Annotated in this window: 79 protein-coding genes and 3 tRNA genes; 50 read left to right on the forward strand and 32 right to left on the reverse strand. The window is 44.6% G+C overall.

Annotated elements, in window-relative coordinates; genetic code table 11:
- Nucleotides 1–15 precede the first annotated feature (15 nt).
- Both H150_RS0110375 and H150_RS0110380 read left to right on the forward strand, forming a co-directional pair.
- A tRNA-Val gene (locus H150_RS0110375) sits at nucleotides 16–91 on the forward strand.
- Between the two features lie 8 nt (nucleotides 92–99).
- Nucleotides 100–176: transfer RNA gene (locus H150_RS0110380), tRNA-Asp, on the forward strand.
- 120 nt (nucleotides 177–296) lie between these two features.
- Here the strand turns inward: H150_RS0110380 and H150_RS0110385 are convergent.
- From H150_RS0110385 to H150_RS0110395, 3 genes are all read right to left on the reverse strand, one after another.
- Nucleotides 297–1,283 (reverse strand): LLM class flavin-dependent oxidoreductase, encoded by a 987-nt coding sequence (locus H150_RS0110385; RefSeq protein ID WP_019958998.1) that lies wholly within the window; start codon nucleotides 1,281–1,283, stop codon nucleotides 297–299.
- Nucleotides 1,284–1,364: 81 nt separating this feature from the next.
- Complete coding sequence (locus H150_RS0110390; RefSeq protein ID WP_026353646.1) at nucleotides 1,365–2,492, reverse strand: M14 family metallopeptidase; 1,128 nt, start codon at nucleotides 2,490–2,492, stop codon at nucleotides 1,365–1,367.
- Between the two features lie 118 nt (nucleotides 2,493–2,610).
- The gene (locus H150_RS0110395) at nucleotides 2,611–3,162 is read right to left on the reverse strand and encodes a phasin family protein (RefSeq protein WP_019959000.1); all 552 of its coding nucleotides are present in this window, start codon (nucleotides 3,160–3,162) and stop codon (nucleotides 2,611–2,613) included.
- A 378-nt stretch (nucleotides 3,163–3,540) separates the two neighbouring features.
- Here H150_RS0110395 and phaR point away from each other — a divergent pair, with 378 nt between their 5' ends.
- The 5 genes from phaR to era all read left to right on the forward strand — a co-directional run bounded on the left by phaR (nucleotide 3,541) and on the right by era (nucleotide 8,790).
- A complete protein-coding gene (phaR, locus tag H150_RS0110400; RefSeq protein WP_019959001.1) occupies nucleotides 3,541–4,026 on the forward strand; it encodes a polyhydroxyalkanoate synthesis repressor PhaR in 486 nt (161 codons plus the stop codon).
- Between the two features lie 212 nt (nucleotides 4,027–4,238).
- Nucleotides 4,239–6,032, forward strand: a complete 1,794-nt coding sequence (lepA, locus tag H150_RS0110405) for a translation elongation factor 4 (protein WP_019959002.1) — start codon at nucleotides 4,239–4,241, stop codon at nucleotides 6,030–6,032.
- A gap of 3 nt (nucleotides 6,033–6,035) precedes the next feature.
- A complete protein-coding gene (gene lepB / locus H150_RS0110410) occupies nucleotides 6,036–7,085 on the forward strand; it encodes a signal peptidase I (RefSeq protein WP_026353647.1) in 1,050 nt (349 codons plus the stop codon).
- Nucleotides 7,086–7,170: 85 nt separating this feature from the next.
- On the forward strand, nucleotides 7,171–7,884 hold the full coding sequence (gene rnc / locus H150_RS0110415; protein ID WP_019959004.1) for a ribonuclease III: 714 nt from the start codon (nucleotides 7,171–7,173) through the stop codon (nucleotides 7,882–7,884).
- Nucleotides 7,885–8,790, forward strand: coding sequence for a GTPase Era (gene era, locus H150_RS0110420; protein WP_019959005.1), 906 nt, complete (start codon nucleotides 7,885–7,887; stop codon nucleotides 8,788–8,790).
- Nucleotides 8,791–8,865: 75 nt separating this feature from the next.
- Here the strand turns inward: era and H150_RS0110425 are convergent, their stop codons facing one another.
- From H150_RS0110425 to H150_RS0110450, 6 genes are all read right to left on the reverse strand, one after another.
- Nucleotides 8,866–9,477, reverse strand: coding sequence for an MlaC/ttg2D family ABC transporter substrate-binding protein (locus H150_RS0110425; protein ID WP_019959006.1), 612 nt, complete (start codon nucleotides 9,475–9,477; stop codon nucleotides 8,866–8,868).
- A 104-nt stretch (nucleotides 9,478–9,581) separates the two neighbouring features.
- A complete protein-coding gene (locus H150_RS0110430) occupies nucleotides 9,582–10,901 on the reverse strand; it encodes an aminopeptidase P N-terminal domain-containing protein (protein WP_019959007.1) in 1,320 nt (439 codons plus the stop codon).
- Complete coding sequence (locus H150_RS14275) at nucleotides 10,898–11,275, reverse strand: VanZ family protein (protein WP_019959008.1); 378 nt, start codon at nucleotides 11,273–11,275, stop codon at nucleotides 10,898–10,900. The genes H150_RS0110430 and H150_RS14275 overlap by 4 nt, the downstream gene beginning before the upstream one ends.
- On the reverse strand, nucleotides 11,272–11,484 hold the full coding sequence (locus tag H150_RS0110440; RefSeq protein WP_026353648.1) for a hypothetical protein: 213 nt from the start codon (nucleotides 11,482–11,484) through the stop codon (nucleotides 11,272–11,274). The genes H150_RS14275 and H150_RS0110440 overlap by 4 nt, the downstream gene beginning before the upstream one ends.
- Nucleotides 11,485–11,549: 65 nt before the next feature.
- Nucleotides 11,550–12,338, reverse strand: coding sequence for a DUF4377 domain-containing protein (locus tag H150_RS14280; RefSeq protein WP_019959010.1), 789 nt, complete (start codon nucleotides 12,336–12,338; stop codon nucleotides 11,550–11,552).
- Between the two features lie 95 nt (nucleotides 12,339–12,433).
- Complete coding sequence (locus H150_RS0110450) at nucleotides 12,434–13,159, reverse strand: YebC/PmpR family DNA-binding transcriptional regulator (protein ID WP_019959011.1); 726 nt, start codon at nucleotides 13,157–13,159, stop codon at nucleotides 12,434–12,436.
- 298 nt (nucleotides 13,160–13,457) lie between these two features.
- Between H150_RS0110450 and H150_RS0110455 the strand changes: the two genes are divergently transcribed.
- The 5 genes from H150_RS0110455 (at nucleotide 13,458) to H150_RS0110480 (ending at nucleotide 17,201) form a co-directional block, all read left to right on the forward strand.
- Nucleotides 13,458–13,700, forward strand: coding sequence for an HP1242/YdcH family protein (locus H150_RS0110455; protein WP_019959012.1), 243 nt, complete (start codon nucleotides 13,458–13,460; stop codon nucleotides 13,698–13,700).
- 397 nt (nucleotides 13,701–14,097) lie between these two features.
- On the forward strand, nucleotides 14,098–14,442 hold the full coding sequence (locus H150_RS0110460) for a hypothetical protein (RefSeq protein ID WP_019959013.1): 345 nt from the start codon (nucleotides 14,098–14,100) through the stop codon (nucleotides 14,440–14,442).
- A gap of 183 nt (nucleotides 14,443–14,625) precedes the next feature.
- Nucleotides 14,626–15,378, forward strand: a complete 753-nt coding sequence (locus tag H150_RS0110470; RefSeq protein WP_019959015.1) for a metal ABC transporter ATP-binding protein — start codon at nucleotides 14,626–14,628, stop codon at nucleotides 15,376–15,378.
- Complete coding sequence (locus tag H150_RS0110475; RefSeq protein ID WP_019959016.1) at nucleotides 15,379–16,245, forward strand: metal ABC transporter permease; 867 nt, start codon at nucleotides 15,379–15,381, stop codon at nucleotides 16,243–16,245.
- The gene (locus tag H150_RS0110480; RefSeq protein ID WP_019959017.1) at nucleotides 16,242–17,201 is read left to right on the forward strand and encodes a metal ABC transporter solute-binding protein, Zn/Mn family; all 960 of its coding nucleotides are present in this window, start codon (nucleotides 16,242–16,244) and stop codon (nucleotides 17,199–17,201) included. The genes H150_RS0110475 and H150_RS0110480 overlap by 4 nt, the downstream gene beginning before the upstream one ends.
- Nucleotides 17,202–17,262: 61 nt before the next feature.
- On the opposite strand, the gene hemF is transcribed toward H150_RS0110480, so the two are convergent.
- Nucleotides 17,263–18,177: an oxygen-dependent coproporphyrinogen oxidase gene (gene hemF, locus H150_RS0110485; RefSeq protein ID WP_019959018.1), complete on the reverse strand. Its 915-nt coding sequence runs from the start codon at nucleotides 18,175–18,177 to the stop codon at nucleotides 17,263–17,265.
- Between the two features lie 250 nt (nucleotides 18,178–18,427).
- Between hemF and H150_RS0110490 the strand changes: the two genes are divergently transcribed.
- Nucleotides 18,428–19,702, forward strand: coding sequence for a glycerate kinase type-2 family protein (locus H150_RS0110490; RefSeq protein ID WP_019959019.1), 1,275 nt, complete (start codon nucleotides 18,428–18,430; stop codon nucleotides 19,700–19,702).
- A gap of 17 nt (nucleotides 19,703–19,719) precedes the next feature.
- On the forward strand, nucleotides 19,720–20,472 hold the full coding sequence (gene gloB / locus H150_RS0110495) for a hydroxyacylglutathione hydrolase (protein ID WP_026353650.1): 753 nt from the start codon (nucleotides 19,720–19,722) through the stop codon (nucleotides 20,470–20,472).
- A gap of 228 nt (nucleotides 20,473–20,700) precedes the next feature.
- On the opposite strand, the gene H150_RS0110500 is transcribed toward gloB, so the two are convergent.
- Entirely contained in the window at nucleotides 20,701–21,246 is a 546-nt protein-coding gene (locus tag H150_RS0110500; protein ID WP_019959021.1) for an NADPH-dependent FMN reductase, read from the reverse strand.
- A gap of 212 nt (nucleotides 21,247–21,458) precedes the next feature.
- On the opposite strand from H150_RS0110500, the gene H150_RS0110505 reads away from it, so the two are divergent.
- Complete coding sequence (locus H150_RS0110505; protein WP_155970549.1) at nucleotides 21,459–21,962, forward strand: hypothetical protein; 504 nt, start codon at nucleotides 21,459–21,461, stop codon at nucleotides 21,960–21,962.
- 40 nt (nucleotides 21,963–22,002) lie between these two features.
- Here H150_RS0110505 and H150_RS0110510 read toward each other — a convergent pair.
- Nucleotides 22,003–22,086, reverse strand: a tRNA-Tyr gene (locus H150_RS0110510).
- A 323-nt stretch (nucleotides 22,087–22,409) separates the two neighbouring features.
- Between H150_RS0110510 and gshB the strand changes: the two genes are divergently transcribed.
- Genes gshB through H150_RS0110525 form a run of 3 tightly spaced genes read left to right on the forward strand, consistent with a single transcriptional unit; the run spans nucleotide 22,410 to nucleotide 24,272 of the window.
- A complete protein-coding gene (gshB, locus tag H150_RS0110515; protein WP_019959023.1) occupies nucleotides 22,410–23,363 on the forward strand; it encodes a glutathione synthase in 954 nt (317 codons plus the stop codon).
- Nucleotides 23,360–23,773: a diacylglycerol kinase gene (locus H150_RS0110520; protein ID WP_019959024.1), complete on the forward strand. Its 414-nt coding sequence runs from the start codon at nucleotides 23,360–23,362 to the stop codon at nucleotides 23,771–23,773. The genes gshB and H150_RS0110520 overlap by 4 nt, the downstream gene beginning before the upstream one ends.
- Before the next feature lie 13 nt (nucleotides 23,774–23,786).
- The gene (locus tag H150_RS0110525) at nucleotides 23,787–24,272 is read left to right on the forward strand and encodes a copper chaperone PCu(A)C (protein ID WP_019959025.1); all 486 of its coding nucleotides are present in this window, start codon (nucleotides 23,787–23,789) and stop codon (nucleotides 24,270–24,272) included.
- Nucleotides 24,273–24,287: 15 nt separating this feature from the next.
- Here the strand turns inward: H150_RS0110525 and H150_RS0110530 are convergent, their stop codons facing one another.
- Both H150_RS0110530 and plsY read right to left on the reverse strand, forming a co-directional pair.
- Entirely contained in the window at nucleotides 24,288–25,514 is a 1,227-nt protein-coding gene (locus tag H150_RS0110530; protein ID WP_019959026.1) for a uracil-xanthine permease family protein, read from the reverse strand.
- A gap of 137 nt (nucleotides 25,515–25,651) precedes the next feature.
- Nucleotides 25,652–26,257 carry a glycerol-3-phosphate 1-O-acyltransferase PlsY gene (gene plsY / locus H150_RS0110535; RefSeq protein WP_026353651.1) on the reverse strand — a complete coding sequence of 202 codons (606 nt, stop codon included), beginning with the start codon at nucleotides 26,255–26,257 and terminating at the stop codon, nucleotides 25,652–25,654.
- Nucleotides 26,258–26,320: 63 nt separating this feature from the next.
- Between plsY and H150_RS0110540 the strand changes: the two genes are divergently transcribed.
- The 13 genes from H150_RS0110540 to phnP all read left to right on the forward strand — a co-directional run bounded on the left by H150_RS0110540 (nucleotide 26,321) and on the right by phnP (nucleotide 36,655).
- Complete coding sequence (locus H150_RS0110540) at nucleotides 26,321–26,668, forward strand: dihydroneopterin aldolase (RefSeq protein ID WP_019959028.1); 348 nt, start codon at nucleotides 26,321–26,323, stop codon at nucleotides 26,666–26,668.
- A 317-nt stretch (nucleotides 26,669–26,985) separates the two neighbouring features.
- A complete protein-coding gene (gene phnC / locus H150_RS0110545; protein ID WP_040755900.1) occupies nucleotides 26,986–27,792 on the forward strand; it encodes a phosphonate ABC transporter ATP-binding protein in 807 nt (268 codons plus the stop codon).
- Nucleotides 27,793–27,822: 30 nt separating this feature from the next.
- Nucleotides 27,823–28,773 (forward strand): phosphonate ABC transporter substrate-binding protein, encoded by a 951-nt coding sequence (gene phnD / locus H150_RS14285; RefSeq protein ID WP_019959030.1) that lies wholly within the window; start codon nucleotides 27,823–27,825, stop codon nucleotides 28,771–28,773.
- Between the two features lie 21 nt (nucleotides 28,774–28,794).
- Nucleotides 28,795–29,583: a phosphonate ABC transporter, permease protein PhnE gene (gene phnE / locus H150_RS14290; RefSeq protein ID WP_019959031.1), complete on the forward strand. Its 789-nt coding sequence runs from the start codon at nucleotides 28,795–28,797 to the stop codon at nucleotides 29,581–29,583.
- 42 nt (nucleotides 29,584–29,625) lie between these two features.
- Nucleotides 29,626–30,093: a phosphonate C-P lyase system protein PhnG gene (phnG, locus tag H150_RS0110560; protein ID WP_019959032.1), complete on the forward strand. Its 468-nt coding sequence runs from the start codon at nucleotides 29,626–29,628 to the stop codon at nucleotides 30,091–30,093.
- Entirely contained in the window at nucleotides 30,093–30,704 is a 612-nt protein-coding gene (phnH, locus tag H150_RS0110565; RefSeq protein ID WP_019959033.1) for a phosphonate C-P lyase system protein PhnH, read from the forward strand. The genes phnG and phnH overlap by 1 nt, the downstream gene beginning before the upstream one ends.
- Complete coding sequence (locus H150_RS0110570; RefSeq protein WP_019959034.1) at nucleotides 30,695–31,798, forward strand: carbon-phosphorus lyase complex subunit; 1,104 nt, start codon at nucleotides 30,695–30,697, stop codon at nucleotides 31,796–31,798. The genes phnH and H150_RS0110570 overlap by 10 nt, the downstream gene beginning before the upstream one ends.
- The gene (locus tag H150_RS0110575; protein WP_019959035.1) at nucleotides 31,795–32,643 is read left to right on the forward strand and encodes an alpha-D-ribose 1-methylphosphonate 5-phosphate C-P-lyase PhnJ; all 849 of its coding nucleotides are present in this window, start codon (nucleotides 31,795–31,797) and stop codon (nucleotides 32,641–32,643) included. The genes H150_RS0110570 and H150_RS0110575 overlap by 4 nt, the downstream gene beginning before the upstream one ends.
- Nucleotides 32,644–32,645: 2 nt before the next feature.
- A complete protein-coding gene (phnK, locus tag H150_RS0110580; protein WP_019959036.1) occupies nucleotides 32,646–33,476 on the forward strand; it encodes a phosphonate C-P lyase system protein PhnK in 831 nt (276 codons plus the stop codon).
- 6 nt (nucleotides 33,477–33,482) lie between these two features.
- Complete coding sequence (phnL, locus tag H150_RS0110585; protein ID WP_019959037.1) at nucleotides 33,483–34,193, forward strand: phosphonate C-P lyase system protein PhnL; 711 nt, start codon at nucleotides 33,483–33,485, stop codon at nucleotides 34,191–34,193.
- The gene (gene phnM / locus H150_RS0110590; protein WP_019959038.1) at nucleotides 34,183–35,325 is read left to right on the forward strand and encodes an alpha-D-ribose 1-methylphosphonate 5-triphosphate diphosphatase; all 1,143 of its coding nucleotides are present in this window, start codon (nucleotides 34,183–34,185) and stop codon (nucleotides 35,323–35,325) included. Before phnL ends, phnM begins: the two co-directional genes overlap by 11 nt.
- A complete protein-coding gene (locus H150_RS0110595; RefSeq protein ID WP_019959039.1) occupies nucleotides 35,325–35,897 on the forward strand; it encodes a hypothetical protein in 573 nt (190 codons plus the stop codon). The genes phnM and H150_RS0110595 overlap by 1 nt, the downstream gene beginning before the upstream one ends.
- Nucleotides 35,894–36,655, forward strand: a complete 762-nt coding sequence (phnP, locus tag H150_RS0110600; RefSeq protein ID WP_019959040.1) for a phosphonate metabolism protein PhnP — start codon at nucleotides 35,894–35,896, stop codon at nucleotides 36,653–36,655. The genes H150_RS0110595 and phnP overlap by 4 nt, the downstream gene beginning before the upstream one ends.
- Before the next feature lie 45 nt (nucleotides 36,656–36,700).
- Here the strand turns inward: phnP and H150_RS0110605 are convergent, their stop codons facing one another.
- The 3 genes from H150_RS0110605 to pncB form a co-directional block, all read right to left on the reverse strand.
- A complete protein-coding gene (locus H150_RS0110605) occupies nucleotides 36,701–37,327 on the reverse strand; it encodes a TetR/AcrR family transcriptional regulator (protein WP_019959041.1) in 627 nt (208 codons plus the stop codon).
- A gap of 176 nt (nucleotides 37,328–37,503) precedes the next feature.
- The gene (locus tag H150_RS0110610) at nucleotides 37,504–37,953 is read right to left on the reverse strand and encodes an META domain-containing protein (RefSeq protein ID WP_019959043.1); all 450 of its coding nucleotides are present in this window, start codon (nucleotides 37,951–37,953) and stop codon (nucleotides 37,504–37,506) included.
- A 55-nt stretch (nucleotides 37,954–38,008) separates the two neighbouring features.
- Nucleotides 38,009–39,223: a nicotinate phosphoribosyltransferase gene (gene pncB / locus H150_RS0110615; RefSeq protein WP_026353654.1), complete on the reverse strand. Its 1,215-nt coding sequence runs from the start codon at nucleotides 39,221–39,223 to the stop codon at nucleotides 38,009–38,011.
- Nucleotides 39,224–39,528: 305 nt separating this feature from the next.
- Between pncB and trhP the strand changes: the two genes are divergently transcribed.
- From trhP to argS, 4 genes are all read left to right on the forward strand, one after another.
- A complete protein-coding gene (gene trhP / locus H150_RS0110620) occupies nucleotides 39,529–40,884 on the forward strand; it encodes a prephenate-dependent tRNA uridine(34) hydroxylase TrhP (RefSeq protein WP_019959045.1) in 1,356 nt (451 codons plus the stop codon).
- Between the two features lie 114 nt (nucleotides 40,885–40,998).
- Nucleotides 40,999–42,405, forward strand: a complete 1,407-nt coding sequence (locus tag H150_RS0110625) for an amino acid permease (protein ID WP_019959046.1) — start codon at nucleotides 40,999–41,001, stop codon at nucleotides 42,403–42,405.
- 22 nt (nucleotides 42,406–42,427) lie between these two features.
- The gene (locus H150_RS0110630) at nucleotides 42,428–43,627 is read left to right on the forward strand and encodes an MFS transporter (protein ID WP_211206685.1); all 1,200 of its coding nucleotides are present in this window, start codon (nucleotides 42,428–42,430) and stop codon (nucleotides 43,625–43,627) included.
- 57 nt (nucleotides 43,628–43,684) lie between these two features.
- A complete protein-coding gene (argS, locus tag H150_RS0110635; RefSeq protein ID WP_019959048.1) occupies nucleotides 43,685–45,412 on the forward strand; it encodes an arginine--tRNA ligase in 1,728 nt (575 codons plus the stop codon).
- Nucleotides 45,413–45,488: 76 nt separating this feature from the next.
- On the opposite strand, the gene H150_RS0110640 is transcribed toward argS, so the two are convergent.
- Entirely contained in the window at nucleotides 45,489–45,875 is a 387-nt protein-coding gene (locus H150_RS0110640) for a lysozyme inhibitor LprI family protein (protein WP_019959049.1), read from the reverse strand.
- Between the two features lie 278 nt (nucleotides 45,876–46,153).
- Between H150_RS0110640 and H150_RS14835 the strand changes: the two genes are divergently transcribed.
- The 4 genes from H150_RS14835 (at nucleotide 46,154) to H150_RS0110660 (ending at nucleotide 49,218) form a co-directional block, all read left to right on the forward strand.
- The gene (locus H150_RS14835) at nucleotides 46,154–46,603 is read left to right on the forward strand and encodes a tetratricopeptide repeat protein (protein WP_019959050.1); all 450 of its coding nucleotides are present in this window, start codon (nucleotides 46,154–46,156) and stop codon (nucleotides 46,601–46,603) included.
- A gap of 183 nt (nucleotides 46,604–46,786) precedes the next feature.
- A complete protein-coding gene (gene ygiD / locus H150_RS0110650; RefSeq protein WP_155970555.1) occupies nucleotides 46,787–47,629 on the forward strand; it encodes a 4,5-DOPA-extradiol-dioxygenase in 843 nt (280 codons plus the stop codon).
- Between the two features lie 167 nt (nucleotides 47,630–47,796).
- Nucleotides 47,797–48,231, forward strand: coding sequence for an OsmC family protein (locus H150_RS0110655; RefSeq protein ID WP_019959052.1), 435 nt, complete (start codon nucleotides 47,797–47,799; stop codon nucleotides 48,229–48,231).
- A 42-nt stretch (nucleotides 48,232–48,273) separates the two neighbouring features.
- A complete protein-coding gene (locus H150_RS0110660) occupies nucleotides 48,274–49,218 on the forward strand; it encodes a hypothetical protein (protein ID WP_019959053.1) in 945 nt (314 codons plus the stop codon).
- A gap of 74 nt (nucleotides 49,219–49,292) precedes the next feature.
- Here H150_RS0110660 and H150_RS0110665 read toward each other — a convergent pair whose 3' ends face one another.
- The 5 genes from H150_RS0110665 to H150_RS0110685 form a co-directional block, all read right to left on the reverse strand.
- Complete coding sequence (locus H150_RS0110665; protein ID WP_019959054.1) at nucleotides 49,293–50,273, reverse strand: siderophore ABC transporter substrate-binding protein; 981 nt, start codon at nucleotides 50,271–50,273, stop codon at nucleotides 49,293–49,295.
- Nucleotides 50,274–50,288: 15 nt separating this feature from the next.
- The gene (locus H150_RS0110670; RefSeq protein WP_019959055.1) at nucleotides 50,289–51,053 is read right to left on the reverse strand and encodes an iron ABC transporter ATP-binding protein; all 765 of its coding nucleotides are present in this window, start codon (nucleotides 51,051–51,053) and stop codon (nucleotides 50,289–50,291) included.
- On the reverse strand, nucleotides 51,044–51,997 hold the full coding sequence (locus H150_RS0110675) for an iron chelate uptake ABC transporter family permease subunit (protein ID WP_019959056.1): 954 nt from the start codon (nucleotides 51,995–51,997) through the stop codon (nucleotides 51,044–51,046). The genes H150_RS0110670 and H150_RS0110675 overlap by 10 nt, the downstream gene beginning before the upstream one ends.
- On the reverse strand, nucleotides 51,984–52,943 hold the full coding sequence (locus H150_RS0110680) for an ABC transporter permease (RefSeq protein ID WP_019959057.1): 960 nt from the start codon (nucleotides 52,941–52,943) through the stop codon (nucleotides 51,984–51,986). The genes H150_RS0110675 and H150_RS0110680 overlap by 14 nt, the downstream gene beginning before the upstream one ends.
- A gap of 319 nt (nucleotides 52,944–53,262) precedes the next feature.
- On the reverse strand, nucleotides 53,263–55,269 hold the full coding sequence (locus tag H150_RS0110685) for a TonB-dependent receptor domain-containing protein (RefSeq protein ID WP_026353656.1): 2,007 nt from the start codon (nucleotides 55,267–55,269) through the stop codon (nucleotides 53,263–53,265).
- Between the two features lie 210 nt (nucleotides 55,270–55,479).
- Here H150_RS0110685 and H150_RS0110690 point away from each other — a divergent pair, with 210 nt between their 5' ends.
- Nucleotides 55,480–56,265 carry a hypothetical protein gene (locus H150_RS0110690; protein ID WP_019959059.1) on the forward strand — a complete coding sequence of 262 codons (786 nt, stop codon included), beginning with the start codon at nucleotides 55,480–55,482 and terminating at the stop codon, nucleotides 56,263–56,265.
- 234 nt (nucleotides 56,266–56,499) lie between these two features.
- Nucleotides 56,500–56,940 (forward strand): hemoglobin Vhb, encoded by a 441-nt coding sequence (gene vhb, locus H150_RS0110700; protein WP_019959060.1) that lies wholly within the window; start codon nucleotides 56,500–56,502, stop codon nucleotides 56,938–56,940.
- Between the two features lie 64 nt (nucleotides 56,941–57,004).
- Here vhb and uvrA read toward each other — a convergent pair whose 3' ends face one another.
- A complete protein-coding gene (uvrA, locus tag H150_RS0110705) occupies nucleotides 57,005–59,851 on the reverse strand; it encodes an excinuclease ABC subunit UvrA (protein WP_019959061.1) in 2,847 nt (948 codons plus the stop codon).
- Between the two features lie 317 nt (nucleotides 59,852–60,168).
- Between uvrA and H150_RS0110710 the strand changes: the two genes are divergently transcribed.
- Nucleotides 60,169–60,456, forward strand: coding sequence for a hypothetical protein (locus H150_RS0110710; protein WP_019959062.1), 288 nt, complete (start codon nucleotides 60,169–60,171; stop codon nucleotides 60,454–60,456).
- Nucleotides 60,457–60,653: 197 nt separating this feature from the next.
- Nucleotides 60,654–62,066, forward strand: coding sequence for an FRG domain-containing protein (locus H150_RS14840; protein WP_019959063.1), 1,413 nt, complete (start codon nucleotides 60,654–60,656; stop codon nucleotides 62,064–62,066).
- Nucleotides 62,067–62,183: 117 nt separating this feature from the next.
- Here the strand turns inward: H150_RS14840 and hrpA are convergent, their stop codons facing one another.
- The gene (gene hrpA, locus H150_RS0110720; RefSeq protein ID WP_019959064.1) at nucleotides 62,184–66,197 is read right to left on the reverse strand and encodes an ATP-dependent RNA helicase HrpA; all 4,014 of its coding nucleotides are present in this window, start codon (nucleotides 66,195–66,197) and stop codon (nucleotides 62,184–62,186) included.
- A 239-nt stretch (nucleotides 66,198–66,436) separates the two neighbouring features.
- Here hrpA and H150_RS0110725 point away from each other — a divergent pair, with 239 nt between their 5' ends.
- Nucleotides 66,437–68,035, forward strand: a complete 1,599-nt coding sequence (locus tag H150_RS0110725) for a vWA domain-containing protein (protein WP_019959065.1) — start codon at nucleotides 66,437–66,439, stop codon at nucleotides 68,033–68,035.
- Between the two features lie 103 nt (nucleotides 68,036–68,138).
- Here H150_RS0110725 and H150_RS0110730 read toward each other — a convergent pair whose 3' ends face one another.
- The 4 genes from H150_RS0110730 to hutI all read right to left on the reverse strand — a co-directional run bounded on the left by H150_RS0110730 (nucleotide 68,139) and on the right by hutI (nucleotide 72,318).
- On the reverse strand, nucleotides 68,139–69,353 hold the full coding sequence (locus H150_RS0110730; protein ID WP_019959066.1) for a BaiN/RdsA family NAD(P)/FAD-dependent oxidoreductase: 1,215 nt from the start codon (nucleotides 69,351–69,353) through the stop codon (nucleotides 68,139–68,141).
- Nucleotides 69,354–69,580: 227 nt separating this feature from the next.
- Nucleotides 69,581–69,928, reverse strand: a complete 348-nt coding sequence (locus H150_RS0110735; protein ID WP_169708877.1) for a methyltransferase family protein — start codon at nucleotides 69,926–69,928, stop codon at nucleotides 69,581–69,583.
- A gap of 217 nt (nucleotides 69,929–70,145) precedes the next feature.
- The gene (hutG, locus tag H150_RS0110740) at nucleotides 70,146–71,096 is read right to left on the reverse strand and encodes a formimidoylglutamase (protein ID WP_019959068.1); all 951 of its coding nucleotides are present in this window, start codon (nucleotides 71,094–71,096) and stop codon (nucleotides 70,146–70,148) included.
- Nucleotide 71,097: 1 nt separating this feature from the next.
- On the reverse strand, nucleotides 71,098–72,318 hold the full coding sequence (gene hutI, locus H150_RS0110745) for an imidazolonepropionase (protein WP_019959069.1): 1,221 nt from the start codon (nucleotides 72,316–72,318) through the stop codon (nucleotides 71,098–71,100).
- Between the two features lie 179 nt (nucleotides 72,319–72,497).
- Between hutI and hutU the strand changes: the two genes are divergently transcribed.
- From hutU to H150_RS0110765, 4 genes are all read left to right on the forward strand, one after another.
- Nucleotides 72,498–74,189, forward strand: a complete 1,692-nt coding sequence (gene hutU, locus H150_RS0110750; RefSeq protein WP_019959070.1) for a urocanate hydratase — start codon at nucleotides 72,498–72,500, stop codon at nucleotides 74,187–74,189.
- 91 nt (nucleotides 74,190–74,280) lie between these two features.
- Entirely contained in the window at nucleotides 74,281–75,816 is a 1,536-nt protein-coding gene (hutH, locus tag H150_RS0110755; protein ID WP_026353658.1) for a histidine ammonia-lyase, read from the forward strand.
- Between the two features lie 111 nt (nucleotides 75,817–75,927).
- Nucleotides 75,928–76,647: a histidine utilization transcriptional repressor HutC gene (gene hutC / locus H150_RS0110760; RefSeq protein ID WP_040755905.1), complete on the forward strand. Its 720-nt coding sequence runs from the start codon at nucleotides 75,928–75,930 to the stop codon at nucleotides 76,645–76,647.
- Between the two features lie 273 nt (nucleotides 76,648–76,920).
- Nucleotides 76,921–77,481, forward strand: a complete 561-nt coding sequence (locus H150_RS0110765) for an acetate uptake transporter (protein ID WP_019959073.1) — start codon at nucleotides 76,921–76,923, stop codon at nucleotides 77,479–77,481.
- 79 nt (nucleotides 77,482–77,560) lie between these two features.
- On the opposite strand, the gene H150_RS14305 is transcribed toward H150_RS0110765, so the two are convergent.
- Together H150_RS14305 and H150_RS0110775 are read right to left on the reverse strand one after the other, a co-directional pair.
- Nucleotides 77,561–78,616: a hypothetical protein gene (locus tag H150_RS14305; protein ID WP_019959074.1), complete on the reverse strand. Its 1,056-nt coding sequence runs from the start codon at nucleotides 78,614–78,616 to the stop codon at nucleotides 77,561–77,563.
- A gap of 144 nt (nucleotides 78,617–78,760) precedes the next feature.
- Nucleotides 78,761–79,615 (reverse strand): AraC family transcriptional regulator, encoded by an 855-nt coding sequence (locus H150_RS0110775; RefSeq protein WP_019959075.1) that lies wholly within the window; start codon nucleotides 79,613–79,615, stop codon nucleotides 78,761–78,763.
- A 169-nt stretch (nucleotides 79,616–79,784) separates the two neighbouring features.
- Between H150_RS0110775 and H150_RS0110780 the strand changes: the two genes are divergently transcribed.
- Both H150_RS0110780 and trpB read left to right on the forward strand, forming a co-directional pair.
- The gene (locus H150_RS0110780; RefSeq protein ID WP_019959076.1) at nucleotides 79,785–80,654 is read left to right on the forward strand and encodes a DMT family transporter; all 870 of its coding nucleotides are present in this window, start codon (nucleotides 79,785–79,787) and stop codon (nucleotides 80,652–80,654) included.
- Nucleotides 80,655–80,892: 238 nt separating this feature from the next.
- On the forward strand, nucleotides 80,893–82,101 hold the full coding sequence (trpB, locus tag H150_RS0110790) for a tryptophan synthase subunit beta (protein WP_019959078.1): 1,209 nt from the start codon (nucleotides 80,893–80,895) through the stop codon (nucleotides 82,099–82,101).
- A 97-nt stretch (nucleotides 82,102–82,198) separates the two neighbouring features.
- Here trpB and H150_RS0110795 read toward each other — a convergent pair.
- Nucleotides 82,199–82,464 (reverse strand): IS30 family transposase (locus H150_RS0110795; RefSeq protein ID WP_019957698.1); only part of this gene is annotated, 266 nt, incomplete at its 5' end.

Genomic DNA, 82,464 nt, shown 5'->3' on the forward strand with positions numbered 1-82,464 from the left:
AGTGATGTAGTACATGGGTGATTAGCTCAGTTGGTAGAGCGTCTGCCTTACAAGCAGAATGTCGGCGGTTCGACTCCGTCATCACCCACCAAGAAATTAGCGGTGGTAGCTCAGTTGGTTAGAGTATCGGCCTGTCACGCCGAGGGTCGCGGGTTCGAGTCCCGTCCGCCGCGCCAGAAAATAAAAAAGCACTTACTATGATAGTAGGTGCTTTTTTATTGATATATTTTAATACCATGATAAAAGCGTCCTGTAAATTATAGGACGCTTTTATCATGGTATTGAATGCAAAGAGATTAATCCAAATTCAATGTTTTGAATTGATGTAAGGTATGCAGACGAATATTTTGATCATGAATCAATTGGGTAATAATCAGTTCATCAGGTTGATATTCTTTTCTAAAAAGATCTAATTGCATTTGTACGGTTTCAGTGGTGCCGATAAAAGAACAGGACAAACTGTGCATCACAGACAGTTTTTCCGATTCAGACCAAATGGCTTGAATGTTTTCAATAGGTTTGGGAATTTGGGTGTGTATGCCGCGACGGGTGTTTAAAAATGCTTGTTGTAAAGACGAAAAATGATATTGTGCTTCCTCATGGCTATCGGCAATGATGACATTGACTGCAAGCATCACGTAGGGTTTGGCCAAATGTTTGGATGGTTTGAAGTTTTGGCGGTATAAATATAATGCTTGCGGCAATAATTGTGGTGCAAAATGAGAGGCAAACGCATACGGTAAGCCCAAATGTGCTGCCAAATTTGCCCCATAAGTGCTAGAGCCTAAAATCCAAATAGGTATATGTGTGCCGACACCAGGAATGGCTTGTACATGAGAGTGTCCCGGATTGTCGAAGTAATTGAGCATGTCGACGACTTCATCTGCAAAATGTTCTTCTTCATGTAAATGGTGGTGACGGCGCATGGCTCGGATGGTGGTGGGGTCGCTACCGGGGGCTCGCCCTAATCCCAAATCAATACGATCGCCAAACAAGGTGTTTAAAGTGCCAAATTGTTCTGCAATGGCCAAAGGGGCGTGGTTGGGTAACATAATGCCGCCAGCGCCAATGCGAATATGTTGGGTATGGTGGCCGATGTGGCACAACAAAACAGAGGTGGCAGCAGAGGCAATGCCGGGCATATTGTGGTGTTCTGCAAACCAAATGCGTTTGTAGCCTAAGGCCTCAGCATTTTGGGCCAAAACCACGCTATTGTGAAAGCTCTCGGCAATGGATGAGCCGATACCAACTGGGCTTAAGTCTAAAACTGAAACTGGCAACATCCGCATTCCTTTATCATGATGTAATCATTGATTCAGTATAAGCGCAATGGTTGCCAGTCGTCAGTTTGCAGACAGAAAGTTTTAACGGAGTGTTGGTAATACCGCTAAAATAGGGCTTAACATGGCTTCGCCTAAACGCAAAGAGCGTTGACCATTCCAGCCAAAATCAACATCAGGTAAGTTGTGATTGTCTTTGAATGGCATTTCCAAAGTATAAGCCAAGCATTCGAAAGTATGACCGACATAAGACGTCGCCAATGTCATGTTGGCATCGCCAAATTGGTCTACTTCATAACCATATTCAGTTTGAAAGTCTGGACTTGCTGCCAACAAAGCTTTTTTGAATTCATTTTCCAAGCCTTGAATGCGGGCATTGTAAGAGGGTACGCCTTCTGTTCCCGCTACAAAGACATAAGGAATGGCTTCATCACCATGAATGTCTAAGAACAAGTCTACACCGATTTCGTGCATTTTTTCACGTACATAATACACTTCAGGGCTGGATTCGATGCTTGGATTGCCCCATTCGCGATTCAAATTGGCACCCGCGGCATTGGTGCGCAAATTGCCCAAAGCCGAACCATCTGGATTCATGTTCGGTACGATATAGAAGGTGGCACTGTCTAATAAGGTACGCGAAGTGGGGTCTTGGCTATCGAGTAAACGTGACAATAAGCCTTCAATAAACCATTCTGCCATGGTTTCACCAGGATGTTGGCGTGCGGTAATCCACACTTTCAGGTCGCTGGCTGCTTGGTTACCGATGGTCAATAAGTTGATGTCACGACCTTGCACTGTTGAGCCTAAGTCATCGATTTGACACAAACCGCTGCCTTGCGCTTGACCCAATAGATTCAAGTGTTGCTCGCTGGAATAAGGCTCAAAATACGCAAAATAAATGCTGTTAGACAAAGGTGTGTATTCAATGATTAATTGACCATTTTCATAGCGTGTTGGGACACGAAACCAATTGACACGGTCGTAAGAAGCCACAGCTTCGTATTCTTCCCAACCCTCTGGATAAGCCGCTTCTGACGCGTCTTCAATGGTTAAAATACAATGTTCATAGCCTGCGCCTTGCAAACGGAAATAAAACCATTGTTTGAATTCGGAGGCATTGTCAGGGCGCAAGCGCAAGCGAATATTTTCAAAATTATCCGCTGCCATTACGGTAATGGCACCGGCATCAAATTGGGTACTGATTTTCATGGTAAATGCTTTCGTTTTTGAAGCAATCATTGTAGCGCAAACTGTTATAAGCGTCCTGTAAAACAAAAATGCCTTTTCATATTGAAAAGGCATTGTGTCCATTTATTGATACTGTCAATTAGTTTTGATTGCCAGCATTTTTTACGGCTTCAGCAGTCGCTTTTTGGGTTTGTTTAACCGTTTCAGCAACATTGCGTTGTACTTCTTTAGCCGTATTTTGCAACGAGCTTACAGTTTGTTGTGAAGTTTGGAACGCAGCTTGAATGCGGTCAAAAAATGGTTGCGCTTGTTCAGGTGCTGCCGCTTTCAAAGCATCTAATTGGATTTTGATGCTTTCTTGGGTTGATTCCAATTGGCTTTCAGCCAATTTTTGGGTATTTTGTTGTACTTCTTCAGACCATTTGTACAAAGCTTGCAAATGCTCAGTCAATTGTGAGTTTTGTGAATTGGCCCATTGAGTGACTTCTTTGGTTTTTTCTTGTGGATTACCAGGTGTTTTGAAAAAAGATTCAGCGATTTGTGAATTTTGTTCAAAAGATTTTTTGGTATATTCTAAATTCAAACGGAACAATTCTTCCGTAGATTTTAAAGCCAAAGCAGTTGCTTCGTTCAATTTTGCCAATGCTTCCAAGCTGCTTTTGCTAAAAGTTTCATTCAAATTGTTAGACATGGTATTTCTCCCGGGTTTGTAGGTGAATTATGGTAAAAAAAGATGATTCATCGACTTCTTTTGTATTGACTCTTTCAAAACCCATCCAGTGTGTGTTTTACCGCGGTTGCCAAGTTACAAGATGGAAAGTAACATGCTGTTATCAAGGATGAGTGCTTGATGGGTGGATATTACTATGTTGCACTGCAAAATATCAATCTTAAAATCTAAGTATTTAATACAATTTATAAAATTTGCAACAAATTTCCTATTTGGTATATTTAATATGCAGATTATTTCAATAAAAAAAGGCTTTTAGGTTTTTTGTGCACTGCAAAAATATTCAAATTTGGTTTTGCAGTACCGCTAATTAGAATAAAAAATCAATAAGGAGAATGTATGTCTAAAGAAGTGCGTTTGATTAAGAAATATCCTAATCGCCGTTTGTATGATACGGCTATCAGTGGCTATATTACGGTAGCCGATGTCAAACAAATGATCATTGATTATGTAGAAATTCAAGTGGTGGATGCCAAAACGGGCGCAGACTTGACCAGACAAGTGTTATTGCAAATTTTATTGGAAGAAGAGGCAGGTGGTTCGCCTATTTTCAATAATATGATGTTGTTCCAATTTATTCGCATGTATGGACAAGCTTCTCAGTCTGTATTTGCCCCATTTATGGAGCAAAACATGAAATTGTTCCATGACTGGCAAAAAGTAGCACAAGAAACCGCGCCTGCAGGCAATGCTTCTTGGTTAAAACCTTTTTCAGGTGGCTTACAATCGAATGCAGGCTTGTTGCAATGGCAGCAATCATTACAGCAACAAACTGTGCAGTTTTGGCAAAATATGGGTGTGATGCCTAAAGAAGAAAAATCTTAAGCAAAGCTAAAAATCATTTTTTACATGCTGTCAAAGCCCATATGCGTAGGCAGCTTGTTGCTTGTGATAGCTTTGTACAGGCTTTCAGTGCATATTTGGCTTGAATGGGTTAAAATAAGACCCTTTGCTTGCAATAATCAATGACAGGCGCAAGGCCTGTCATTGATTTTATGGCTACGATAAACTTTTTAAAGACCGCGTTTTTGGACGATATGAAACACATTCGAAATTTCTCTATTATTGCCCACATCGATCACGGCAAATCGACTTTGGCTGACCGATTCATTCAATACTGTGGTGGCTTAGACATGCGCGAAATGAGTTCGCAAGTGCTTGACTCTATGGACATTGAAAAAGAGCGCGGTATTACTATTAAAGCGCAAACGGCTGCGTTGAATTACAAAGCCCGTGATGGTGAAGTTTACCAATTGAATTTGATTGACACTCCAGGACATGTGGATTTCTCTTATGAGGTGTCTCGCTCTTTGTCTGCTTGTGAAGGTGCGTTGTTGGTTGTGGATGCATCTCAAGGTGTGGAAGCGCAAACCGTTGCCAATTGCTATACCGCCATTGATTTGGGTGTGGAAGTGGTGCCTGTATTGAACAAAATTGACTTGCCAGCAGCGGAACCTGAGCGTGTGGCGCAAGAAATTGAAGAAATCATTGGCATTGATGCTATGGATGCGGTGACTTGTTCAGCCAAAAGCGGCATCGGCATTGAAGATGTATTAGAAGAAGTGGTTAAAAAAGTGCCGCCACCTGTGGGCGATGTGGATGCGCCTTTAAAAGCATTGATTGTCGATTCTTGGTTTGACAATTATGTGGGCGTGGTGATGTTGATTCGCGTGATTGATGGCTCTTTAAAACTGAAAGACAAAGTACAATTCATGTCGACCAAATCAGAAACTTTGGTTGAGCAATTGGGTGTGTTTACGCCAAAATCGGTACAGAAAAAACAATTGTCAGCAGGTGAAGTGGGCTTTTTGATTACAGGTATCAAAGAGTTACAGGCCGCTAAAGTGGGCGATACCGTCACCTTGGCAGCCCGCCCTGCTGAGAAGGCTTTAGAAGGCTTTAAAGAGGTGCAGTCGCAAGTATTTGCGGGCTTGTATCCTGTGGAAAGCCATGATTACGATGCTTTGCGTGATGCTTTGGAAAAATTGCAGTTGAACGATGCTTCATTGAAATTTGAGCCAGAAGTATCACAAGCTTTGGGTTTTGGTTTCCGTTGTGGTTTCTTGGGTTTGTTGCACTTAGAAATCATTCAAGAGCGTTTAGAACGTGAATTTGACATGGATTTGATTACCACTGCACCAACGGTAATTTACGAAGTGTTGATGAAGTCTGGCGAAAAAATTGAAGTAGAAAATCCATCTAAATTGCCAGATGTGGGTTTGATTGATACCGTGTTTGAACCAATTATTACTGCAACGATTTTAGTACCGCAAGAATATGTGGGTGCGGTGATGACTTTGTGTAATCAAAAACGTGGTATCCAAAAAAACATGCAATATATGGGCCGTCAAGTGATGTTGACGTATGATTTGCCTATGAATGAAGTGGTGATGGACTTCTTTGACAAATTGAAATCAACTTCACGCGGTTATGCTTCTTTGGATTATGAATTCAAGGAATTTCAAGCGGCAGATTTGATTAAATTGGACATCATGGTCAATGGTGAAAAAGTCGATGCTTTGAGTTTGATTGTGCACCGCGCCAATGCAGTGTATCGTGGTCGTGAGTTGGCATCAAAAATGCGTGAATTGATTCCACGCCAAATGTTTGACATTGCGGTACAAGCGTCTATTGGCAGCCAAATCATTGCACGCGAAACGGTAAAAGCTTTGCGTAAAAATGTTTTGGCCAAGTGTTACGGTGGCGACATTTCGCGTAAGAAAAAATTGTTGGAAAAACAAAAAGCTGGTAAACGTCGCATGAAACAAGTAGGCAATGTGGAAATTCCACAAACTGCGTTCTTGGCGATTTTACAGGTCGGAGATAAGTAATCGATGAGTGAACGTTTGCTCTATATGGCAGTGGCTGCATTTGTAGTCGGATTGGTATTGTTGTTAAGCAGTAATAAACAGCGTCAAGACAATGGTGAATGGTCCAATCCTTTGCAATGGGGCTATCTGTTGATGATGATTGGTGTGTTTGGCGTTTTGGCCAAATACTTGTCGTTTACAGCAGTATTGTTGGTATTTGTAGCCTTTACAGGTGTGGTTTGGGGCGTAAGCAAATGGATTTTCCGCCAAGCCAGCCAAGAATTGGCACAACAAAGGTCGTTGCCTGATGATAAGGCCACGCGCAAAGCCATACAGCAGCAAGCGTATGAAGGGAAAGTCGGTCATTTTGTTGACTATATGAGTGGCTTTTTCCCCATCATTGCGATTGTATTTGTATTAAGAACCTTTATTGCAGAACCATTTCAAATTCCATCTAGTTCGATGCGTCCTGGCTTGGTGGTGGGTGATTTTATTTTAGTCAATAAATTCACTTATGGTATTCGCATGCCTGTAAGCAATGAAGTAGTCATTCCTATGAATCCGATTGCACATGGCGATGTGGTGGTGTTTGCGTATCCTGAAAATGAAAGTGTTAGCTTTGTGAAGCGCATTGTGGCTTTACCAGGGGATACCATCGAATACCGCCATAAAAAATTGATTGTCAATGGCCAAGAAGTACCGCAAAAAGTTTTGGGTCAGGAAGAGTATATTGAAAATACACCTATGGGTGCCATCACATTGGAGCCAGAGATTTTGGATGAACAATGGGGCAGTCATCAATACCAAGTGTATCAATTGCCAGAGGCTGCACCGTTTAACCCTCAAGTGGTGCGTGAGTACATGAGAAACAACCCAGCTTGTCAATACGAAGGTTTTGAGTCGTTCACATGTAAAGTACCGCAGGGTCAATATTTTGCTATGGGCGATAACCGCGATAACAGTGATGACAGCCGTTATTGGGGTTTTGTTTCTGATCGCCATATTGTGGGTAAAGCCTTTTTTGTGTGGATGAACTTTGGTGATTTCTCACGTATTGGCACACACATTAAATGATTGTTAAAACTGTGATTCAGCAGGCTGCTTTTTAGGCAGCTTGTTGTTTTTCATGGTAAGTTTCCACCTTCACTAAGGAATGAGCATGAGCTTGTCTGTGCAACGCAATCAAGAGATTGAGCGTTTGCAAAAAAAATTGGGTTACCGTTTTAAACGAGTGGAATTGTTACATAAGGCTTTGACACATCGAAGTTATGGAGCGAAAAACAATGAACGTTTGGAGTTTATCGGTGATTCAATTTTGAATTATACGGTTGCCAAAATGTTATTTTTGACTTTTCCTGACATGACTGAAGGCGAATTGTCACGTTTGCGTGCCAATTTGGTCAATCAAGACACTTTGGCTGATATTGCCACTGAGTTGAATGTGGGCGATTGTTTGTTTTTAGGTGTGGGTGAACTGAAAAGTGGTGGTTTTCGCCGCCCCTCGATTTTAGCCGATGCTATGGAAGCCATGTTTGCTGCAGTCAGCTTTGATGCTAATTTTGATGAAGCAGAACATGTGGTGACATTGTTGTTCCAAAATCGTATCCGCAATATTGATTTGCGCAATCATGGCAAAGATGCCAAAACTTTATTACAAGAAGCTTTACAAGCACGCCGCTTGCCATTACCTAAATACCGCATTGAAGACCAATTTGGTGAAGCGCACGAGCAAACGTTTGTGATAGTGTGTGATTTGGGTGAGTTGGGGTTCCAATGTAAAGCCCAAGCTCATAGCCGTCGTTTGGCGGAACAAGCAGCTGCCAAAGAAGCTCTTAATTATGTTGAAAAAAAATGTTCCTTTAAAAGGCCATAAATGAATTTAGAATCAGAAAATACCGATTACCGTTGCGGTTTTGTTGCCATTGTAGGTCGTCCGAATGTGGGCAAATCCACGTTGATGAACCATTTGATTGGTCAAAAAATCAGTATTACCAGTAAAAAAGCCCAGACCACGCGCCATAAAGTGACGGGTATTTATACCGATGACACCGCACAATTGGTGTTTGTCGACACACCTGGCTATCAAACTTACCATCGCAATGCGTTGAACGATAGATTGAATCAAAATGTGACCGAAGCGGTACATGGCGTGGATGTAATTGTGTTTGTGATTGAAGCATTGCGCTTTACCGATGCAGACCGTACCGTGCTTGAACAATTGCCAAAACACACGCCAGTGGTGTTTGTGGTGAACAAATTGGACAAAGCCAAAGACCGTATGGTTTTGGCAGAATTCATTGCCAATGCTGAAAAAGAATATCAGTTTGCGGCAACTGAAGTGGTCAGTGCCAAACATGGTCAACGCATTGGTCAATTGATTGAATTGCTCAAACCTATGTTGCCTCATTCTGAAGCGATGTATCCAGAAGACATGGTGACAGACAAATCCAGTCGTTTCTTGGCAATGGAAATTGTGCGTGAAAAATTGTTCCGCTATTTAGGCGAAGAATTGCCGTATGCGATGAATGTGGAAGTGGAACAATTTGAAATTGATCCAGAAACAGGCATGTACAGCATTTATATTGCGGTTTTGGTCGATCGTGACAATCAAAAAGCGATTGTCATTGGCAAAAGTGGCGAGCGTTTGAAAAAGATATCTACCGAAGCACGTGTGGATATGGAAACCTTGTTTGATGCCAAAGTCTTCTTAAAAGTATGGATTAAAGTCAAATCAGGCTGGGCGGATGACATTCGCTTTTTGAATGAATTGGGCTTATAAGGTTTTTTAAGTATTGGAAAAATACAGGACGCTGGTGTTAATCAGCGTCCTGTAATTTTTGATGTAAACCAATGACTATTTAACGGCAATGGTTTTATTGCGCAAGGCTTGAATCAAACCATCAATACCTTGTTTTTGAATGACTTCACCAAATTGATTGCGGTAAATGGTGACCACGCTGGCACCTTCTACGTTGATATTGTAAATCTTCCAAGTATTACCAGATTTGTACATTTGGTAATCTACGGCATAAGATTTGTTTTTATTGTTCAAAATTTGCGTATACACACGGGCTTGAGTGGCAGTATTGTCGCTGCTATTGCGCGGTAATACGGTAATTTTGGCATTTTGTGCTGCCAGTAATGCGGTATTGGCATATACAGAAATCATCATGTCTTTGAATGCAGCGATGAAATCTTGTTTTTGTTGCGTTGTGAATTGGCGCCAAGGCTGACCCACAGACAAAGCAGCAATGCGTTGGTAATCCAAATGGCGGTCGGCATACACATTCAAGCGTTGGATTTTCTGCGGATTGTTTAAACTGTTGTCATTGATGATGGCCATAATGGCATTGGTATTTTGTTGCATTTGTAACTGTGCAGGATGGGTTAAGTTATTGGCCTGCGCCAATTGTATGCTGAAAAATACACATAAAATCATCCAACAAGATTGCCACCAAGTTTTCATTTTCAAATGCCTTTTGTCAAATAATGCTTAAATAAGAGATTCAAAGTCCGCATTAAGTTTAACAATATCTCAAATTGAATGCGGACAGATATACAGGACGCTTATTAAGTATTCATTAAAGCTTCTATGTCGCTGATTTCTTTAGGGGTGTCGTGGGTGTATATTTCGGCACCTGTGTCAGTGATGCGAATATTGTCTTCAATGCGGATGCCAATGCCATGAAACTCAGCAGGGATGTCATCTGCGGCATTGATGTACAAACCCGGCTCAATGGTGGTACACATGTTTTCGGCCAGTAAGCGGTGTTGACCATGTTCAAAACGCCCACCGACATCATGCACATCCAAACCAATCCAATGACCCAAGCCATGCATGTAAAAGCGGCGATATGCCAAGCTTTCAATATTGCCATCGACTGAGCCGTGTAACAGTTTCAAGTCAATCAAGCCTTGCACCAAAATTTTCAAAGCCACATCGTTGACATCATGCCAATAAATGCCTGCATGAGTAGCGGCAATGGCTTGTTTGTTGGCTTCTAAAACAATCTCGTAAACCGCTTTTTGCGCACCATTAAAGCGACCATTAGCAGGGAATGTTCGCGTAATATCGCCTGCGTAATATTCGTATTCAGCCCCCGCATCAATCAAAATCAAATGCCCGTCCTGTAACACATCTTTGTTTTCGACATAATGCAAAGTGCACGCATTTTTACCGCTTGCCACTATGCTATTGTATGCCGGTGAGCGGGCATTGTTTTTCATGAAATGGTATAAAATTTCCGCTTCGAGCTGGTACTCTTTCATGCCGACTTTGGCCGTTTGCATGGCAATATTGTGTGCTTGAGCGCTGAGTTTGGCGGCATGGCGCAACAAACCGATTTCATGTTCGTCTTTGATCAAGCGCATTGGGTCTAGGATTTGTGCCAAATCCGACATTTGGTGTGCTGGGGTGATGATGTCTTGGCTGATCATGCGTTGACCCGCTTGATTGCACAGTTTGCGCCATATGGCCAAAATGTCTTGGTCTGGTACGCCGTCGTGTTGCCACAAAGCATATAAGGTTTGACTGTGTTTCAAAGTGTCCTGTAAATGGTTTTGCCATTGTGTGTGCACATCAAAAGTTTCAAAACCGAAGACCTCCGCTGCATATTCAGGACCAAAACGATAGCCGACCCAAGTTTCCATTTCAAAATCTTTGGGGCGACACAGCAACATAGATTGGCGTTTGTTGCCATCTAAAATCATGACTGCTTCAGGTTCAGTGAAGCCACTTAAGTAATAAAAATAACTGTCTTGGCGATAAGGATATTCGGTGTCATTGCTGCGAGTGCGTTCAGGTGCCGCAAACAAAATGGCGACATTCCGACCAATGGCATCGTAAACCCGTTCACGGCGTGCTTGGTAAATGCTGGCATCAAAACTCATGGTTGTGGTTCTTTCATCAAACGTTGACGGTGTTGGTTTAAAATATAACCTATGGCAAGTGCGCAAAAAGCGCCTAAAATATCTGCCAATGCATCGAATACATCAGCTGAGCGGCTAGGCAATTGGCTTTGTATTAACTCACTGACGATGGCCCAAACAATGGCAATCATGCACCAAAACAATATGGGCATGGGACGATTTTGCGCGCTATATGCCCGTACAATCAACCAAAATTGACCAAAAAATAAGGAAAAATGTACGAATTTGTCAAAATGGAGAAACAAAGGCACTATGTCAAGATGAGGCGGACGCACAAACAAGCCGTAAGCGGTCAGAATGAACCATGCGATGGCAAACATCACAAAGCGATTCATGCGGGTGTTTCCTCATCCAGCCATTGTTGGCACATATGGGACAAACGTTCGAATTTGCCACCGCGTTGTTTTAAAATATCACGGCATTGTTCGATTTCGGCATAAGAAGGAGCTTGGTCGATTTCGCATTCTTCTAGGAAAAATTGCAATATTTCTGCTACGCTGCCTGCCGCTTCTTCTTGGCAAGCTTGAATCAATACATCTGACATGATAATGCCCATTCTTAAAATGGCTTATTGTAGCAGCATGAGAATGGGCATGGATATGATAGGCTTTATTTCACAGAACCCGACATCACAACTAAGTCTAAAACATAAGCATATTTGCTGCTATCAGCAGGTGGATTCTGCACTTCGTAACGTTTGACACGCAAAATGTTTTCGGTGTTGGGTCTATGGGTATAGCCTTCAATCGGGCTGTAAAACAAGGACCACTCTGGTGCGATATAAGTTTGTAAACCTTGTTGGTCATAACGCACTTCTTTGACTTGTAAACATGACATATTGCGGTTGCCATCATTACATGTCTTGGTTTGATGAGATACTTTTAAAAATAGGGTTTCACCTTGGGAGCCGTATTTGGTTTCTGCGGTAGCTTGACCTTGAAAACGCAATATTTGACCTTGTTGATTTTTCAATGTTAATACTGGACTAGAGCCATTTTGGTCAATATCATAATGTATATTCTGTTGTCCAAAAAATCCTGCTAAAGCACGGTCTTGTTCAGCACGTTTACTATCGCAGCCCATCATCGTACTGCGCAAATGGTTACTTTGGATGTTTTCACCATTGATTTGGTAAGTACCGCCCATACGATTGCAAGAACCATAGATGTTAAACAAAGATTCATTGTGAAAATCCAATTGCGCTTTAGGCGTGGTTTCACCTGCATAAAAAGCAGTCAAGGTTTGTTGCTTGGCATCGGTTGCTGTTTGCAATTGCCAATGGTATTTTTTTAATACATCGGTATTTTGGCTCATATCGGGACTCGCAGTATTGGCGCATGCAGCCAAAGATAAGGCTGTGGCAGTCAAAGCGGACAAACGAAATAAGGTTTTTTTCATACAGGTAAATCCCTCAAAAAAATAAGGACAGTTTCAATCTGTCCTTATTTAAATGCATTTGAGCTATTAAGCCAAGTGTATTGACATAATCTGACTCAATCTAACTCGATAACAGCAGAAGTGTAGACATCTTGAACATCGTCCAAGTCTTCTAAGGCATCCAATAATTTTTGCATCTTAATGGCATCGTCGCCTGTCAAGACGGCTTCGTTTTGTGCGCGCATGGTCACTTCACCGTCTACAGGGCTAAAACCTGCAGCTTCCAAAGCCGCTTTCACTGTAGCATGTTCATATGGGTCGGTAATGACTTCAATTGCACCGTCTTCGTCGGTAATCACATCTTCCGCACCAGCTTCTAAAGCCGCTTCCATCAATGCATCTTCATCCACTTCGGTGAAGACCAAATAACCTTGATGTTTAAAATTAAAAGCCACGCTGCCATCAGTGCCTAAATTGCCACCATTTTTGCTGAATGCATGACGCACATCAGCAACAGTACGGGTTTTGTTATCGGTTAAGCAGTCTACCATCACCGCCGCACCGCCAATACCGTAACCTTCGTAACGCAATTCAATGTATTCCACGCCTTCTAAGTTACCTGTACCTTTGTCGATAGCGCGTTGGATATTGTCTTTAGGCATGTTGGCATCAACGGCTTTGTCCACGGCCAAGCGCAAACGAGGATTAGAGTTAGGGTCACCACCGCCCATTCTAGCGGCAACTGTGATTTCTTTGATCACACGAGTAAAAATTTTGCCACGTTTGGCATCTTGGCGTTCTTTTTTGTGTTTGATGTTCGCCCACTTACTGTGTCCTGCCATTTTGTGTCCTTACTTGATTGTTTTGGTCGATTAATAAAAATTTAATCGCTTATTCTATCATGGCTTCTAGATGCCTTGAAACGGGCGTTGCACTTGAATGAATGAAAAATTATCTGATTTTTTGTACCGCTAGGAGCCGTGTTAATGTTGTGTAAACTAAGTTAAAAATTGGCATTTTTTGAAAAATAATCTTGTATATTTATTTTTAAGTTGATGTAATGTAAAAGATTCTTAATCGCACAAACCAACGTATTTTTATGTTAGTCTAAACATAAATAACAAGGCAGGGAGGGGTGTAATGTTTCCAGAGTTTCGTGATTTGACCATACAATTGAGAAATGAAGATCCTGATTTTTCCTTGATTTACCAGCAGCATCAGCAACTAGATGACCAAATCAAGCTATTGTGCAACGATTCCAAAGCAGCAACAGGATTGGATTTAGAGGCATTGAAAAAGCAGAAGCTGCAACTCAAAGATCAGATGTACCGCTATTTAAAGGACGCATCTACTCAATCTGCGGCAAACACACTCGGTGAATGAGTTTTGACGTTTTGACACATGACTTTGATGGAGGGATATGCTGACAAACGATGATGACAATCAATCTACACAGTTACTCACCATAAACTTGGTTTATGGCATGAATGGCGTGGCTTGGCTTGTAAAAATAGGCATACATTACATGTTATTGAAACATTCAAGGAACCAAACCTGCATTGCCAGATGAAATTTTTCAAGTGAGGCATACATCCCAAGGCTGCTAATAGCAGCCTTTTGTTCGTTTAGACGTTGTAAAAAGGTTGTATTTTTGTATATATATTGGTTGATTTAAAAATCCTTTTGTTGTCAGAAGATGAAGATGTTAAAATTTGTGCATCGCACAAATGAGGCGATTGACTGTTTGAATTGACAGCCATAACCATGAAAGGAAGACAACATGAGTGCGAATCAGGAAATGTGGCGTTTTTGGCAAACCAGCATGCAAATGGCAGTCGAAATACCTTTGGTAGTGAGTCAGCGTATGTGGTTGTTTAGTCAGCCTTGGGACAATCAAACCATGGCTGAATACCAATTGATGTTCACAGAAAAAGCCGAAGGCTTTACCGAGGCATGGCAAACTTGGGCGAATGTATCGGTGTATCAAAATCAATGGTTGCTGACACAACCTGCTACAAGTCAACATTATGAACATTTAATCAAACAATCTTTGCAATCTGTGAATCAAACTTTAAAGCCTTTGAGCCAACGTGTACATGACAACCATGCTCGCTTAGGTCTATAAATGGCATTTGTTGCCGTCTCATGCTTGAGTGGATGTAATGTTATATAGTATCATTTGAATCTCTTTCAAATGAATATCATTTATCCATGTCATCTTTGCTTTTAACCAGTTTGAATTTGCGCTTAATCTTGGCTGCCGTGATTGTGGCATTCATTTGGTCATTGTTTGTTTGGGCTGTGTAATATGCCCATTCATGTTCAAAATTTGACGGTCAGTTATCGTCACCATCCAGCCATCCATCATATTAATTTGCAATTTGAGCAAGCTCAGTCGTATGCTATTTTTGGTCCCAATGGTGCGGGTAAATCGACATTGCTTAAAGCTTTAATGGGCTTGGTGAAAACCGATACGGGTAAAGTCACATTTGAAAATCTCAAACGTGCAGACATTGCGTATTTGCCGCAACAGTCAGAAGTTGATCGCACACAGCCGATGACGGTATTTGAATTAGCGGCAATGGGATTGTGGTATGAGATTGGTTTTTTTGGTCGAGTGACAGCAGCGCAAAAACAACGCGTACAGGCCGCTTTAGAGCGTGTAAATTTGGGCGGTGTGGCACAAAAAAACATTGGCGCTTTGTCTAATGGGCAGTTTCAACGGGTATTGTTTGCGCGGATGTTGGTGCAAAAAGCTCAGTTTTTATTGCTTGATGAACCTTTTAATGCGGTGGATGCTGCCACGACTTCTGCTTTGCTGGATGTATTGCAAGAATGTTTGCAGCAAGGCAAAACTGTGATTGCGGTATTGCATGATTATGAGCAAGTGCGGGCGAATTTTGCCAATACAGTGATGATTGCGCGCGAAGTGATTGCGTGTGGTGCGACGACAGATGTGTTGACTGAAAAAAATTTACAAACAGCGTTTGCCACTTTGCAGCAGACCGGTTTAAGCAATCAATGGTGTCAAACCACGCCAACAACAGCGGTGGAAAAATAAATGTGGGATGTTTTTATTGCGCCATTTACTGAATTTCAGTTTATGCGTGCGGCTTTGGTATCGGTGTGTTTTTTGGCATTGAGCGCGGCACCTGTGGGTGTATTTTTGGTTTTGCGGCGCATGAGTTTGATGGGGGATGCGTTGAGTCATGCGGTTTTGCCCGGTGCTGCCGCAGGCTATATGGTTGCTGGCTTGAGTGTGCCTGCCATGAGTTTGGGTGGTTTTATTGCTGGCGTCTTAATGGCGATTTTAGCCGGTTTGGTCAGCCGGTTTACCACATTGAAAGAAGATGCTTCTTTTGCCGCTTTTTATTTGAGCAGCTTGGCTTTGGGCGTGTTGATGGTCAGCCGCAGTGGTAACAATGTTGATTTGTTGAATTTATTGTTTGGTTCGATTCTAGGCATTGATGCTGCCTCACTGGCTTTGATTGCAGGTGTGGCAAGCGTCACAGTCATTGCTTTGGCGGTGATGTACAGGCCGCTGGTGATGGAAAGCATCGACCCATTGTTTTTGCGCTCGGTCGGCGGCAAGGGCTCATGGTGGCACTTATTATTGATGTTGTTGGTGGTTTTGAACTTGGTTGCAGGATTTCAGGCTTTGGGCACATTGATGTCTGTGGGGTTGATGATGTTGCCTGCCATTAGTGCGCGTTTGTGGTCGCAGCGTTTGGGCGTGATTTTAAGCATCAGCGCATTGGTGGCGTTGGTGTGTGGTTATTTGGGTTTGTTGTTGTCATTTTATGTGGAAATTCCTTCCGGACCTGCCATTATTTTATTGTGTGGCATGGTGTATTTGGTGTCGGTGTTTTTGGGAACAGAGGGTGGTTTGATTGCGCAGTGGATGCGTGGTCGCCATAAAAAAGCATGAAAAAATTATGGTGTTGTGGCCTAGCGGCTTTGTTGTGGCAATCGGTGGCACAAGCGCAAGATGTGCCACAAGTCATGACCAGTTTCAGTATTTTACACAGTGTTACCGCTGATTTGGCAGGTCAAAACCATGTCAATGTGAACACTTTAATTGGTCGCAATCAAAACAGCCATGGTCATCAATTGCGTGCTTCTGATGTGCAAAATCTGCAAAACAGCCAATTGATTGTGTTCAATGGTTTGGGTTTTGAGTCGGCGGCATTGCAGCGTGCGGCTAAAAATACCCAAGTGCCGATAGTGGAAGCTGCGGCAGGGTTGGATGGTTTGTTACAGGCCGATGCAGAACATGAGCATCATGACCATGCGCATGAAACAGAAGCCGAACATGCCGCACATGCGCATGAACATCAGCATGAGTCCATTTCGGCAAACCATACGGGTTTAGACCCACATGTGTGGCTAGACCCATTGAAAATGCCAGCTTATACCCGCAATATTACCCAAGCTTTGATAAAGCAACAGCCTGAAAACAGTTTGTATTATGGTTTGCGTTGGCAGATGTACCAATTGAAATTGGCAGGCTTACATGGTGAAAATGCTTACCAATTGGCAAGTATTCCTGTGGCTAAGCGCAAAGTATTGACCAGTCATGCGGCTTTTGGTTATATGGGTCAGCGTTATCAAATTGAATTTTTTGCTCCTGTGGGCGGAGGGCATGAAGCGGAAGCTTCGGCCAAAACCTTGGTGGATTTGATTCGGCAAGTGAAAACCCAGCACATTCAAGCGGTGTTTGTGGAAAATATTGCCGATGAGCGATTGCTCAAACAATTGACCCAAGAAACGGGATTGAGCATACAAGGGACGCTGTATTCAGATGCTTTGGCAGACGATGCGCCAGATTATTTTGCTTTGTACCGCCACAATGTTAAGGTATTGCGGCAAGCTTTGCAGTCTTAAATGAACTGGTGAATGAGCGTCCTGTAACCGTTTACAGGACGCTTTTTTGTGCGCTAGCTGTTTACACTTCAAACGGTTCGTTAAGCCAATCACGTGGTTGTAAAAAATCGGTCAATTGTGCTTCAGCCGAGCCTGCTTCAGGTGTGTATTGGTATTCAAAACGCACCAATGGCGGCATAGACATTAAGATGGACTCGGTACGTCCACCACTTTGTAAGCCAAAATGTGTGCCACGGTCCCATACCAAATTGAATTCTACATAACGACCGCGACGGTACAATTGGAATTGGCGTTCACGTTCACCATATGGCGTGTCTTTGCGGCGTTCCACAATCGGAATATACGCATCGGTAAAGCCCATGCCCACAGCTTGCATGTATTTAAAGCAAGTGTGAAAATCCCATTCGTTCAAATCATCAAAGAACAAACCACCGACACCACGGGTTTCCTTGCGGTGTTTTAAATAGAAATAATCGTCACACCATTTTTTGTGTTTGGCATACACATCATCACCAAAAGCATTGCAAATGATGTTTGCCACTTCATGCCAATGCACAATATCGGCTTTGAATGGGTAAAACGGGGTTAAATCCAAACCGCCACCAAACCACCAAACGGCTTCTTGACCTTCAGGATAAGCAAAAAAACAGCGCACATTGGCGTGGCTTGTTGGTATATAGGGATTTTTAGGATGGATGACCAACGACACACCCATGGCTTCCCAAGCCACGCCTGCCAATTCAGGACGGTGAGCGGTGGCCGATGCGGGTAAGCTATCGCCTTTAACATGCGAGAAATTGACGCCTGCTTGCTCAAACACGGCCCCATCTTTTAAAACACGGGTAATGCCTGTGCCTAATTGACTTTGCCAAACATCGGTGATGAATTGGGCTTCACCGTCTGATTGTTCCAATTCCTGGCAAATGTGAGCTTGTAAGCTGTGTAAAAATTCAATGACTTGTTCCGAAGCGCTCATGGGTGGTATTCCTGATAAATGGTCAAGATGTACAAAGCCTTATGGTTTGGCTTGCCATCATTTTTTAGATAATGCTCATTATATCTAATAATATATAAACAGATACTACACAAATTCTATGATATGGTAATAATTATGCCATTTTATTACAAACCATGGTTTTGAAAAGGCAGAATAAATGGTATTCGATGTAATGAAAATGTTGAAGCTGACTCATGAAGATTTAGGATAAAAATATGGGAGAAGTTTGATGTATGCCAAAGAAGCAAAACAATTTTTAAATTTGTGTGTAGAGCAAGCGTTACAGGCCGCTTCTTGTGTCAATCAGCTCTACGAGTATTTGCCCAAACAAGCGCCTAAAGGCAAGGTTGTGGTGGTGGGTGCTGGCAAAGCAGCGGCGGCGATGGCAGCGGAATTGGAGCGAGTTTGGCCTTATGCTGATGTGGCATTGAATGGTTTGGTCATTACCCGTTATGGGCATGGTTGCGCCACGCAATGTATTGAAGTGGTCGAAGCCTCTCATCCTGTGCCCGATCATGCAGGGCAAGTGGCGGCGCAGCGTATTTTGGACAGCGTACAAAACTTACAGGCCGATGATTTGGTGATTGCTTTGATGTCAGGTGGGGCTTCGTCTTTGCTTGCTTTGCCTGTGGCGGGAATCAGCTTGGAAGACAAACGCGCTGTGAACAAAGCTTTGCTCAATAGTGGTGCGCCTATTGAGGCGATGAACGCCGTTCGCAAGCATTTGTCTGCCATTAAAGGCGGTCGTTTGGCGCAAGCGGCTTATCCTGCACAAATATTGACTTTGGCCATATCGGATGTGGTGGGCGATGATTTGAGTGTGATTGGCTCAGGTCCTACGGTGGCAGATGCCACGACATTTCAAGAAGTGCATCAAATCATAGCGCAATACAATATTGCGTTACCTGCCAATATCCAGACGTATTTAGCCCAAGCCAATGCTGATTTGGAAACGCCTAAAACATTGGAAAACAGTCAAGCCCATGTGATGATTACACCCAATCAAGTGTGTGAATCGGTGGCGATGTGGGCAAAAAATCAAAATGTGGATGTGTGGTATTTGGGCGATCAAATCAGTGGCGAGTCCAAAGAGGTGGCATTGGTGATGGCGGGTATTGCCAAACACATACAAGCGAGTAAAGCAGCAAATTCTAAACCTGTATTGTTGTTGTCAGGTGGAGAAACCACTGTAACGGTGAAAAATCCACATGGCAAAGGTGGGCGCAATACAGTATTTTTGTTGGCTTTGCTGTTGGCTTTGAAAGGACAAAAAGGCATTCATGCGTTGGCGATTGATACCGATGGCATTGATGGCAGCGAAGACAATGCTGGTGCATGGATGGACGAGGCCAGTTATCAAGCGGCACAAGCAGCTGGGCTTGATGGTGTGGCATTATTGGCGCAAGATTGTGCGTATGATTTTTTTCAACAACTAGACCAATTAATCATCACCACACCGACACGTACCAATGTCAATGACTTTCGCGCGATTTTAATCACTTGATTGGGATAACAGACATGATGACGATAACCCCCATTCCCGCTTTTAATGACAATTATATTTGGCTCATGCAAGCAAACGAACAAGCTGTGTGCGTCGACCCTGGCGAAGCTGCACCTGTGTTGGCGTATTTGCAACAACATCGCTTGTCATTGCACAGTATTTTGATTACCCATCACCATAGAGACCACATAGGTGGCGTGGCAGATTTACAAGAGGCATTTCCCGATGCCATCATTTATGGTCCTGAGGATATTGCTTGTGTGACACAGGCAATGCAAGAAGGTGATGTGTTAGATGTTTTGGGTGAGCCTGTTGTGGTTTGGGAAGTTCCGGGACATACGCATAACCATATCGCTTATTTGTTGACCATCCACGGAACCGCTGCACCACATGTATTTTGTGGCGATACTTTATTTAGCGCAGGATGTGGACGGGTATTTTGTGGCACGATAGAGCAATTGCAACACAGTTTGGCACGTTTTCAGAGCTTGCCTGATGCCACTTTGTTTTATCCTGCTCACGAATACACTGCCAGCAATTTGCGTTTTGCCTTGAGCGTTGAGCCTGATAATCAAGCTGCTATTGCCGCTTTAGCAGTGGCAACCGACACGCCTACTTTACCTGTGACTTTGGCGCATGAAAAAGCCATCAATCCATTTTTGCGCTTAGACAGCGAGCAAATTCAACAACAAGTAGCGCTACAAGGCATGAGTATGATTAATGATGCGGCTGTATTTGCGTCATTGCGCCAATTGAAAAATCAATTTTAGTAGATGTAATGGTGGTATGAAAAGCGTCCTGTAACGTTTACAGGACGCTTTTGTTGGTGTAGAAGTGGTCAAATTGGTTTTTAAATTATGCTTAAAGTAACATAATGCATTTAGAAGTCATTTCATATTCATCCATTGAAATATCCACTGATGGATTCTGATGAATTGAAAAAGCCACTGTTTATCAGTGGCTTGACACATAAAATATCAGTTTAAACTGAAAAGGATTTAGTTCGCAGCGTCAGCAGTTTCTAAAGCTTGTACAAAAGTCGCCAATTTTTCCGCCACAATTGCTTGAATTTCCTCATTCACAATTACGCCTTCTTGGAAATTGTTTTGGAAGCTTGGCAAAGAATAGCTTGCTACCACTTCACCTTTGGCAAAACCAAAATATTTCAAGCCCACTTCCATGACATTACCACCGCCAAAACCGCCTGGAGAAGTTGACAATACCAACATTTTTTTGCCTTCTAAGAACGTCATATTGATGCGTGATACCCAATCCAAAATATTTTTGAATGCAGTATTAAAGTTCAAATTGTGTTCGGCCAAAGAAATAATAATGCCATCAGCGGCGTTGATTTCATCTAAGAAAGCTTGTGCTTGAGCTGGAAAGCCGTCTGCTTGGCGCTCTACGCTGTAAATCGGCATTTCAAAATCATTCAAGTCTAAAATACGAACTTGATGGTTTTCTATTTCACCTGCGACAAATGTTGCCAATTTTTGATTGATGGATTGCTTACTATTGCTTGCACCGAATGCCACGATGTTCATGTTTTTTCCTTATGCGGATGTGGGATATTAAAATGAAGTTGGCATTATAAGGAATGGTTCGCCGTCCTGAAAATAGTTAATTTGGCAACAATCATTAATTGAAAAGAAATCATATGGTATTTTAGATGCAAGACAAAAGCATATTGCTTGAATTTAAAAGAGATATTGCTCAAAATGATGAGGCGCAGATGGTCAATCAAAAGGAGCCAGCAATGGTAGGAAAATATTGGGGTTTGATGGTGTGTTTGAGCTTTACATCGCTGTATGTGCAAGGTCAAAGTGTGACAGTGCAACAATTACTCAGTCAAAAGGGGATGTCTTGCGATGTGGATAATAGCCATTTATTGCATTTGACGATGGGTGCTGTGGCATATGATGAGGGGTTTACATACCAGTTTATGCCGAGCAAGCAAACTTTGAAAGTCAAAGGGGTAAATTACACAGGCATACAAGCGGCGGAAGTTTTGAAAAGTGTCAATGGGCAACAATTGGCTTTGGGTGTGAATGTGGAGCGGTTTGGTTTGTATGTTAATCGAGTGGCTTTGAACGTGGTGTCGTCGCCTTATGAGAGTGTTGGTTATTATTGGGTGGCAGAAGGCAGTCCTGCGAAAAACCGTGCGGCTTTGAATGCCTTGTTTGGTCAGGGCAGTTGGCAAGACTATGTGAGTACAACGGGCGCTGGCAATACCCGAGTATCTTGTACCATTGCGGGATAAACGGCCAAAAAAAAGCTGCCAATAGGCAGATAGTGTTCTGTGGTGGAGGGAGAAGGATTCGAACCTTCGAAGCTTTCGCAAGAGATTTACAGTCTCCCCCCTTTGGCCGCTCGGGAATCCCTCCACATCAGAAGTCGAATAATATAGTAAGCCTGATTGGGTGTCAAATCCAATCAGGCTAATTTTTGAATATTTTTCATATATTATTGATTTAAAAATAAAACCATTTTCAAATAAAATGTTCGATTAAACTATTTTGAATGGATCATGGTTGGTCAACGTGGTTTTGCCAGTCGAAAATAGGGATGTGGTCTTGCGTTAGAATAGGTTAAGCAGGGTAAACTGCCTCAAAACACCGCCTAGAGCCATTTATTTGGAATGATTTTGGCTGCGATAAGCACAATAGCGGTGCTACAATGGCTCAAAACTTTACAGGACGCTCAATCAATGAACATTTTATTCATTGCCGATGACATGGCAACATTCAAAGTTTACAAAGACACCACCTATGTGATGATGCGCGAAGCGGCTCAACGCGGTCATCAATTGTTTCATTGTTACAGTGAAGACTTGTTCATTGCCGATGGCTTGGTCAAAGCACGGGTGCGTGGGTTTGAGTTTTTAGGCGCCACTCATGACAACGATCATGCGTGGGTTGATTATCAAGACCCACAAATATTGGCTTTGAATGAGTTGAATGCAGTTATCATGCGCACAGATCCGCCATTTAATATGCAATATTTGTATGCCACACAATTGTTAACCATGGCAGCGGAGCAAGGTGCAAGCGTCCTGAACAGTGGACAGGCGATGCGTGATTTCAACGAAAAATTGGCGATTTTGAATTTTTCTGAATTTACAGCGCCGACTTTGGTGACGACATCGAGTGCGCAAGTACGTGAATTTTTAGCCGAACATGGCGACATCATTGTCAAACCATTGGACGGCATGGGCGGTATGGGCATTTTCCGCATTCGGCCAGACGATGCCAATATTGGCGCGATTTTGGAAACTTTGTTATTGGGCGACAAACGCACCATCATGGCGCAGCGTTACATTCCTGAAATTGTGCAAGGCGACAAACGTGTGTTGGTCATCAATGGCAAACCGTTGCCATATGCTTTGGCACGTATTCCACAAAATGGTGAAACGCGTGGCAATTTGGCAGCAGGCGGAAAAGGTGTGGCGCAAGAGATGAGTGCGCGTGACATGGAAATTGCTGAAGCTTTGGCACCAGAATTGATGCGCCGCGGCATTGTGTTGGCGGGTTTGGATATTATTGGTGATTATTTGACCGAAGTGAATGTCACCAGTCCGACAGGTTTCCAAGAAATCATGAAGCAAAAAGGCTTGGATGTGGCGGCATTGTTCATTGATGCGGTTGAGGCACATGCAAAATGAATGATGACAAGCGTCCTGTAAGTTATGCAGAACAGATCAAAGGCACAACAGGCTTAAAACGCATTATCAATGCTTGTGGTTATTCTAAAGATGGCTTACAGGCCGCTTGTGAAGAGCAAGGCTTTCGGCAATTGTTGTGGTTGAATGCGGCATTGGTAATCGGTTTGTTGATTTTGAACTTTGGTTTGAATACCAAGCTGATTTTATTGGGTGCGTCATTTTTGACTTTGATTGTCGAGTTGTTCAATACCGCCATTGAAGCGGCGGTAGACCACACCTCGCTGGACAAGCATCCATTGGCAAAACGAGCGAAAGACACGGGCTCAGCGGCACAGACTTTGGCTTTGTTGTTGTTGGCATGTGTTTGGACAATGGCTTTGTGGCGCGATTATGTGTCATTTTGGTTTTAATGAGAGAGAATAAATGTTGAAAAAATGGATGGCGGCAGCCGTTTTGGTGGCAATCAGTGCCAGTGCACAAGCTCAAGTGGTGGCAGATGCCGCTTGGTCACGGATGACAGCAGCAACAGCGCCTACGGGCGTGGTATTTATGCAATTACACAATACGGGTAAAGAAGCGGATGCGTTGGTGTCTGCGACCACACCGGTGGCGAAAAAAGTGGAGTTACACAATCATATCCATGACAATGGTGTGATGCGCATGCGCCAAGTGGCTCAAATTGAGGTGGCAGCAGAGGGTCATGTGACTTTACAACCGGGTGGCTTGCATGTGATGTTGATGGGTTTGAAACAACCGTTGAAATTGCAACAAACGTTTCCGTTGGTGTTGAAATATGCATCAGGTCGCAGCCAAACGGTGACAGTGACGGTGAACAACGGCGAAGGCATGGTGTCGACGCATCAAAAAAATGGTGCCCATTCTCAGAATGAGCACCACAATCACCATTGATAATAGGGTTTTAGATTAGGATTGAACCTCATCGACTTCAGGTCGGTGAGGAATAATCATATTCAAAATGATGGCCAATACCGCACACAAGCCCACGCCAGCGAAGCTGAAGCTGCCAATTTGCACCAACATACCGCCCACGCCTGTGGTCAAAACGGTGCTGACAATCACCAAATTCTTCGGATTCATCAAATCCACTTTGGCATCAATCAAAGTTTTTAAGCCTAAAGACGCGATTGTACCAAACAACAAAATCATGATACCACCCATGACAGGCATTGGGATAGACGCCAATAAAGCGTTGAATTTACCAAAAAATGCCATGCACACCGCAAAAATCGCTGCCCAAGTCATAATCACTGGATTGCCATTTTTGGTAATCATCACCGCACCTGTGACTTCGCCATAAGTGGTAACAGGAGGGCCACCAATCAAGCCTGCAAAACACACGCCCAAACCGTCGCCTGCCAAGGTTTTGTCCAAGCCCGGATTTTTAGTATAGTCTTTGCCTGTCACCTTGCCGACTGCCATGATGCCGCCGATGTGTTCAATGGCTGGGGCAATCGCCACCGGCAACATGAACAAAGCCGCTTGCCAATTGATTTCAGGTGTGTGGAACACAGGAACCGCAAACCAAGGCGCTGCGGCGATTTTATCCAAATCCACCAAACCCATGAAACATGCCAATACATAACCTGAAGCCACGCCAATTAAAATCGGTACCAAGCGCATCATGCCTTTGGCGTAAACGGTTACTACTGTGGTGACTGCGAAGGTGAAGCCTGCCAAAATCAACGATTGCGTGTAATCCACCACTTGGTTGCCGCCTGCTTTGCCCATCGCCATTTCACTGGCAACCATCGCAACAGACAAGCCAATCACCATAATCACAGGGCCAATCACCACCGGTGGCAGCAATTTGTTGACCGCTTCAATGCCGCCAAAGCGAATCATTAACGCAAAAATGAAATACATGAAGCCGGCACAAAACAGACCGAACATGGTCGCACCCATGCCCCAAGTTTGGATGGAATAGATGATGGGTGCAATGAATGCAAACGATGAGCCCAAAAAAATTGGCACTTGTCGTTTCGTGATGAGTTGAAACAACAAGGTGCCGACACCTGCTCCTAATAATGCCATGGCAGGGTTCAAACCCGTTAACAGGGGAACCAATACCAAGGCGCCAAAGGCGACAAATAAAATTTGCGCACCTGAGACAGCCAGCTTAAGCTGATGCATGCGACGTATCCTTAAAAAATTTTAATTTAAATTAACATGCGAATTATCGCAGTTTTTAGTCATTATTTCAGCAAGCAATTGCAATAAAGCGTCCTGTAAACTTTACAGGACGCTTGGAAGCTGCTGGAAAACAGTGATTATGGCTGTTTTTGACCGATTTTGCTTTCTTTGCCCGAAAGCAAATTTTGGATGTTGCTTTTGTGGCGATACAACACCAATACCGCAATGGCAATCACCGCCACTGACCAACTCGTTTCATCCATAAAATAAAACGACAGCACAGGGCTTAACACGGTAGCGACCAAAGCGGCCAATGAAGAGATTTTCAAACCAAAAGCCATGATTAACCACACCATGGTGCAAATCAATGCCACCGGCCAGCTCAATGCATACAACACGCCCACAGCCGTAGCGACACCTTTACCGCCTTTGAAGCCAAAAAAGATGGGCCACATATGCCCCACCAATACCGCTACTGACACATAAGCGACTGTGGTGGTGGTAATAGAGCCTGCATCCCATAAGTATTTGGCAATCAACACCGCGACCAAGCCTTTTAAAGCATCGCCAAGCAAAGTCAACACCGCTGCTTTTTTCTTGCCGCTGCGCAACACATTGGTTGCTCCCGGATTGCCCGAGCCATAGCTGCGTGGGTCGGCCATGCCCATGGACTTGGATACAATCACTGCAAAAGACAGTGAGCCCAGCAAATAAGCCATTACTATGACCAAAATATCTACAATACCCATCGATTTTTCACTAAAATGCCAAAACAAAAATTTTACGCTGAGAAAGATGTACAGACAATGGATATCATTTTTTTAAATGGCATGGGTGTGGAAACTTTGGTGGGCGTGTTTGAGTGGGAACGCCAAAAAAAGCAAAAATTGATGCTAGATGTGACAGTCGGTATGGCATCCAATGAGAACCGCCAAGATGATTTGGGCAATACCATTTCTTACGCAGACATTGCCCATTTGGTGCGTGATGATTTGCAAGGACAACAATTTCAATTGTTAGAAACGGTGGCAGAACACACGGCTCAATTGATTTTGGCGCAAACTGGCGTGTTAGAAGTGACGGTGAAAGTGGTGAAACCGGGGATTTTGAGTGGGATTAAAGAAGTGGGCATTCAAATTACCCGTCAAAAATAGTCTGCCATGATGGTGGTGTGAAGGTTTTTTTATATGCAATAAGCGTCCTGTAAAGGTTTTACAGGACGCTTATTTTTTTGTTTTTTTGTCATATCAATATGATTTTTTAATCATTAAAAATTGTGTCTTTTTAAAAAATATCATGGGTTTGATGGGTATTTAGAGTGTGAGCACCCAATATTTTTTGAGCTTCTGAGCCTTTGTATTGGGTTATTTACTCATGTTGATTGTCATATAAATTTCAAAAAACTGACATTGAGATGTCATGAAGTCATTTTATTCTTGCCCTCGTTTTAATGAACACAGAGCAAGCAGCCATGCAGACAATTCAAATTGATCGTTTGAACAAACATTTTGGTAAAAAACAAGTTTTATTTGATATCAATTTGTCATTCGAGCGCAATCAAATGGTGGCGTTGATTGGTCCATCAGGATCGGGTAAGTCCACTTTATTACGTCATGTCAATGGCTTGAATATAGCGGCAGAAGGTGACATTCGCATTAATGGATTGGCTTTATTGTCCAAAGGTCGTCTGTCTAAAAATGTGCGGCAACAACGTGCCAAAATTGGTTTTATCTTCCAGCAGTTCAATTTGGTCAATCGTTTATCTGTTATTGATAATGTTTTGATTGGGGCATTGGGTCGCCTGCCAAAATGGCGCGCTTATAGCCGTACATTTACCGAAGCTGAAAAACGACAAGCGTTGCTCTGTTTGGAACGAGTGGGGTTGGTGGATTTGGCTTTGCAGCGAGCTTCTACATTGTCTGGTGGTCAGCAACAACGTGTGGCGATTGCCAAAACTTTGATGCAGCAAGCAGACATCATTTTGGCAGACGAGCCGATTGCATCGCTTGATCCCGAGTCCGCCAAAATTGTCATGAATACCTTACAAAACATTCATCAAGAAGATGGCAAAACCGTCATCGTGACTTTGCATCAAGTTGATTATGCCCGTCGTTATTGCCCACGAACGGTGGCTTTGAAACAAGGCGTGGTGCAGTTTGATGATGCCACCACGCTTTTGAGCAATGCATTTTTAAATCAATTGTACGGTAGTGAGGCCCAATTGGAAGAAGTGACTGAAGCTTCCACCAGTTTTGCCAATGTCGTTTTATCTCAGTAATCATATTTTAGTGTCATCAAGGGAAACGCAATGAGTATTCAAACATTACAAAAATGGGTTGGTTTGTCAGTTATGGCGATGGGTTTGGCCGCTTGTGGTGGCAAAACACCAGAAACCAGCGACACCGCAGAGCAAGCCAAAGCCATCAAAGATGCCACAGGAATTCCAAAAGTGGTGCAGTTCGGCATTATCAATACCGAGTCTTCACAAAATTTGCGCAGTACTTGGGAGCCATTTTTAGCAGAAATGAGCCAAAAAACGGGTTTGGACATCAAGCCATTTTTTGCTTCAGATTATGCTGGTGTGATTCAAGCGATGCGTTTTCAAAAAATTGATTTGGCTTGGTATGGCAATAAATCTGCGATGGAAGCGGTAGACCGTGCCAATGGCGAAGTGTTTGCGCAAACGGTGAACAATGATGGCACCACAGGTTATCACAGCCTAATGATTGTCAATATCGACAGCCCTTATATGACCGAGCAAGACGTCTTAAAAAATGCTTCTAAATTGACGTTTGGCAATGGCGACCCTAATTCCACTTCAGGCAACTTGGTGCCAGGGTATTACGTGTTTGCTAAAAATGGTGTCGATTCAAGTACCGCTTTCAAACGCACTTTGAATGCCAATCACGAAAGCAATGCGATGGCGGTGGCGAATAAACAAGTGGATGTGGCGACTTTCAACTCTGAAGGTTGGGCATTTATGGAACAAAAAAATCCTGACATTGTGAAGAAATTGAAAATTGTATGGACTTCGCCTGAAATTCCATCCGATCCATTGGTGTGGCGCAAAGACATGGATGATGAAGTCAAAATCAAATTGAAAGATTTCTTCTTAAGCTATGGCAGCACGCCAGAAGAGAAAAAGATTTTGGATGATTTGGGTTGGAGCAAATTCAAAGATTCTAACAACGACCAATTAAAACCCATTCGTGAATTGGAAGCGTTTAAAAAACAAGCAGCAGAGAAAAAAGCAGCATAATTTTTAGGATATCAAAAGCAAATGAATCAAATGCAAATCCCAGCAGCAAAAAATCATAGAACCAAATGGTTGAATACTTTGATTTGGGGTGTGGTGTTGGCTGTCATAACCTTGGCTTGGAATGGTAGCGAAATGGCACCACTGAAGTTGGTGGCTGATGCGGGCAATATGTGGCAATTGGTGAGCGATTTCTTCCCACCGGATTTCTCACAATGGCGTTCGTATTTGGATGAGATGCTGATCACTGTGTATATCGGTATTTGGGGCACATTTTTGGCCATTATTTGTGCCGTGCCTTTGGGTTTGATGTGTGCGGAAAACATTGCTCCGAAATGGTTGTGCCAAATCACCCGTCGCGCGATGGATGCGTTGCGCTCTATCAATGAAATGGTGTTTGCGATGATATTTGTCGCAGCGGTTGGCTTAGGACCTTTTCCGGGCGTGTTGGCGCTGTTTTTACACAGTACGGGTACTTTGGCGAAGCTGTTTTCTGAGGCGGTCGAAGCGATTGAGCCAGGCCCCGTCGAAGGTGTGCGTGCTACTGGTGCCGATAAAATGGGTGAAATCATTTATGGCGTGTTGCCACAAGTGATGCCGCTGTGGATTTCTTATTCACTGTACCGTTTTGAATCAAATGTGCGCTCGGCAACGGTTGTGGGCATGGTCGGAGCAGGTGGTATTGGTGTGTTGTTGTGGGAAAACTTGCGCGGTTTCGATTTCCCAAGCACATGCGCCATCATGATTATCATCATCGTCACTGTCAGCATCATCGACACCGTATCGCAATATTTACGTAAACGTTTTATTTAGTTGTATTTCACAGTCATCGTTGAAAAGTCAGAAAGAAAAATCATGTATTTGTCTTCTAGCGTCCAATTGCCTACCGAGCCACAAGCATTGCGTCAATTTTGCTTGCAAGTATTGGCTCATCAAGCGGCGCATTTGTCTGAATTTGAGTCGGATTTGACCGCCATGGAATATGAATGGATACGCCAGCCTGAAGTCGGCATGGTCATGGTCAAAGGCAGAACCGAAGGTCAGGGCGCCCCATTTGCCCTAGGTGAAACCACGGTGAGCCGTTGTGTGTTGCGTTTGCAAACAGGTCAAACGGGTTTTGGTTATGTTTTGGGTCGCAACAAGCAACAAGCGACTTGGATTGCATTGGCAGATGCCCATTTGCAAACCGAGCAACAAGATTATTGGTTAAGCCATTTGATTGAGCCTTTGGCAAAACGATGGCGTGAGCAACAACAGCAACACACCCAACAAGTTGCTGCATCCAAAGTGGATTTTTTCACCATGGTGCGAGGAGAAGATTGATGCAAACAGATTTGATTGCGGGCTTCAAACAGCCAGTACAGGACGCTCAAAACGTGTTTCGTACCACATTGCAAGCTTTGAGCGAACCGGGTTTGTGGCAAGAATTGGCTTTACAGGACGCTTTGGATGGTTTGAATGCGGCCTCTTGGTCGATTTTACAAGCGATGTTAGACAGCGATACGTGTTTGTACATTGCACCAGAATTGCAAACGGACAAAATGCTGCAAAACGTGTTGTTTCATTGTGCTTGTGTCGTGGTGAATGATGTTGCTGAAGCTGATTTTTTGGTGGTGACTGCTGCCATGGCGCAAAACATGGATTGGCGCCAACTCAAGCGTGGTAGCGAGCGTTCGCCTGAGCAATCAGCGACGATGTTGGTGCAATTGGATGACAATGAAAATAGCCACGAGATGGCAACTATTTGGCAAGGATCGGGCATTTTGAATCATCGTTCAGTGAGTTTGCCCATAGACAAAGCGTTTTGTTTGCAACGAGCCAGTGCTTTGTCGTTTCCATTGGGTGTGGACGTGGTATTCACGCAGGAAAATTCATTAATGGGTTTGCCGCGCACGACCCAAGTGCAGTTTGAAGGAGTGGCAATATGTATGTAGCCGTAAAAGGCGGTGAGCAAGCGATTGTCGCCGCACACCAATTGTTGGCGCAGTATCGTCGAGGTGATGCGTCTTTGCCTGAATTGACCGTAGCGCAAATACAGCAACAATTGCCATTGGCGGTGGCGCGAGTGATGACAGAAGGTTCTTTGTACGACCGAGAATTGGCAGCTTTGGCCATCAAACAAGCAGCAGGCGACATTACCGAAGCGATTTTCTTGTTGCGTGCTTACAGGACGACTTTACCACGCTTTGGTGACAGCGTGCCGTTACAAACCGATCAAATGCTGATTTCTCGCCGTGTTTCTGCCATTTACAAAGACGTACCCGGAGGTCAGATTTTGGGTCCGACTTTTGATTATACCCATCGCTTGTTGGATTTTGCGTTGCTTGCAGAAGGTGAACCTGTTTCTTTAGAGCGTCCTGTAAGCGAAGAAGCCGTAGACATGAATTGCATGCCAGTGATGTCTTTGTTGGAGCGTGAAGGTTTGATGAAGCAAGCCAATACGCAAGACGATGGCGGTCAGGATTTGACGCGCCATGCAACAGAATTTCCGATGAAACGCTCGGAGCGTTTGCAAACTTTGGCACGAGGCGATGAAGGCTTTTTGATATCTTTGGCGTATTCCACTCAGCGTGGTTATGGTCGCAATCATCCATTTGTGGGCGAGATTCGCATCGGTGAAGTGGAGATTTTGTTCACGCCAGCGGAATTGGGCTTTGAGATTGTTCTGGGTGCGCTGGAAGTGACCGAATGCGAGATGTTGACGCAATTTGTCAAAGACGAAGCCACCGATGAGGTGGTGTTTACGCGTGGCTATGGCTTGGCGTTTGGTCATGCCGAACACAAAACCATGGCGATGGCTTTGGTCGATCGGGCTTTGTGTGCAGAAGATTATCAAGAGGAAATCGAGTCACCTGCTCAAGAGCAAGAATTTGTTTTGGCACATTGTGACAATGTCAGTGCAGTGGGTTTTGTGTCGCATTTGAAATTGCCGCATTACGTTGATTTCCAATCTGAATTGGAATTGATACACAAAATTCACCGCAAACAAGCCACTTCACACAATCAAGCCACAAAGGCAGACGCATGAACACCCATCAAGATTACAATTTTGCTTATTTGGATGAACAAACCAAACGCATGATACGCCGCGGCTTGCTCAAAGCCGTTGCTATTCCTGGATATCAAGTGCCTTTTGGCGGGCGTGAAATGCCATTGCCTTATGGTTGGGGAACGGGTGGTATTCAAGTGACGGCAAGTATTTTGGGTCAGAGTGATGTGTTGAAAGTCATAGACCAAGGTGCGGATGACACGACCAATGCCGTATCCATTCGCCAATTTTTTGCCAAAACCGCAGGTGTTGCGACCACCACGCACACATCTGAGGCCACTGTGATTCAAACGCGCCACCGCATTCCTGAGCAAGCTTTGACTTCAGGCCAAGTGATGGTGTTTCAAGTGCCGATTCCTGAGCCTTTGCGCTTTATTGAGCCATCGGAAACCGAAACGCAAACCATGCACGCTTTGAAAGACTATGGCGTGATGAACATCAAACTGTATGAAGACATTGCCAAATTCGGTTACATCGCGACCGCTTATGCTTACCCTGTACGAGTGAATGAGCATTACATCATGGATCCGTCGCCCATTCCCAAGTTTGACAATCCAAAATTGAATCTGAGTCCTGCTTTGATGTTGTTTGGTGCAGGTCGCGAGAAGCGTTTGTATGCTTTGCCGCCTTATACACAAGTGGTGAGTTTGGACTTTGAAGACCATCCATTTGACATTCCAACGTGGGATGAGCCTTGTGCCATTTGCGGCAGCAGCCACACTTATTTGGATGAAGTGGTGATGGATGACGAGGGCACACGCATGTTCGTGTGTTCGGACACCGATTATTGTGAGCAACAGTCTGTATTGAAAGAGAAAAATTGAGCATGAATACCCATGTTGATTCTGTGAGCCCACAAGCGGCTTGGAACAGTACAGAAACCGAAACGCAAGCTTTGTTGCGTGTGCGTGGTTTGACCAAATTGTATGGCCCCAATCAAGGTTGCCAAAATGTGAATTTTGACCTGTATCCCGGCGAAGTTTTGGGGATTGTGGGTGAGTCTGGTTCAGGCAAATCGACTTTGTTGTCTTTGCTTTCAGGCCGTATCTTACCCAATGATGGTGAGTTGATTTACATTCATGGTAATGGCGAACCAGTGGATGTTTATGATTGTAGCGAAGCTGCGCGTCGTCAATTGTTGCGTACTGAATGGGGGTTTGTTGAGCAACATGCTCGCGATGGTTTGCGCATGAATGTGTCGGCAGGCGCGAATGTGAGCGAGCGTTTGATGGCACAAGGTGTGCGTCATTATGGTTTTTTGCATGAATCGGCCAAAGAATGGATGACGCAAGTGGAAATCGATGCAGCGCGCATCAACGATTTGCCACGCACGTTTTCAGGCGGCATGCAACAGCGCTTACAAATAGCGCGCAATTTGATTTCCAAGCCACGCTTGGTATTTATGGATGAACCAACGAGTTCATTGGATGTGTCGGTGCAGGCGAAATTGTTAGATTTAATCCGCTCGCTCGTACGCCAATACAATTTGTCCATCATTTTGGTGACGCATGATTTGGCGGTAGCGCGTTTGCTCGCGGATCGATTGCTGGTGATGCAAAAATCGCGTGTGGTTGAAAGCGGATTGACCGACCAAATTTTGGACGATCCGCAACATCCTTACACACAATTGTTGGTTTCTTCGATTTTACAGGCTTGATTTGACATGACAGACGTACGCATACAGGCACAAAACCTGAGTAAACAATTTATTTTGCACCAACAAAACGGTGTGCAATTGGACGTATTGCAGCAATTGAATTTCACTGCCAAAAGTGGCGAATGCTTGATTTTTTCAGGCCGCTCAGGCAGTGGCAAATCGACTTTATTGAAAATGATTTATGGCAATTATTTGGCAACGGGTGGCAGCTTACAAGTCAAACAAGGCGATACATGGGTAGAAATGGTCGGCGCTGACCCTCGCAGCGTGGTGCAATTGCGCCGCCATACCATCGGTTATGTGAGCCAATTTTTGAAAACCATTCCTCGAGTGTCGACTTTGAATGTGGTGATGGAACCTGCTTTAGAGCGTGGCTGGAGCGAAGACGCTGCACGAGAACGTGCAGAAGATTTGCTTGGTCGCTTGAACATTCCAAGTCGTTTGTGGGCTTTGGCACCGAGCACGTTTTCAGGTGGTGAGCAGCAGCGCGTGAACATTGCCCGTGGATTTATGGTGGATTGGGATGTGTTGTTGTTGGACGAGCCAACGGCGTCGTTGGATGAAACCAATCGCCAAGTGGTGGTGGATTTGATGCAAGAAGCCAAAGCCAAAGGTGCGGCGATGGTCGGCATTTTTCATGACCAAACCGTACGCCAAGCCATCGGTGACAAACAATTTAACGTCTCTGCCAATGAGGTTTCTAGCCATGTCCAATGAGCAAATTTTAAGCAATGTCAAGATGGTGTTGGCCGATGAAGTGGTTTGGGGTTCGATGTTTTTACAGGACGGTGTCATCAAAGCCATAGATACTTCATTGTCGACTTTGCCGCAAGCGCAAGATTTTGGCGGGGATTATGTGATTCCCGGTTTGGTAGAATTGCATACCGATAATTTGGAAAAATTCATGAATCCCCGCCCAAGTGTGAATTGGCCGTCTATGTCGGCGGTGATTGGACATGACAGCCAAATGATTGCGTCGGGCATTACAACGGTATTTGATGCTTTGGCTGTTGGTGACATCAGTCCTAAGGGCGACCGTTTGACCAACTTAAAACCCATGCTTGACGCAATTACTGCCAGTCAACAAGAGGGTTTAACGCGAGCGGAGCACAAAATCCATTTGCGTTGTGAGGTGGCACATCCAAGCACGTATGAGCGTTTCATGGCGCTCAAAGACAATCAGCATTTGGGTTTGGTTTCCATCATGGACCATTCACCAGGTCAGCGCCAATTTGCCAAAATTGAAAAATACCGCGAGTATTATCAAGGTAAATATGGTTTGACCGATGCACAAATGGACGATTTTTCAGAGTTACAGGTCGCTAATGCACAAAAATACAGTCAACCCAATCGTTTGTCGATTACCGAATTTTGCCGTGAATACGATTTGGCATTGGCAAGCCATGATGATGCCACGGCAGCACATGTGGACGAATCGGTGGGTTTGGGGATGGAAATTGCCGAATTCCCAACCACAGAGGAAGCTGCTCGTTTGTCGCATCAACAAGGCTTGAAAGTGTTGATGGGTGCGCCTAATGTGGTGCGTGGAGGCTCACATTCAGGCAATATTTCGGCACATTATTTGGCGCAATTGGGCTTATTGGATATTTTATCGAGCGATTATTATCCAAACAGTTTGTTACAGGCCGCTTTCATGTTAACGCAAGAGCATATTGGCTATACTTTGCCGCAAGCGATACGCACGGTCAGCAAAAACCCTGCTCAATCGGTGCATTTATATGATCGAGGCGAAATTGCGGTGGGTCAGATTGCCGATTTGGTGCATGTTAAACACCAAAATTTGCCGTTGGTACAGCAAGTTTGGAAGAGCGGAAAGCGGGTATTTTGATGGGAAAAGGGCGTTTGATTTATTTGATGGGTGCTTCAGGTTCAGGCAAAGACACATTGATTGCTCAGTTAAAAAATCATTTGTCTGAAGCGGTTTATGTTCCACGTCGTTATATCACGCGTCCTGTAAATGAAACGCAGCTAGAACAACATGTTTACATGCCGCTTGAGGCATTTACAGCGGCAAAACATGAGGGTTTGTTTGCGTTTCATTGGCAGGCAAATGGTTACCAATATGCCATTTGTCAAGAAATCCACACCGCTTTGGATGCTGGGAAAATGGTTTTAATCAATGGCTCGCGTGAACATTTTCAGGCTTTGGATGACGCTTGGAAAAATGTGTGTGTACCCGTTTATTTGGCAGTCAGCGCTGAGGTGCAAACGGCGCGTTTGCTCGGTCGAGGTCGAGAAAATTTGGCGCAAATTGAGGCCAGAGTAGCGCGCTCGGTGGCGATGTTGCAGCATTTGCCTGATGAATGTGTGGTGTTGGATGCCAATCAATCGGTACCAGCGGTATACCAACAGTTTATGGAGCACATGCAGCAATTGGCATTGTTGGAGACGGCAGCATGATGTCTTTGACTTTGCTGGGAACGGGAGATGCTGCGCAAATTCCCGTTTATGGTTGTGAATGTTTCATATGCATGCGGGCACAAGCCATTAAAATTTATCGCCGTTTGCCATGTTCGGCTTTATTGGAAGTCAATGGGCACAAATTGCTCATTGACAGTGGCTTAACTGATTTGGCGGAGCGTTTCCCTAAGGGGACGTTGAAACACATTTTGCAAACGCATTACCATGCCGATCATGTACAAGGCTTGTTGCATTTGCGTTGGGGCGTGGGCGAATCCATACAAGTATTGGGGCCGCATGATGATGAGGGTTTTGCCGATTTATTGAAACATTCTGGTATTTTGGATTTTTCAAAGCGTTTGGCGCATGGTGATGCTTGGCAATGGCAGAATGTGATCGTTACCGCTTTGGCAATGAACCATTCCAAACCTACTTTGGGTTATTTGTTTGACAATGGTAACAGCAAAGTGGCTTATTTGACCGATACGGTAGGATTGCCTGATGAGACATTGGCTTATTTGAGTGGTGTGCATTTGGATGCTTTGGTGATTGATTGTGCATATCCACCACAAGCGAAAACGCCTCGCAATCACAATGATTTTAATATGGTGCAATATTTGGCAACGGTATTAAGCTGTAAAGAAATGATTTTGACGCACATTGGTCATGCTATGGATGAATGGGTTGCCCATTTACAAGAACCATTGCCACCTAAATTTGTCTTGGCACACGATGGCATGCAACGGCATTTTGCTTGAAGCATGAATGATAAAAAATGCTGCTTTCAAGGCAGCATTTTTATTTTATGGCTGTGGCTGTTTACACACGGCATTGACACAAAAATCGGCAATCCACGATGCCAAACGCACTTTGTCATGTATGGTTTCGGTGCTGGGTGTGACAGGGCTGATAACGCCTTCGAGCATGGAACCGACAATGCATGCACAAGTGGTGTCGACATCGTCAATGGCAAAGGTTTTTTCAGCCATTCCTAGCAATAATAAAGTTTTAAAAGTATTGGACAATAAGCGGCGACAGCGCAAACGTTCAGCTTCAATATAAGTGTCTACGGGTTCGGCAATGAAGGCATACGCCAAATGGGGACCACTCAAAGCCCGACAAACAAATGTCATGACGGCACTGCGCAATTTGTGCACCACATCTTCGTCTTGACGCGCGATGATGGCATTTAAAATGTCGACTTCTTGTTGATTTGCTTGCGCCAAAATTTCCACCAGCAATTCGTGTTTGTTAGGATAATAACGGTAAATTAAACCTGTTGAAACACCCGCTTCCTCTGCAATGGCCACCATTTGAGCTTCTTTAAAACCGCCTTTGGCTACCAAAGTCCGAGCGGCCTGAAAAATGGCTTTTTTATTTTGTTCCAAGCGCGCTTGCATGGTCGAAGAGCGTTTGTAAGTGGTCGTCATGGATACGGCTTTCTGTAAAACGAAATGAAGTAAAGTGCTCATTGTAATATGGTTGATTTAAGATGCTCAATGCCAAATGCACGTTTCAAATATCATTTCAGGCGGACATAAGGATAAAGCGTCCTGTAAAGCTTACAGGACGCTTTAATAGCATGAAAATAGTATATGCAAATCAATTATAAATAAATGCGTTGCCAGACAGCCAACACTTGCTTGTGTTGGTCTAACCATTGCATGCTGTCTTCGGAAGACATGCGATAATATTGGGTTTGTTGCAGCAAATGGTGCAGCGATGAAGCTTCATCAACATTGGCGCAGACGATATCGCGTTGCTCAATGTTTTGAAAGTGCAAGACAGTTGCGCTACTGCGATAATGTCCTAATAAGCGTGAGCAAGGCGCGGCCAAGCTGAATTCTTGGCGCGTGATGCGCAAACTGATGCGATAGCGCAATTGGCTCATATCAAACTCATTGGGCGCGGTCATGTCTACCAAAGACCATTCGCCTTTGGCTTGGGTCATGGGTATGGCAGGTGGCGTTGAAGTTTCAAGTGGAACGCTTTGGCAAGCGCTCAAACCCAATATCAATATCATGCTCAAACATAAATATTTCAAACCATTTAACATTACAAGCGTCCTGTAAACCAATAGATATCGACACACTGCATCGCTTTAGGATGCTTTATGCTTCTGGCAAACCAAATACTTGACGCAAATAAGCCAAGAAAGTGTCGTTGTCGGTCATGGTTTTGCCGGGGGTGTCGGAAATTTTGGCAACCGATTGACCGTTGCACAAGACCAATTTCAACACAATATTCAAAGTCACATGCCCCAAATCATTGGTTAAATTGGTGCCAATGCCAAAGCTGGTTTTGAAGCGGTCTTTGAAATATTGATGCAAAGCCCAAGATTTTTCCAAATCCAAACCATCGCTGAACGTCAGCATTTTGGTGCGTGAATCGATACGCAATTTTTGGTAATGGGCATACGCTTTGTCGCCCCATTCGTATGGGTCGCCTGAATCATGGCGCAAACCGTCAAACAACTTGGCAAAATACAAGTCAAAATCGTTTAAAAACGCATCCATGCCGACTACATCGGTCAACGCGATACCCAAGTCACCGCGGTATTCGTGCACCCAACTTTCCAAAGCCGCTTTTTGAAAATCACGCAAACGCACATTGTTCAAAGCTTGAAATGCTTGCATGAATTCGTGTGCCATGGTGCCAATCGGTGTGATGCCCAATTCTTTGGCGATATGCACATTGGAAGTACCACGTAAAATGCGCGGAGCAGCGGCATGTAAGGTTTGAATCACATGTTTTTGCCACGCATAGCTGTAACGGCGGCGGGTACCAAAATCGGAAATTAAAAATGGCGGCTCACCATCGCCTTGTATCTGGTCGTATTGGCGCAATAATTCGGCTTTGGCTTGCAGGCGACGTTCACCTTCTGCCAACACTTCAGGCGTTTCCAAACGGCGGAAATACAATTCGTTGACAATGGCCAACACGAAAATTTCAAAAAACATCGCTTGTATCATCGGACCTTCTACAATGATGTCTAAGCGGTTTTCAGCGTCAACACAAGTTTTGATAAAGCGCCGTTTTAGACGAAACAACTCTAAATAATCGACAAAATCGCTTTTGATAAAACGCATCGAGCGCAAATAATCCAATTGGTCTTGGGTGAAACTCAACTCACACAATATGTCCAATTCTTGGTCTAACTCGGCTTTGATTTCATGCAAAGGGTAGGCAATGTTGTCATAATTGCGGCAACGAAAATGATAGACGCTGTGGGTTTGTGGAAATTGATGTAACACCGTTTGTAACATGGTGAATTTGTACAAATCGGTATCCAATAAAGATTGGATGATGACAGGACGCGTATTCATATTGCTCATGCAGTCGTGGGTTTTGATAAACAAGGACATTAAAGCATGCTTTGTCTGGCTTGTGTGTGTTTTGGGCGGTATTTGTACTCAAATACCGTATTTGTGTGAACTTTGTTTTGAAATTTAAATAACATAAGTGGTTGATATTTTTTGTAAATTGATTTTTTAAACTAGGGTGTAAATTGACCTAAAAGTCAAAAAAGCGCATAATTTATTATTAAGCCGTGCCCTTAGGGGCTTTATTTATTTGTGCGCTGAGCGGCTGTTTGCTTTGGCGCTGAACACACATCACAAGACCCACAAACATGAAATCACCTGAATTACTGTTGCCTGCTGGCGGTTTAGAGCGCATGCGTACCGCTTTTGATTACGGTGCCGATGCGGTGTATGCCGGTCAACCGCGTTACAGCTTGCGTGCGCGCAATAATGAGTTTTCAAAATTATCAGAATTGCAACAAGGTATCGAAGAAGCTCACGCTCGTGGCAAAAAATTCTTCTTGGCCAGCAATATTTTGCCGCACAATTCTAAGTTGAAAACTTACTTAGATGATATGGCACCCATCATGGAAATGAATCCTGATGCGTTGATTATGGCCGATCCTGGTTTGATTATGAAAGTCAAAGACCGTTGGCCTGATGCGGTGATTCACTTGTCAGTACAAGCGAATACTACCAACTATTGGGGCGTGCAGTTCTGGGAAAAAATCGGCGTAGAGCGCATTATTTTGTCGCGCGAATTGTCTATGGACGAAATCGCTGAAATTCGCCAAGAATGTCCAGACATGGAACTGGAAGTATTTGTACACGGTGCTTTGTGTATTGCTTATTCAGGCCGCTGCTTATTGTCAGGTTATTTTAACCGTCGTGATCCGAACCAAGGCACGTGCACCAATGCTTGCCGTTGGGATTACAAAGTACACGATACTGAAAACGATGCCGCAGGCGATGTACAACGCTTGGATGGTTTCAATTTCCATGGTGACAAAGAAGAAGCCGACAGCATGTTCCAAGGCATCAATGGCCAAGTGCGCCATCCTGCTGCGGACAAAGTATTCTTGATTGAAGAGTCTAATCGTCCTGGTGAATTGATGCCGATTATGGAAGACGAACACGGCACTTACATCATGAACTCCAAAGATTTGCGTGCGATTGAACAAGTGCGCAAATTGGCTGAAATTGGTGTGGATTCGTTGAAGGTAGAAGGCCGTACCAAGTCTATGTATTACGTGGCTCGTGTGGCGCAGTCTTACCGCAAAGCGATTGACGATGCGGTTGCAGGTCGCCCATTTGATTTGGGCTTGCTCGCTGAGCTTGATGGTTTGGCCAACCGTGGTTATACGCCAGGCTTTTTGGAACGCCACCAAACCCAAGAATACCAAAACTATTTGAATGGTCATTCTTTGGCAAAACAAAGTCAATATGTTGGCAATGTGATTGATGTGGATGCTGAAGGTTGGGCAACGGTTGAGGTGAAAAACAAGTTCTCTGTGGGGGATAAAATCGAAGTCATTCACCCGCAAGGCAACCAAACAGTGGTGTTAGAAACCATCGAACGCAAAGGTGAACGTGTCGATGTGGCGCCAGGCAATGGCATTCAAGTGCGCATTCCAAATATGCAAGGCAAAGACAAAGCTTTGCTTGCTCGCATCATTTCTTCTTAAATTAGGAAAAATAATCAGGCTGCCGAGTTTCGGCAGCCTGATTTTGCTTTAAATATGCAGAATAATCAAAATAATACAGAATTAAAAAGGCATCTCCAAGCGCGACATTTGTCGATGATTGCCATTGGGGGTTGTATTGGTACGGGTTTGTTTATGGCCAGTGGTGAAGCCATTCACAGTGCAGGTCCGGGTGGGGCATTGTTTGCTTATGCTGCCATTGGTTTGATGGTGTATTTTTTAATGACTTCTTTGGGTGAAATGGCGACATATTTGCCTGTCGCAGGGTCATTTAGCACGTATGCCAGCCGTTTTGTCGATCCTTCTTTGGGCTTTGCATTGGGTTGGAATTATTGGTTTAACTGGGTGATTACGATTGCCGTTGATATTTCGATTGCCGCTTTGGTGATTTCTTATTGGGAACCGATGCAATTCATGCCTTCTTGGGCTTGGAGCTTATTGTTTTTGGCGGTCATCATAGGGTTGAATACGTTGTCGGTGCGGGTGTATGGTGAATCAGAATTTTGGTTTGCTTTGATCAAAGTGGTGACGGTGGTCGTATTTTTAGCTGTGGGTTTGTTGACTATTTTTGGCATTTTGGGTGGCGAATATGTCGGCTTTCAAAACTTCACCATAGGTGATGCACCTTTCTTGGGCGATGGCTTCAGTGGCCAATTTTTAACGGCTTTGGGTGTGTTTTTGATTGCAGGTTTTTCATTCCAAGGCACCGAGTTGATTGGCGTGGCAGCAGGCGAATCAGAAGACCCACAAACCAATATCCCTAAAGCCATCAAACAAGTGTTTTGGCGTATTTTGATTTTTTACATTTTAGCGATTTTGGTGATTGGTTTGCTGATTCCTTATACCAGTCCGCAATTGTTAGGCGCGAATTTGGATGAAATTGCCAAATCGCCATTCACGTTGGTATTTGAAAAAGCGGGTTGGGCGTTTGCTGCGGCATTGATGAATGCGGTGATTTTGACTTCGATTTTATCGGCAGGCAATTCGGGTATGTATGCTTCTACTCGCATGTTATATGCCATGGGTAAAGATGGCATGGCTTACAAAACGTTTGCCAAAACCAACCAAGACGGCAACCCTTTGTGGGCATTGGCTTTGACCAGTGTGGTGGTGATGGTGATTTTTGGCATTGAATTGAGCAATGACCAAGCATACCAATACATTTTGGCCGCTTCTGGTTTGACTGGCTTTATCGCGTGGTTAGGTATTGCCATCAGCCATTACCGTTTCCGTCGTGCTTATGTCTTGCAAGGCAAAGATGTGAACGAATTGGTGTACAAAGCCAAATGGTTTCCGATGGGTCCTTTGCTTGCTTTGGTGTTGTGTGTGTTGGTGATTGCAGGACAAGACACCGATTTGCTGTTACATGGCAAAGTCGATTGGAGCGCGATGCTGATTACCTATATGGGCGTGCCGATTTTCTTAGCATTTTTCCTTTATCACAAATTCCGTTACAAAACCCGTCTGATTGCATTAAAAGACGTGGATTTGAAACAAGATTGATGGGATGAAAAGGTCAGAATATATGAGTGACGTGATATCGCCGAATATGGCTAGCTATCGTTTGTGGACACGGCATTTCATTGCTGCTGGCCTCATTAATTTTGCGTTGATTTTGGTATTTTACTTATTGCTGGTGGTTATTACGGTTTATTCGCAACAAGCATACCAAGCCAGCCTCAGCATGGGCGGCCTGATTACAGGTTTGTTCATTGTGGGGGCTTTGGTTGGGCGTTTGAGCATAGGCAGTTTAATGCCTAAAATGGGTTTAAAACCAACTTTGATGTTGGGTTTGAGTGGCTTTGCATTGGCGAGCTTGTTGTATTTTATCAAAATCAACATTGAGTTGTTGTTATTGACCCGCTTTGCCCAAGGCTTCATGGTGGGCGTGTCCAGTACGGCTATCGGCACGTGGGCAGCTCAAATCATACCCGCAGCACGCAAAGGCGAGGGCATCAGTTATTTTGGCATGAGCAGCACTTTGGCTACGGCCATTGGACCGTTTGTGGGCATTACATTGATGCAATACTCAAGCTTTAATGTGTTATTCGGTTTGTGTACGGCCATTTCTGTGGCGATTTGGGTTTTGGCATTTATCATGCCTATGCCTGCTTTGCACCAATCTAAAACCCAGCAAGTCTCTCACGGTTTTAACATCAATAAATATTTTGAAGTCAAAGCATTGCCTGTGTTTTGGGTTTTGATGTTGATTTCTTTGAGTTATGCCAGCGTGTTGGCATTCATTAATTTGTATGCCACAGAGCAAGACTTACTCAACACTGCCAAATGGTTTTTCTTGGTCTATGCTTTGGCGGTATTGGTGTCTAGACCGTTTACAGGCCGCTTGTTAGACAGCCATGGTGCCAATGCCGTTATGTATCCCGCATTCATTTTGTTTGCATTGGGTTTGGGCTTATTGAGTCAAGCAGACAATGGTATGATGTTGCTTGGCAGCGCGGTGTTAATGGGTTTGGGCTTTGGCAATATGCAATCGAGCACCCAAGCGATCATCGTGCGCATGGCAGAGCCACACCGCATCGGTGTTGCCACCACCACTTTTTTCATCGCCATGGAAATTGGCTTGGGCTTTGGACCGTTTGTATTGGGTTTGTTGTTGCCATTCACAGGGTTTCAATACTTGTATGTGATGATGGCGATTTTGGTCTTAATCAGCATGTTTTTATACCATGTGGGACCGAGCAAACGCGAACGCCAAAGCCATTGATTATTGGATTTTTGACAAACCTTCCCTTCAGGGCGATTGCCCTAAGCAAAGAAAAATATGAATTTACATCAAACCGTATCTCAAGTGGTTCAGGACGCTTTCAACCAAGCTGGCTTGAACGAAGACGCGATTTTATTGCAGCCTGCGGGCAAGCCTGAATTTGGTGATTACCAAGTCAATGGTGTGATGGGGGCGGCCAAACGCCGCAAAACCAATCCGCGCGACTTGGCAACGCAAGTGGCGGCTTTTTTGGCTGCCAAACAAGACATTGTTGCATCGGCTGAAGTGGCAGGTCCGGGCTTTATCAATTTGCGTTTGAACAGTGCTTTTTTGAATCAAGCCTTACAGGCCGCTTTGAACGATGACAATTTAAATATCGTGCCTGTGGCGAACCCACAAACCATCGTCATTGATTATTCTTCGCCTAATTTGGCTAAGGAAATGCACGTTGGTCATTTGCGCTCAACCATCATCGGCGACAGCTTGAACCGTATTTTGACGCGTTTGGGTCACAAAGTGATTGCCCAAAACCATGTGGGTGATTGGGGTACGCAGTTTGGTATGTTGGTGGCGTATTTGGTCGAACAGCAAAAAACGGGCGATGCGGATATGGCTTTGTCTGATTTGGAAGGCTTTTACCGTGGCGCGAAAGTGCGTTTTGACGAAGATGAAGACTTTGCCAATTTGTCGCGCGATTATGTGGTGAAATTGCAAAGCGGTGACGACGCGGTTTTGGATTTGTGGCGTCAATTTGTCGCGTCTTCTATGGAGCATGCTGAAGAAGTGTATGCCAAATTGGGCGTTTTGCTCACGCCTGACGATGTCATCGGTGAGTCGGCGTATAACAATGATTTGCAGCCTGTCGTGGATGATTTGATGGCGCGCGGTTTGGCGGTGGCGTCTAATGGCGCTAAAGTGGTGTTTTTGCCTGAATTCAAAAACAAAGAAGGCGATGATGCCGCTTACATCGTGCAAAAAGCAGGTGGTGGTTTCTTGTATTCTACGACTGATTTGGCGACCATTCGCCATTCTGTGAGCGAATTCAATGCCGACCGTTTGTTATACGTGGTCGATGCGCGTCAGGCTTTGCATTTCCAACAATTGTTCACCACCGCGCGCAAAGCAGGTTATTTGCCTGAACACGTGGCGGCTGAACACATTGCGTTTGGTACGATGATGGGTGAAGACGGTAAACCGTTCAAAACCCGTGATGGTGGTACGGTCAAATTGATGGACTTGTTAAAAGAAGCCGAAGAGCGTGCGACGGCTTTGGTCAAATCTAAAAATACCGATTTGGCAGACGATGCTGCGGCACACATTGGTCATACGGTTGGTATTGGTGCCGTGAAATATGCCGATTTGGCCAAATCTCGCACATCAGACTATATTTTCAATTGGTCAACAATGTTGTCATTTGAAGGCAATACCGCACCATATTTGCAATATGCATATACTCGTGTACAAAGTGTGTTGCGCAAAGCGGCCGAGCAAAATGTGGCTGCGGGTCAAGTGCAAGTGGAAGCGTTTGCTGAGCAACAGTTGGCATTGGCATTGTTGCAATTTGAAGATGTGTTGACGCAAGTGGCGGACAGCGCTTACCCACATCATTTGGCAAGCTATTTATACAACGTAGCCACTTTATTCAGTCGTTTTTACGAGCAATGTCCGATTTTGAAAGCTGAGGGTGAGGTGTTGGCTTCTCGTTTGGCTTTGGCTCAATTGACTGGTCAAACCTTGAAGCAAGGCTTGGATTTGTTGGGCATTGAGGTATTGGACGTGATGTAAGCATTTATATGGCTTCAAAGCATAGAAAGTCATGAATCAAGCGGCCTGTAAATGTTTTACAGGCCGCTTGATGGTTTTAAAAACGCTTGTTTTTTTGCAACCATACACGCATGGTGAGCGCGCGTTCTTCGGTCCAATCAGCAAAACACGCATCACCAATTTGACCTGCACTGACCACCGCCTTGGCGACCAATTCATGGCAAACGTCATCGCGCTCTTGTAACCAAGCACGTTGTATTTGGCGCAAGGATTTTTGGCCTGTTTTGGATTGTTTTTTTAGCAAGGCTTGGTAGCTTTGGTTGAGGATACGGTCAAAATGTTGGTGTCGGATTTGGTTACATCTTTGCGCATCTTGAGCATATTGGGCTTTGGCATAGCATTCGGGGTCGTAAGTGGGTTGGGTATACGCTACTGCGCTGATTGTCATCAAAGCACCAATGAACCATACAGAAGTGAATTTCATACAAAACCTCTTGTGTCTTAAAATGGTTAGCCGCCTGACCAAAATACCATGCTGCAAGCTTAAATACTCAGTGTCAATGTGAAAAATTTGATTGTCTATTAAAATGAGTACGATTGATTTTATCAAGATTTTTTAATTTATGGCTGAATTTTCAATTAAATAGGGTTATAATGCATTTAATTTAGATATTAATATTAATTTATTTATAAAAAGCGCTAACAGGCGCTTTTTTGTATTTTTAGGACAGTGTTGTGCATTTAAATCACGGGTTTTTGCTCATGTGTGTCAGTTATATTTTAATCATGTCTTCGCCTGCGGTGAAACTTCCCAATATTTCCGAATGGTTTGGAGAAGTGGCTGCTGTGCCTGAGCGCAATGATCGCAGCGTGCTCAATCCAAATAATTTTTACCGTGGTGAGGCGAATGTGGACAATCAAACATTGTTTTTGCACCAGCAACGTTATGCTCAATATGGCGATGCCCAAGCGCAATATAAATTAGGTATGGCGTATGAGCATGGTTTGGGTGTGGGTGTGGATGTGCAGCAGGCTTTGGCATGGTATGAAAAAAGTGCGGCACAATCGTTCCGCGAGGCACAATTGCGTTTGGCTTATGCTTATTATGATGGCAGCTTGGGTTTGAGTGCCAATGTGTTGCGTGCACAAGATTGGTTTGGTGAGGCTGGGGTACCTGATTGGTATCCCACTCGTTTAAGTCAAATGCATTGAGTCATTGATAAGATATTTTTGAAGCAGATTGTGATGAACAGAGTCTGCTTTTTATCGCCTGTCAGTCAAAGAAGGGGTTAATGGTTTCTTAGTTGGAAACGATTTGTCGCTGTATGGTGTCTGTTTTATTGGGCATGCTTGTTTTAAAATGAAGACATTCCATGATTGATGAAAGACACTGACATGAACAACTTACATGATTTATACCAAATGGGTCGCCATTTACCTGATACCGAAACCATGCCTGTGTTTTTCTTTGGTCATGGTACGCCGATGAATGCGTTGGAATTGAATGAATTTACACGTCAATGGCGACAAATTGGTGCCAATTTGCCTAAGCCTGCTGCGATTTTGGCCATTTCAGCGCATTGGCTGACACAAGGCGGCACCGCTGTTACCGCGATGGAAAAACCGCAAACCATTCATGATTTTGGTGGTTTTCCGAAAGCATTGTTTGACATGCAATATCCTGCTTTAGGACATGCCGGTTTGGTACAAGCAACCATTCAAAACATCAGTCTGACAAAAGTGCACGAAGACATGGAATGGGGTTTGGACCATGGGACTTGGAGTGTGTTGACGCATGTGTTTCCTGAGGCGGATGTGCCTGTGGTGCAATTGAGCATTGATTATAGCCAAAATGGCGCTTATCACATTGCTTTGGGTAAGCAATTGGCGGCTTTGCGTCGCAAAGGCGTATTGATTGTTGCCAGTGGCAATATGGTGCACAACTTGCGCATGATGAGCCGCACCGCACAATTGGATGAGGCTTTTGGTTTTGATTGGGCTTGGGAAGCGAACGATGTGTTCAAAGATTTGATTGTGCAGCGTGAGTATGAACGCCTAGCTAATTGGCAAAATTTGGGCGAGGCGGTGCGTTTGGCGATTCCGACACCAGACCATTATTATCCGATGCTATACGCTTTGGGTTTGCAAGAAGCGAATGATGAATTGAGTTTCTTTAATGACAAAGCGGTGATGGGTTCGTTGACGATGACATCGTTTAGGCTTGATGCTCGAGTTTGATATTGCAAATGATTTTAAGCGTCCTGTAAAGTTTACAGGACGCTTTTTTGTGGTGTTTATATCAATTTGAGATGGATAAAATACCGCTTAAAACACCTTGACTTGACTTATCTAGGATATGGAAATTATGGTGTACACATTCTAAACCCATAATGAGGGAGAAAAACATGACACATTCCGTCCAAGCACAATTATTGCAAGAAGCGTATCGCGTGCAATTGAGCAATGGTCAACATCAATGGTGGGTGGATGAGCCTGAGAGTTTGGGCGGTGGCAATACGGCACCCAATCCAATGGAAATGTTGTTGTCGGCATTGGGTTCGTGTACGGCGGTGACCTTGAAAATGTATGCTGAGCACAAAGGTTGGGATGTGCAAGATGTGCAAGTGGATTTGAGTTTGGTAGAAGCCGATAAAACGCAGCCTAAGCAAGCCCGTTTGATTGTGCGTCAGCTGCATATTACTGGCAATTTGGACGAGGCACAAAAAGCACGTTTGTTCAAAGTGGCTGAATCGTGTCCTGTGCACAAATTGTTGGTAGGTGAGATTCAGATTCAGACCATTTTGGAAGATGGCTTTGAAGGTTTAAAGCAAGCGACTTAAGCATTTACAGGCCGCTCATCAGGGTTTTGCAGAGGAACAACCATGAACAATATCATCAATATCCGTTCTTTGAGCAAACGTTGGTATCGTTATTGGCATCCATCGGAATGGCACCACAACGATAAAATTTGGCGTTATGTGGACATCCAACGCGATGAGCAAGGGCGTTTGTGCGAGATTTCTTGTTTGGGACAAGTGGTGGAACAAATTTCTTGGCAGACATTGCAAACTCGGCAGCAGCGGGAGTTGGTCATTGTGGGCAGCGGTTTATCTGCATTGAAAATCAATTGGGATATGTTGGTTGATGTGGATGTGTTGATGGTCAATGGGGCGGTGAGTTTGCTGGATGGACGGCCACACATTCAATGTCATTATTATATGGTGATTGATCAAGGTTTTGTCCAAGATCAAATGGCTTTGATGCAGCCGATTTTACAGCGGCCTGAAGTGGTGTTCATCACCACTGTATTTTGTTTGAATAAAGTGTATGAGTTGCTTGGGCGTGATGGTGTTAAGGCGCAAATATGTATTTTGGAAGAAAGACAAAAGCCGGTTTACCAAGCCAAGCCCAGTGCTGAGATGTTGTACCAAGACAGTTTGCTTCATCCTGAACAATTGTATTGGCAAGCACATACTGCGATTGGTTTTGGTTTGGATATACAACGTGGCTTTGTGGGTGGTGGGACGGTGGTGTATCCCGCGTTGCAATGGGCTGCGGCGATGGCTTATCGGCGGGTTTTTTTGGCAGGCGTGGACATGAAACATTTTCATCAGCCCCGTTTTTATGAAACCGAACACAACCGTTTGCCCACCAAATTGGATGCGGATTTCAAAACAGTGATTGAACCTTCTTTTGCTTTGGCGGCAGTGTTGTTGCAAGCAAAAGGCATAGAGTGTTTGAATTTGTGTGTAGACAGTGGTTTGGGGGATGATATTTTCCAGCGTGTGGATGGGAATCACTATTGTGCCACCTCTATTGCCGCTTAGTTCTTTGTAAAATGGTCTTAAAAAAGCGTCCTGTAAATATTTACAGGACGCTTTTTTTGCTGCAAAACAGTGAATTATTTCACCACGTTTTGCACTTCAACAATCATTTCTTGCATTGCATTCAAACCGCCGTTCATCAAATACCAATTGTTGGTATTCAAATACACGATTTTACCGTCTTTAAACGCTTTGCTTTGTTTGATGATGTCATTGTTCATCGCCGCTTCTGCGCCGCCTGTTTTACCTGTTACAGATGCAGCACGGTCTAACACGAATAAGTAGTCAGGATTTTTTTCGGTGATGAATTCATAAGAAATGCTTTGGCCGTGGGTGCCGACTTTGATGCTAGGGTCAACAGGTGTGAAACCCATTTTTTCATGAATCAAACCAAAGCGAGAACCTGCACCAAAAGCCATTAATTTGTCGTTGTTGACCAACACAATCAAAGCGGTTTTGCCTTGGGTTTTGGCGGCAATTTCAGAAACTTGAGTCTCTAAAGTTTGCAATTTTTGTTCTGCTTCTGCTGTTTTGCCAACCACTTTAGCAATATTCAAAGTTTGCTCTTTGAAGCTAGGCCAGTAATTGGCCGTATCGATGTGGTATTGGTAGGTTGGGGCAATTTGTTTGAAGCTGTCGTTTTGTTTTTCCAAACGGTCAGCGCTGATAATCAATTCAGGTTGGTTGGATGCCAAAGTTTCCAAATTGATGTTGTTGACCGCACCAAAATCGATGTATTTGCCATTTTTAAAGCTGTCCAAGCTCGATGGTACATTCGATGCCAATGGCAAACCGATGATTTTGTCGGTAGCGCCCAAAGCCATCAATGTGTCGATGGTGGTGTAATCCAATGCGGCGATGCGTGCTACGTTGGCAGGCACAAGCGTTGTACCCAATTTACCTTGCAATTGAATTTGCTGTGCGGATGCCGTGTTGCTGGCGGTTGCTGGTGCAGAAGCTGCTGCAGTAGTATTCGCAGTTTGTTCGGTGTTGCCGCCGCAAGCACTCAAAGCGACAGCGACTGTGGCTGCCAATAAAGCAGGAATCAAGCGTTTCATTTATTCAATCCTTTGTTAAGCAATAAAATACAAACCCAAACGGTGTTCGTCGATTTGATGCACAGGCATGTGAAAGCCAAAAATGGCTTCCAATTGTTCGCTGCTCATCAATTGTTCTGAGGTGCCTGAAAAGACCAAACGGCCTTGTTGCATGGCGAAAATGTGGTCGGAATAAACGGAGGCAAAATTGATGTCGTGAATCACCACTACCACGGTTTTGCCTTTGTCACGGCACAATTGATGCAACACGCGCATGATTTGTGCTGAGTGTTTCATGTCCAAATTGTTTAAAGGTTCATCGAGCAAGATGTATTCTGTGTCTTGTGCCAATACCATCGCAATGAACGCGCGTTGGCGTTGGCCGCCAGACAATTCATTCAAATAACGTGTGCGCAATTCACCCAAATCCATATAAGCAATCGCCTCATCAATGAAACGCTTGTCTTCGGCATTCAGGATGCCTTGAGAATAGGGAAAACGACCAAACGCCACCAAATCTTCCACCGTCAAACGCAAACCCACATGATTACTTTGTTTTAAAATCGCCAATTTGCGGGCAATCTCACGGCTGTGAATGTGGCTGATGTCGGCACCATCGAGCAAAATTTTGCCCGAATCGGCGCTGAGCAAGCGACTCATCATGCCCAATACGGTAGATTTGCCCGCACCATTGGGGCCAATAAATGATGTTACCTTGCCTTTGGGAATGGACAGGCTGACATCGTCAACCACGGTTTTGTCGCCGTAGCGTTTGTTTAAATGGGAAATGTCTATTGCCATTGTTTATTCGCTTTTAAAAGCAACCAGAAGAAATACACGCCACCGACAAAATTGATGATGACATCCAACTCAGTTTTTAAATTCAAGCCGTGAAACACGATGCTTTGACCGACTGCCAACACGCACACGCTGACCAAAATCATGGCGGGAAATAAGATGCGATGGCGAAAAGTGGGCAGCCATTGTAATGTTAAATTCAAGACTAATAAGCCAAAAAAGAACATAGGCCCTACCAACGACGTCGCAGTAGCCAGCAAGATGGCCATCAAAATCATCACTTTTTTGCTGAATGATTCGTAAGCAATGCCTAAGTTGATGGCAGTATCACGACCTAAAGTTAGCACATCGAGTTGTCGTGATAAGCTGAAACTGTATAGCGTAATGGGAATGACGATGGCCGCTGCCAAAGTCAAAACAGTGGTATCCACACGATTGAAACTGGCAAAACCTGCGTCTTGCGCAATTTGAAATTCGCTTGGATCCATCAACATGCCTAAAAACATATTGCTGCTGGAAAACAGCGACATGCAAATCATGCCGACCAATAACAAGAAAAAGACGTTCTCTTTGCCTTCTTTGAAGAACATTTGGTATAAGAGCAAGGCAAAGCCTACCAAAGTCAAACAGCCAAACACAAATTGTGCGACCACATTCATACTCATTAAGGCGCTGGCACCAAAAAAGAACACAAAAGCGGTTTTGGCCAAGACGTATAAAAATTCCAAGCCTAGCGATGACGGTGTGACAATGCGATTATTGGAAACGGCATGAAACAATAATGTTGCCACGCCCAAAGCCATGCCAGTGATGACCATGGCTGCGATGGTTTTGAGGCGCAATTGCACCACAAATGGCGTCATTTGTGTGTTGTTCCAGAAGAAATAGCCTGCTAAAACCACAGCGGTGAGTATGAGCAAGCCGATTAAACGTTTAGATTCCGCCATGACGGTACCTCTTGAGTAACATGGCTAAGAATACAGCGCTGCCAATCACGCCCATCATCAAGCTGACTGAAATTTCATAGGGATAAATCACCACCCGACCAATGATGTCACACACCAATACCAACAAAGCACCCACCACCGCTGTATGCGGCAAAGTCAGCTTCAAATTATCGCCCAAATACAAAGCCACCAAATTGGGAACAATCAAGCCCAAAAACGGAATGGAGCCGACTGTGACGATGACCACTGCGGTGACAATGGACACCAATGCCAAACCCAAATTGAGTGTGCGTTTGTAATTCAAACCCAAATTGGTCGCAAAGTCTTCGCCCATACCTGCCAGTACAAAACGTTGTGCATACAAATAAGCAAAAATCAAAGCAGGTACGCTTAAAAACAAGGTTTCGTAGCGACCGCTCAAAACGCTGGAAAAGTCGCCTTGTAGCCAAGCATTGATGTTTTGCAGCAAATCAAATTGCAAGGCAAAAAATACCGTAATAGCGCTGATGATGTTACCAAACATCATGCCAACCAAAGGCACAAAAACTGTATCACGGTGTTTTAAGGTGTTTAAAATGGCCATGAAAATCAAAGCACCGACGAAGGTAGTGGCGATTGCCAAAGATGTTTGCAACCAGCCTGTGGCAGCGGGTAACATAATTAAGGCGAGTAAGACACCGAACCTTGCCGAATCTTCTAAGCCTGCGGTGGTGGGCGAGACAAAGCGGTTGCGGCTTAAACTTTGTAAAATCAAACCAGAAACGCTTAAGCTTGCGCCTGCAATGAGAATGGACAATAAGCGTGGCAAGCGGCTTTGGGTGAATAAAAGCCAATCTTCAGGCCGCCCCGCCAGCAAACCCGATAAGCTGACATTGCCCACACCAATGAAAATGGATGTTATGCCAAGTAAGAAGGTAAGCGGAAGTAAAAAACGCAGTTTCAACATGGTTTGCCCTTAACTCGACTTGTACCAAGCCGCTAATGTGGGCAAATGAATCGCAGTGAAAATCAAGATAGCCTCAATAGATGAACCCGAACTGTGCATGAACATTGAGCGGGGCAATAACAGATAATGAAAACAATCTGAATATCAAAGCCTTGTATTGGGCTCAATGGTCGCTGCGTGGATAGGGCTGGTTTCTAATTAATAATCGTTCTCATTATAGCGCAGCTTTGCCGCTTAGCCTAGACAAGAAATAAATCAAATCAGTATTGTTTCAATGTTTACAGGACGCTTGAAGCGTCCTGTAAACATTGTGGCTTACTTAAAAGCGATAAGACACGGTGGCTTTGATATTGCGACCCATTTCATAGTCGGTCAATGGATTCAAAGGGTCTTGTTGGCGTGCGCTTTGTGAGACATAGAATTTGTCAAACACATTGTACACACCCAAGCTTGTTTCCAAGCCTTTGAAGCTGCCGCTTTGTGGTTTCCAATGCACGCTGATGTCGCTGATGCCGTAACCGGGTTTTTCTGCATTGTGGCTGGTGTAACGGCGTTGGAAGGTTGAATCCCATTGTGCGCTGATGCCTGTGCCAATCCAGTCATATGCCAAAGACACATTCCATTTGGCACCCATGTCGCGGCCAATGGCGGTGTTGTTGGCAGAAATGCCATCATACAAATCAATGTCAGATTTGCTAAAACCAACACTTGTGCGCCAGTTTTCGTAACGGTAACGTGCGCTCGCTTCAAAACCTGTGATGTCGCCTGAGCCGATATTTTTGCGGTCTAAGCTGTTGCGTGGACCTGAAACCGAGATGATGTTGTCGTAGTTGGCTTGGAAGTATTTCACCTGCAAACTCAAATCGTCGTCACCCAATAATTGGCTTTTGCTGTATGACAAGCCGATTTCTTTGTTTTTGCCTTTTTCCGCTTCCAAAGTGTTCAAATCGGTGTTGTTGGCATAAGACAAGAACATGGCGTTCATTGTGTCAGGTGCGCGGAACAAGTCGGTGTAAGAAGCGTAAGCTTTCAGGCCGTTGTCAAATTGGTAAGCAATTTCCAATGCTTTGCTGACATTGTCATAGTCACGAGAGCCGCTCACAGGGTTTTCTAAACGGTAATGGTCGTAACGCAAACCCGGTGTCACGCTGAAATTGCCCACATTCAAACGGTCTTCGACATACACAGAATGCAAGCGTCCGCTTTCGCCTTGGCTGATTTTGCCCGTGTAAGCATCTTGTTTTTGGTTTTCAGTGTCAAAAAACTCATAACCGACACGCATGTTGTGATTGACTGAGCCTGTATCGAAAACCGATGTGTTGGTCAAGGTGCCGCCAACGGTTTCAATTTCCAATTTGGACAACCAATTTAAAGCACTCACGCCAACGTATTTTTGGGCATCTTTACCGTTATTCAATTGGATTTTGGTGCGATAAATCTTCGCTTCCAAATCGATCCATTCGTTGGCAGATGGATTGTAAGCATAGCCCAAGGTTTGGGTGTCGCGGGTGTATTCTTGATCAATCAAAGGGTTGAATTGATTGCTGTTCAAATCATTGTGTGGAAATTCCATGCGCGCAGGATACAGGCCGCTCAAATCATTGCGTTCGGCTGACACCGTGATTTTTTGTTCAGGCGTGATGTTCCAGCCCGCTTTAATCAAATAATCGATTTCTTCGCCATCGCCGCCTAAAGGACGGTTGTCGCCTGATTCACCCAAATTCATCGATTTGTAGTTGACATAACCCAATACGTCGGTGTTGTCTGTTGGGCGACCAAAGAGCATGACTGAGTTTTGCCATTGGTTATTATTGGTGGCGTAGCTGGATTTGACTTTGCCGCCAAAGCGTTCTTCATTGTTCAATAAATCTTCAGCGCTGACGGTGGTAAATTGTACCGCCCCGCCCAAAGCACCCATGCCCGCAGACACCGAATGACTGCCAACATCCACGTTCACACGTTTGATCAAATCGGTATCAATTAAGGTGCGGCCATTGTGATGGAAAATGGTGCCCAATTGGCGCGCGCCATCGACGGTGATATTCAAACCTGTTTCGCCAACGCCGCGCACTTGGATTTGCTGGTTCATGTTGTTGGTGCCACCGACGTAAACACCGGGAATGTCACGCAATACATCACGAATGCTGTCGGCTTGGCGCACGCTGACTTTATCGCTGTTGATTTGTGAAGGCGATTGATTGGCCGTGACAGTGATAGCACCTAAATCGGTATCGTTGTCAGAGGCGGCATCGTTTGCATAAACAGAAGTGCTTAAGCCTAAAATTAAAAATGCGATGGGGCGCAAAGAAGTAGAGAAACGGGACATGGTCGGACAAACTTGTTTGGGAATCAAAAGAGGACATTATTCTAATACAGATGATAATAATTTTCATTTTAAAAAATTGATAGTGTGTATAAATGGTTTCAAAATGTTGTGACTCAGCTGGTTTGTTGACACGAATAACTGCCGATGGGAACGTTTCAATGTTATATTCGTCATGCGTATTGTATATAGGTGACGGATAAGGGCGGCAAGTTGGTTAATTTTTATCATTTATTGGGCGTGGGTGTGTATGCACCAACTGAAACCATCGCAACCATGATTAAGCTCAAACGCTTGCAAAACCAAATACCTGTGGAGGTATTGGATAAGGCAGAGGTGTGGTTGCTCAATACGGATATGCGTCAGCGTTATGACAGCAAACTGCGTCAAAAACAGCCTGATGTCTTTATGCAAACGGCAGCAACTTCACGCCAAACACCATCGCAAGCGGTGTTGGAGCGTCCTGTCAATGCGCAAGCGGCCAAACCACGAAAAGTAGGGCGTTGGTATTTGTTAGGATTGATTGTTGTGTTGGCTGCGTTGTGGTATGCGTTCACATTGCCGTTATTGGGTTTGGTGACACCTGCGTCTTGGCAAGCTATCGGGCTGAAAGAGTTACAAACCGAGGCGCAATGGCATCGCACGCCACAAGCTTTGTATTTGACTGAGCAACAGCATGAGCCGCAATGGTTGTGGGTGTGGCAACAAGATGGCAGCTTGGCTTTGATGCCTTTGGAGCATCAAACGACAGTTTGTGCAGCAGAGCAAACCGAATGTCGCATTACCGTTCAATTGGGTGATGAGAAACCTCAAACTTATCCTGTTCAAGCGACCGAACACACATGGAAGTTGCAATCGCCTGCCGATACAGTGGCTTTGTCATTGCGTTTGCAACAAGAGCAGCGCATGACCATTACTTGGCAAGACCAAGAGCGACCTGCGGTGTTTCAGGCCGCTGTGTTTCCAAGTGAGTTTTTGGTGGATGGCGCCACTCAATAAATGGTCATTGTGAGCATGATGTCAAAACGCCCATTAAGGGCGTTTTTTATAGCAGCAACATAAATAGTTTCAGCCATTAAATTCAATGTGAAAAAGCTTACAGGACGCTGGGGTTAAAAGTATTTGAGTTTTGATGTGGATTAAGTTTTAAGAGGCAATAAAGATTATAATAAGTGCTGCTACACCATACTGATGTATGGCAAAACCATAATAATGAACTTAAGGAAGACCCTCATGTTAGACCAGCAAACCATTAACATCATCAAAGCCACTGTTCCTGTATTGAAGGAGCATGGCGTTACCATTACCACGACTTTTTATAAAAACTTGTTTGCCAAACACCCTGAAGTACGTCCTTTGTTTGATATGGGTCGCCAAGAATCTTTGGAGCAGCCTAAGGCTTTGGCGATGACGGTATTGGCGGCAGCGCAAAACATTGAAAATTTGCCAGCTATTTTGCCTGCGGTCAAAAAAATTGCAGTCAAACATTGTCAAGCAGGCGTGGCAGCAGCGCATTATCCGATTGTCGGTCAAGAATTGTTGGGTGCGATTAAAGAAGTATTGGGCGATGCCGCAACCGATGACATTTTGGACGCGTGGGGCAAGGCTTATGGCGTGATTGCAGATGTGTTTATTCAAGTGGAAGCAGATTTGTACGCTCAAGCGGTTGAATAAAGTTTCAGGCCGCTTTCAGGACATAAAAAACGCACCATAAGGTGCGTTTTTTTACGTCTGATATTTACACAGCAGCAGTTTGGCTGTTGGCCAAAACTTGGGACAAATATTGCCCTGTGTAAGAGCCCGCCGTTGCTGCGACGTCTTCAGGTGTGCCTTGGGCAATGATGCGTCCGCCACCATCGCCACCTTCAGGACCCAAATCAATGATGTAATCGGCGGTTTTGATGACATCTAAATTGTGTTCGATGATGACGATGCTGTTGCCTTTGCCTTTTAAGCGTGTGATAACTTCTAGCAATAAAGCGATGTCGGCAAAATGCAAACCTGTGGTTGGTTCATCCAAAATGTACAAAGTGCGGCCTGTATCGCGTTTGGACAATTCCAATGCCAATTTCACCCGTTGCGCTTCACCGCCTGATAATGTGGTCGCGCTTTGACCCAAACGCACATAACTCAAACCCACATCCATCAAAGTTTGTAATTTGCGTGATAAGGTGGGAATGGCTTCAAAAAAAGCATGCGCTTCGGCAACCGTCATTTCCAATACTTGGTGAATGTTTTTGCCTTTGTACAAAATTTCCAAAGTTTCACGGTTGTAGCGTTTGCCGTGGCAAACCTCACACGGTACATACACATCGGGCAAGAAATGCATCTCTACTTTTAAAACGCCATCGCCTTGACACGCTTCGCAGCGGCCGCCTTTGACGTTGAACGAGAAGCGACCGACGTTGTAACCGCGTTCACGTGAAACAGGCACGCCTGCAAACAATTCACGAATCGGTGTGAATACACCTGTATAGGTTGCAGGGTTGGAGCGGGGCGTGCGTCCAATTGGGCTTTGGTCGACATTGATGACTTTGTCCAATTGCTCCAAGCCTTGAATCTCGGTATAAGGCGATGGCTCGTCTTTGGTGGCACGGTTCAAATCACGCGCGGCGATTTTGGCCAAAGTGTCGTTGATCAAAGTCGATTTGCCGCTGCCTGACACGCCTGTGATGCACGTCATCAAACCTAAGGGCAATTCCAAAGTCACATCTTTCAAATTATTGCCCGAAGCACCTTTTAAGACCAATATGCGTTCTGCATCTTTAGGCGTGCGTTGTGCTGGAATGTAAATTGCTGCTTTGCCACTTAAATAGCGTCCTGTAATCGATTGCTCGCATGCGGCGATTTTTTCAGGTGTATCGGCAATCAGTACCGCGCCGCCCAATTCACCTGCGCCAGGACCCATATCCACCACATAATCGGCCGCACGAATGGCATCTTCGTCATGTTCGACCACAATCACACTGTTGCCCAAATCACGCAAATGTTTGAGCGTGCCAAGCAAACGGTCGTTGTCACGTTGGTGCAAACCAATAGACGGCTCATCCAAGACGTACATCACGCCAGTTAAACCCGAACCGATTTGGCTGGCCAAGCGAATGCGCTGCGCTTCGCCGCCTGATAAGGTTTCAGCAGAGCGGGCGAGTGACAAATAATTCAAGCCGACATTGATTAAAAAGCCTAAGCGTTCGGTGATTTCCTTCAAGACTTTTTCGGCAATTTGCTGTTTGTTGCCGCCCAAATCCAAGTTTTGGAAAAAATCCAAAGTTTTGCTCAAAGGCCATGCGCTGATATGGTGTAAATTTTCGCCACCGACATACACAAAGCGGGCTTCTTTGCGCAAACGTGCGCCGCCACAAGTGGTACAAGCGCGGAAGCTTTGGTATTTGGCCAATTCTTCACGCACCGTTTGCGAATCGGTTTCACGGTAACGGCGTTCTAAATTGGGAATCACGCCTTCAAAAGCGTGGCTGCGGTTGAATGTTGTGCCTTTGTCATTTAAATATTTGAATTCAATGACTTCTTTTCCTGAGCCATATAACACCGCTTTTTGGGTGGTTTTAGGCAAATCTTCCCAAGGTGTATTGATGTCAAAATCATAATGCTTGGCCAAAGACACAATCATTTGATGGTAAAACTGATTGCGTTTGTCCCAACCTTTGATAGCACCTGCTGCCAAAGACAATTCCGGATGAATGACCACTGCCTCTTCATCGAAATACATCATTGTCCCTAAGCCATCACAAGTGGGGCAGGCACCAACAGGATTATTGAAACTGAATAAGCGTGGCTCCAACTCCATCAAGCTGTAAGCACATTTCGGACAAGCAAATTGCGCTGAAAACCAATGTTCAACATCGGTGTCCATTTCCAAAGCCAATACCCGATCGCTACCATGGCGCAATGCTGTTTCGATGCTTTCAGCCAAGCGTTGTTGCATATCAGGACGCACTTTGATGCGGTCTATCACCACATCAATATGGTGTTTTTGATTTTTATTCAGGACGGGCAATTCATCGTCTAAAGAATAAGTGGTGCCATCAATGCGCACACGCGTGAAGCCTTGCACGCGCAAATCATTGAACAGTTCGACAAATTCGCCTTTGCGTCCTGAAACCGCAGGTGCCAACAACATGATTTTGGTGTCTTCAGGCAATGCCAAAATACTGTCGACCATTTGCGAAACGGTTTGGCTAGACAAGGCGATATCATGCTCAGGACAATGTGGTGTGCCAACACGAGCAAACAACAAGCGCAAATAGTCGTGAATTTCGGTCACTGTGCCCACAGTCGAACGTGGATTGTGCGAAGTGGATTTTTGTTCGATGGAAATCGCAGGCGAGAGGCCTTCAATCAAGTCCACATCGGGTTTGTCCATCATTTGCAAAAACTGACGCGCATAAGACGACAAGCTTTCCACATAACGACGCTGTCCTTCGGCATACAAAGTATCAAACGCCAATGAGGATTTGCCACTGCCTGATAAGCCCGTAATCACCACCAATTGGTGGCGTGGAATGTCCAAATCGATGTTTTTTAAATTGTGCGTGCGTGCGCCGCGGATGCGGATGTAGTCGGTCATGGCGAAATTTTTAACTTAGAGGGAAACCCAATATTGTAACATTTTTCAGCTTAATGAGCTGTTGCGATAGGTGAATTTTATGGTTGAAATAGCAAGTAAAATTGAGGTGTGTTTGTAAAATTTGGGTATTAAGCGAATGTATACATTTTGCTTTTTTGATGAACATAAACATGTCAGTTCTATGCAATGCTGAACAGGATTTTTATCTATATCAAATTAACACCATGATGGTAAATGACAGTTGCAATGGAACGGCTGATTCATTGCACAGGTCATATATTCAGATTCTATATTGACCATTGTGACGAGGAGGCTTCATGATTAATGCCAAATTAGTGGGAGGTAGTGCTGCCAAACACCAACGTGCTACGGGTACAGATTTGATTGTGCCTATTGACGCGGTGGTGGAATATTACGATTTGAATCGTGCTACTTCTGAGCCGACAGATATAGATGCGGACACAGAGCAACCTGCCAGTGTTGAAATGCGAGTGGAGCGATTCAAACACGTGCGCACCGAGCAAGACCCTGATATGGGAACGATTGAAATTTATGAATTTCAAGAAGTGTTAGACATTCAAAGTAACGCCCCGCCTAAAATTTAAAGCCATTTTAAAAATGGATGACATGGCTTATATCTTATTTTGTATACAATCAGAAAAGCGATGTGCCATTGATAGCCAGCTTTGAAGTTGTCAAAACAAGCGTCCTGTAAACCTTTACAGGACGCTTGTTTTTGTTTGTATTGGGATGATAAATGACAATATACTGAATGAAATCAAAATAGGGGCGACGGTTAGACATGCAACAAGGTAATTATCAGCACATTGAGGAAATCAAAAGCGTTTCCGATTACATGAGATATTTGGAAAGTTTAACGATTGAAAAAACGCACACGCTGTTTTTTCGTGGCAGTGCAAACCATGAATGGGAAAACAAACCATCGATTTTTCGAAAGGCAAAACCAGAATCCATTCATGAATTTGTCTATAACGAAGACCATTTGTATTACGACACTTTGGCACGCTGTTCAGACAATTTTAAGCATTGTGATAACACGTTTGAAAATTTGGTGATGATGCAGCATTACGGCATTCCAACACGCTTATTAGATATTACAGAAAATCCTTTGGTGGCATTGTATTTTGCGTGTGCAGGTCATGAAAATGACGATGCCAAAGTTGATATTTTTCAAGTTGAAAATACTGAAATCAAACGTTATGACAGCGATACGGTGGCGATGTTGGCGAACGTGGTGAAAATGCCGAGTGAGTTTGATTTGAAAAGCATTCAATTGATGCAGCAAGTGGATTTTTTTTCATCAAAAATATTTGATAACTCCATTGATGTAGACAATTTTTCAGATGAAAAATATAAAGAGGCTAATCAAAAGTTAATGGATTTGAGAAATGAGATTGGATACATAAATTGCTTTAATGGTTTGGTTGAATTTATACATAATAGTAGATTTTTTGTAGACAAAGATTTACAAGAATGTCTTTATTTAAAAAAGAAATTGCCAAATTTAGTTGAAATTGAAAATCATGCTAAAAATGGTATTGAAAAAGATTTAAAAATATATTTTCTTGAAGGTTTAGAGCAAGATATAAAGTGGCTGACAAAGTGGTTAGATTGGTTAAGTAGGGTTGTAAGTCGAAATTCTGTTAATTTAAATATCGATGAATTAATGATATTTGGTGAAGATTGGGCTCAAAAATGTAAAGTAATAACAGAATTATCTTTAAGAGAAAACGAGATTGATAAGGGTATTATGCATCAATTATTTAATATAATTAAATATTTTGAATTAAATTCAAAATGTTACAATCACAGCAAAGCTAAGGCTGCTTTCAGAAAATACACAGCTTACATTCAATCTGAAAAGCCTTATTTTTTAACTGAGTTGATGAAGCTTGAAGACATTGCGAAAGTGGTTTGCGTCAAACCCAAACAAGACAATCCACACATCATTCGCCAAAGTGGCGCATTTTTCATCTTTGGGATTAATGAAGAAGCACATGATAAATTGAGCGCGCCCAGCATTCCTGACCAATATTTGTGTCGTCAAAACGGTAAAACCATCTGCATTCATATTCCCAAAGACAGTAAATCCACCATCTTAAAACAACTCAAAGCCCTAGCCATTTCCGAAGGCACTTTGTTTACTGACATTGAAAAAGTGGCGGCAGATTTGAAAGAAAGATATGGAAAATAACGGTTTGTGACAAAGCAAGCGTCCTGTAAAGGTTTACAGAACGTTTGTGGCTTTATCCAATATTCTATGATGCCATGTATATTAAAAATACATATGACCGTTTGGTTTACAGGCCGCTTATTTGACCACACGCGTCAATTCGCTCCATTGTTTTTGCAAGCGTTTGACAGACACGGGATAAGGCGTTTTCAGCTCTTGGGCAAACAATGACACACGCAATTCTTCGATGTGCCAACGGAATTGTTGCAATGCAGGGTTGATGTCTTGATTGTTGCGCTTTAACGCATCCAGATGTTGTTGCCATTGTTGGGTTAAGGCTTGAATATCCCGCTCACGCTCGGCATCGCGCGCCATATTGGCGCTGTATTTGTCCATGCGCAAATTCATGGCTTTTAAATAACGCGCCAAATGCGGCCATTGGCTCCAAGGCGTTTGGCTGACAAAACCGTCGTAAATCAAAGCATTCAATTGTTGTTGCAACACATTTTTTAAAGGGTGTTTTTGCAAGCGTTGTATCAATGGTGCGTATTCTTGCGCCACTGCCAGCAAATATTGGTTCAAAGCCTCTTTTACCGCAGGCAAACGGCTGCGCGCGCGTTTGATTTGCTCTTTGAAATCTTTTTCGTCCCGCGGCAAATCATCATCGCCAATAAACGCCCGTTGGCAAACAGCGCGAGTGATGTCTTCACGCAAAGCATCCACACCCAAATGTTTGAGCAACATCGCCACTTGGGTAAACGATGCCAAGCCTTTGTTCAAATCTTTGATGTGTTCTTTGAGTTGGCGGCTCATTAATGCAATCACGCCATCAAAATGCGCTTGTTCGGCAGCCAAAGCCGTATCAAACAATTTCAAAGCAATGCTGCCATCGCTTTGCACTTGCAAGCCTAAAAAGCCGGTCAATTGTTGCTTGCCGCGCGCAAATTTAATCGAATCGGGTAATTTACCTATGTTCCAATTGGTGATGTGTTCTTTTTCAAATTCGTTGGCGTTGTCGCTGAAGGTGACGGCGGCGGCGTGACCGAGTTTTTGTTGTAAGGCGAGCAAATCTCGACCTATGCCCAATTCTTGCCCGCCATCGTCAATCACACGAAGGTTGAAATGACAGTGATTTGGCAATTCTGTTTGCGCCCAAGCATCGAAATCAATCTGCTCTAAAATGCGCACATCGCCAAATTCACGCACAATGAATTGTGCCAATTGCGGCAAAATCGCTTCGTTTTGATTCGGTTCACGCGCCAAAAAACGGGTGATAAAATCAGGCACAGGCACGCACACGCGACGCACTTGTTTGGGCAAAGCCTTAATCAACAATTGCAGTTTTTCACGTATCAAACCTGCAACCAACCATTCCAATTGCACCGCATCCAAACGATTGAGTACAGGCAAAGGTACCGTCATGGTCACGCCGTCCAAAATATGGTGCGGCTCAAAGCGATAAGTCAATTTGAATGCGCCGTCCGCAGTTTTGTAGGTTTTGGGAAATTGCGCATCGGTAATGTGAGAAGCAGAATGCTGCATCAAATCATCGCGACTCAAATACAAACTTTGCTCGTCGCCATCTTGTTTGAGCCAAGCATGGAAAGAGGCAGCATCAACAATCGGATGCGTTTTTTTACCATTGGTATGCGTTTCGGGAATTTGCTGTTGGTAAAAATCAAACAATACTTCATCGTCAACCAACACATCTTGCTTGCGCGATTTGTGTTCCAAATCGGCAATGTTTTTGATGAGTTTGGCATTGTGTTTGAAAAAAGCGTCCTGAAAATTCGCTTGCTGTTCTACCAATGCGCCGCGTATGAACAATTCGCGTGCTTCTTGTGGTGCGATGCGGCCATAGCTGACCAAACGGCGTGGCAAAACAGTCAAACCGTACAAAGTCACCCGTTCGGAAGCCAACACTTCGCCACGCTCTTTGGACCAATGAGGCTCAAAATAGTGTTTTTTGACCAAATGTGGCGCTTCGATTTCGATCCATTCTGGATTGATTTTCGCCACATCACGCGCATACAGCTTAGTCGTTTCGGTCAATTCCGCCGCCATCACCCATTTTGGTTTGGCTTTGAACAAATTGGAGGCTGGGAACAAATGAAAACGGCTGCCACGCGCGCCTTGATACTCGTGGCTTTCAGGCGATTTCAAACCCACTTGCGCAATCAAACCTGTGAGCAAAGCACGGTGGATTTGGTCATAACTGGCTTCCGCGCCGCCGTGTTGCAACATTTTGTGTTGCGTTTTGGCGTCGACTGCATGTTCATTTTTATTGGTTTTATAAGCAGGTTTGTGACTTTTGTCAGGAGCGGCCTGAATGTTAATGGTTTTATCGCTGTGCACCATTTCTTTGGGCAATAAATCCAAATCACGGGCAGTTTGTTGTAATTGTTGGTGCAGTTCACGCCATTCACGCATGCGTGGCACACTCAAAAAGTGTTGCTGCAAAATTTGCATGGTTTGCTTGTAAGATTTTTGTGCACGCGTGCTTTGGAAAAATTCCCACAAATACAAATACGATAAAAAATCGGATTCTTTGTCTTTGAAGCGTTCGTGCATTTTATCTGCCGCTTCACGGGCTTCAAACGGGCGTTCGCGTGGGTCTTGTATCGACAAAGCCGACACAATAATCAGCATTTCCGGCATACAATTGAGGCGTTTGGCTGCAAGCATCATGCGTGCGATTTTGGGGTCGACAGGCAGTTTTGCCATTTGTTCGCCCAACTTGGTCAAGCGGTTGTTTTCACCCACTGCACCCAATTCCAATAACACCTGAAAACCATCGTTAATATAACGTTGATCGGGCGCTTGCAAAAATGGAAACGCTGCCACATCGCCCAAATTCAAGCTGACCATGCGCAAAATCACCGCTGCCAAATTGGAGCGCAGAATTTCCGGATCGGTATATTCAGAACGGGTATTGAAATCTTCTTCAGAATATAAGCGTATCGCCACACCTGCGGCAACCCGTCCACAGCGTCCTGCACGTTGGCGTGCGGCCGCTTGAGAAATTTTTTCCACATGCAATTGTTCAACTTTGGCGCGCGCTGAATAGCGTTTGACCCTTGCCAAACCTGTGTCGACCACAAAGCGGATGCCCGGTACAGTGAGCGATGTTTCAGCGATATTGGTGGCTAAAATCACCCGACGACGTTGACCGTTGGGATGGAAAATTTGGTGTTGCTCTTGCGCAGACAAACGTGCAAACAAAGGCAATACATCTAAGTTGCGGCGATTGCCTTTGCGCAAGGCTTCGGCTGCTTCGCGGATGTCTTTTTCACCTGCTAAAAACACCAAAATGTCGCCATCTCCCAAACGGCACAATTCGTCCACCGCATCGACAATGCCATCCATCAGCGTCATGTCTTCTTCGTCTTCGTTGGCATCGTCGCCCAGCGGCCTGTAACGCATTTCAATCGGGAATGTGCGGCCTGAAACCTCAATCACAGGGGCTTTTTTACCGTTGATGGCAAAGTGTTCGGCAAAGCGTTCTGAATCGATGGTGGCTGAGGTGATGATGATTTTCAAATCAGGGCGGCGCGGCAACAAATTTTTCAAATAGCCGAGCAAAAAATCAATGTTGAGGCTGCGTTCGTGCGCTTCGTCAATGATGATAGTGTCATATTGGGTCAAGTAGCGATCGGTTTGGGTTTCGGCGAGCATAATGCCGTCGGTCATCAATTTGATGTGGCTTTCAGGACGGGTTTTGTCGTTAAAACGCACTTTGTAACCGACTGCTTGGCCAATTTCCGAACCCAATTCTTCAGCAATGCGTTCTGCCACTGCACGCGCAGCCAAACGACGCGGTTGCGTGTGACCAATCAAACCTGCCACGCCACGACCCAATTGCAAACAAATTTTTGGCAATTGTGTGGTTTTGCCTGAACCCGTTTCACCTGCCACAATCACCACTTGATGCTTAGCAATGGCGGCTTTGATGTCGTCCAATTTGTCATGTACGGGCAAATTTCCCGTATAACTTGGCTTAGGCAAAGTGGCGAGACGTGCCAAAAAGCGTTCGTGCGACCGTGCGTATTTTTGTTCTACTGCGGCTTGTCCACCAAATTTTTCAGGGTGTTTACAAGCTTGCTGTAAAAAATGACGGTCGCGGCTGAGGGTTTGTTTCAAATCAAATGACATAAGGTGGCTTATTGCTATTAAGGCTGGATAGATGGGGATTAGGTGGCACAATTCAAAGCACCGACAACACATTTGCTATTTTAACCGTTGTCATCCAATTTGTCTGTGTTGTTGTGTGAGCTTTGGGTTTTGAAATTTGGGTGAAATGACCGTGAAATCATTGGAGATGTGGCTTTTAAGGTTTATATTCTATACAACACATATCCCAATCACCTTTTTAAATTTAAAGGAGTGGCAGCATGCATATCAAAATATCATCGTTTTTGGTGGTCAGTGCGTTATTAAGTGGTTGTGGTGGCAACCCTGCACATCAGCTATCCACATCAGCGCAATCTGAAACCATGGCTCGTAACTTGGCACCACAAGCGATTCATGCTGCTGCCGCACCTTATATGCCAGAAGTGGCAACCGCATCGGTTCAAGACACCGAACGTTATGGTGAATTGGTAGACAATCCTGTTAAAGAGGTCAGTCGCGAGCCCATTTCCACTTTCAGTGCCGATGTGGACACAGGTTCTTATGCCAATGTGCGGCGTTTTTTAAACCAAGGACAATTGCCGCCAAAAGATGCTGTGCGAATGGAAGAATTGATCAATTATTTTCCATTGGATGCCAAATTGACGGCACACAAACCACATCCTTTTGCGTTGGAAACGGAAGTGGTGGATTCGCCTTGGTTACAGGACGCTAAAGTGTTGCGCATCGTGATGCAAGCACAAGAGCAGAAAAAAGAAGCCATGCCGCCTGCCAATTTGGTATTTTTGGTCGATGTGTCAGGCTCAATGGATGACAACAACAAATTGCCGTTGGTGAAGCAAACTTTGCGTTTGTTGACCGAGCAATTGCGACCGCAAGACAAAGTGACTTTGGTGGCGTATGCCAGTGGCACACAAGTTCACATCAGTGGTGCCAATGGTCGGGATAAAAACGACTTGCTCAAAGCGATAGACCAATTGCGTGCCAGTGGCAGTACGGCTGGAGCGGACGCGATGGAGGTGGCGTACAAACAAGCGCAAAAACACCATATTAAAGACGGCATCAATCGCATTTTGATGATGACAGATGGCGACTTTAATGTGGGTACGGTGGATTTTAATACCTTAAAAAGCCGTGTCGAGCAGCAGCGTAAAAGTGGCGTGTCTTTGACCACTTTGGGTTTTGGTACGGGCAATTACAATGAGCATTTGATGGAACAAATGGCCGATGCTGGTGATGGCAATTACGCTTATATTGACAATGAAAAAGAGGCCAAAAAAGTGTTGCAACAGCAGTTGACCTCGACTTTGTCGACAGTGGCATCTGATGTCAAAATTCAAGTGGAATTCAATCCTGCCACGGTGTCACAATACCGCTTGATTGGTTATGAAAACCGTTTGCTCAAGCAAGAAGATTTTAATAATGACAACAAAGATGCAGGTGACATTGGTGCAGGGCATACGGTGACGGCTTTGTATGAGTTTGTGCCACAAGGCGTCAAAGGTTGGCTCAATACTTCGCGCTATCAAAACCCTGCGCCATCCCAAGGCGATAAAGCAGAATATGCCCATGTGAATGTGCGTTACAAACCAGTGGGAAAATCCACCAGCGTGTTGCTAAGCCGTCCTGTACTCGTGAGCAGCAAAGCCTTAGCACAAGCCAGCAACGACACCCGTTTTACCATTGCGGTGGCCACTTATGGACAATTGTTGCGTGGCGGTGACATGGTGGGCAAACGCACATGGTCGGATGCGTCTACATGGGCGAAAGAGGCTAAAGGCAAGGATGAGTTTGGTTTGCGCCAAGAATTGGTGGAATTGATTGGCAGGGCGCAAAATTTATCTGCCAACCAAGCCAATTGAAATCAGCCTTCATCATCTTAAGGCCGTATATAATATGTATTTGAAATAGCAAACAACAAGCGTCCTGTAAATGTTTACAGGCCGTTTGTTGCAGATTAAAAGCTTATTGGGCGGCAATGGCTTGGGCAGCCAAAAAGCCGGTTGTCCACGCATTTTGGAAGTTAAAGCCGCCAGTGATGGCATCGATGTCCAAGACTTCGCCTGTGAAATACAGATTTTCATGCAATTTGCTTTGCATGGTTTTGAAGTTGATTTGTTTCAAAGCCATGCCACCTGCGGTGACAAATTCTTCCTTGAAAATGCTTTTGCCATGGATTTGAAACGTGCATTGCGTCATTTGTTCGGCCAATTGTTGCAATTGTTTTTTGTTGGCGTCTGCCCAAATTAAGGTTTCGGCAATGCCAGATGCTTGCACCAAGCTGTGCCACAAGCGGTTAGGAATGTGGTGTTGTGGGTATTTGCTGATGGTTTTTTTCGGATGCTCTTGTTTGAATGCCAACAATTCTTCGATGATTTCATCATGTGTATATTCTGCCGTCCAATTAACAACCAACTCAAATTGATAATTCACATCGGCCAACGCCCGCGCGCCCCAAGCCGACAAGCGCAAAATCGCAGGACCGCTCATGCCCCAATGGGTAATCAACAATGGACCTTTCGCTTGCAAGTTTTGCCCTTTGATTTTGACATTGACTGGGTTGGCAGCCACGCCCATTAAGTCTTGCAAGCGTTTGTCTTTGGTATTGAACGTGAACAAAGATGGCACAGGTGGCACAATGTCATGTTCCAATGTCGCCATCATTTCCCACACTTTGGGATTGCTGCCTGTGGCGACCACCACCTTTTGGGCGCTGAACAAGCCTTTATTGCTCATCAATTGCCACACGCCTTCTTGTTGGTACAGACTGTGAACGGTGGTGCTGGTTAATACTTGTGCGTTTTGAGTCGCTTTAATCAAGCAATCAATGATGGTTTGTGAGTCGTCTGACTCTGGGAAAATGCGCCCATCTTCTTCAATTTTCAAACGCACGCCACGGTTTTCAAACCACGCCATCGTGTCGCCTGTACAAAACGAATGAAACGGGCCTTTCAATTCGCGTTCGCCACGCGGGTAAAACTTGGTCAATTCATTCGGTACAAAACACGCATGCGTCACATTACAACGGCCACCGCCCGAAATTTTGACTTTGGACAAAACGTCTTTGCCGCGCTCTAAAATGGCGATGCTCAAATCAGGTCTGAGCTCAGCCAATTGAGCCGCTGCAAAAAATCCCGAAGCGCCGCCGCCGATGATGATGGTGTCAAAATGTTGTGACATGTGTGTAAAAACCTTTGTGAATGGACTGGCCATATTTGAAACAATGAGAAAGGCGTATTTTACGTTTGTTTGGCATCGGTGGCTAAGGTTTATTCCGTTTTGTGAGCCAGTTGCGGTGAAATTTTCGATTGAAATATGGATTTTGAAACGCTGGTGTTGCGGGCATTGAGTATGTGCATGGGTCTTTTAAGCGTCCTGTAAACGTTTACAGGACGCTTAAAGAGGCATTAAAGCCAACGGCGGACTCGTTGACAATATTGTTGAAAAGCATCTTGAAACTTGATGTTTAAAAAACGCTCTTCAGGCAGGATTTGAAAATAAGTCAGATACGCTATGAAAAATGGCAGCCATAAAATGGCGAAGGCATGTGCCAAATACACCAACCAAGCCAGTAAAATCAAGCCAAAGCCAACATACATGGGATTGCGAGTTCGCCTATAAATGCCAGTTTGCACCAAATGTGCGCTGGTTTCAGGTTGCCAAGGATTGACGGTGGTCTGATGGCGTTTGAATGCAATCACGCCCGCTGCAATGAATGCCAGACCCATAAAGGCGATGAGGCTGCACAGCATCATATGCAGCCAATGTGTAGAGGGCGTTTGAACAATTTGGGCAGCCGGAAAAAGCCACGCGAGCCCATAAGCGCCGCTAAGGCAAAACCATAGCAACAATACAGGTGGGATTTTTAATTCCAATTTGGATAAAAATGGCTTCATATGGCTGTCTTTTGGCGGTGATTCCAAATGGTTAAATGGCACATGCTAAAAGACAGTGGCATGAATATCAAGCACTTCAACGCCAAGTTTGCCAAATGTGCCACAGCAAACGTGCGGCCACCCGTGCGCCTTGTTTGTCGATATCAAAATCAGGATTGAATTCTGCCACATCTGCGCCAACCAAGCGCCCACTTTGTAAAATTGGTGTTATCAAGTGTATGAGCAAATCTAGCGCAATGCCTAAGGCGGCAGGGGCTGAAACGGCAGGCATTTGGTAGCTGGGTAAGACATCCAAATCTATGGTCAAATAAACGATGTCGGCACGACTTAAAACTTGTTCGATGTGGCTTAAAACAGCGTTAACATTGCCCCAATGTATATCGGTGTCCCAAACAATATTCACGCCCAAATGTTCAGCGTCCTGTAACAACGCGGCGGTATTGGCAGCACCAGAGGCACCAATGCAAGTGTAATCAAATGGGCGATTTTGAGTGTGCGCCAATTGGGCTAATTGGGCAAATGGCGTGCCTGATGTGGCTTGATGGTGGCGGCGCAAGTCTAAATGTGGGTCAAAATTGATGATGGCAATGCGTTGGTCGGGGTAGGCTGCGTACAGGCCGCTGCCGTGGGCAAAAGCAGTTTCGTGGCCACCGCCCAAAACCAAAGTCTTGCCTTGATGGGCATGAATGGCTTGTACGGCTTGGGCAAATTCGTTTTGAGCTGCATCCAAGTCACCATCAGGATAATGAATGTCGCCTGCATCAAGCAAAGGATAGGCGCTTGTTTGGCTGGCCATATTCGCCAAAGCTTGGCGTAAGACAGGCGGCGCTTTGGCTGCGCCCACGCGCCCTAAATTACGCGCCACTCCGACATCGGATGCAAAACCCAACAAAGCCACATGTTGAGCAGTTTGTTCAGGCTGCCAAGTTTGTAATGAATGTATGGTTTGAAATACCCGTTTGGCAGTAGGGCTTTCGCGGCTGTCGTCGCGCCCTTGCCAGATTTTGCTATCAGAGGCTTGCCACATATTACGCTCCCACAGTGATGTTGCCGTGTAACACACGTTGTTTTAAAAATGAGCGACCCAATTCATACACAATGTCCACAGGCGTGTCGGTATCCCACACGTTGAAATGGGCGGGTTTACCCACTTGCAAGCTGCCAAAATCATGTTCACGGCGCAAAGCGCGCGCAGCATGCACGGTCACGCCTTGCCAAGCTTCCAACGGTGTCAAACCAAATTGCACACACACCATATTCATCGCCAAACGCAGCGAGGCAAATGGGCTGGTGCCAGGGTTAAAGTCTGATGCCACTGCCATCGCAACACCATATTGGCGCAACAAATCAATCGGCGGTTTTTGGGTTTCGCGTAAAAAGTAAAATGCGCCCGGTAACAAGGTCGCCACAGTGCCGTTTTGTGCCATGGCTTGTATGCCTTGTTCATCTAAATATTCGACATGGTCAGCCGACCAACCTTGAAAACGTGCCACCAATTCACTGCCGCCCATGAGGCTTAATTGTTCGGTATGACCTTTAATGGGAATGCCCAGTTGCTGGGCGGCCTGAAACAAGCGTTCGCTTTGTGCCAAATTGAAACCCACATTTTCACAAAACACATCCACACAATCGAACAAATCTTGTTGCCACAAAATCGGCATAATCACCTCAATGATGTGGTTCATATACTCATCAGGGCGTCCTGTAAACTCAGGCGGAATGGCATGCGCAGAAAGCAAGGTGCGGCTGATTTCTATGGCTTGATGTTGTGCCAATTGTTGTGCCACGCGCAAGGTTTTCGCTTCGGTTGCCAAATCCAAACCATAACCTGATTTGATTTCAATCAATCCCACCCCTTCATGCAAAAAACTTTGTAAGCGTTTTTGGCTGAGTGTGAATAAATCTGTTTCAGAAATGGCGCGAGTGGCTTGGACGGTGGCGTTGATGCCGCCACCTTGTGCGCTGATGTCTTGATACGACACACCGTTTTGACGTTGTTCCCACTCATTGGCACGGCTGCCACCAAAGACCAAATGGGTATGGCAATCGACTAAGCTCGGTGTAATCAAAGCGCCCTGTAAGGGATAAATGGTGTCGGCTGATAATTCACCTGATGGGGCAATGGCAATGATTTGATTGCCTTCAACTAAGATGTCATGATGGGTTAATAATCCATATGAATCATCTATTTGTGGGTCAAAAGTGGCAATGGTGGCATTTTGCCACAAGGTTTGGTGTGCTTGGGTCATGGTCATCATCCTTATCAATGAACGGTTTCCAACGGTTTGGTGTGGATTTTAAATTTTTTTATAAAAATTGCATAAAAAATACTTGCATGCAGATTACAATATTTGTATATTCTTGTCTATACAAGTTAGCGCAAGTTTTGCGCTCAACACCCAACACCTAAGAAACAAAGGATGAAGCCATGACAAATTCAGCTGTTGACACCGCTCAAAACAAATTCCGTGATGTGGAAATTCGTGCGCCACGTGGCACCACTTTGAATGCCAAATCTTGGTTGACCGAAGCGCCGCTGCGCATGTTGATGAACAATTTGGATCCTGAAGTGGCGGAAAATCCGAAAGAATTGGTGGTGTATGGTGGTATTGGTCGTGCGGCACGCAATTGGGAATGTTATGACAAAATCGTAGAAACCTTGAAAGAGTTGAACGACAATGAAACTTTGTTGGTGCAATCGGGCAAACCTGTGGGCGTGTTCCAAACCCACAAAGACGCGCCGCGTGTGTTGATTGCCAATTCCAATTTGGTACCGCATTGGGCGAATTGGAAACATTTCAATGAGCTGGATGCCAAGGGTTTGGCAATGTACGGTCAAATGACCGCAGGCAGTTGGATTTACATCGGTTCGCAAGGCATTGTGCAAGGTACGTATGAAACGTTTGTGGAAGCGGGTCGCCAACATTATAACGGTGACTTGACGGGCAAATGGATTTTAACTGCAGGCTTGGGCGGCATGGGTGGGGCGCAACCTTTGGCGGCTTCGTTGGCAGGCGCGTGTTCACTCAACATTGAATGCCAACAAGCGAGTATTGATTTTCGTTTGCGCACGCGTTACGTGGACGAGCAGGCGACTGATTTGGACGATGCTTTGGCGCGCATTGAACAATACACGCAAGAAGGCAAAGCGGTGTCGATTGCTTTGTGTGCCAATGCAGCGGATGTGTTGCCAGAATTGGTGCGCCGCGGTGTGCGTCCTGATATGGTCACCGACCAAACCAGCGCGCATGATCCATTGAACGGTTATTTGCCACAAGGCATGAGCTGGGAAGAGTACAAAGAGCGTGCCAAAACCGAGCCTGAAGCGATAGTACAGGCCGCTAAAGAATCGATGGCGGTGCATGTTCAAGCGATGTTGGATTTTCAACAAATGGGTGTGCCAACGTTTGATTATGGCAATAATATTCGTCAAATGGCGCAAGATGTGGGTGTGAAAAACGCGTTTGATTTCCCAGGTTTTGTACCAGCTTACATTCGCCCATTGTTCTGCCGTGGCGTGGGACCGTTTCGTTGGGTGGCGTTGTCGGGAGACGCGGAAGACATTTACAAAACCGACGCCAAGGTTAAAGAATTGATTGCTGATGATGCACATTTGCACCGTTGGTTGGATATGGCGCGCGAACGCATTGCTTTCCAAGGTTTGCCTGCGCGCATTTGTTGGGTGGGTTTGGGCTGGCGTGCCAAATTGGGTTTGGCGTTCAATGAAATGGTGCGTTCAGGCGAATTGTCGGCACCGATTGTGATTGGGCGTGACCATTTGGACTCAGGCTCGGTGGCAAGCCCGAACCGTGAAACCGAAGCCATGCAAGACGGCTCGGATGCAGTATCAGATTGGCCGCTTTTGAATGCTTTATTGAATACCGCAGGCGGTGCGACGTGGGTGTCTTTGCATCATGGTGGTGGCGTGGGCATGGGTTTTTCGCAACACTCGGGCGTGGTGATTGTGTGTGATGGTACTGACGAAGCGGCGGCGCGCATTGCCCGCGTATTGACCAATGATCCAGCCACTGGTGTGATGCGTCACGCTGATGCAGGTTACGACATCGCCATTGATTGTGCCAAAGAGCAAGGTTTGAATTTGCCGATGATTACAGGCTGATGATCAACATGTGAAGCATCAAGCGTCCTGTAAACATTTACAGGACGCTTGATGCTACGACAATCCAATAAATTGATGAATGGGCAATAATATGAATACATTGATGATAGAACCGGGTACTTTGACTTTGGCACAATTGCGTCATGTGTTTGAAAATGACGTACAGATTCAATTGCATCCGAATGCCGATGCCAATATTGAGCAATCGGTGGCATGTGTGAACCAAATTGTGGCGGAAAACCGTACTGCTTACGGTATTAACACGGGTTTTGGTTTGCTCGCCTCCACCCGCATTGCCAACGAAGACTTGGAAAAATTGCAACGCTCGATTGTGTTGAGTCATGCGGCAGGCGTCGGTGAAGCCTTGAGCGACGATTTGGTTCGCTTGATTATGGTTTTGAAGATCAACAGTTTGGCGCGCGGTTTTTCAGGCATACGCCGTGTGGTGTTGAACCATTTGATGGCGCTTGTTAACGCGCAAGTGTATCCACACATTCCTTTAAAAGGTTCGGTCGGTGCATCGGGCGATTTGGCACCCTTGGCACACATGAGTTTGCTGTTGTTGGGTGACGGCAAAGCGCGTTTTAACGGTCAATGGTTGTCGGCTCAAGATGCTTTGAAACAAGCAGGCATTGAAGCGATTGAGTTGGCACCCAAAGAAGGTTTGGCACTTTTAAATGGTACGCAAGTGTCGACCGCTTTTGCATTGCAAGGCTTGTTTGAAGCGGAAGATTTGTATGCTGCTGCTTCGGTGACAGGCGCGTTAACAGTGGAAGCGGCCTTGGGTTCGCGTACGCCGTTTGATGCACGCATTCATGCGGTGCGTGGTCAACAAGGACAAATCGACGCAGCCAGTGTGTATCGCCATTTATTGGGCAATGAAAGCGAAGTGAGTCATTCGCACGAGCATTGTGGCAAAGTGCAAGACCCGTATTGTTTGCGTTGTCAGCCGCAAGTGATGGGCGCGTGTTTGACGCAATTGCGTCAAGCGGCGGCAGTTTTAGAAGTGGAAGCCAATGCCGTTTCGGACAATCCATTGGTGTTTGCCGATACGGGTGATGTGTTGTCGGGCGGTAATTTCCATGCCGAGCCTGTGGCGATGGCAGCCGACAATTTGGCTTTGGCTTTGGCGGAAATTGGCTCGATGTCTGAGCGTCGTATTTCGATGATGATGGACAAACACATGTCACAATTGCCACCGTTTTTGGTGAACAATGGTGGCGTGAATTCGGGCTTTATGATTGCACAAGTGACCGCAGCCGCGCTTTGTAGCGAAAACAAGGCTTTGGCGTTTCCCAATTCGGTAGACAGCATTCCCACCTCCGCCAACCAAGAAGACCATGTGTCGATGGCGCCACGAGCAGGCGCGCGTTTGTGGGAAATGGCGGCGAATGTGCGTCATATTGTCGCCATTGAGTGGCTCGGTGCCTGCCAAGGTTTGGATTTGCGTGAAGGCTTGAAAACCACTGCTGCTTTGGAACAAGCGCGCTCGATTTTGCGTGAACAAGTCCCATTTTATGAAGAAGATCGTTTTTTTGCACCTGACATTGAAGCGGCAGCTGACTTACTGGCACAACGCCAATTGAGTGATTTATTGCCACAACAAATCTTGTGCAGTTTGGCGTAATGTTGATGTAAATGAAATCATATTAAGCGTCCTGTAAACACTTACAGGACGCTTATTGTTCTGAATTATCGTACAATATCAACTATGAAAATACTATTGCAAGCGAATGCCATGAGTTTGAATACGCCACAACCTTTGTATGAACAAGTCAAACAACATATTTTGCAACACATCAACAGCGGTCAGTGGCAAGTGAATCAACGTTTGCCATCTGAAAACGAATTGGTGGCGCAATTTGGTTTTTCACGCATGACCATCAATCGGGCTTTGCGTGAATTAACCGATGAGGGGCGTTTGGTGCGTTTGCAAGGTGTGGGCACGTTTGTGGCAGAGCCCAAAGCGCAATCGGCTTTGTTTGAGGTCAACAGCATTGCCGATGAAATTCGTCTGCGTGGTCATGTACATTGTTGTCATGTGTTGCAATTGGAATGTGTGGCGGCTGAAGCGGAGATGGCTGCGGCTTTGGGTTTGGTGCAAGGTGCGGCGGTGTTTCATTCACAAATGGTACACGATGAAGATGGCCGCGCGGTGCAGTTTGAAGACCGTTGGGTCAATCCTGCTATGGCGCCGACGTATTTGCAGCAAGATTTTCAGCATACCACGCCACATGATTATTTGACTGCGACGACACCATTTAGTGAAGGTGAACACATTGTCGAAGCATTGATGCCGCCTAAATTCATTGCCGAAGCTTTGTATATGCCCAAAGGCGAGCCTTGTTTGGTGGTGCAACGCCGCACTTGGAGCCAAGGGCAGATTGTCACGTTTGTACGCTTGTGGTTTCCAAGCAGCCGTTATCGCTTGATGGGCAAATTCATGGCACCCAATTGAAAGATTGAATTTCCAAAAACCTTGCTGCTAACAGCAAGGTTTTTTTTTGTATTGGCATTATTTTAAAATCTGAATATTAATGAATTAATATTCAGATTTTTTAAAATTAAATCTTTGATGCGCATTGATTTATTCTGATTTTTGCTGGTTTATTTGCCATTTAAACTCGGTTTTTAAAATTTATCTTCTTTAATAACAAGTAAATAAATGTCTTGATTTTATTTTATTTATAAGTATGATGCGGCTGAATTAAAAACCACAGAGCGGAACAAAATGCACACAGCATCACACGATTACACAGCCAACCCAGGTCCATTGGGTTTGTTTGGCTTTGCCATGACCACCATTTTGTTGAACATTCACAACGCAGGATTTTTCCCTGTGAACAGCATGATCATTGGTATGGGCATTTTCTTTGGCGGCGGTGCGCAATTTATTGCAGGCGTCATGGAATGGAAAAAAGGCAATGATTTTGGCAGTATCGCTTTTATGGCGTATGGCGCATTTTGGTTGACTTTGGTGGTGACGTGGTTGGCGCCTTTGGCTGGTGTGGAAAAAACCGATGGCAATGCTATGGGTTGTTATTTGACTATGTGGGGTTTGTTCACTGTGGTGAATTTCATTCAGACCTTAAAAGGTCCGATGGTGGGTAAATTGTTGTTTGGTTCATTGAGCATTTTGTTCTTTTTGTTGGCAGCGAGCAATTTTGCCGCCAGTAAAACCATTTTGGCCGTTGCCGGTTGGGTGGGGATTGTGTGTGGTTCGATTGCTTTTTATGAAGCTTCCGCCATCATGATTAACAAGCGTTATGGCAAAACGGTTTTGCCTTTGTAAGATAGCAAACGGTTAAAATCTACAAAAGCCGCTTTCAAGGCGGCTTTTGTGTGGTGCCATATCGGTATGTGCCATCAGTTTAAAAAATGGCTTCCATGCGCATAAACGTACCCAATTCATGACCACGATCGGCATTGCGATCATTTTGGTAATTCACATCGCCTTGCATAAAAAACCAATCGCGCAAAACAGGTTGTCGCCATGAGACAAATGGACCATAACTGTTTAAATGTTGTTTTTTCTCAGAACCATTGGTACTGATGCCATAGCTTAAACGCTGATTTTTAAAAAAACTGTGTTCGGCAAACAAATTATTGCCCCATTTTAAGCCTAAATCTTGATTCTCATCTTCATAACCAATATGCAATTGGTTGGACCAAAAATGTTGTTCAAACACTTGTTTGCGCCATTCTAAATTGGCACGTGCATGCAATTGGCTGTCGCTGCCGTAACGCAAAATTTGTTCTGCACGAATGCTCTGTGTGTCATTCAATTGCCAATCTTTACCGACCTTGGCACGCAAATACACATCGTTTCCGCTGCGAATACCAACGTCTAAATCGGTATCTAGACCTAAGCGTTTGGTTTGTTTGGACATGCGCAAAGCCAAAGATTGATTTCTGGAAGTGTCTTTTTGAACTTGGTTTTTTTCTTGTTCATTTAAAGGCATTGGGGTATTGCGTAGATGAGCCGCTTGTTGGAATTCGTCTTCTAAATGTTCATCGCCAAACACCAGACTTAAACGTTTTTTTAAAGTCGGCAATTTAATGCTGCCGCGTATGCGTGGTTTGACTTTATAGCCATCAGTCGGGCTCCAACTTTGGTCTAAAATCGCCCGCACTCTCGCAGACGCGGGCTTGTCTTCGTCAGGTTCGCCAAACCAATCATCCATATGGTGCGCCCAAGTACTCAGTTGGCCTCTGGCTTGATGGTGTTGTTCATCCACCCAGTTTTCACGCACAACCGTTTCATGCTGCAACTGGCTGTGATCGGTATTTAAAATGGCTTTGGCTACCAATTCGGGATTGCTGCGACTGCTGTCTAAGCCCCGTAAATTATGAGCATGAGCGATGCTGATGCACAAAGACCATGCCGTCAAAACCGAGAATTGGAAACAAAAATATTGCGCAGACATGTCTTCCTTGAGCAACTGCTTGCAAAATGGCTATTTAATGCTAGGAGTATAGCGCAAGCATGTCAATGTGCTTTAATAATATTAAAGTGGCATTGTAGTCTGTGCTGGTTGATTTGATGATAAAAGCATTTTATTCTGCCAAATTTAGCGATATTGTGATGGTGTGATACCAAAATATTGTTTGAAGCGGCGGCTGAAATGGCTAGAACTGGCAAAGCCACAAGCGCTGGCAATGTCTGTGAGTGAATAGGGTGGGTATGCCATTAAATTTTTGGCATGTTCTAAACGGCGCTGTAAAACATATTGGTGCGGTGATTGCCCTGTGCTGGCTTTGAACATGTGTGCAAAATGGTATGGGCTCAAACAAGTGATTGTAGCCAAGTCTTGTATGCTCAAAGCGTCCTGTAAATGGGCATCAATATAGGCGGTGACGGTGCGCAAGCTGCTCGGTGACAAACCTCCTTTTATTTGCGGCAATATCCATTTTACACTGCTGTAATGCTGCAAAACATGGTTAATCAGCAAAGTATTGGCACTGCTAATTTGCAAGTGTTGGCTGGGCTCATGCCAATCTTGATTCAATAAAAACAAGCGGTACAAACTGCTGATGTGGCGGTCTTGTCCAAAAGTTTGTTCGTTCAAAGTGACGCTCAGCGGTTCTTTGTCCCAGATTTGCGTCGCCACATCACGCACATGGTCTGCAGTGAAATACAAATGCACAAATCCCAAACGCCCACGAATGTCCCATTCGCTGGCTTGTCCTTGTGGCATCAAACAAAAATGGTCGGGAGCACCCCCATTTTTCCAACCGTTGGCAGTTTTATGATAACTCTCATAACCATCTTGAATATACAAACTCAAAGTATGGTGGTCGCTTAAAACTTTGACACGGTCTTGTTGGTTAGACCAATGCGCCAATTGCATGCCTGAATTCAAACTCAAACTGTCATGCAGTTTGGCATGGGTGTGTTCTAAAATGTGTCGGGTTTGATAAACCATGACCGATGGCTCTGTGTTTAATTGTTGACTATTGTAAACAAAACAGCCCGCTTACAGGACGCTTGTGCAAAATAAGCGCAAGAACAGGCAAATACGGCGCAAGAGTGTGGCAGCTTCATGCAAACGAATGCCTCACAATCTAACGGTTTTTAAAATCGGTGGATGTGCGATGAATGCAATATTGTATGTGGCAGTGGTATTGATTTGGGGAACAACATGGATAGGCATTACTTTACAAAGCCATTATGTGCCACCGTTGGCCGGTATTTTTTGGCGTTTTGCCATTGCGGCGGCGATTTTGTTTGGCGGTTTATGCCTGTGTCGGCGTTTGCAGCGCTTGTCATGGCAAGACCATGTGATGTGTTTGTTACAAAGTCTGTGCGTGTTCAGTTTGAATTTTGTGTGTTTTTATACGGCAGTACAATACATCCATTCAGGCTTGGAGTCGGTGATTTTTTCGATGGCGGTGTTTTTTAATGCCTTGTTTGCGTGGTTGTTTTTTAAACAAAAACCAAGCCGCCAATTGATACCTGCGGCATTGTTAGGCTTAGCGGGTATGGTATTGCTCTTTTGGCAAGAGTGGAATTGGCAAAATGGGGATATGGGACAATTAAAAGGCGTGGCTTTGTCGCTCTTGGGGACTTTGGGCTTTTCTTTGGGCAATATGCTCAGCTTGCGCCATCAACGCCATGGCTTGGATGTGTTTTCCAGCAATGCTTATGCCATGATGTATGGTGTGGTGGTGTTATGGTTTTTAGCCAAAATAACGGGCACGACTTTGCAAGTACCATGGCAGGAAATGACTTTCACATGGTCTTTATTGTATTTGGCCATATTCGGCTCGGTGATTGGATTTACCGCTTATTTTTCTTTGGTCAAACGCTTGGGTGCCGCCCGTTCGGCTTATGCAACATTGTTGTTTCCCTTGGTGGCATTGGGCATTTCGACCGTGTGGGAAGGATACCAGTGGCATGTGACAGCCATCGTGGGCATGATTTTGATTTTGATGGGCAATTTGTGGATGTTTAAAAAACCTTGAATGGCGTGCATAAATGTTACAGGACGCTTGTATTGGGTCGTGCTGCATATTGGCAGATGCCGTGAACAATATACAAGCGTATCCAAAAAATGAATCTAGGCAGCCTGTCAATTGGATGATATTGAACCAAAATAAAGTTGAATTGATGGGTGAATCAGGTTATGTTCTGATTGCTGTGATTACCCAAATTGGGTAGTTAAATCGAGATGATGAAATGGTGACGAAAATAGGAAAACCAATGGAACAACAGATTAATGGTATTGCTTTGCCTAATGACGAAGGCTTTTTTGGCGTATACGGTGGTCAATTTATTCCAGATGATTTGAAGCAAGCGATGGATGATATCAATGCAGCTTATCAAGAAATTCGCCAAACCGAAGCGTTTCAAACCGAATTGAAAGAATTGTTTGCACATTATGTCGGTCGTCCTAGCCCTTTGTTTCATGCCAAACGCTTGTCTGAAAAATTGGGTGGGGCGCAAATTTATTTGAAACGTGAAGATTTGAACCACACAGGCGCCCACAAAATCAACCACTGTTTGGGCGAAGCATTGCTGGCCAAATACATGGGCAAAACCAAAGTGATTGCCGAAACGGGTGCAGGTCAACACGGTGTGGCTTTGGCAACCGCTTGTGCTTTGGTTGGTATTGCATGTGAAATTCATATGGGACAAGTCGACATTGAAAAAGAGCATCCGAATGTCGTGAAAATGAAGATTTTGGGCGCTCAATTGATTGCGGTGACCCGTGGGACTGCAACGCTGAAAGATGCCGTAGACAGTGCATTTGAAGCGTATTTGAAAGACCCTAAAAATTATATTTATGCCATTGGCTCGGTCGTGGGACCGCATCCATTTCCAATGATGGTGCGTGATTTTCAAGCCATTATTGGCGAGGAAATCAAGGTGCAAACACAAGAGCGTTTTGATGCTTTGCCTGATTATGTGGTGGCGTGTGTCGGTGGTGGCTCGAATGCGATGGGGGCGTTTACGGCATTTTTGAATGATGCTGCGGTCAAATTGGTGGGTGTCGAGCCTGCGGGTTTGGGCTTAGAGACGATGCAACATTCAGCAACTTTGACTTTGGGCAAGCCTAGCCACATTCACGGCATGGCGTGTTATGTTTTAGAAGACGAACAAGGTCAGCCGTTGCCTGTGCATTCGATTGCATCGGGCTTGGATTATCCTGGTGTGGGTCCGCAACACTCGTTGCTCAAGGATTTGGGTCGGGTGCAATATGAAACCGCCACCGATCAAGAATGTTTGGATGCATTCATGACTTTGTCACGAGTGGAAGGCATTGTGCCTGCTTTAGAAAGCTCACACGCTGTGGCATGGGCTTTGCGTGAAGCACCAAAACTTAGCCCTGAAACCAAGATTGTGGTCAATGTATCGGGTCGTGGTGACAAAGATGCCGATTATGTGGCGGGCAAATTGGGTTTGCATTGAAATATGTAAGATAATCAATGCTTTGAAAGATTAAATAAGCGTCCTGTAAACCTTTACAGGACGCTTATTTGTATTTAGTTGTTTGGTATATGCGGATTCAACCGGTCAGCGCAACACCTGTTTGAAAGACCTCAAGAGGTGTTTTAAAGCCCAAGATTTTTCTCGGCCTAGTATTAAGTTGCAAAGCAATTTTATCTAATTGTTCTTGTGAATAAAGACCAAGATTTTTACCTTTGGGTAAATATTGTCTTAAAAGCCCATTTGTATTTTCATTTGTGCCTTTTTGCCAAGGACTGCTAGCATCACAGAAATAAACAGACATATTGCATTGAGCAGTTAAAAGATGGTGTTTAGACATTTCAT

It is taken from the genome of Vitreoscilla stercoraria DSM 513, assembly GCF_000382305.1.
In the GTDB taxonomy this organism is placed as follows: domain Bacteria; phylum Pseudomonadota; class Gammaproteobacteria; order Burkholderiales; family Neisseriaceae; genus Vitreoscilla; species Vitreoscilla stercoraria.

Bases quoted from the DNA above. Each gene is read 5' to 3' on its own strand.
- H150_RS0110385 (WP_019958998.1), bottom strand. From the start codon at position 1,283: ATGTTGCCAGTTTCAGTTTTAGACTTAAGCCCAGTTGGTATCGGCTCA.
- H150_RS0110390 (WP_026353646.1), bottom strand. From the start codon at position 2,492: ATGAAAATCAGTACCCAATTTGATGCCGGTGCCATTACCGTAATGGCA.
- H150_RS0110395 (WP_019959000.1), bottom strand. From the start codon at position 3,162: ATGTCTAACAATTTGAATGAAACTTTTAGCAAAAGCAGCTTGGAAGCA.
- phaR (WP_019959001.1), top strand. From the start codon at position 3,541: ATGTCTAAAGAAGTGCGTTTGATTAAGAAATATCCTAATCGCCGTTTG.
- lepA (WP_019959002.1), top strand. From the start codon at position 4,239: ATGAAACACATTCGAAATTTCTCTATTATTGCCCACATCGATCACGGC.
- lepB (WP_026353647.1), top strand. From the start codon at position 6,036: ATGAGTGAACGTTTGCTCTATATGGCAGTGGCTGCATTTGTAGTCGGA.
- rnc (WP_019959004.1), top strand. From the start codon at position 7,171: ATGAGCTTGTCTGTGCAACGCAATCAAGAGATTGAGCGTTTGCAAAAA.
- era (WP_019959005.1), top strand. From the start codon at position 7,885: ATGAATTTAGAATCAGAAAATACCGATTACCGTTGCGGTTTTGTTGCC.
- H150_RS0110425 (WP_019959006.1), bottom strand. From the start codon at position 9,477: ATGAAAACTTGGTGGCAATCTTGTTGGATGATTTTATGTGTATTTTTC.
- H150_RS0110430 (WP_019959007.1), bottom strand. From the start codon at position 10,901: ATGAGTTTTGATGCCAGCATTTACCAAGCACGCCGTGAACGGGTTTAC.
- H150_RS14275 (WP_019959008.1), bottom strand. From the start codon at position 11,275: ATGAATCGCTTTGTGATGTTTGCCATCGCATGGTTCATTCTGACCGCT.
- H150_RS0110440 (WP_026353648.1), bottom strand. From the start codon at position 11,484: ATGTCAGATGTATTGATTCAAGCTTGCCAAGAAGAAGCGGCAGGCAGC.
- H150_RS14280 (WP_019959010.1), bottom strand. From the start codon at position 12,338: ATGAAAAAAACCTTATTTCGTTTGTCCGCTTTGACTGCCACAGCCTTA.
- H150_RS0110450 (WP_019959011.1), bottom strand. From the start codon at position 13,159: ATGGCAGGACACAGTAAGTGGGCGAACATCAAACACAAAAAAGAACGC.
- H150_RS0110455 (WP_019959012.1), top strand. From the start codon at position 13,458: ATGTTTCCAGAGTTTCGTGATTTGACCATACAATTGAGAAATGAAGAT.
- H150_RS0110460 (WP_019959013.1), top strand. From the start codon at position 14,098: ATGAGTGCGAATCAGGAAATGTGGCGTTTTTGGCAAACCAGCATGCAA.
- H150_RS0110470 (WP_019959015.1), top strand. From the start codon at position 14,626: ATGCCCATTCATGTTCAAAATTTGACGGTCAGTTATCGTCACCATCCA.
- H150_RS0110475 (WP_019959016.1), top strand. From the start codon at position 15,379: ATGTGGGATGTTTTTATTGCGCCATTTACTGAATTTCAGTTTATGCGT.
- H150_RS0110480 (WP_019959017.1), top strand. From the start codon at position 16,242: ATGAAAAAATTATGGTGTTGTGGCCTAGCGGCTTTGTTGTGGCAATCG.
- hemF (WP_019959018.1), bottom strand. From the start codon at position 18,177: ATGAGCGCTTCGGAACAAGTCATTGAATTTTTACACAGCTTACAAGCT.
- H150_RS0110490 (WP_019959019.1), top strand. From the start codon at position 18,428: ATGTATGCCAAAGAAGCAAAACAATTTTTAAATTTGTGTGTAGAGCAA.
- gloB (WP_026353650.1), top strand. From the start codon at position 19,720: ATGACGATAACCCCCATTCCCGCTTTTAATGACAATTATATTTGGCTC.
- H150_RS0110500 (WP_019959021.1), bottom strand. From the start codon at position 21,246: ATGAACATCGTGGCATTCGGTGCAAGCAATAGTAAGCAATCCATCAAT.
- H150_RS0110505 (WP_155970549.1), top strand. From the start codon at position 21,459: ATGGTAGGAAAATATTGGGGTTTGATGGTGTGTTTGAGCTTTACATCG.
- gshB (WP_019959023.1), top strand. From the start codon at position 22,410: ATGAACATTTTATTCATTGCCGATGACATGGCAACATTCAAAGTTTAC.
- H150_RS0110520 (WP_019959024.1), top strand. From the start codon at position 23,360: ATGAATGATGACAAGCGTCCTGTAAGTTATGCAGAACAGATCAAAGGC.
- H150_RS0110525 (WP_019959025.1), top strand. From the start codon at position 23,787: ATGTTGAAAAAATGGATGGCGGCAGCCGTTTTGGTGGCAATCAGTGCC.
- H150_RS0110530 (WP_019959026.1), bottom strand. From the start codon at position 25,514: ATGCATCAGCTTAAGCTGGCTGTCTCAGGTGCGCAAATTTTATTTGTC.
- H150_RS0110540 (WP_019959028.1), top strand. From the start codon at position 26,321: ATGGATATCATTTTTTTAAATGGCATGGGTGTGGAAACTTTGGTGGGC.
- phnC (WP_040755900.1), top strand. From the start codon at position 26,986: ATGCAGACAATTCAAATTGATCGTTTGAACAAACATTTTGGTAAAAAA.
- phnD (WP_019959030.1), top strand. From the start codon at position 27,823: ATGAGTATTCAAACATTACAAAAATGGGTTGGTTTGTCAGTTATGGCG.
- phnE (WP_019959031.1), top strand. From the start codon at position 28,795: ATGAATCAAATGCAAATCCCAGCAGCAAAAAATCATAGAACCAAATGG.
- phnG (WP_019959032.1), top strand. From the start codon at position 29,626: ATGTATTTGTCTTCTAGCGTCCAATTGCCTACCGAGCCACAAGCATTG.
- phnH (WP_019959033.1), top strand. From the start codon at position 30,093: ATGCAAACAGATTTGATTGCGGGCTTCAAACAGCCAGTACAGGACGCT.
- H150_RS0110570 (WP_019959034.1), top strand. From the start codon at position 30,695: ATGTATGTAGCCGTAAAAGGCGGTGAGCAAGCGATTGTCGCCGCACAC.
- H150_RS0110575 (WP_019959035.1), top strand. From the start codon at position 31,795: ATGAACACCCATCAAGATTACAATTTTGCTTATTTGGATGAACAAACC.
- phnK (WP_019959036.1), top strand. From the start codon at position 32,646: ATGAATACCCATGTTGATTCTGTGAGCCCACAAGCGGCTTGGAACAGT.
- phnL (WP_019959037.1), top strand. From the start codon at position 33,483: ATGACAGACGTACGCATACAGGCACAAAACCTGAGTAAACAATTTATT.
- phnM (WP_019959038.1), top strand. From the start codon at position 34,183: ATGTCCAATGAGCAAATTTTAAGCAATGTCAAGATGGTGTTGGCCGAT.
- H150_RS0110595 (WP_019959039.1), top strand. From the start codon at position 35,325: ATGGGAAAAGGGCGTTTGATTTATTTGATGGGTGCTTCAGGTTCAGGC.
- phnP (WP_019959040.1), top strand. From the start codon at position 35,894: ATGATGTCTTTGACTTTGCTGGGAACGGGAGATGCTGCGCAAATTCCC.
- H150_RS0110605 (WP_019959041.1), bottom strand. From the start codon at position 37,327: ATGACGACCACTTACAAACGCTCTTCGACCATGCAAGCGCGCTTGGAA.
- H150_RS0110610 (WP_019959043.1), bottom strand. From the start codon at position 37,953: ATGTTAAATGGTTTGAAATATTTATGTTTGAGCATGATATTGATATTG.
- pncB (WP_026353654.1), bottom strand. From the start codon at position 39,223: ATGAATACGCGTCCTGTCATCATCCAATCTTTATTGGATACCGATTTG.
- trhP (WP_019959045.1), top strand. From the start codon at position 39,529: ATGAAATCACCTGAATTACTGTTGCCTGCTGGCGGTTTAGAGCGCATG.
- H150_RS0110625 (WP_019959046.1), top strand. From the start codon at position 40,999: ATGATTGCCATTGGGGGTTGTATTGGTACGGGTTTGTTTATGGCCAGT.
- H150_RS0110630 (WP_211206685.1), top strand. From the start codon at position 42,428: ATGAGTGACGTGATATCGCCGAATATGGCTAGCTATCGTTTGTGGACA.
- argS (WP_019959048.1), top strand. From the start codon at position 43,685: ATGAATTTACATCAAACCGTATCTCAAGTGGTTCAGGACGCTTTCAAC.
- H150_RS0110640 (WP_019959049.1), bottom strand. From the start codon at position 45,875: ATGAAATTCACTTCTGTATGGTTCATTGGTGCTTTGATGACAATCAGC.
- H150_RS14835 (WP_019959050.1), top strand. From the start codon at position 46,154: ATGTGTGTCAGTTATATTTTAATCATGTCTTCGCCTGCGGTGAAACTT.
- ygiD (WP_155970555.1), top strand. From the start codon at position 46,787: ATGAACAACTTACATGATTTATACCAAATGGGTCGCCATTTACCTGAT.
- H150_RS0110655 (WP_019959052.1), top strand. From the start codon at position 47,797: ATGACACATTCCGTCCAAGCACAATTATTGCAAGAAGCGTATCGCGTG.
- H150_RS0110660 (WP_019959053.1), top strand. From the start codon at position 48,274: ATGAACAATATCATCAATATCCGTTCTTTGAGCAAACGTTGGTATCGT.
- H150_RS0110665 (WP_019959054.1), bottom strand. From the start codon at position 50,273: ATGAAACGCTTGATTCCTGCTTTATTGGCAGCCACAGTCGCTGTCGCT.
- H150_RS0110670 (WP_019959055.1), bottom strand. From the start codon at position 51,053: ATGGCAATAGACATTTCCCATTTAAACAAACGCTACGGCGACAAAACC.
- H150_RS0110675 (WP_019959056.1), bottom strand. From the start codon at position 51,997: ATGGCGGAATCTAAACGTTTAATCGGCTTGCTCATACTCACCGCTGTG.
- H150_RS0110680 (WP_019959057.1), bottom strand. From the start codon at position 52,943: ATGTTGAAACTGCGTTTTTTACTTCCGCTTACCTTCTTACTTGGCATA.
- H150_RS0110685 (WP_026353656.1), bottom strand. From the start codon at position 55,269: ATGTCCCGTTTCTCTACTTCTTTGCGCCCCATCGCATTTTTAATTTTA.
- vhb (WP_019959060.1), top strand. From the start codon at position 56,500: ATGTTAGACCAGCAAACCATTAACATCATCAAAGCCACTGTTCCTGTA.
- uvrA (WP_019959061.1), bottom strand. From the start codon at position 59,851: ATGACCGACTACATCCGCATCCGCGGCGCACGCACGCACAATTTAAAA.
- H150_RS0110710 (WP_019959062.1), top strand. From the start codon at position 60,169: ATGATTAATGCCAAATTAGTGGGAGGTAGTGCTGCCAAACACCAACGT.
- H150_RS14840 (WP_019959063.1), top strand. From the start codon at position 60,654: ATGCAACAAGGTAATTATCAGCACATTGAGGAAATCAAAAGCGTTTCC.
- hrpA (WP_019959064.1), bottom strand. From the start codon at position 66,197: ATGTCATTTGATTTGAAACAAACCCTCAGCCGCGACCGTCATTTTTTA.
- H150_RS0110725 (WP_019959065.1), top strand. From the start codon at position 66,437: ATGCATATCAAAATATCATCGTTTTTGGTGGTCAGTGCGTTATTAAGT.
- H150_RS0110730 (WP_019959066.1), bottom strand. From the start codon at position 69,353: ATGTCACAACATTTTGACACCATCATCATCGGCGGCGGCGCTTCGGGA.
- H150_RS0110735 (WP_169708877.1), bottom strand. From the start codon at position 69,928: ATGATGCTGTGCAGCCTCATCGCCTTTATGGGTCTGGCATTCATTGCA.
- hutG (WP_019959068.1), bottom strand. From the start codon at position 71,096: ATGTGGCAAGCCTCTGATAGCAAAATCTGGCAAGGGCGCGACGACAGC.
- hutI (WP_019959069.1), bottom strand. From the start codon at position 72,318: ATGACCCAAGCACACCAAACCTTGTGGCAAAATGCCACCATTGCCACT.
- hutU (WP_019959070.1), top strand. From the start codon at position 72,498: ATGACAAATTCAGCTGTTGACACCGCTCAAAACAAATTCCGTGATGTG.
- hutH (WP_026353658.1), top strand. From the start codon at position 74,281: ATGAATACATTGATGATAGAACCGGGTACTTTGACTTTGGCACAATTG.
- hutC (WP_040755905.1), top strand. From the start codon at position 75,928: ATGAGTTTGAATACGCCACAACCTTTGTATGAACAAGTCAAACAACAT.
- H150_RS0110765 (WP_019959073.1), top strand. From the start codon at position 76,921: ATGCACACAGCATCACACGATTACACAGCCAACCCAGGTCCATTGGGT.
- H150_RS14305 (WP_019959074.1), bottom strand. From the start codon at position 78,616: ATGTCTGCGCAATATTTTTGTTTCCAATTCTCGGTTTTGACGGCATGG.
- H150_RS0110775 (WP_019959075.1), bottom strand. From the start codon at position 79,615: ATGGTTTATCAAACCCGACACATTTTAGAACACACCCATGCCAAACTG.
- H150_RS0110780 (WP_019959076.1), top strand. From the start codon at position 79,785: ATGAATGCAATATTGTATGTGGCAGTGGTATTGATTTGGGGAACAACA.
- trpB (WP_019959078.1), top strand. From the start codon at position 80,893: ATGGAACAACAGATTAATGGTATTGCTTTGCCTAATGACGAAGGCTTT.